Source organism: Alkalimonas mucilaginosa, from assembly GCF_036327005.1.
Lineage (GTDB): Bacteria > Pseudomonadota > Gammaproteobacteria > Enterobacterales > Alteromonadaceae > Alkalimonas > Alkalimonas mucilaginosa.
In genome coordinates, this window is sequence record NZ_JAUGZK010000015.1 from 1 (window position 1) to 85,945 (window position 85,945).

Annotated in this window: 70 protein-coding genes and 1 tRNA gene; 46 read left to right on the forward strand and 25 right to left on the reverse strand. The window is 51.7% G+C overall.

Annotated features, from left to right (window positions below):
* The 9 genes from QWF21_RS15495 to QWF21_RS15535 all read left to right on the forward strand — a co-directional run.
* Positions 1-1,346, forward strand: a 1,346-nt coding sequence (locus QWF21_RS15495) for an MBL fold metallo-hydrolase (RefSeq protein WP_330088954.1), incomplete at its 5' end; no start/stop codon positions are given.
* Positions 1,347-1,372: 26 nt separating this feature from the next.
* The gene (locus QWF21_RS15500; protein ID WP_330088955.1) at positions 1,373-2,548 is read left to right on the forward strand and encodes a nucleotide sugar dehydrogenase; all 1,176 of its coding nucleotides are present in this window, start codon (positions 1,373-1,375) and stop codon (positions 2,546-2,548) included.
* Positions 2,549-2,682: 134 nt separating this feature from the next.
* Positions 2,683-3,684: an NAD-dependent epimerase gene (locus QWF21_RS15505; protein WP_330088956.1), complete on the forward strand. Its 1,002-nt coding sequence runs from the start codon at positions 2,683-2,685 to the stop codon at positions 3,682-3,684.
* Between the two features lie 134 nt (positions 3,685-3,818).
* Entirely contained in the window at positions 3,819-4,730 is a 912-nt protein-coding gene (gene galU, locus QWF21_RS15510) for a UTP--glucose-1-phosphate uridylyltransferase GalU (protein WP_330088957.1), read from the forward strand.
* A gap of 59 nt (positions 4,731-4,789) precedes the next feature.
* The gene (locus QWF21_RS15515) at positions 4,790-6,754 is read left to right on the forward strand and encodes a polysaccharide biosynthesis protein (RefSeq protein WP_330088958.1); all 1,965 of its coding nucleotides are present in this window, start codon (positions 4,790-4,792) and stop codon (positions 6,752-6,754) included.
* Positions 6,755-6,879: 125 nt separating this feature from the next.
* The gene (locus QWF21_RS15520; RefSeq protein WP_330088959.1) at positions 6,880-7,227 is read left to right on the forward strand and encodes a hypothetical protein; all 348 of its coding nucleotides are present in this window, start codon (positions 6,880-6,882) and stop codon (positions 7,225-7,227) included.
* 79 nt (positions 7,228-7,306) lie between these two features.
* On the forward strand, positions 7,307-7,975 hold the full coding sequence (locus QWF21_RS15525) for a YjbF family lipoprotein (protein ID WP_330088960.1): 669 nt from the start codon (positions 7,307-7,309) through the stop codon (positions 7,973-7,975).
* Positions 7,972-8,736: a capsule biosynthesis GfcC family protein gene (locus QWF21_RS15530; protein WP_330088961.1), complete on the forward strand. Its 765-nt coding sequence runs from the start codon at positions 7,972-7,974 to the stop codon at positions 8,734-8,736. Before QWF21_RS15525 ends, QWF21_RS15530 begins: the two co-directional genes overlap by 4 nt.
* The gene (locus QWF21_RS15535) at positions 8,736-10,826 is read left to right on the forward strand and encodes a YjbH domain-containing protein (RefSeq protein WP_330088962.1); all 2,091 of its coding nucleotides are present in this window, start codon (positions 8,736-8,738) and stop codon (positions 10,824-10,826) included. Before QWF21_RS15530 ends, QWF21_RS15535 begins: the two co-directional genes overlap by 1 nt.
* A 27-nt stretch (positions 10,827-10,853) precedes the next feature.
* Here the strand turns inward: QWF21_RS15535 and QWF21_RS15540 are convergent, their stop codons facing one another.
* From QWF21_RS15540 to QWF21_RS15575, 8 genes are all read right to left on the reverse strand, one after another.
* A complete protein-coding gene (locus tag QWF21_RS15540; protein WP_330088963.1) occupies positions 10,854-12,020 on the reverse strand; it encodes a polysaccharide pyruvyl transferase family protein in 1,167 nt (388 codons plus the stop codon).
* Complete coding sequence (locus QWF21_RS15545; RefSeq protein WP_330088964.1) at positions 12,017-13,351, reverse strand: flippase; 1,335 nt, start codon at positions 13,349-13,351, stop codon at positions 12,017-12,019. The genes QWF21_RS15540 and QWF21_RS15545 overlap by 4 nt, the downstream gene beginning before the upstream one ends.
* 23 nt (positions 13,352-13,374) lie before the next feature.
* Entirely contained in the window at positions 13,375-14,310 is a 936-nt protein-coding gene (ylqF, locus tag QWF21_RS15550) for a ribosome biogenesis GTPase YlqF (RefSeq protein WP_330088965.1), read from the reverse strand.
* 103 nt (positions 14,311-14,413) lie between these two features.
* A complete protein-coding gene (locus QWF21_RS15555; RefSeq protein ID WP_330088966.1) occupies positions 14,414-14,713 on the reverse strand; it encodes a hypothetical protein in 300 nt (99 codons plus the stop codon).
* Between the two features lie 148 nt (positions 14,714-14,861).
* Positions 14,862-15,959, reverse strand: coding sequence for a CsiV family protein (locus QWF21_RS15560; RefSeq protein ID WP_330088967.1), 1,098 nt, complete (start codon positions 15,957-15,959; stop codon positions 14,862-14,864).
* Positions 15,956-19,438, reverse strand: coding sequence for a transcription-repair coupling factor (gene mfd / locus QWF21_RS15565; protein ID WP_330088968.1), 3,483 nt, complete (start codon positions 19,436-19,438; stop codon positions 15,956-15,958). The genes QWF21_RS15560 and mfd overlap by 4 nt, the downstream gene beginning before the upstream one ends.
* A 22-nt stretch (positions 19,439-19,460) precedes the next feature.
* Complete coding sequence (locus QWF21_RS15570) at positions 19,461-20,510, reverse strand: agmatine deiminase family protein (protein WP_330088969.1); 1,050 nt, start codon at positions 20,508-20,510, stop codon at positions 19,461-19,463.
* Positions 20,511-20,555: 45 nt separating this feature from the next.
* On the reverse strand, positions 20,556-21,155 hold the full coding sequence (locus QWF21_RS15575; RefSeq protein WP_330088970.1) for a PilZ domain-containing protein: 600 nt from the start codon (positions 21,153-21,155) through the stop codon (positions 20,556-20,558).
* Between QWF21_RS15575 and QWF21_RS15580 the strand changes: the two genes are divergently transcribed.
* From QWF21_RS15580 to QWF21_RS15590, 3 genes are read left to right on the forward strand one after another with little or no spacing between them, the layout of a single operon-like run.
* Positions 21,141-22,475, forward strand: coding sequence for a lipoprotein-releasing ABC transporter permease subunit (locus QWF21_RS15580; RefSeq protein ID WP_330088971.1), 1,335 nt, complete (start codon positions 21,141-21,143; stop codon positions 22,473-22,475). The genes QWF21_RS15575 and QWF21_RS15580 overlap by 15 nt on opposite strands.
* On the forward strand, positions 22,468-23,151 hold the full coding sequence (gene lolD / locus QWF21_RS15585; protein ID WP_330088972.1) for a lipoprotein-releasing ABC transporter ATP-binding protein LolD: 684 nt from the start codon (positions 22,468-22,470) through the stop codon (positions 23,149-23,151). The genes QWF21_RS15580 and lolD overlap by 8 nt, the downstream gene beginning before the upstream one ends.
* Positions 23,144-24,397 (forward strand): lipoprotein-releasing ABC transporter permease subunit, encoded by a 1,254-nt coding sequence (locus QWF21_RS15590; protein ID WP_330088973.1) that lies wholly within the window; start codon positions 23,144-23,146, stop codon positions 24,395-24,397. Before lolD ends, QWF21_RS15590 begins: the two co-directional genes overlap by 8 nt.
* Positions 24,398-24,441: 44 nt before the next feature.
* On the opposite strand, the gene QWF21_RS15595 is transcribed toward QWF21_RS15590, so the two are convergent.
* Positions 24,442-24,969: a DUF2062 domain-containing protein gene (locus QWF21_RS15595; protein ID WP_330088974.1), complete on the reverse strand. Its 528-nt coding sequence runs from the start codon at positions 24,967-24,969 to the stop codon at positions 24,442-24,444.
* Between the two features lie 64 nt (positions 24,970-25,033).
* On the opposite strand from QWF21_RS15595, the gene QWF21_RS15600 reads away from it, so the two are divergent.
* Genes QWF21_RS15600 through tcdA form a run of 7 tightly spaced genes read left to right on the forward strand, consistent with a single transcriptional unit; the run spans position 25,034 to position 32,470 of the window.
* Positions 25,034-27,247 carry a DNA internalization-related competence protein ComEC/Rec2 gene (locus QWF21_RS15600; RefSeq protein WP_330088975.1) on the forward strand — a complete coding sequence of 738 codons (2,214 nt, stop codon included), beginning with the start codon at positions 25,034-25,036 and terminating at the stop codon, positions 27,245-27,247.
* 27 nt (positions 27,248-27,274) lie between these two features.
* The gene (msbA, locus tag QWF21_RS15605; protein ID WP_330088976.1) at positions 27,275-29,035 is read left to right on the forward strand and encodes a lipid A export permease/ATP-binding protein MsbA; all 1,761 of its coding nucleotides are present in this window, start codon (positions 27,275-27,277) and stop codon (positions 29,033-29,035) included.
* Complete coding sequence (lpxK, locus tag QWF21_RS15610) at positions 29,032-29,994, forward strand: tetraacyldisaccharide 4'-kinase (RefSeq protein WP_330088977.1); 963 nt, start codon at positions 29,032-29,034, stop codon at positions 29,992-29,994. The genes msbA and lpxK overlap by 4 nt, the downstream gene beginning before the upstream one ends.
* A 1-nt stretch (position 29,995) precedes the next feature.
* On the forward strand, positions 29,996-30,199 hold the full coding sequence (locus QWF21_RS15615) for a Trm112 family protein (RefSeq protein WP_330088978.1): 204 nt from the start codon (positions 29,996-29,998) through the stop codon (positions 30,197-30,199).
* On the forward strand, positions 30,181-30,948 hold the full coding sequence (kdsB, locus tag QWF21_RS15620; RefSeq protein WP_330088979.1) for a 3-deoxy-manno-octulosonate cytidylyltransferase: 768 nt from the start codon (positions 30,181-30,183) through the stop codon (positions 30,946-30,948). The genes QWF21_RS15615 and kdsB overlap by 19 nt, the downstream gene beginning before the upstream one ends.
* Before the next feature lie 3 nt (positions 30,949-30,951).
* Positions 30,952-31,647 carry a TIGR01621 family pseudouridine synthase gene (locus QWF21_RS15625; RefSeq protein WP_407935307.1) on the forward strand — a complete coding sequence of 232 codons (696 nt, stop codon included), beginning with the start codon at positions 30,952-30,954 and terminating at the stop codon, positions 31,645-31,647.
* Positions 31,637-32,470: a tRNA cyclic N6-threonylcarbamoyladenosine(37) synthase TcdA gene (tcdA, locus tag QWF21_RS15630; RefSeq protein WP_407935306.1), complete on the forward strand. Its 834-nt coding sequence runs from the start codon at positions 31,637-31,639 to the stop codon at positions 32,468-32,470. Before QWF21_RS15625 ends, tcdA begins: the two co-directional genes overlap by 11 nt.
* Here the strand turns inward: tcdA and QWF21_RS15635 are convergent.
* The 3 genes from QWF21_RS15635 to gltA form a co-directional block, all read right to left on the reverse strand.
* Positions 32,467-33,342, reverse strand: a complete 876-nt coding sequence (locus QWF21_RS15635) for a lipopolysaccharide kinase InaA family protein (protein WP_330088981.1) — start codon at positions 33,340-33,342, stop codon at positions 32,467-32,469. The genes tcdA and QWF21_RS15635 overlap by 4 nt on opposite strands.
* Positions 33,343-33,409: 67 nt before the next feature.
* Complete coding sequence (locus QWF21_RS15640) at positions 33,410-33,859, reverse strand: SufE family protein (protein WP_330088982.1); 450 nt, start codon at positions 33,857-33,859, stop codon at positions 33,410-33,412.
* 105 nt (positions 33,860-33,964) lie between these two features.
* Complete coding sequence (gene gltA / locus QWF21_RS15645; protein WP_330088983.1) at positions 33,965-35,248, reverse strand: citrate synthase; 1,284 nt, start codon at positions 35,246-35,248, stop codon at positions 33,965-33,967.
* A gap of 372 nt (positions 35,249-35,620) precedes the next feature.
* Between gltA and sdhC the strand changes: the two genes are divergently transcribed.
* The 8 genes from sdhC to sucD all read left to right on the forward strand — a co-directional run bounded on the left by sdhC (position 35,621) and on the right by sucD (position 45,636).
* Positions 35,621-35,998, forward strand: a complete 378-nt coding sequence (gene sdhC, locus QWF21_RS15650) for a succinate dehydrogenase, cytochrome b556 subunit (protein WP_330088984.1) — start codon at positions 35,621-35,623, stop codon at positions 35,996-35,998.
* A complete protein-coding gene (sdhD, locus tag QWF21_RS15655; RefSeq protein WP_330088985.1) occupies positions 35,989-36,354 on the forward strand; it encodes a succinate dehydrogenase, hydrophobic membrane anchor protein in 366 nt (121 codons plus the stop codon). The genes sdhC and sdhD overlap by 10 nt, the downstream gene beginning before the upstream one ends.
* Positions 36,354-38,126, forward strand: a complete 1,773-nt coding sequence (sdhA, locus tag QWF21_RS15660; protein ID WP_330088986.1) for a succinate dehydrogenase flavoprotein subunit — start codon at positions 36,354-36,356, stop codon at positions 38,124-38,126. Before sdhD ends, sdhA begins: the two co-directional genes overlap by 1 nt.
* Positions 38,127-38,138: 12 nt before the next feature.
* Positions 38,139-38,858 carry a succinate dehydrogenase iron-sulfur subunit gene (locus QWF21_RS15665; protein WP_330088987.1) on the forward strand — a complete coding sequence of 240 codons (720 nt, stop codon included), beginning with the start codon at positions 38,139-38,141 and terminating at the stop codon, positions 38,856-38,858.
* 110 nt (positions 38,859-38,968) lie between these two features.
* A complete protein-coding gene (locus tag QWF21_RS15670) occupies positions 38,969-41,797 on the forward strand; it encodes a 2-oxoglutarate dehydrogenase E1 component (RefSeq protein ID WP_330088988.1) in 2,829 nt (942 codons plus the stop codon).
* Positions 41,794-43,326 (forward strand): 2-oxoglutarate dehydrogenase complex dihydrolipoyllysine-residue succinyltransferase, encoded by a 1,533-nt coding sequence (odhB, locus tag QWF21_RS15675; protein WP_330088989.1) that lies wholly within the window; start codon positions 41,794-41,796, stop codon positions 43,324-43,326. Before QWF21_RS15670 ends, odhB begins: the two co-directional genes overlap by 4 nt.
* 271 nt (positions 43,327-43,597) lie before the next feature.
* Positions 43,598-44,764 (forward strand): ADP-forming succinate--CoA ligase subunit beta, encoded by a 1,167-nt coding sequence (gene sucC, locus QWF21_RS15680; RefSeq protein WP_330088990.1) that lies wholly within the window; start codon positions 43,598-43,600, stop codon positions 44,762-44,764.
* Positions 44,764-45,636 carry a succinate--CoA ligase subunit alpha gene (gene sucD, locus QWF21_RS15685; protein ID WP_330088991.1) on the forward strand — a complete coding sequence of 291 codons (873 nt, stop codon included), beginning with the start codon at positions 44,764-44,766 and terminating at the stop codon, positions 45,634-45,636. Before sucC ends, sucD begins: the two co-directional genes overlap by 1 nt.
* 123 nt (positions 45,637-45,759) lie before the next feature.
* Here sucD and QWF21_RS15690 read toward each other — a convergent pair whose 3' ends face one another.
* Genes QWF21_RS15690 through QWF21_RS15700 form a run of 3 tightly spaced genes read right to left on the reverse strand, consistent with a single transcriptional unit; the run spans position 45,760 to position 48,322 of the window.
* Positions 45,760-46,242, reverse strand: a complete 483-nt coding sequence (locus tag QWF21_RS15690) for an OmpA family protein (protein WP_330088992.1) — start codon at positions 46,240-46,242, stop codon at positions 45,760-45,762.
* 32 nt (positions 46,243-46,274) lie between these two features.
* Positions 46,275-47,516 (reverse strand): diguanylate cyclase domain-containing protein, encoded by a 1,242-nt coding sequence (locus QWF21_RS15695; RefSeq protein WP_330088993.1) that lies wholly within the window; start codon positions 47,514-47,516, stop codon positions 46,275-46,277.
* Positions 47,513-48,322 carry a YfiR family protein gene (locus tag QWF21_RS15700; protein WP_330088994.1) on the reverse strand — a complete coding sequence of 270 codons (810 nt, stop codon included), beginning with the start codon at positions 48,320-48,322 and terminating at the stop codon, positions 47,513-47,515. The genes QWF21_RS15695 and QWF21_RS15700 overlap by 4 nt, the downstream gene beginning before the upstream one ends.
* 68 nt (positions 48,323-48,390) lie before the next feature.
* Here QWF21_RS15700 and glnS point away from each other — a divergent pair, with 68 nt between their 5' ends.
* The gene (gene glnS / locus QWF21_RS15705) at positions 48,391-50,055 is read left to right on the forward strand and encodes a glutamine--tRNA ligase (protein WP_330088995.1); all 1,665 of its coding nucleotides are present in this window, start codon (positions 48,391-48,393) and stop codon (positions 50,053-50,055) included.
* A gap of 58 nt (positions 50,056-50,113) precedes the next feature.
* Here glnS and QWF21_RS15710 read toward each other — a convergent pair whose 3' ends face one another.
* The gene (locus QWF21_RS15710) at positions 50,114-50,314 is read right to left on the reverse strand and encodes a DUF3185 family protein (RefSeq protein WP_330088996.1); all 201 of its coding nucleotides are present in this window, start codon (positions 50,312-50,314) and stop codon (positions 50,114-50,116) included.
* A gap of 143 nt (positions 50,315-50,457) precedes the next feature.
* Here QWF21_RS15710 and QWF21_RS15715 point away from each other — a divergent pair, with 143 nt between their 5' ends.
* The 4 genes from QWF21_RS15715 to efp are packed head-to-tail and all read left to right on the forward strand — an operon-like array spanning position 50,458 to position 53,119.
* Entirely contained in the window at positions 50,458-50,997 is a 540-nt protein-coding gene (locus QWF21_RS15715; RefSeq protein ID WP_330088997.1) for a hypothetical protein, read from the forward strand.
* Between the two features lie 2 nt (positions 50,998-50,999).
* Complete coding sequence (locus QWF21_RS15720; RefSeq protein ID WP_330088998.1) at positions 51,000-51,374, forward strand: hypothetical protein; 375 nt, start codon at positions 51,000-51,002, stop codon at positions 51,372-51,374.
* Positions 51,374-52,537, forward strand: coding sequence for an elongation factor P maturation arginine rhamnosyltransferase EarP (gene earP / locus QWF21_RS15725; protein WP_330088999.1), 1,164 nt, complete (start codon positions 51,374-51,376; stop codon positions 52,535-52,537). The genes QWF21_RS15720 and earP overlap by 1 nt, the downstream gene beginning before the upstream one ends.
* 21 nt (positions 52,538-52,558) lie before the next feature.
* Complete coding sequence (gene efp / locus QWF21_RS15730) at positions 52,559-53,119, forward strand: elongation factor P (protein WP_330089023.1); 561 nt, start codon at positions 52,559-52,561, stop codon at positions 53,117-53,119.
* Positions 53,120-53,176: 57 nt separating this feature from the next.
* Here efp and QWF21_RS15735 read toward each other — a convergent pair whose 3' ends face one another.
* Both QWF21_RS15735 and QWF21_RS15740 read right to left on the reverse strand, forming a co-directional pair.
* Positions 53,177-54,091 carry a GGDEF domain-containing protein gene (locus tag QWF21_RS15735; RefSeq protein WP_330089000.1) on the reverse strand — a complete coding sequence of 305 codons (915 nt, stop codon included), beginning with the start codon at positions 54,089-54,091 and terminating at the stop codon, positions 53,177-53,179.
* Between the two features lie 19 nt (positions 54,092-54,110).
* On the reverse strand, positions 54,111-60,659 hold the full coding sequence (locus QWF21_RS15740; RefSeq protein ID WP_330089001.1) for a response regulator: 6,549 nt from the start codon (positions 60,657-60,659) through the stop codon (positions 54,111-54,113).
* 214 nt (positions 60,660-60,873) lie between these two features.
* Between QWF21_RS15740 and QWF21_RS15745 the strand changes: the two genes are divergently transcribed.
* Positions 60,874-63,111 carry a TonB-dependent receptor gene (locus QWF21_RS15745; RefSeq protein ID WP_330089002.1) on the forward strand — a complete coding sequence of 746 codons (2,238 nt, stop codon included), beginning with the start codon at positions 60,874-60,876 and terminating at the stop codon, positions 63,109-63,111.
* Between the two features lie 14 nt (positions 63,112-63,125).
* Here the strand turns inward: QWF21_RS15745 and QWF21_RS15750 are convergent, their stop codons facing one another.
* The 5 genes from QWF21_RS15750 to QWF21_RS15770 all read right to left on the reverse strand — a co-directional run bounded on the left by QWF21_RS15750 (position 63,126) and on the right by QWF21_RS15770 (position 68,339).
* Positions 63,126-63,788: a 3'-5' exonuclease gene (locus tag QWF21_RS15750; RefSeq protein WP_330089003.1), complete on the reverse strand. Its 663-nt coding sequence runs from the start codon at positions 63,786-63,788 to the stop codon at positions 63,126-63,128.
* A 2-nt stretch (positions 63,789-63,790) separates the two neighbouring features.
* A complete protein-coding gene (locus QWF21_RS15755) occupies positions 63,791-65,614 on the reverse strand; it encodes a putative nucleotidyltransferase substrate binding domain-containing protein (RefSeq protein WP_330089004.1) in 1,824 nt (607 codons plus the stop codon).
* A 92-nt stretch (positions 65,615-65,706) separates the two neighbouring features.
* Positions 65,707-66,219 (reverse strand): hypothetical protein, encoded by a 513-nt coding sequence (locus QWF21_RS15760; protein WP_330089005.1) that lies wholly within the window; start codon positions 66,217-66,219, stop codon positions 65,707-65,709.
* Between the two features lie 86 nt (positions 66,220-66,305).
* Positions 66,306-68,072, reverse strand: a complete 1,767-nt coding sequence (locus QWF21_RS15765; protein WP_330089006.1) for a sodium:solute symporter family protein — start codon at positions 68,070-68,072, stop codon at positions 66,306-66,308.
* Positions 68,073-68,075: 3 nt separating this feature from the next.
* Positions 68,076-68,339, reverse strand: a complete 264-nt coding sequence (locus QWF21_RS15770) for a DUF4212 domain-containing protein (protein ID WP_330089007.1) — start codon at positions 68,337-68,339, stop codon at positions 68,076-68,078.
* A gap of 167 nt (positions 68,340-68,506) precedes the next feature.
* Between QWF21_RS15770 and QWF21_RS15775 the strand changes: the two genes are divergently transcribed.
* The 9 genes from QWF21_RS15775 to QWF21_RS15815 all read left to right on the forward strand — a co-directional run bounded on the left by QWF21_RS15775 (position 68,507) and on the right by QWF21_RS15815 (position 79,589).
* The gene (locus QWF21_RS15775; RefSeq protein ID WP_330089008.1) at positions 68,507-72,055 is read left to right on the forward strand and encodes a PAS domain-containing hybrid sensor histidine kinase/response regulator; all 3,549 of its coding nucleotides are present in this window, start codon (positions 68,507-68,509) and stop codon (positions 72,053-72,055) included.
* Between the two features lie 88 nt (positions 72,056-72,143).
* Positions 72,144-72,923, forward strand: a complete 780-nt coding sequence (gene pabC / locus QWF21_RS15780) for an aminodeoxychorismate lyase (RefSeq protein WP_330089009.1) — start codon at positions 72,144-72,146, stop codon at positions 72,921-72,923.
* A complete protein-coding gene (gene mltG, locus QWF21_RS15785; RefSeq protein WP_330089010.1) occupies positions 72,908-73,921 on the forward strand; it encodes an endolytic transglycosylase MltG in 1,014 nt (337 codons plus the stop codon). The genes pabC and mltG overlap by 16 nt, the downstream gene beginning before the upstream one ends.
* A complete protein-coding gene (gene tmk / locus QWF21_RS15790) occupies positions 73,914-74,558 on the forward strand; it encodes a dTMP kinase (protein ID WP_330089011.1) in 645 nt (214 codons plus the stop codon). Before mltG ends, tmk begins: the two co-directional genes overlap by 8 nt.
* Positions 74,542-75,438 carry a DNA polymerase III subunit delta' gene (holB, locus tag QWF21_RS15795; protein ID WP_330089012.1) on the forward strand — a complete coding sequence of 299 codons (897 nt, stop codon included), beginning with the start codon at positions 74,542-74,544 and terminating at the stop codon, positions 75,436-75,438. Before tmk ends, holB begins: the two co-directional genes overlap by 17 nt.
* A gap of 13 nt (positions 75,439-75,451) precedes the next feature.
* Complete coding sequence (locus QWF21_RS15800) at positions 75,452-75,778, forward strand: PilZ domain-containing protein (protein WP_330089013.1); 327 nt, start codon at positions 75,452-75,454, stop codon at positions 75,776-75,778.
* A 17-nt stretch (positions 75,779-75,795) separates the two neighbouring features.
* The gene (locus QWF21_RS15805) at positions 75,796-76,581 is read left to right on the forward strand and encodes a TatD family hydrolase (RefSeq protein WP_330089014.1); all 786 of its coding nucleotides are present in this window, start codon (positions 75,796-75,798) and stop codon (positions 76,579-76,581) included.
* A gap of 457 nt (positions 76,582-77,038) precedes the next feature.
* Positions 77,039-78,097, forward strand: a complete 1,059-nt coding sequence (locus tag QWF21_RS15810) for an NAD(P)H-quinone oxidoreductase (RefSeq protein ID WP_330089015.1) — start codon at positions 77,039-77,041, stop codon at positions 78,095-78,097.
* A gap of 13 nt (positions 78,098-78,110) precedes the next feature.
* Positions 78,111-79,589 carry a hypothetical protein gene (locus QWF21_RS15815; protein ID WP_330089016.1) on the forward strand — a complete coding sequence of 493 codons (1,479 nt, stop codon included), beginning with the start codon at positions 78,111-78,113 and terminating at the stop codon, positions 79,587-79,589.
* Here QWF21_RS15815 and QWF21_RS15820 read toward each other — a convergent pair.
* Both QWF21_RS15820 and metG read right to left on the reverse strand, forming a co-directional pair.
* Positions 79,586-81,109, reverse strand: coding sequence for an MFS transporter (locus QWF21_RS15820; RefSeq protein ID WP_330089017.1), 1,524 nt, complete (start codon positions 81,107-81,109; stop codon positions 79,586-79,588). The two genes, QWF21_RS15815 and QWF21_RS15820, sit on opposite strands and share 4 nt — an antisense overlap.
* Before the next feature lie 24 nt (positions 81,110-81,133).
* Entirely contained in the window at positions 81,134-83,188 is a 2,055-nt protein-coding gene (gene metG, locus QWF21_RS15825; RefSeq protein WP_330089018.1) for a methionine--tRNA ligase, read from the reverse strand.
* A 161-nt stretch (positions 83,189-83,349) separates the two neighbouring features.
* Between metG and apbC the strand changes: the two genes are divergently transcribed.
* The 4 genes from apbC (at position 83,350) to QWF21_RS15845 (ending at position 85,896) form a co-directional block, all read left to right on the forward strand.
* A complete protein-coding gene (apbC, locus tag QWF21_RS15830) occupies positions 83,350-84,321 on the forward strand; it encodes an iron-sulfur cluster carrier protein ApbC (RefSeq protein ID WP_330089019.1) in 972 nt (323 codons plus the stop codon).
* 62 nt (positions 84,322-84,383) lie between these two features.
* On the forward strand, positions 84,384-84,983 hold the full coding sequence (dcd, locus tag QWF21_RS15835) for a dCTP deaminase (protein ID WP_330089020.1): 600 nt from the start codon (positions 84,384-84,386) through the stop codon (positions 84,981-84,983).
* 182 nt (positions 84,984-85,165) lie between these two features.
* The gene (locus QWF21_RS15840; protein WP_330089021.1) at positions 85,166-85,744 is read left to right on the forward strand and encodes a glutathione S-transferase family protein; all 579 of its coding nucleotides are present in this window, start codon (positions 85,166-85,168) and stop codon (positions 85,742-85,744) included.
* A 75-nt stretch (positions 85,745-85,819) separates the two neighbouring features.
* Positions 85,820-85,896, forward strand: a tRNA-Pro gene (locus QWF21_RS15845).
* Positions 85,897-85,945: the final 49 nt, after the last annotated feature.

Sequence of the window (85,945 nt, forward strand, 5' to 3'; positions counted from 1 at the left end):
CGTATCTGCTGCAGGAAGATTACAGTGTGCTGATTGATTGCGGCTTGTTTCAGGGCGATGAAGCAGGGCCGGGTGGTTCGGCCAGCGAGCCGTCGATTGATTTTCCACTTGCCGGGATCCGAGCTTTAATTGTTACCCATGTGCATATTGATCATGTGGGGCGTATTCCCTATTTGTTGGCGGCAGGTTTTCGTGGCCCTATTTATTGCACCAAAGCATCGGCGCTGTTGCTGCCTTTGGTGCTGGAAGATGCACTGAAAGTGGGCGTAACCCGTGATCCTGCCCTGATAGAAACCTTTTTGTCTTTATTGCAACAGCAAATTGTCGCGGTGGATTACAAACAATGGCTGGATTTGCCGCCAGCAGATGGCGTGCAGGTGCAGTGCCGCTTTCAGGTGGCGGGGCATATACTGGGTTCGGCTTATCTGGAGATCCGCCATCGTACATTGCCTGGCAGGCGCTGGTTTACCACGGTATTTTCCGGTGATCTGGGCGCGCCTTACACCCCCTTGTTGCCAGCACCGAAGCCACCGGCTGGAGCGGATGTGGTGGTGATTGAAAGTACCTATGGTGATAAACAGCATGAAAACCGTAAAGAGCGCACCAAGCGATTAAAACAGGCGTTACTGCACTCGTTGCAGGATAACGGCACGGTGATTTTTCCGGCCTTTAGCATTGGCCGCACCCAGGAGCTGTTGTACGAGTTGGAAAGCCTGATTCACCGGTTAAAAGGCCAGTCCATCCACCGGCACTTGCGCTGGGATGAGCTTAAGGTGATTGTCGACTCACCGCTGGCAGCCCGCTTTACTGCGGCTTATCGCCAGCTGAAAGACTGCTGGGATGACGAAGCCAAAGCCAAAGTGGCGGCAGGGCGGCACCCGCTGAGTTTTGAGCAATTAATTACTGTGGACTCGGTGGCCGAGCATCAGCAGTTGGTGCAGCGGCTTAGCCAAACCCAAATGCCGGCTATTGTGATTGCCGCCAGTGGTATGTGTCAGGGCGGCCGGGTGGTCAATTACTTAAAGCAAATGCTGCCCGATCCGGTGCATCAGGTGATCTTTGTTGGCTATCAGGCCCGCGGTACTCTGGGGGCGCAGTTGCAGCGCTTTGGCAACCGCCCCGGCGCTTTTGTTACCATGGATGGCGAACGTATTGCGCTTAGGGCAGAGATTATATCCTTAGGGGGCTATTCTGCCCACGCCGATCAGCAAGGCTTGCTGAATTTTGTGTGCCGGATGCGCCGAAAGCCAAAACAGGTCCGTATTGTGCACGGTGATATGCCGGCAAAACTGGCATTGCAGCAAGCGTTTTCAGCTTTAGGTGTCCATGCTATTATTGCGCGCTAAATTTTGCTAATGATAGAGTGCTGAATATGCCAGCTTTACGTATTGCTGTAGCAGGTACTGGCTATGTCGGCTTGTCCAATGCCATGTTGTTGGCTCAGTTCCACCAGGTAGTGGCGGTGGATATTGTGCCGGAAAAAGTAGCCTTGCTGAATGCGGGCAAGTCGCCGATTGAAGATAGCGATATTAGTAGCTTTCTAACGCGCGACGATTTGCAATTTAGCGCTACTTTGGATAAACAGTTGGCTTATGCCAATGCAGATTTTGTTATTATTGCTACGCCAACGGACTACGATGCCGAGACCAACTATTTTAATACTCAGAGTGTTGAGGCCGTGATCCAGGATGTGCTGGCAATAAACCCCAATGCCTTGATGGTTATTAAATCTACGGTGCCGGTAGGCTATACCAAAGCCACTGCGGCCCGGTTTCAAACGAACAACCTTATTTTCTCGCCCGAGTTTTTGCGGGAAGGTAAGGCGTTGCACGATAATCTTCACCCATCGCGAATTATTGTGGGCGAACGCTCCGAGCGTGCCCGGCAGTTCGCTGCTTTGCTGCAGCAGGGAGCCGTGAAAAAAGATATTCCGGTGCTTTTTACTGATAGCACTGAAGCCGAAGCTATTAAGCTCTTTTCCAACACCTACCTCGCGATGCGGGTGGCTTACTTCAATGAGCTTGATAGCTATGCCGAGAGCCATGGCCTGGATAGCCGGCAGATCATTGCAGGGGTGGGGCTGGACCCTCGTATCGGTAGCCACTACAACAACCCCAGTTTTGGTTATGGTGGTTACTGTTTGCCGAAAGATACCAAGCAATTGCTGGCCAATTATCGCGATGTTCCAAACAATATGATTCAGGCCATTGTCGATGCTAACCGAACCCGCAAAGACTATATCGCTGATTCCATTATCAAGCGTGCTCCCAAGATCGTTGGAGTGTATCGCTTGGTAATGAAATCGGGCTCTGATAATTTTCGGGCATCTGCGATTCAGGGCATTATGAAGCGCATTAAAGCCAAAGGTATTGAGGTAGTGGTGTACGAGCCGGAGTTAAAGCAAAGCGAGTTCTACCACTCCCGGGTGATTCGGGATTTGGCTGAGTTTAAGCAGATGGCGGATGTCATTGTTGCCAACAGGCGCAGTGAAGCACTGGCCGATGTGGCAGAGAAAGTCTACACTCGCGATTTATTTGGCAGTGATTAGTATGATGTTGAATGTTGAATGTTGAATGTTGAATGTTGAATGTTGGGTGTTGAATGTTGAATGTTGAATGTTGAATGTTGAATGTTGAATGTTGGGTGTTGAATGTTGGGTGTTGAGTCGGCAGGAATTGTGAGATGAAATTTTTAGTGACTGGTGCTGCCGGTTTTATTGGCTTTTATGTGTGCCAGCGTTTGCTGGCTGCTGGCCACCAGGTGGTGGGGCTGGATAATCTGAATGATTATTACGAGGTGCAATTAAAGCTGGACCGTCTGGCTCAGCTTGAAACAGCGGCGAATTTTACTTTTGAAAAGCTGGACCTGGCTGATCGTGTGGGCGTCGCTGATTTGTTTGCCCGGGAAAAGTTTAACCGGGTGATACATTTGGGCGCTCAGGCTGGGGTCCGTTACTCACTGGAAAACCCGCTGGCTTATGCCGACAGCAATCTGATTGGTACGCTCACCATTTTGGAGGGCTGCCGCCACCATCAGGTGGAGCATTTGGTGTATGCCTCGTCCAGTTCGGTTTATGGTATGAACAGCAAAATGCCGTTTAGTACCCAGGATCGGGTGGACCATCCGGTATCCTTGTACGCGGCCACGAAAAAGTCCAACGAGTTGATGGCTCATACCTACAGTCATTTGTATGGCATTCCTACCACAGGGCTGCGTTTTTTTACCGTGTATGGGCCATGGGGCCGGCCGGATATGGCCATGTTCCTGTTTACCAAAGCCATCGTGGAAGGGAAACCGATCAAGGTTTTCAATCATGGCCAGATGCAGCGTGACTTCACTTACATCGATGATATTGTTGAGGGCATTCTGCGTATTCAGGATAAGCCGCCGCAGTCTGATGCCGACTGGAACGGGCAAGATACATCGGCAAGCAGTGCGCCCTATAAGATTTTTAATATTGGTAACAACCAGCCTGTGAAGTTAATGACCTTTATTGAATCGATTGAGCAAGCACTGGGGGTGGCAGCGGTGAAGGAATATCTACCGATGCAGGATGGTGATGTTCCGGCAACTTTTGCCGATATTGATGACTTGCAGCAGGCTGTTGGCTTTAAACCGGCAACGCCGATTGAACTTGGTGTGCAGCGTTTTGTCGATTGGTACAGAATGTATTATGAATGTTGAATGTTGAATGTTGAGTGTTGGATCGTCGGTGAGGCTTTTAGTTTTAGTATAGTTGTGGTTTGCTTCTGATGATTTTGGTGTTTTGAATTCAACATTTAAAACCCAACACTCAACACTATTAAAGAGATGGTGCTATGAAAAACAATATAGTTCGTAAAGCAGTGATCCCTGTTGCAGGCCTGGGCACCCGTATGCTGCCTGCAACCAAAGCTATTCCAAAAGAAATGCTGCCTGTGGTGGATAAGCCCTTGATTCAATATGTGGTGCAGGAATGCATTGCTGCGGGCATTAAAGAAATCGTTTTGGTAACACACTCGTCAAAAAACTCCATTGAGAATCATTTTGATAAAAGCTTTGAACTGGAGTCCATGCTGGAAAAGCGGGTGAAACGTCAGTTGCTGGATGAGGTGCAAAATATTTGTCCCAAGGATGTCACCATTATGCATGTCAGGCAGGGGGAAGCCAAAGGGCTGGGCCACGCGGTACTTTGTGCCCGGCCATTGGTGGGAGATGTGCCTTTTGCGGTTGTACTGCCGGATGTGTTGATTGATGGTTACGACAGCGATTTAAAGCGTGATAACCTGGCACAAATGGGGCAATTATTTACCGATACCGGTATTAGCCAGGTGATGGTCGAGCCGGTACCGATGGAAAGTGTTAGCAGTTATGGTGTTGCCGATGTGGAAGGGCACAACATGCAAGCCGGTGGATCCGTTGCTATGTGTGCTATTGTCGAAAAACCCGACCTAGATGAAGCACCATCGAATTTATCGGTGGTAGGGCGTTATGTGTTTACCCCGGCTATCTGGGAAGCGCTGGCTTATACGCCGCTTGGAGCCGGCGATGAAATTCAGCTAACGGATGCCATCGCTATTTTGATGAAAGAGCAGCCTGTTAATGCTTACCACATCATAGGCCGCAGCCATGATTGCGGTAATAAGCTGGGTTATATGAAAGCTTTTGTTGAGTTTGGCTTGCGTGATCCTGTGCTGGGACAACGCTTTGCCGATGCTATGCAGCAACTGCTTGCTAAGCCGTCATCCTAACCCTGAGCCAGGGCCTTGTTACCAGCGTTCTGGCTTAAATCGTGGTTCACGCATATACTATGCGAGGCAATAACCCCGAGGAACTCACTTTGCTCAGCTGGATTTTAAGTCTTCCGCGTTCTTTTAAGCGTGTTTTTTCTGTTTGTGCGGATACCCTGTTTTTGCTTGGCTCCTTTATTGGTGCTTACTTTCTAACCCAGAATGGCAGCCAGGTTGCAATAGCCGATATTGCGCTGGCTTTTAGTATTTCATTGCCGGTTACCCTGTTTATTTTTACCAAGCTGGGGTTGTACCGGGCGGTGATCCGCTACATCGGTCAGCATGCCCTTGGTGCTGTGCTGGCTGGTATTGTATCCAGCGCTTTTATCCTTACCTTGTTGTTTGCTGTTTTCCGGGTAGAAGACAAGGGCAACCTTATTTTTGTCTATGCGCTGCTGGCGCTGCTTAGCTCTGGTGGCAGCCGCTTGCTGGTCCGAATGTTTTTGGATCAGCGCAACAATGCCCGTAAAGAGCGGGTGCTGATTTATGGTGCCGGCTCTGCCGGGCGGCAGTTGGCGATGTCTTTATTTAATGGCGAGCAGTTTCACCCGGTGCTCTTTGTTGATGACGACTCGACCTTGCAGCGTTCAACCATCATTGGTATTCCGGTGGGCAACCCGGCGCATATTGCCAGTTTGATCAAAGCGTACAGCGTGAATCGTGTTTTACTGGCTATTCCTTCTGTTGGGCGCTCGCGCCGGCGCGAAGTGCTGGACCAGTTGGAGTCTTTGCCCATTCCGGTGCAATCGATACCGGCAGTGAACGAGTTGGTCGATGGCAGCATGCGGATTGATGAGCTGCAGGATGTGCGGGTGGAAGACTTGCTGGGGCGGGATCCGGTCGAGCCCAAGCTAAAGCTGATGCATGCACATATCCGCGGCAAAGTTGTGATGGTGACTGGCGCTGGTGGCTCGATAGGCTCTGAGCTGTGCCGCCAGATTATCCAGTACGAACCGAAGGCGTTGATCCTGTTTGAGCTGTCGGAGTACGGTTTGTACAGCATAGAGCAGGAGCTGGCCACACTAAAGCAGAAAAATGACTACGAGGTCGAGTTAAAAGCCATTCTGGGTTCGGTGCAGCAGCGCGATCGGGTTGCAAGCGTAATGCGCTGCTTTGGGGTCCAAACCGTCTACCATGCTGCTGCTTATAAGCATGTCCCTCTGGTAGAGTTTAATATTGTTGAAGGGGTACGTAACAATGTGTTTGGTACCTGGCATACGGCAGAAGCGGCCATTGCCGCCGGGGTAGAAAATTTTGTACTGATTTCTACCGACAAAGCAGTGCGCCCCACCAATGTGATGGGCGCGTCCAAGCGCCTGGCCGAGCTGGTGTTGCAGGCTTTATCGACCCGGCAACAAAGTACCCGTTTTTGCATGGTGCGCTTTGGCAATGTGCTCGGTTCGTCCGGCTCTGTGGTGCCGCTGTTTCGCGAGCAAATCCGCAAAGGCGGCCCCGTTACCGTGACTCATAAAGATATTATCCGTTATTTTATGACCATTCCCGAGGCCGCCCAACTGGTGATCCAGGCCGGCGCTATGGGCAATGGGGGCGATGTTTTTGTGCTGGATATGGGCGAACCGGTCCGTATTTCCGAGCTGGCCCGGCGTATGATCCATCTGATGGGGCTGGAGGTAAAAGATAGCAACCATCCGCATGGCGATATAGAAATTCGTTACACCGGCTTGCGCCCGGGCGAGAAGCTGTACGAAGAGCTGCTGATAGGCGATAATGTCCGCAATACCGACCACCCGCGCATTATGTCGGCGCTGGAGGTTTGCATGAGTTGGCCAGCGGTAGAAACATTGCTGGCGGAGCTGGAGTATCACTGTGCGAACTTTGCGGTACAGGATATTGTGCAGTTGATGAAAGTGGCACCGACCGGCTTTAATTACAAAGATGCCTGCTGTGACCTGGTATACAGCCAGCCTGCCCAGACCATTGATGACACGGCGGTAGTCGCCAGAATTCACCCGCAGTCGGCATGAATTGTGTGGTACCTGGTGTAAGCAGCGTTTTAATTTTATGCGCTGCTGTTTGCAATTAGCACTTGAGTTTTACGCTGCTTTCAGATAGTCTTTGGCTATGAAATCCAATAATTGAGGGATCTTAAATGAAAAAAGTATTTGTAAGCACGGCAGCTGCTGTTTTGGCTTTAACTATGGGCACAGCTGTTGCTCAGGATCAGGCTGGCGGTTCGTCTTCAGGCGCTTTTGGCGAGATTAGTGCTACTACTATTGCTGCTGGTGCTGTTGGTGTTGCTGTAGCTGCTGCTGTGATTTCAAACAGCCGTGGTACTACTGTTAACCCGGAAGAGCAGGTTGCTACTTGTGACGATGGCAATGTACCAACCCGCCCGGATGGTTTTTGCTTGAAAGAGGAAGTGATTACTGTGACTGGCACTGGTACCACTACCTTCACTCAGTTGGTAACTTCTACTTACGCGCCAACTGTTAAGTAAGCTGTTAACGTTATCCCGATTAAGCCGCTATTCAGCGGCTTTTTGTTATTTTGCAGAAAAGTTTTCAGGGATCATGCCTGTGCGTTTGCTTTGTATGTTTGCGATGGTTGCTGTACTTGCCAGCTGCAGCGGTACCAGCCGGATTTATTACCAGGATTTTAAGGCCGCACTATCCAGGCCAGCGGATGCCAACCTTAGTTTGCAGCAGCTGCAAAGCAGCTCATTTGATTCCTTGTATTTTACTCGTGATGACGGGCCTGTGCTTTCATTGGCATTGGCTTTTATTGAGCATGGCCAGCAAAAGTGGGTATCGGCAGACAATGCTTACCTGATTTTACAGCATGGCCGGGTCGTTCGTACCGTTGGCTTTGCCAGCGATTTACACCACAGTACTCATATCAGCGGCGATCCTTTGCAGTATGGCCCGGATCAGCTTAAGCAGGCTGCCCCCTGGTTGCGTTTAACCGATTGGACCGATGCCAGCGGCCTGCCGCTGCAGTCGGTGTTTACCGAGGCCGAGCCGGAATTTCTGAACTTGCTGGAGCAGCAGATTGCCTGCCGGGTTTTTGTCGAGCGTGTTACCGCCATTGACAGTGCTGAGCAGTTTGAAAACCATTATTGGTTTGATGCTGCCACCGGCACTTTATTGCAAAGCCGGCAGCAGTTACGGCCACAGGGCCCGGTGTATACCATGACCTTTATCAGCCGTTATGCCCGATTAGTTAGCCCTGCCGGAGCTGATTTATGATGCGATTGTTCAGTGTCACAGCAGTGCTGCTGTGCTTGTTGTTAAGGCCCGTGGTGGCAGAAACCGCTGCAGAGGCGGTACCTGTGGTGACTGTGGCTGTGCAGGGGCAGTTGCTGCAATTTGAGCAGCGTCCCCGCTTGTTGGATGTACTGCAGCATGCACAGCTTGATGAGCGTACTTACTGGCCGGCGGCCCGGTTGTACCGTGACAGCCCAGGCTTGATTGAGCAACAGCAGCAATTTATTGCCGAATTGCAGCAGTTGCAGCAGCACTTCCTGGCGCGCAAGCAACGCAAGCAAGCCAATGCGGTGCATGCGCTGTTAGTGCAGGTTCGAAGCTGGCAGTTGGCTGAGCCGGTGATGGTCCCTGTGGATCTGGATCGGGCCCGGGCTGCACTGCAGCACAATCCACGACTGGATGCAGGCCATTATCTGTTGCAATTACCAGTACGGCCACAATGGGTTTACCCGGCCGGGCTTTACCAGGAGACGGCACCCTTAGCTCATAAGCGCCTGTCGATGGTGGGTGCATACTTAACCACAGGGTATCGCCTGCCTTTGGCCGATATTAACCAGGTACTCTTGCTGCAACCCGATGGCAGCCAGCAATGGGTTGGGGTTGCCTACTGGAACCGGCAACGGATTGCAGTGCAGCCTGGAGCACAAATTCTGGTGCCTTTTGGCCCCAGAGCTTTACCGGCTAAGTATCGGCACCTGAACCAGATGTTGATTGATTTGGCCATGCACAGGGTGTTTGAGTGATGAAAAAAGACGTTTTCTCGATGCTACCTGCCTTGTGGTTGTTGCCTGCTGTTGGCTTAGCGGCAGCTCCGGTGCTAGCGTCCGAATTTTATTTATCGGAGGCCGTGCATGGCGGTGTTGGCTTAATTCAAACACCGACTGCCCGTATGCAGACCGATGGCAGTTTTCGCTTTAATTACACCGATAACGAAGAATACCGTTTCTGGAGTGCCAGCCTGCAGCTGTTTCCCTGGATGGAATCGACCATTCGTTATACCGATGTCCGCACTATATTATACAGTCCTGTCCCTGGCTTTAGTGGTAATCAAACATACAAAGATAAAGGTATTGATGCCAAGTTTCGTTTGCTGAAAGAGGATTACTGGTGGCCGGAACTGAGTGTTGGCTTTCGGGATTTCGGCGGTACTGGTTTGTTTGAAAGTGAGTTTGTTGCGGCCAGCAAACGGTTTGGCCCCTTTGATCTGCATCTGGGGATGGGCTGGGGTTACTTAGGTACTGCCGGCAATACCCGCAATCCGTTTTGCGATGTGCGGGAGTCTTTTTGTCAACGCCCCCGCGGATTTTCCGGCCAGGGCGGCAAGATTGATTATCAGCGCTTTTTCAAAGGTCCTGCCTCTTTATATGGGGGTATCGAATACCAGACGCCATGGCAGCCACTGCGTTTAAAACTGGAATACGAAGGCAATGATTACAGCCGGGACAGAGCAGGGGAGATGCGCCAGGACAGCCGTTGGAATATTGGCGCTGTGTACCGCTGGAAAGACTTGGATCTAACCGCCAACTACCAGCGAGGCAATACCTTTGGCTTTGGTTTTAGTTATGGCTTGAATTTTCACAGCATCCGGCAGATGAAAATTGATCCACCCCTACGACAGGTGCCGGAAAGTCAGCACATCACTATGGATACCATAGACCGGATGCAGTTTAGTGCCATGCTGCAACGGGAAGCTGGCTTTGTGGTGACGGAAATTACTTTGGCAGAGGATGTAATCACGGTAGCCGGCTACCAACTTCAATACAACGATCAGCTTGTGGCCACCGAGCGGGTCGCGCGCGTATTGGCAGCAGAGTTGCCACGAAGTATTGCTGAATACCGCATTGTCGAGATTGAGGGGCCGCACCCAATGGTGGAAACCCGGGTTAATGCTGCCGACTTTATTGCCGCAGTTACCCATCAGAGCTTGAGGGTGGATGTCCCTTCCACCTTTACCCGGTTGGATCCTGTGGCCAGCGGCGCTTATACCGATAACCGCAGGGCTTCGTCCATCAACTATGGCCTGGAGACCTTCTGGTTGCAAAGCTTTGGCAGTCCGGAAGTGTTTTTTATGTACCAGGGCGGTGTGATGGCCTCGGCCGGCTATTCGTTTACTCCACGACTGTCGCTGCAATCCACCGCCAAAGTAACCCTGCTGGAGAACTTTGATAAGTTTAATTTCAAAGTAGATGCACAAGAGAGTACCGTGCCGCGGGTACGGACATACGTACGGGAATATGTCACCCGCAGCAAAGTCACCATGGAAAACCTCTACCTTGGCTGGCAGGCTAACCCTGCTTCCAACTGGTATATGCAGGCCTATTCCGGCTATTTGGAGTCCATGTACGGTGGTGTTGGTGGTGAGGTGTTATTCCGCCCTGTCGATAGCAATCTGGCTGTTGGTTTTGATATCAACTGGGTAAAACAACGCTCTTTTGAAAATGACTTTGATTTCAGAGATTACAGTGTGGTGACCGGTCACGCCAATATTTACTGGCAACCTGATTTTTTTGATGATGTGCTGCTGACTTTTAATATCGGTCGTTTTCTGGCTGGTGACGATGGCGTTAAGGTCGACTTTTCCAGACGCTTCCAAAGTGGCATTGTGGTGGGCGCTCATGCCGCTATAACCAATATGTCGTCGGCGGATTATGGAGAAGGCAGTTTTACCAAAGGCTTTTATGTGTCCATTCCGTTTGATTTATTCTCGCTGCGCTCGGCCAGAGGTAAGGGGATGATCCCTTGGGTACCTATTGCGCGGGATGGTGGCCAGCCGTTAAATCGTCCGGTCAATCTAATTGACATAACCGAACGTCGCTCACGCTTCGGAGGTTAACGGCGTCCGTTTTAAGACAGCTACCGGTTAGTCAACCGGTAGCTGTTGATAAAGCTGTTGCCACATCTGTTGGTTTTTCTGCAGTAAGATCTCTTTCCGTACTTTCAGTTCTGCGCAGGCGGTTGCCTGGTCGGCCAAAAGCTGGTTGATGCTTTGCTGTATGCTTGCCGGAGTCAGGGTTTCAATGCAGTACGCTTCCATGCCAAAATCCTGCATCATCTGACGGTACTTGTGGCTCCAACTGGTGGCGATGCAGGGCACGCCCTGGCTCAGTGCATTGATGGCACCGTGAAAGCGTGAGCTGACCACCAGGCTGGCTCCTCCGATGTATGCTTTGACGGCCAGCGGGTTCGTAATCTCGACCACTTCAGCATGTTGGGCTCTGGCCTGAATATGCTGGCACAATTCGGCGTCTTCCTTGCCTTCATGGTTCACCAGTTTCACCGCATAACCGGCTTGATGCAGTTGATCGGCTGCTTGCACAAAAGCGGCCAGGTAATCATCTTTTAACTGGTCGGCATTGGGGTGGTGATAAGGTGAAATCACTTTGTTATTCGGGATCAGCGCTGCATAGGGGCTGGCCGCGGCAGGCAAGGCTTGTGGGCTCAAGCCAACGGTAAAGTCAGGTGATTGGATCACGTGCGCTGGTAAGGGCGACAGGCAGGATTCCAGATGCTGTCGTGACACTGCGTCACGTACAAAGAGCAAACGGGCATGCTGAATAATGGTTCGCATCGCGGCTTTGCTTTCTTTGCTTTCAAAGGGGCCAAAGGCTTGCGGCATAAAGATAAAGGGTTTGCCTGCTTTGGCGAATCGTTCTACTTCCCGGGCGGTGTTTTGTAAAAACTGCAGTGGCCACTGGTCGCCGTAGGCAAAACCACTGGCTTCGAGTACGGCATCTACCTGTTGCTCTGTCACCATACCATAACGGTTAAACAGCCGGATCAGTGGGCTTGGCAAGCGGCTGATCCAGTGCGTGAGATCAATGGACTTACGGCGGAATGCCAGTTTTTGCCAGGCGCCCAGCCTGGCTCGCTCCGGGTAGGGCAGGTTAGGGCCGGGTGACAGCACCAGTTCCATATTTTTCACGTTCTGCAGGCCTTGCAAGCAGGCCAGCAGCATCAGGTAGGCCCCCTTGTTACGAAACTGCACACCTTTAATTTCAATGCGATAAGGGGATTGTTGCTTATTCATTCGAGATCCTTTGCTGTTGCTACGGCGCGCTTGTTAAGCACCTGCCAGAGCTGTTTGCGGGTAGTCGCGGAAAAGAACAAAAAGAAAAAAGAGGCGTAGGCGTAGGCGATCAGAGTTGCCCAGGCGGCGCCCTGGATCCCCATGATGGGGATTAGCCACCAGTTCAGGCCAACATTAAGCAGGGCGGCAATGCCGTGGCTGAGCAAGGATAGCGGCTCCTGCTCGGTGATTACCAGGTGTTGGCTAATCAGGTAGCGCACAAAAATGAAACAACCGGCCCAAATATGGATTTGCAGCACGGCTATGGCGGGGGTAAATTCCGCGCCAAAGAGACCAGGGATCAGCCAGTGGGATGCGGCAGTCATGACCAGAGCAATCACTATGGCCGCCGCCAAAAAGATCCCGGCAAAACGACGTAATCTGGCAAGGTAACCTGGCCAGCTGTGCTGATAGGCTTTGAGCATATCCGGGTAATAGCGGGCAGCGAGCGTGGCCGGGAATACATACCAAAGTTCGGATAAACGACTGGCTGCGGCATACAAACCGGCTTGTTCGGTACCGGCCATGGCTCCCAGCATCACCAAATCAATTTTCAGGTAAATGACAGAAACAATGCCAGACAACCAGAGCCAGCTGGAGCGCTTTAAGAGTGCTTTGGCCTGCGCTAACCGGACGTAGCGAAAAGAAAACCCCGGCCAGGTGGTGCTGCTGTCTTGCCAGGGTTGTTGTCGGCGACGGAACAGCAGGTACTGGCTGAGCCCAACCAGCAGAAATTCAACCGATGTCATCCAGATCAGGCTGGCGATGCCATAGCCATGAATTAATAAGGCCAGTTTGGCAGCAAAGCTGACACAGGTAATGGCAATTTTTACCAGTGCCAGGCTACGAAAGGTACCCTGATAGTTCAGGTAAAACTCGAACAGCAACAAGCCGAAAAAACTTTGCAGCACAAACAGCATGGGGATGGCTATTGCTGTATGCCCTTGCATCAGCTCGGGGTAGAACCAGCAAAATAAGGCAATCGCAACCAAAGCCGCCAATAAGGCGGTTGCCAGTCGCAGCGCAACCGCGGTATACAGCAAGCTCATGGCACTTTCGCTGCTCGGTTGCTGCTGCATACGCCGCACGACGATGTTGTTCAGGCCCATGCTGCCGATAGGGACCAGAAAGGCACTCCAGGCCATTACAATGGCGAAGACACCGAGCTCTGCAGCTCCGAGCATCCGGGCCAGCAGGATGGTGAGTACAGCACCGGCAGCTAATTTTACCAGTTTGTCTCCCAGCATGATCACAGCCCGGGCTTTGAGTATCTTGGTCAGTTTGGATAGCATGATAAGGCAGATTGTCCCAGGTTTTAGCGGTATTTCTTTTTAGCGCGTTGCTGGCGTAGTTTTTCCCGCTCGGCTTTCTCGACCGCTTTGGCGGCAGCTTCCTGCTCTGCATCGGCACATTCCTGTTGCACCATCTGTGGTGTTTCCAGGGTTAAAGGCCCTAGTTGGCCGGTGCGGATATCGCCAATCAGCAAGGTGCCGGTTTTTTGCAAGTCAACCACACCGCCTTTGCGCATACAGCCACGTTTGGCACCTATTTGATCCATAAGTTCCAAACCTTCGTTGGGTAATTCATCCAATTGGTAGCGCGCCTGCAAGGCTTGTGGGTAGTGTTTTAATAAATAATCGGCGGCAAAAAGAGCGATATCGGCATAATCAAAGGCTGTATCTTTGATGGCGCCGGTAATGGCCAGCCGATAGCCGCAACTGGCCGGACTTAACTTGGGCCAGAGAAATCCCGGTGTATCGGTGAGGATCACATTCTGCTCCAATTTGATGCGCTGCTGGCTTTTGGTAACACCGGCTTCATTGCCGGTTTTGGCGATGGTGCGGCCCGCCAGAATATTGATAAAGGTGGACTTGCCGACATTGGGAATACCCATAATCATGGCCCGGGCCCCTTTAAGGGCCAGGTTTCTGTCTGGTAACAGCTGTTCGCACAGATCGAGCAGACGCTTAATGGCATGTGGTTCATGTTGGTTGGTTGGCAAGGCGGCAATGCCACGCTCTTGCTCCAGATGCTGTACCCACAGCCTGGTTAACTCCGGATCCGCCAGATCGGCTTTATTCAGGACCTTGATGCAGGGTGTTTCTTTGCGTAATTGGCTGACCAGTGGATTTTCACTGGAGTAAGGAATACGGGCATCGAGCATTTCAATGATGATATCGACCTGAGGCATAACCTCAGCGATTTCTTTGCGGGCTTTGTGCATATGGCCCGGGAACCAGTTAATCGACATAGTCTGGGTGAACTTGGTTGGATTCAGGATGCTTCAGTATACTGGATTCACCCGACAGGCAAAACCAGACTTGGTGTTTGACAGCTTGTGAACTGAAAATAAATCAGAAATAAGATAATAACGGGTACAGCAGAGCAAAGCTTGCCATTAATGGCAGGGTCAAGCCGGTATTCATTAAGACTGTTTTTAAGCGGATCACGCCCCACTGTTCAAACAACATTACAATCAGTCCAAGGCCACAGAGCGGCATTAAAATCTGTAAACTGGTTGAATGAAAGGCTTGTTCCAGCCCGGGAAATAACCAGGTCGCTATTGGCTGACCTACTGTTGTCAAAAACAGCAGTAGCAGCAGCAGCACGATGTGCCAGGCTGTAAACTGAGGTTGTGACTCTAGTGGCTCCATGCTTCACCTAATCTTGCTTGAATGGTCCTTCAATTCTAAGGGGCCGGTCAACGCTTTGTAAGTCGAAAAATGTTTTGTTTTGTTACGCTCCGTAGGTTAGTTGAAAGTAAACCAGGTGTCAACTTCGGCTTGCGCAACTTTTGAGCGGTTAGTCGGCTGCTTCAGGGGGCTGAAAACGCCGGATTTGCAGGATAATACCCAGTCGCGGGTGGTCAATGTAGTGCATTTCACCACTGATGACACGCCGGCTAAAACGGATGCGGTGCTGGTTGGGGAGCCCTTGCCCGGCTGACGGCTCTCTGAGCAAAAAATCGGTATTTACGAAGAGGTAGTGATCCAGATGCAGCCGGAAAAAGCCATCAAGCTGCCATAGGGGAGCTGTGTCAGACGGCTGTTCTGCGTGGCGATTATCGGCTTGCAACGTGGCGGCAAGGCTGCGGATACCGTCTTGTTGCAGCTGTTGCTGGCGCTGCTCGATGCGCTGCAGCAGATCCGGTTGGCGCAAACTAATCTGGCCTGGTTTAAGAGGGTCTGACATTAACGGGGTTGTGGTGCTCTGCTTGTGATCGGTTTGCAAATTTCGTCCGGCATACCAGCGGCTGGGGATACTACGACGCTCGGTGACCGGTGCCTGGCGAAAACCAGTGTGCAGCAGTAGCTCCAGATCTGGCTGGCGTTGCAACTGATTGGCAATATCAGCCAACTGCAAAGCTTCGCGGGCCAGCAAGTAAGGTGCGGCCTGATGCTGTTGCCGGCCAGAAGGACGCAGTGCCAGGCGTTCAGGCATTGGCAAACTGTCTATCCATTGTGGTGAAGCAAACAACGGCTGTTGCCAAAGTGCTGGTTGCGGCTCAAAAATGCAGACAAAATCGGTTTGGCTATAGTGAAAACGAGGCATAAACTGCAGCAGCTGTTTGGCCGGATCTTCGGCGAATGTATCGGCTGCTATCGGGTTGTTGTGGGCTGGGCAGAGCTCGAGTTGGCGCAACAGTGGCTGAATATCTGCCTGATAGAAAGGCTTCAGGATGTCAAAGAAGCGGTTTGGCAGTTCTGGCTGAGCAGAGGTTTCAAACGACTCCAACAGAGCTGAGTCTGGCTGACGCTGAAAAATAATCATTTCCACTTCAAACCAGCGATTCCCTGAAACAACCCGCTCTGCGGCAATCTCTGTTGCCTGGGCCGGCATCAGCAAGAGGCCAATAAGGCTGATTGGGCTTAACAAGTTGATGAAAGGGTTCCGTTTCATGCATGCTCCGTCTGATGGCTGGCGAAATTGTGCAGCAATTGCTGAATATAGCTGAGTCTGGCCTGACTATCGGTTAAATCTGCAGTAAAGCGCAGCTTTTGTCCACCTTCCAGTTTGAACTCACGACTTTTGGTTTGGATCAATTCAATAATATAGCTGGGCGCGACTCTGGTTTGTTCCATAAACTCTAAAGTACCGCCTTTGGCACTGGCTTCAATCCGTTTTATGCCCAGGGTCTGAGCCTGCAACTTAAAGGTCGAAACAGTGACCAGATTTTTGCTGGCATCGGGTAATAATCCGAAACGGTCGATTAACTCGACCTGAACTTCATCCAGTTCCTGTTCGCTTTTGGCCGAAGCCAGCTTTTTGTAAAACGACAGCCGCATGCTCACATCGGGGATGTAATCATCTGGCAGCAAGGCCGGAATACGCAGCTCAATCTCAGTCTGCTGACTAAGCAGGTGGTCCAGCGACGGCTCTTTGCCGGATTTCAGTGCCTCTACCGCTTGCTCCAGCATATCCATGTACAGATTAAAGCCAACCGACTCTATCTGGCCGCTTTGTTCACTGCCCAGCAGTTCACCAGCGCCACGAATTTCCAGATCGTGGGTAGCCAGGGTAAAGCCGGCGCCTAAGTCTTCCAGGCTGGCAATGGCATCCAGCCGTTTGACCGCATCCGGGGTTAATCGTTTTACCGGTGGTGTTAGCAGATAGGTATAGGCCTGGTGGTGCGAACGGCCAACCCGTCCGCGCAGTTGGTGCAGTTGTGCCAGGCCAAATTTATCGGCTCTGTTGATGATCATGGTGTTGGCGGTAGGTACATCAATGCCGGTTTCTACGATGGTGGAGCAGAGCAGCAGGTTAAAACGCTGGTGGTAAAAATCCGCCATGATGCGCTCCAGCTCACGCTCGCGCATCTGACCATGGGCAATCGCAATACGGGCTTCGGGCAGCAGGCTTGCCAGCTCTTCGGCCATGTTTTCAATGGTGGCCACATCGTTGTGCAGAAAATACACCTGGCCACCGCGCATAATTTCCCGCAGCACGGCTTCGCGGATCAGGGTATCGTCGAATTCACGGACAAAGGTTTTCACCGCCAGCCGTTTGGCTGGTGGTGTGGCGATAATGGATAAATCGCGCATGCCCGACAGTGACATATTCAGTGTACGAGGAATGGGGGTGGCGGTCAGGGTTAAAATATCAATGTTGGCTCTGAGCGCTTTGATTTTGTCTTTTTGCTTGACGCCAAAGCGGTGCTCTTCATCCACGATTAGCAGGCCAAGGTTGGCAAAACGGATGTCGTCTTGCAACAATTTATGGGTGCCAATCAGTATATCTACTTTGCCATTAGCAGCGTCTTCCAGTACTTGCTTTTGCTGCTTGGGGCTGACGAAGCGCGAAATCACTTCTACCCGCACTGGCCAGTTGGCAAAGCGGTCCCGGAAGTTTTCGTAATGTTGTTGCGCCAGCAAGGTAGTAGGTACCAGTATGGCCACCTGGTGGCGGTCGTGCACTGCGACAAAAGCAGCCCGCATCGCCACTTCGGTTTTACCAAAGCCTACATCGCCACAGACCAGTCTATCCATGGCTTTGGCTTGCTGCATGTCGCCAAGTACCGCGGCAATGGCATCGATTTGATCGGCGGTTTCTTCAAATGGAAAGCTGTCGGCGAAGGCAGCGTATTCACCAGCATCCAATTGAAAAGCGTAGCCGGTTTGTGCTGCGCGTTGGGCATAGATATCCAACAGCTCTGCTGCCACATCCCGTACTTTTTCGGCCGCTTTTTTGCGTGCCCGCTCCCAGGCATCGGTACCCAATTTATGCCATGGGGCCAGCTCCGGTTCGGAACCACTGTAGCGGCTAAGTAGATGCAAGGAGGCTACCGGGACATAGAGCTTGCTGCCCCCGGCGTATTCAATGGTGACAAATTCTGCCGTGATGCCGCCGGCATCCAGCACTTGCAAGCCCTGGTAACGACCAATGCCGTGCTGCAAATGCACCACCGGCTGGCCTGGACTAAGCTCTGCCAGATTCCGGATGATGGTATCTGCCGAGACTTGCTGGCTGCGTTTTTGTCGCCGGCGTTGACTGATTTTCTGACCAAACAGCTCATTTTCGCTGATCAGAGCCAGTGGCTTGTCGTCGTTGAGCAGGATGCCTTGTTCCAGTTGACCCACCAGAATGCCAAGATCCTGCTGGCTGGAAATAAAGGCATCCAGACTGTCAAATTGTGGCAGGCTGATCTGAATGGTTTTAAGCAGCTGCAGCAGGCTTTCACGCCGGCCTTCACTTTCAACACAGAACAGCGCCTGGCCCTGCTGCTGTTTTAGCTGCAGTAAAAAGTCTTTCAGTTGTTGCAGCGGCTGTTTGTGTTGATGGGCAATTCCGAGTTCTGGCAACAACTGGCATGGTGCATTACCAGTGCCCATTTTTTGCGGCAGGCTGGCGGCAGACAGCTTGATACGACTAAAGCGTTTCAGTTGACGAAAGAGTTGATCCACCGGCTGGTACAGCTGCTCTGGTGGCAGCAAGGGCCGTAATGGATCCACGCCACGGTCCTGATAGCGTTTGTTCAGTTCCCGCCAGAATTTGTCGGCACTGTGTTCCAGATCACCAAGCAGCAGGCAGGTGCAATCGGTGGGCAAAAAATCAAACAGCGTGGCGGTACTGTCACTGAACAGCGGGAGGTAGTATTCGATCCCTGCCGGGAAGACGCCCTTACTGACTTGCTGATACAGCGACTCTGGCTCGGTGCGGGCAGTAAACTGTTGACGGTACTGGCTGCGAAAGCGTTCTATGGCCGTCTGATCGGTTGGAAACTCATGCGCTGGCAGCAGCTCTATCTGGTTTACTTTTTCCAGCGTGCGCTGGCTGTCCGGATCGAACAGCCGGATCCCATCAATTTCATCGTCAAAAAAGTCGATACGATAAGGCAGGGCGCTGCCCATCGGGTAGAGATCCAGTAGCGAGCCGCGAGCCGAGAACTCACCATGTTCCATCACTTGCTCGACCGCACGGTAACCCACAGCCGTGAGTTGTTGTTTCAGCTGCACCAAGTCCAGTTGCTGGCCGGTCTGGACCAGCAAGCTGTGCTGGTTCAGGTAGGCCGGGCTGCAGACCCGAAGCAACAGGGTGTTGACCGGCACTATCACCATGGCTTGTTGCTGCCTTGGCAGTTGATACAGCGTACGCAGCCGCTGGGAGATGATATCCTGATGCGGTGAAAACACATCGTAGGGCAGTGTTTCCCAGTCCGGGAAGCTGAGCAGGTTGAGCTCTGGCCCGGCAAAAACCCGCAACTCTTGTTCCAGCCGTAAGGCCGTGGGCGTATCCGGTACCACCAGCAAGTAGACTTTGGCGTCTTGTTGGGCTTGCTTGCTCAGCAGCAAGGGCAGGCTGGCACCCAGCAACTGTCCCCACTGGATCAAATCGCCTTGCTGTTTCAGCTGAGGCAGCGTCTTTAAAATGGAAGCTATCATGAATTAGACTAGGATCTCATGGTTAAATGCTGCGGTGCAACACACCTGCAGGCAATTGCATGGTGACACAGTGCAGGCTGCCGTATTGGTGGATCAGTGGCAGGCAGTGTACACCAATCACCTGATGCTGTGGGTAAGCACGCTGAATTTGTGCTAAGGCCACGGTATCCTGACTGTCGTGGTAAGTTGGTACCAATACGGCATCGTTCATAATCAGATAATTGGCATAACTGGCCGGCAGGCGCTCACCATCGGCGTTGAATTTGGCGGCGGGCCAGGGCAATGGGATCAGGTGGTACGGTTTGCCATCGAGCGTTTTGAAATCGGTCAGCTCATGCGCCATGGCTTGCAGCTCCCGAAAGTGTTCGTCTTTCGGATCATCACAGCTTACATAGACCAAGGTATCGTCCGGCGCAAAACGTACCAGGGTATCAATGTGGGCATCGGTATCATCGCCGGCCAGATAGCCATGCTCCAACCACAGCACCCGTTGCATACCCAGCTGCTGACACAGCTGTTGTTCAATCTCGGCCTGGTTGAGTTCTGGATTGCGGTTGGGGTTGAGCAAGCATTTTTTTGTGACCAGCAGGCTGCCTTTGCCATCGGATTCAATGCCGCCACCTTCCAGCACCAGCTCCACTTTGCGCTTGGGGATATCGGCTATGCAGTCAGCCTGAAACAGCTGCTGATTGATGTTGTTATCCAGATTGGCTGCAAATTTATCGCCCCAGGCAGTAAAGGTGAAATCCAGCAGGCATGGCTTGCCGTTTTTATCCAGCACGGTAATAGGGCCGTGATCGCGTGCCCAGGTGTCGTTGCAAGGTGCCTGCACCAGGTGAATGCGACCGGCGGGTACGGCGAGTTCGGCTACTATTGCTTCGACCTGCCGCTGTACCTGCGCATCGTGGCAGATAATGACCAATTGCTGCCGGCTGGCAATTTCTTTGGTCAATTGGCGGTATACTTCTGTTACTTCAGCCAGCATCGGAGCCCAGTCGGTGGCGCTGTGCGGCCAGGTCAGCATAATGGCATCTTGTTTGGCCCATTCAGCCGGTAGTGAATAATCGGACACCTTGATTCTTTCCTTTCTGTTACGAGCGATTTGCTGGTAAGCGAATTATCGGTCGCGCTGTTCTTTTTTCAGTTTCAGTTGCCGGGTTTGCTCATGCAGGCTGGCCCGTACAATGAGTTCCTGATCCAATTCGCGGATATGGCGGTACACCACATCCACTTGCCATTCGTCGCTATTTGCAACAGGCCTGGACTCCAGCACCTGGCCCAGGCAAAACACTGCGCCTTCGCCGTGCGCCAGAAATATTTTCAGCTGCAGCCAGTCACCGGTTGCTAATGCCTGTTTGCTTTGCAAACACAGGCCCGAGCCACCATAACTAAGGGTGTGGTAGCGGTACTCGGCCTGATCCTGCTGTTGCAGAATGTAATGCATCATCATGTCGACTTTTTTTGCCAACTGCTGCAAATAACGGCTGAGCTCATCGGCAGCATCCCCTAAACGGGACAGGTTGCGAATGGATGAGCTGTTTAGTTGTACCATCTCGCTGGCAAGACGAAACGGCTCTGGCATCAGTGCCAGAAAGTCGTCTTCCGTCAAAGTGTCGCCGTCGCCCGGATAGGGTTGGGCGTTGAGGGCAATGCTGTGCTCAATTTGAAAATAGTCTGCAAAGTCTTCTTTGAGCCGGGCTAGTTGTGCTGGATCCATGCGGTTGCCTGTTTTCCGGATGCTGAACAAGAGTTTGTCTGGTACTATGTCGCTCACTTTACCACTTTACGACGACATTGTCCTGAAGATCCGATACCGTCTATGCAGCTACCAGTCAGCTTGTGGATCGGCCTGCGTTACAGCCAGAGCCGCAAAGGAAATGCGATTATTTCCTTTATTACGTTGTTTTCTATTGCCGGGATTTTTCTCGGTGTCATGGCATTGACGATCGTCAGCTCGGTGATGAACGGCTTTGAAGCTGAGCTAAAAAAGCGCATTCTGGGTGTATTGCCCCATCTGATAGTGCAGCCGGATGGTCAGAGTGCCGAAAACTGGCAAGCACAGCTGCAACAGGATTATCCCGGTATTGTCCAGATCAGCCCTTTTATTCAGGCTGAGGCAATGGTGCAGTCACCCAGGCAATTGATGCCGGTGCAGTTGCAAGGCGTGGATGTAGAGCAACTGCCAGACTTTATGGCACAAAGTCTGGTACGGGGACAGTGGCAGCAATTGGCGCAGCAGCGTTTTCCTATCGTGCTTGGCCGTCAGTTGGCCGATGAGCTCGAGGTCGGGCTGGGCGACTCGCTGCGTTTATCGTTAGCACAAGGCGGTAGTTATACACCGCTCGGCTGGATGCCGCGACAACGTCTGTTTCAGGTGGTCGGGTTGCTGGAAACCGGTTCAGAGCTGGATCAGGTGTTAGCGGTGGTTCAGTTGGATGCCTTGCAGCGGTTGGTGCAGCAACCCGGCACTGACAAGCCGGACTCCATTCAATGGCGAATTCAGTTGCAAGACCCTTTTGCTGCACCGGCCTTTGGTGCCCAGCTTATTCGGGATGGTCATTTCCAGGCGGTCCAGGACTGGCGGCAAAGTCATGGCAAATTATTTGCTGCTGTGGCGATGGAAAAGGCCATGATGTGGCTCCTGTTGTTGCTGATAGTCGCGGTAGCTGCTTTTAATATTGTCTCGGCCTTGGTGATGATGGTGACGGAAAAGCAAGCCGAAGTCGCCATTTTAAAAACTCAAGGCATGCAGAATCATCAACTCTTTACCATTTTTGCAGTGCAAGGCATGAGCAATGGGGTGCTGGGTGCTGTGCTGGGTGCCATTGCCGGTGTGTTGCTAAGTGGCTCTATCAATGCTTTGTTGGCGCTGTTTGGTTTGCAAATTGCAGGCGGTATTGAGCTGCCGGTGTTGATGAAAGGGTCGCAAATCCTTGTTATTGTGTGCAGTGCCTTGCTGTTGACCTTTCTGGCCGTGTTGTATCCGGCCTGGCGGGCAGTGCAGATCCAACCTGCGGAAGTATTGCGTGATGAATAAAGTATTAGAAGGGCGCCAACTGGTAAAAGCATTCCGGGACGGATCTTACCGCACACCAGTGCTCAATGGCGTTAGTATCCAGTTGGAAGCCGGCACTATGGTGGCCATTGTGGGTAGCTCAGGTTCGGGCAAAAGCACTTTGTTGCATCTGCTTGGGATGCTGGAGCAGCCCGATAGTGGCAGTCTGTGCTTGATGGGAAAGGATGTGGGCTCATTATCTGAGCGCGAGAAAGCCAGCTTGCGTAATCTGCATCTGGGCTTTATTTACCAGTTCCATCATTTGCTGATGGACTTTACTGCGCTGGAAAATGTCGCCATGCCACTGCGCATTCGCGGTGAGTCTGAAGCGGTGGCCAGGCAGGCAGCAAAAAGTATGTTAGAGCGGGTTGGTTTGGCGCACCGTTTAACGCATCGGCCTGCCGAGCTGAGTGGTGGTGAGCGGCAGCGGGTAGCGATTGCGCGGGCTCTGGTTGCCAAGCCGGCACTGGTGCTGGCGGATGAGCCGACTGGGAACCTGGATCATCAGACGGCTGAATCAATTTATGCATTACTGCGTGAGCTCAATCTGCAGCTTGGCACCAGTTTTGTTATTGTGACCCATGATCAGCAATTGGCGGCTAAATGTGATCGCTATTATTTAATGCAGGATGGCTTGCTGGAGCAGCCTGATGCGTAATGCATGGTTTCAATCCTTGTCCTGGCAACTGGCACGAAGATACCGCCGCACCCGCCACAGCAATGCCTTTATCCGTTTTATTTCGGCCTCTTCTACCCTGGGGATAGGTCTTGGCGTGGCGGTGATGATCCTGGCTTTGTCGGTGATGAATGGCTTTGAGCAGGCCTTGAAAGACCGGCTGTTGGCGGTGATCCCGCATATTGAGCTGCAGTCGGTCGACGGACAAATCCTTGACTGGCCGATGAAGCTGGAGCGCATGGCGGAGCATCCGGCGGTGACTGCTGCTGCACCTTACATTAAAAGTAATGGCATCTTACGGCAGGGACAGCAGGTGAAAGGGGCGGCTGTGCGTGGTGTCTTGCTGGCGGAAGAGCAGGGCATTACCGATTTTTCCCGTTACGTGCACGCAGGAACACTGGATGCATTGCCTGACGATAGCATCATTCTGGGGCGGGGGCTGGCCGAGGCTTTGCAACTGGATGTCGGTGATCAGGTGCAGCTGATGTTACCGCAATTTAATCCGGATGGCCGGCTGGCGCGCAGTCAGACGGTGGTGTTGACCGTATCGGCCATCATTCAGGTTGGCGGGCAGCTGGATTATCAGCAAGCCTGGGTGGCGATGCCTGCTTTGGCTTCCTGGCTGCTGATGCCAGCCGACAGCGTGCATGGCTTTGCCTTTCAATTAAACGACCTGTTCGCTGCCCCCAGGGTAGCCCAGCAACTGGGCAGCTGGTCGCATGATTATGTGTATCTACAGGACTGGATGCGGACCCAGGGCCATTTGTATCAGGATATTCAGATGGTACGCAGTATTGTTTACCTGGTACTGGCGCTGGTGATAGCCGTGGCCTGTTTTAATATTGTCGCTACTTTGGTGATGGCGGTGCGGGAGAAAGAGTCCGATATCGCCATCTTACTGACCATGGGACTGGCACCCGGTGCCGTGATCCGAACCTTTATGTGGTTGGGGTGGCTCAATGGCTTGATTGGTACCAGCGTGGGCGCTCTGACCGGCTGGTTGCTGAGCCGTTACATCGAGCCGTTGTTTTATTTGTTTTCCAGACTAAGCGGTAAAAGCTTTCTGGATCCCAGTATTTATTTTATCGACTTTGTACCGTCGGTATTTTTGTGGCGTGATCTTATCTGGACGGTCAGTATTGCGCTTAGCTTAAGCCTGGTGGCAACTTTGTACCCGGCCTGGCGTGCCAGTCGGGTACAGCCTGCCAGAGTGCTGGGGCAGAAGTAAGCTTGATTTCGTTGCTGCAGCAACGCGCAGTTGTCGCTGCTCAACTACTTGGTGTTATTCCCATTTCCATTACGGCGGTCACGTTGTGCCCGCCGGATCGAGAGTACCCAGAGCCAGTCAATTAAGAAGTAGCCAACAATGCTGGCGGTAGTCCCCATCAGCAAACATCCCAATAGAAATGGTTTTCCGATAGTTGCCATGCTGCTAGCCAGCCATTCGATACTGGCCTCAAAGGCAAAAGGTTCCAGCGGTGCTGCCAGCACGGCACTGCCCACCAGGTAGCAAAGGTAAAACATCACCGGCATGGTCAGCGGATTCGATAACCAGACACAACCCACTGCCAGCGGTAAATTAACCCGCAGCGGTATAGCAACTGCGGCTGAAGCGACCATCTGGAACGGCATAGGCATCCAGGCCCAGAACAGGCCAATAGCAATGGCTCCGCGGGCTGAGCGGCGATTTAAATGCCAAAGATTGGCATCGTGCAACAAGGTGCCGAAAATTTGCAGCGCCTTACTTTGACGAATTACCTCTGGATTTGGCAGGTATTTTCGAATAGTCTTCTTTGGCATTACAACTCATTTACTCAAAGTAAACATGATGGCTCTGGGGTTGGGAATACTGTTTGGTTGCCTATTGTCGCTATTTTTACCGGCAGTGCCACCTTTTTTTGTATTTTTGCTTCTGTTGCTCAGTGTAGCATTTTTCGGCTGGCAGCGCTGTTGGTTTTGCCTTGGTGCGGCTTTGTATCTGCTCAGTTGGCACTGGACGGTCTGGCACCATCAGCAGGCGTCTTTACAGTTATTACAGACCGCTGCCACCCAAGTAGAAGGACGGATTGCAACTATACCACGCTATTTTGATACTTCTGCTCAGTTTGAGCTGGTGTTGCTGCAGGGGCCGGCTGCTGGCTATCGGGTTCAGGTGCGCTGGTACAATGCGCCAGAGCAGCTGGCTGCCGGTCAGGTATGGCAATTACCTGTTCAGCTCAGTGCAATCCGGGATGAGGCCAGCCGGGCAGGCTACTCAGCACAGCGTCAGGCTTTGATCCGCCAGCAGTTAGCCCGGGCCAGTGTCCGCACAGAGCAGCCAGCCATGTTACTTGGGAATCGCATTGCCCTGCGTCAGCGACTGTACGCACAGTTTTGGCAAGCAACCAGGTCACTCGATAGCCAGGCCCTGTTGCTGGCGCTTACCTTTGGTGAGCGTTCTTTTTCACAGAACTTGTGGCAAGGACTGCAGCATGCCTCCCTGGGCCATTTAATGGCAATTTCCGGGCTTCATATTGGCCTGGTGTTTGGCTGGTGCTATTGGCTGTTACTGCCCTTGCGCTGGATTGGGCTGGATCCTATTTGGCAACAACGAGTGCGACTGCTACTCGCTTTGATGGCCGCTTTGGTTTATGCCTGGTTGGCTGGTTTTGCGATCCCAACGGTGCGGGCCTTACTGGCACTGACGTTGTTGGTGTTGTACAACTGGTACTGGCAACGATTGACCTATCATCGCTTTTGGCTGCTATTGGTTGCTCTGTTGCTCTTGTGGCAGCCGATGTGGGCTTTAAGCCAGAGCTTCTGGTTGTCGGTAGTGGCCGTTGGATTCATTTTTATCTATCTATGGTGTTTTGCCCCGGCTGGCTCAGGGAGCTGGGTGCGTCTGAAGCAACTCCTGGGCTTCCATGTATTTATGACCTTTTGCATGATACCCGTCACATTGCTGTTTTTTGGCGGCTTCTCGCTGTTTGCACTGATATCAAATCTGTTGTTTGTGCCCTGGTGTTCTTTGGTGGCCATCCCGGCATTGCTGATGACTGCTTTATTGCAGAGTATGCAGCCGGAATGGGCCGCAGGGCTGTGGCCCTGGATGGATAAGTTGTTTCTGCCTTTGCTCTGGTGGCTGGAGTGGGCCGCTGATCAATCCTGGTTTTGGTGGCAACGGCCTGAGATGCCGTTTTGGTTGTTGCTGGCGGCGGCGATGAGCCTGTTGATGCTGTTACTGGTTCGCCGTGTCGCTATCGCCTTGCTGGTGGTGTTGGCTTTTATTCCGTTCTTTGCTGCCGTACAACAGCCGCAGGGCTGGCGCTTGCATCTGCTGGATGTGGGGGCAGGTCAGGCTATTGTGCTGCAGTATCAGCAGCATGCCTTGCTGTATGATGCCGGACCTGGCTGGGGCGATAGCAGTGCCACCGAACGGTTGATTTTACCTTATTTGCAGAGCATTGGTATCAAGCAGCTGCATTACTTGGTGTTAAGTCAGCAGCAGGCGGGATCGCTTGGGCACTGGCCAGTGCTGCGGGAGCATTATCCCAGGCTGCAAGTCTATACCGATGTGCCTACGGCACATCATTCGAAAGGTTGCGCCCAGTTGCCTATGCAGTTTTATACTGCAGAGCTGGTGGTTCTGCAGGACAGCACTCTGCATGCTGGTGAGCAGGCTCCGTCCTGTGTGATCTTACTTGAGGTGGAAGGATGGCGCATTCTGTTGCCCGGCGCTATGCGGCTAGCGGATGAGCAGCGTTTGTTGCGGCAGTATCCAGAGTTAACGGTAGATATGCTGTTATTGTCCGGGCAGGGGCGGGATACTGCCAGCGGCCTGGACTTTTTGATGCAGCTGCAACCCCGGCTGGCATTGAGCAGCCATGGCCAGCGTGGTCGTGTGCCTGCTCCTGCAGCAGCAGTCCAGTTGCGGCTGGATGCGCTGGAGATCCCACTCCTAAGCACGGCACAGCTTGGCACGATTCAGATAGCCATTGCCCCTGATTCTGTGCAAATATATAGCAAACGAGCCACCCGGCTACCATTTTGGCTGGATTCTATGCAACTAACTGCTGTGCCTCCATCGCAGAGACGTTAGAATGTCAGCAACGATACAATCAGGATTATGAATTTGCATATCAGTGATATTTCGAACAAAACATCCCAACGACTGTTGGGTTATTTAAAGCCGTATCGTATTGGCTTTGTCCTGGCTATGCTCGGGATGGTGGGTTACGCCCTGGTGGATGTTGGCTTTATTTCCATGCTGCAGCCTTTTATTGATGATGGCATTGAAGGGAAAGATGCTGATTTTCTGAAATATGCTCCGCTGTTTATAATCGTGATGTTTTTATTTCGTGGTGCGTCGCATTTTATTGCCACCTACTGCCTGAGCTGGGTTGGAGCCAATATTGTCAAAGATATGCGGCAGCAACTGTTTGAGCATCTGATGCGCTTGCCGGTGTCGTTCCATGATAAACACTCTACCGGCGATATGATTTCCAAAATTACTTACGATACCGAGCAACTGAAACAGGCGACTTCCAAGGCGCTTATTGTGCTGATCCGGGAAGGGGCCTTTGTGTTTGGCTTAATTGGCCTGATGTTTTGGCATAGCTGGCAGTTGTCGCTGATTTTCCTGTTAATAGCGCCTATCATTGCGATTATCGTGGGCTTTGTATCCAAACGATTCCGTAAAATCAGCAATCGTATTCAAACAGCGATGGGCCAGGTGACGACCTGCTCGGAACAGATGTTGAATGGCCATAAAGTTATTTTATCTTTCGGTGGCCAGGCCATTGAGAAAGAACGCTTTTCCAGGGTTAATAATGTAACCCGTCAGCAGGATGTGAAGCTGGAGTCGGCCAAAGCCATGAGCACCGGGGTGGTGCAATTGATTGCCTCTTTTGCACTGGCATTTGTTCTTTTTCTGGCCAGTCAGCCGGCGATGCTGGAAAGCTTGACCGCCGGTAAGTTTACGCTGATTGTATCGGCCATGGTGATGTTACTAAGGCCTTTGAAACAATTGACCACGGTCAATGGTGATTTCCAGCGTGGTCTGGCAGCGGCCAATAGCGTGTTCCGGATCCTGGATCAAATACCCGAGCAGGACACCGGCAGTCGAGAGCTGGGAAGAATATCCGGGCATATCCGCTTTGATCATGTTGATTTCAGTTACCCGGGGCATGAAGAAAAGCAAGTGCTGAAAGATATTACCTTTGAAGTCATGCCAGGCCAGACCGTAGCCCTGGTTGGACGCTCCGGTAGTGGTAAAACCACCATTTCCAGTTTGCTGCCGCGTTTTTATGAAATCGAGAAAGGCCGCATCCTGCTGGATGATATCTCCGTTAAAAGTTGCACTTTAAGTTCGCTGCGTGAACAAATGGCCATTGTTTCTCAGCACGTGACTTTGTTTAACGACAGCATTGCCAACAACATTATGTATGGTCTGGAGCAGCCGGTCAGTGAAGAGCGGCTATTGGATGTGGCAGAAAAAGCGCATGTGCTGGAGTTTTCCAGCCAGATGAAAGATGGGCTTAATACCATCATTGGGGAAAATGGTGTTTCACTCAGTGGTGGCCAACGTCAGCGAATAGCGATTGCCCGTGCTTTGCTGCGTCAGGCGCCCATCTTAATCCTGGATGAGGCTACCTCGGCGCTCGATACTGAGTCGGAACGAAAAATTCAGGCGGCACTGGATGAGCTGCTCAAAGGGCGTACCAACATTGTGATTGCGCACCGCTTATCCACCATTGAAAATGCCGATCAAATTCTGGTGATGGATCAAGGCCAAATTATTGAGCGGGGCAATCACGCCAGTCTGCTGGCCAAGGATGGAGCCTATGCCCAGCTGTACAAGATGCAATTTGGTTCCAAACCGGCATGAGCTGGCTGGAGCGCGGCTGGTATCGGTCTGCCTGGTGGTGTTGGCTGCTGTGGCCGCTAAGCTGGCTCTTTGCTGGTGTGACGGCGTTAAGGCGCTTTGCTTACCGACAAGGCTGGCTTGCCAGTGAGGCCTTGCCTGTTCCTGTGATTGTGGTGGGCAACATCAGTGTCGGGGGGACTGGTAAAACCCCTTTTACCCTGTGGCTGTGCCACTGGTTGCAGCAACAAGGGTATAAACCAGGCATTATCAGCCGCGGCTATGGCGCAAAGATCCGATACCCAACACAAGTGACACCAGATGCGAATGCCAACGAGGTGGGTGACGAACCGCTGCTGTTGGCGCAACGCTCAGGTTGCCCGGTGGTGGTTTGTCCGGATCGTGTCGCTGCCGGTCACTTTCTGCTGGAGCAGCAGGACTGCGATATTATTATCAGTGATGATGGCTTGCAGCATTACCGCATGCAGCGCGCTGTTGAAATCGTTTTGATCGACGGCCAGCGAGGGCTTGGTAACCAGTTGCTGTTACCAGCCGGTCCATTGCGTGAGCCGGTTAGCAGGTTGCAGGGGGTCGATTTGGTGATTGCCAATAGCGGATCGCATGCCCTGGCAACGGGCCAGATGCAGTTGCAGGTGACTGCTGCTACAGCGTTATTGGATCAACAACCACTGACCGCCGATGCGGTGCATTTATTGGCTGCGATTGGCAACCCGCGCCGTTTTGAGCGGACGGCCAGGGACGCAGGTTATCAGGTGTTGCAGTGCTTTTTTTTCCCGGACCATCATGCATACAGTGCGGCGGAATTGGCATCCCTGCCGGTTCCGCTTCTCATGACAGAAAAAGATGCGGTAAAATGCCGCCCATTTGCCCGGGCTGGCTGGTATCAGTTGCAGGTTGCAGCGGTACCTGAGCCTGAGGTTGTACAGAAACTGTCCGCCCTGTTGGCGGCATTACGGAGCTGATATGAGCTTACCCGTTGCTTTAACAGAAATTCTGGCTTGCCCGCTGTGTAAAGGAAAGTTGAAATACAGTGCGAAGCAAGCGGAATTAATTTGTACCTTTGATAAGCTGGCATTTCCTGTACACGACCAGGTGCCGGTGATGCTGGAGACAGAAGCCCGTCAGTTGACCGCAGAGGAACTGGAAGCATGGACTTCATCGTCGTAATACCTGCCCGCTATGCCAGTAGCCGTTTGCCAGGGAAGCCTTTGGCAGACATCGCTGGCATGAGCATGATTGAGCGTGTCTATCGGCAGGCACTGGCCAGTGGGGCCAGCCGGGTGGTCGTTGCTACCGATGATCAGCGGGTCTTTGCAGCGGTGCAGTCTTTTGGTGGCGATGTCTGCATGACGCAAGCTGACCATAGCTCTGGCACTGAGCGGCTGGCCGAAGTCGTTCAACAACTTGCGTTAGCTGACGATGCTGTGGTGGTCAATGTGCAAGGGGATGAACCTTTTATTCCTGCCCGGATCATTCATCAGGTGGCGACTAACCTGGTAAACCAACAACTGGCTGAAATGGCAACTTTGGCGGTTGCTATTGAAGATCAGGCTGAGCTGGCAAACCCGAATACTGTAAAAGTGGTCTGTGATCAGCAAGGCTATGCGTTGTATTTTAGCCGGGCTTGTATCCCTTTTGACCGGGACGCCCAGTTTAGCAGTCAACTGGCATTGCATTATCGCCGGCATATTGGCATTTATGCATACCGTGCAGGCTTTATCCGCCGCTATATCAATTGGCCGGCTTCGGTATTGGAGCAGCTTGAGTCACTGGAGCAGTTACGGGTGCTTTGGTATGGTGAAAAAATCCATGTGGCACTGGCGCTGGAGTATCCACCCCATGGTGTGGATACTCCCGATGATCTGGCGGCCGCACGGGCTTTTTGCCAGTCGTTGGCTCAGCAGCAGAGAGATTGAATTATTCTAACCTTGTTAAAAGACCACCCGGACTGGCTGGCGCTGCATAAGCCGGCCGGGATCAGTTTTCATTCTGAGTCGGGAGCGGGCCTGGTGGTGCAGGCTGAGCAGCAGCTTGGTCTGAAACTGTACCCGGTGCATCGATTGGATAAAATGACATCCGGTATCTTGTTGCTGGCTAAATCATCTTCGGCGGCTGCTGAGCTTGCCGCTAAATTCCGGCTACAGCAGATGGAAAAGTACTATCTGGCACTGAGCGATCGTAAGCCAAAGCGCAAGCAAGGCTGGGTGAAAGGCGATATGGTGAAAGCCCGGCGAGGTGCCTGGAAGCTACTGGCCAGCCAGCAGCAGCCAGCTGTGACCTATTTTATCAGTCAGGGAGCAGCCGCGACTGGTAGCCGGCTCTTTCTGCTGAAACCCTGGACTGGCAAGACGCACCAGATACGGGTGGCCCTGAAGAGCCTGGGCAGTCCTATTCTTGGTGATGAGCTCTATGGCGGCAGCCCGGCTGATCGGGGCTATCTGCATGCTTATGCGCTCTGTTTCGACTGGCAAGGTCAACGCATCGAGTTACTCTGTACACCGCAACAGGGAGATGCTTTTGCCCGGCAGACGTTACCCTGGCTAACTCCCTGGCAATTGAGTTGGCCATCTTTCCAACAACCAACAACAAGAGTGAGTGATTCAGGTGGCAAATAAGCTTCCGGCTGAAACGACAGCTAGACAGATCCGGGATGAGCAGCGTTTTGCAGGCATAGCGCGCCTGTACGGCGTGAAGGCCCTGGCGCATTTTCAACAGGCGCATGTTTGTGTGATTGGTATTGGTGGTGTTGGGAGTTGGGCCGCAGAAGCTCTGGTACGCTCTGGCGTGGGTCGTATTACTCTGATTGACCTGGATGACATTTGCGTAAGCAATACCAACCGGCAATTGCATACGACCTGTGACACCATAGGGCGTGATAAAGTTGCAGTGATGGCGGAACGTCTGCGGGCTATCTGGCCTGGTTGTCTGGTCAATGAGGTCTCAGATTTTATCAGTAAAGACAATCTGTTCGAGCTTATCACTCCGGATATGGATTATGTGGTAGATGCCATCGACTCGGTGGCAGCTAAAGTGGCGTTGCTGGCGCATTGTAAGCGGCAGAAAATCCCAGTGATTTGTACCGGTGGAGCTGGCGGCCAGCTTGATCCAACGCAAATTCAGGTGGCTGATTTGACGCAAACGACCAACGATCCCTTGTTGGCCAAAGTGCGCAATACCTTGCGCCGGGATTACCAATACAGCCGTAACCCCAAGCGCCGCTATGGCATTGATTGCGTGTATTCGACCGAGCAGCTGAAATACCCACAGCCTGATGGCACCGTCTGTCAGCAAAAACAAACAACGGCTGGCCCTATGCGGTTGGATTGCAGCGGTGGCTTTGGAGCTGCTACTGTGGTAACTGCCAGCTTTGGTATGGCCGCGGTGGCACGACTGCTGCAAAAGCTGGCGAAAAAGGCACAGAACGAATCACAAAACTAATCAATGTGATTGGCCAGAGTAAAGCATAGCCCTAAGGTTGTAAGCAGCAACCAGCGAAGCCGGCTGCGTCGACGCGCCTCAGGGCTGCGCAGATAACGAAGCATGAAATAAGCCTGGCGCACATCTTTCCCTGCTATTGGCGATAGCAGATGCACCAATCGATACAGGACCCACATCCGATCAACCAGCTGCACGCTCTGCTGCCAGATATGCTGTGGTGCATGGGTTTTGTAGCACAGAATGGCCTGAGTAATTAAGCCGCTATCTGCTGGCAGATAACGGTACAAACCATGAATAAAAACCAGCACATCGCGAATTTGGCATTGCTCATTGGTTAGTACTTTAGCCGGATCTTCTTCAAAATCTAAAAAGCAAATACGCTCACCATCCCAGGCCATATCGCGCAGTGCAGGGCGGCCATGCCAACGGCCTGCCTGATGCAAATCCGCCAGAGCTTTCGCTGCAGCCAGTAAAATCGTGGATTTTTCCTGCTCGCTGCAATCAGGGCTTAATAACCACTGTTTTAACGAGGGCCCGGCATCTGCCAGTGCAATCCAATCTGCTTCGGCGGCGATTAATTTCGGCACAGGGACACCTAAATCACTGAGATGTTGCAGCCGTTTGGCTTCCTCTTGAATAGCGACAACTCCGGCCGGAGCCTGGGTAGGAATGTAGAGTGGGTTATTGCTGATTCGGGCGATGCAAGACGCTAGCCAGCGCCAACGTGGGGATGCATGGTATTCCGCTCGTTTCACCCAGACGGTCTGGCCTTCGAACTGGCAGCTAAAGGTGCGGGCGGATTGTTCTGCAATCTGCTGGCGCAGTGGTTGCAGCAGAGGTTGCTGAGAGTGTGAGGGGGGTTGAGAGGACATGCAGCATGCTCCGAATGGAATCTATCATCGGCAGATTATAGCAAAAAAGCTGAATGCAAGCTGAACTTTAACTTGACTGTATTTTTTTTAACCTTTGAATAACAGCTGTCAGACCCTTGGCTCTGGACTGACTAAGATGTTGTGTCAGGTGCAGGCGTTGCAGGCAGTGCTCCAACTTGGTTTCTTTGAGCTCAGCTGTAGACATGCCATTGATTTGGCACAATAAAACAGCAAGCAAAGCTTTAACAATACGTGCATCCGACTCAAAAATAAAGAAGTGTTTGTCGCTGGCACCATCGTGATAGTGCAGCAGCCAGGCCCGGCTTTCGCAGCCAGAAATTATCGCACTGGCAGGGCGATGCTCTTCAGGGATGGATGGGAGTTGTTTTGCCAGTTGCATCAGTTGCCGGTAGCGCTCCTGCCAATGTCCTTGCTGCGCCAGCTCCGGCAGTTGCTGCTGGACATGCTGCAAGGCTGTGGTGGTAGTTTCAAGGGTGCTGGCAAGATGAAAGGACATAGCTACTCCGGTGTGCTGTCTTAACAGGGCAACAGTCTATGATAATGCGTGTGGAAAGTAAAAAGCGACCCGAAGGTCGCTTTGCAACTAGTGTAAGCGAAGCGCTTAACGCTGATTGATGCTTTTTAAATCACGGCTGGTGTAGCCGGTATACAGCTGGCGAGGACGGCCGATTTTATGGCCTTTCTCGCTTAGCATCTCATCCCAGTGTGAGATCCAGCCTACAGTGCGCGACATAGCGAAGATGACAGTGAACATGCTGGTTGGAATGCCGATGGCTTTTAAGATAATACCGCTGTAGAAATCGACGTTCGGGTACAGCTTTTTCTCGATGAAGTACGGATCTTCCAGCGCGATGCGTTCCAGCTCCATTGCCACATCCAGCAGCGGATCCTTGATGTTCAGTTCTTTCAATACTTCATGACAGGTTTCCCGCATCACTTTGGCGCGTGGGTCAAAGTTTTTGTACACACGGTGACCAAAGCCCATCAGACGGAAGGCGTCGTTTTTGTCTTTGGCGCGCGCGACGAATTCAGGAATGCGCTCAACCGAGCCGATCTCCTGCAGCATCTTCAGACAGGCTTCGTTGGCACCACCATGGGCCGGGCCCCACAACGAGGCAACACCCGCGGCGATACAGGCGTATGGGTTGGCACCTGAGGAACCAGCCAGACGTACTGTGGAAGTGGATGCATTTTGTTCATGGTCGGCGTGCAACATAAAGATGCGGTCCATGGCTTTAGCCAGTACCGGGCTCACTTTATAGTCTTCTGCTGGCACTGAGAACATCATATGCAGGAAGTTTTCGGCGTAGCTCAGTTCGTTGCGTGGATATACAAAAGGTTGACCGACGGTGTATTTGTAGGCCATGGCCGAGATGGTCGGTAACTTGGCAATCAAGCGGTGAGCGCTGCGTTTACGCTGCTCTGGGTCATTGATATCAAGGTCTGAGTGGTAAAAAGACGACAAAGCACCAACCACACCACAGAGCATAGCCATGGGGTGGGCATCTACCCGAAAGCCCTGGAAGAACGAGGCGATTTTTTCGTGCACCATGGTATGGCGTGTAATGGTGTTTTCGAACTGGTCGTACTGCGCTTGATTCGGTAATTCACCTTCCAGCAGCAGATAACACAATTCCAGATAATTGGATTGTTCCGCCAATTGTTCAATAGGGTAACCCCGATGCAGCAGCACGCCTTTGTCACCGTCAATATAGGTAATTTTTGATTCACAGGATCCGGTCGACATAAAACCAGGATCAAAGGTGAAGTACCCATGCTGACCCAAGGCGCGAACGTCAATTACGTCGGTGCCAGCCGTACCTGAATAGATAGGCAACTCGAACGATGTCTCATCGATCTGCACGACGGCTTTCTTATCTGCCATTGGATTTCTCCTATTAATTGATTAAGTATCAGAAGAGGGATGCTGCAGCTATTCTAACTGCAAATCCACCCCAAAAGTCAATTTTAATGCGTTTTTGTGCAATAAGTATACGACTCTGGTCGTATTGCAGTGCCAAGCGGTTTATGGCACCGTGCCGGCACAGGATTTTTTCCTGTTAAACCAAACAAAAATTGTAATAACCAGGCATGAAATATATACTATTGCCGGTGCTGAAACAGTTCACCATCCTCAGTAATTTCAGCTGAACCAGCTTGGGTTTCCTGCAGTATATGCTGAGGGTGATGACTGATTATTCAGTTCTTCAATAATCACAACTAAAGCTCGTGTACGGGCGTCGATGGACAAGAAACTGTGAAAAAGCAAAGACCTGTAAACCTCGACCTGACCACAATTTCACTTCCTGCCTCTGGCAAAGCCTCTATCCTGCATCGTATCACCGGCGTGGCAATGTTTATTGCCCTGATTCTGGTTGTATGGGCCTGGGCCGTCTCGTTGTCTTCTGCGGAAGGCTTTGAGCTGGTGAAATCTGTGTTGACCTCTCACTTCGCTAAATTCCTGGCCTGGGGCACCATCACGGTGCTGCTGTATCACCTGATTGGTGGTATTCGTCATATGGTAATGGATTTAGGCTACTGGGAAGAGTTGTCTTCTGGCAACACCAGTGCGCGTGTGGCCATTGGCCTGTGGATTGTATTAGCTGTTCTGGCCGGAGGTTGGTTATGGTTCTGAATCAAGCATCCCTGAAACGTGATGGCGTGCAGGATTATGTGTCTATTCGTGCGACCGCGACTGTGCTCGGTTTGTACGTCCTTTTTATTCTGGGTTTCTTTTTGGTCACGCCAGAAGTTACCTACGAAGTGTGGAACAACCTGTTTGCTCAGCTTTGGATGAAAGTCTTTACGCTTCTTGCGCTGATCTCAGTTGCCATTCATGCCCGCATCGGCTTGTGGCAGGTGGTCACTGACTACATCAAAAATGCTCAGTTGCGTGCTCTGGTGCAGTTTATCGTGAGTGTAATGGCATTTAGCTATGTTGCTGTCGGTCTCTTTGTGTTGTGGGGCCTTAAAGTTGTGGGAGCAGAGTAATGAGTATTCCAGTTCGTGAGTTTGATGCCATTGTCATTGGCGCTGGTGGTGCTGGTATGCGTGCCGCCTTACAGATTACCCAGTCCGGTTTAACCTGTGCCTTGCTATCGAAAGTTTTTCCAACCCGCTCGCACACAGTATCTGCCCAGGGTGGTATTACCGTTGCGTTAGGCAACTCCCACCCGGATAACTGGGAATGGCACATGTTCGATACCGTCAAAGGCTCCGATTACATCGGTGATCAGGACGCGATCGAGTATATGTGTAAAACTGGCCCTGAGGCCATTACCGAATTAGAGAACATGGGCCTGCCATTCTCCCGTTTTGAAAACGGCCGGGTCTATCAGCGTCCTTTTGGCGGCCAGTCGAAGAACTTCGGTGGCGAGCAGGCCGCTCGTACTGCTGCAGCAGCTGACCGCACCGGCCATGCCTTGTTGCATTTGCTGTACCAGCAAAACGTCAAAAACCGCACTCAGGTGTTCAGTGAGTGGTATGCGCTGGACCTGGTGAAAAATCAGGATGGTGCTGTGGTGGGTTGTACCGCCATTGATATCGAAACCGGCGAAATCGTTTACTTTAAAGCCCGTGCTACTGTGCTGGCGACCGGTGGTGCCGGCCGTATTTATGCATCGACCACCAATGCGCACATCAATACTGGTGATGGCGTAGGGATGGCACTGCGTGCTGGTGTGCCACTGCAGGATATGGAAATGTGGCAGTTCCACCCAACCGGTATTGCCGGTGCTGGTACGCTAGTCACTGAAGGGTGTCGTGGTGAAGGTGGTTACCTGCTGAATAAAGATGGTGAGCGCTTTATGGAGCGTTACGCGCCGAATGCTAAAGATCTGGCAGGCCGTGATGTGGTTGCCCGCTCGATGATGACTGAAATTCGTGAAGGTCGCGGTTGCGATGGCCCTTGGGGCGTGCACATTAAACTGAAGCTGGATCACTTAGGCGAAGAGGTGCTGGAAAGCCGCCTGCCTGGTATTTGTGAGCTGTCGCGGACTTTTGCCCACGTTGATCCGGTGAAAGAACCGATCCCGGTGATCCCAACCTGCCACTACATGATGGGTGGTATTCCAACCAACGTGAATGGCCAGGTTATTAAGCCAACGGCTGATGGTCATGACGCCATTGTGCCGGGCTTGTTTGCCTGTGGTGAAATTGCTTGTGTCTCGGTACATGGCGCCAACCGTCTCGGCGGCAACTCGCTGCTGGATCTGGTGGTGTTTGGCCGTGCGACTGGTCTGCACCTGGGTGAAGCACTGGCTGCTACCTCTGAAGGTCGTGCCGCTTCCGAGTCGGATTTGGATGCTGCCCTGGCACGGACCCGTCGCTGGGAAGACAGCAAGCCAGGCCAGGGTGAAGACCCGGTGCAAATTAAGAAAGACCTGCAGAACTGCATGCAGCTGAACTTCTCGGTATTCCGTGAAGGCGAAGCTATGGCAGAAGGTTTGCAAGAGCTGAAAACCATCCGTGAGCGCTTAAAGTTCGCCCGTTTGGATGATAAGAGCTCGGACTTCAATACTCAGCGTATTGAATGTCTGGAGCTGGATAACCTGATGGAAACGGCATACTCTACCGCTGTTGCAGCAAACTTCCGTACCGAGAGCCGTGGTGCTCATGCGCGCTTTGACTTCCCGGATCGCGACGATGAAAACTGGTTGTGTCACAGTGTGTACAGCCCGGAGACTGAGTCGATGTTTAAGCGGCAAGTCAATCTGGAGCCGAAGTTCCGTGAAGCTTTCCCACCCAAAGCGCGTACTTACTAAGAGGGCAATGCGATGAAGAAGTTAGTATTCTCCGTCTATCGTTACAACCCTGATGTCGACAATGCGCCGCGCATGCAGGATTACACGCTGGACAACCCGGAAGGCCGGGACATGATGGTGCTGGATGCGCTGTTAAAGCTAAAAGAGCAGGACCCAACTTTGTCGTTCCGTCGCTCGTGCCGTGAAGGGGTTTGTGGCTCCGACGGTTTGAACATGAATGGTAAAAATGGTCTGGCTTGTATTACGCCTTTGTCTGCGGTTGGTTTAAAAGGCGGCAAGATAGTCATCCGTCCTTTACCCGGCTTGCCGGTGGTGCGCGATCTGGTGGTGGATATGAGCCAGTTCTATACCCAGTACGAGAAAGTGAAGCCTTATCTGATTAACGACAGCAAGCTGCCACCTGCCGGTGAATTTTTGCAGTCGCCGGAAGAGCGCGCTAAGCTGGATGGTTTGTACGAGTGTATCTTGTGTGCGTGTTGTTCGACCTCGTGCCCATCATTTTGGTGGAACCCGGATAAGTTCATTGGCCCGGCGGGCTTGTTGCATGCCTACCGCTTCCTGGCGGACAGCCGTGATACCGCGACCGAACAGCGTTTGAACGACCTGGATGATGCTTTCAGCGTATTCCGTTGCCATGGTATTATGAATTGTGTCAATGTTTGTCCTAAGGGGCTGAATCCGACCAAGGCTATTGGTCAGATTAAATCCATGTTGTTGAGCCGGGCGCTGTAAAGCGCCCCTTTTGAGCAAGTAACTGATGCAAGCATAAAAATAACAGTAACTTAGACTATACTGTTATTTTTTTGCGGTTTTTCCAGGTGCGCAGAAATAAGGGAAACTAAATGCACGAAGGTGTGATGAAGGCGTGGTTAGAGTCGTCTCATCTGGGCGGTGGCAACATGGCCTATGTGGATGAGCTCTATGAATCCTACTTGGCGGAACCTACCAGTGTAGGGGACGAGTGGCGTGAGTTTTTCGCTCAGTTGCCAAAGCTTGATGGTGTTGATCTGGAAGTGCGGCACTCGGATATCCGACAGCAGTTTGCTGAGCTTGCACGCAATAAACATCGTGAAGTGGTCACGGTGCCGGGCAGTCAATCGGCCGATTTGCGTCAGGTTAAAGTATTGCAATTGATCAATTCCTATCGTTTCCGTGGGCATCAGCATGCCCGGTTGGATCCTTTGGATCTATGGAAGCAGCCACGGGTTCGCGATCTCGAGTTGTCGCATCACGAACTGTCTGAAGCTGATTACGATACTGAGTTCCATGTTGGATCATTCGCCGGCGGCCCGGAAACGATGAAATTGGGCGATTTGCACAAGGCCCTGGAGAAAACCTACTGCGGCTCCATTGGTGCCGAGTACATGCACATCGTGTCTACTGATGAAAAACGCTGGATCCAACAGCGCCTGGAAAGTATTCATTCCACCCCTGATTTCGATAAAGACAGCAAAAGCCGGATTTTAAAAGATCTGATTGCTGCCGATGGCCTGGAAAAATACCTGGGTTCTAAGTTCCCGGGAGCCAAGCGGTTTGGTCTGGAGGGTGGCGATGCCATGATCCCGATGCTGAAAACCATGATCCATCGTGCTGGTGAGCAGGGCGCGAAAGATTGTGTGATTGGTATGGCGCACCGTGGCCGTCTGAATACTCTGATCAATGTCTTGGGCAAAAACCCGTCGGATTTGTTCGATGAGTTTGCCGGCAAGTACACCGTAGTGGGTGCCGGCGATGTGAAGTACCATATGGGCTTCTCATCCGATTTTGCCACCAAAGGTGGTAATGTGCATTTGGCATTGGCCTTTAACCCGTCGCATCTGGAGATTGTGAACCCTGTGGTGATGGGCTCCGTTCGTGCCCGCTTGGACCGTCGTGGTTGCAGCGACGGCTCTTTGGCCTTGCCAATTACCATCCATGGTGACTCAGCCTTTGCCGGTCAGGGTGTGGTGGCAGAAACCTTCAATATTTCACAAACCCGTGCCTTTAAAGTGGGCGGTACCGTTCGCATTGTGATTAATAACCAGGTTGGTTTTACTACCTCAAAGCGCGAAGATACCCGCTCTACCGAATACTGTACCGATATTGCCAAGATGGTACAGGCACCGATTTTCCACGTGAACGGCGATGATCCGGAAGCCGTGGTGCTGGTGGCACAATTGGCGGTGGATTACCGCAATACCTTTAAGCGTGACGTGGTGATTGACCTGGTCTGTTACCGCCGTAATGGTCACAACGAAGCGGATGAGCCGAACGCAACCCAGCCGCTGATGTACCAAAAGATTAAGAAGCACCCAACGCCGCGTGAGCTTTATGCTGAAAAACTAACCAAGCAAGGCTTGCTCAGCGACGATGATGTCAAAGCCATGATGGCCAATTACCGTGATGCGCTGGATAAAGGCGACTGCGTGGTGGATGAGTGGCGTCAGATGGATCACACCAGCTCGGTGGATTGGACTCCTTTCCTGAATCATGATTGGGATTCTGATTACGATGCCAGTATGAGCGTCGAAGCTCTGGTTGCTTTAGGCGAGAAAGCCATTGATGTACCTGCCAGCCATGCGCTGCAGCGTCAGGTGGGCCGGGTCTATGAAGATCGTGCTAAGATGCTGCAGGGCGAGAAGAAGATCGACTGGGGCTTTGCTGAAATTCTGGCCTATGCCTCTGTGGTGAATGAAGGCAGCCGCATTCGTATTGTAGGCCAGGACTCTGGCCGTGGCACCTTCTTCCATCGCCATGCGGTATTGCACAATCAGACCGATGGCAGCACCTATGTGCCGCTGGAGCATATTTCTGACGAGCAAGGCCCGTTCCAGGTGTACGATTCTGCCTTATCGGAAGAGGCCGTCTTGGCGTTTGAGTATGGCTACGCCACCGCTGAGCCGCGGGCTTTGGTGATCTGGGAAGGTCAGTTTGGTGACTTTGCCAACGGTGCCCAGGTGGTGATTGATCAGTTCCTCAGTTCTGGTGAGCAAAAATGGGGCCGGCTTTGTGGCTTAACCCTGTTGTTGCCACATGGTTATGAAGGGCAGGGCCCGGAACACTCTTCAGCGCGTCTGGAGCGTTTCCTGCAGTTGTGTGCTGATCACAACATGCAAATTTGTATCCCGACTACACCGGCGCAGGTCTTTAATATGTTGCGCCGCCAGCAGGTTCGGCCTATGCGTCGTCCACTGATTGTGATGTCACCTAAATCCTTACTGCGGCATCCGCTAGCTACTTCTACACTTGAAGAGCTGGCATCTGGCCGCTACCTGAATGTGATTGGTGAGATTGATGACATCAAACCAGCCGATGTGAAGCGGGTGGTATTCTGCAGTGGTAAGGTGTATTTCGAGCTGCTGGAAGAACGTCGTAAGCGCGAAATTACCGATATTGCCATTGTCCGGGTGGAACAGTTGTATCCATTCCCACATGAAGAAATGGAACAAATCCTGTCGCAGTACAGCCATGTCACCGATTATGTCTGGTGTCAGGAAGAGCCGCAAAACCAGGGCGCCTGGTACTGCAGCCAGCATCATTTCCGTGCAGCCATTGGCAAAGCTGGCTATCTGACTTATGCCGGCCGTGAAGCTTCTTCGTCGCCAGCTGTTGGCTATTTGTCGGTGCATAACAAGCAGCAGCAGGCGCTGATTAACGACGCATTGACACTGAATCACGAGGAAAAACAATGACAGATATTAAAGTACCTGTATTGCCGGAGTCTGTTGCTGATGCCACTGTTGCCAAGTGGCATGTGGCAGAGGGCGATTCCGTGAGCCGTGATCAAATCGTGGTGGATATCGAAACCGATAAAGTGGTGCTGGAAGTGGCTGCGCCGGATGATGGCGTGATCGATTCCATTAAGCATCAGGAAGGCGACACGGTAACCGCCGAGCAAGTGCTTGCAACCCTGAGTGCTGGTAGCAAAGCTGCTGGCAATACCAAATCCTCTGCTGCATCCAGCCCAAATGACGATGCTGCAGAACCCTCTCAATCTGAACAATCCGCAAAAGGTGAACAAGTGGACATTCAAGTACCTGTACTTCCTGAATCCGTTGCTGATGCAACCATCGCAACCTGGCATGTTAAGCCAGGTGAAGCTGTGACCCGCGACCAGGTGCTGGTCGATATTGAAACCGACAAAGTGGTACTGGAAGTGGTGGCTCAGGCCGATGGCGTGATGGGCGACATTCTGGAAGATACCGGTGCGACCGTACAGGCCGAACAAGTGATTGGTAAGCTGGAAGCCGGTGCTGCACCTGCCAAGAGCGACAGCAAAGCGGAAGCAAAAGCGGACGACAAAGCCGACAGCAAAGCAGATGCCGATGACAGCAGTGATGATGCGCTGAGCCCGTCTGTGCGTCGTCTGATTGCGGAAAAAGGCCTGGATGCCAGCAAAATCAAAGGCAGTGGCAAAAATGGCCGCATTACCAAAGAAGATGTAGAGAAGCACCTGGCCTCTGCCGGCAGCAAAGAAGCAGCAAAACCTGCAGCAGCAGCGCCAACTGCTGTAACAGGCGATCGTACGCAAAAACGGGTACCGATGACGCGGCTGCGTAAAACCATTGCCAACCGTTTGCTGGAAGCGAAAAACTCGACTGCCATGTTGACTACTTTCAACGAAGTGAACATGAAGCCGATTATGGATCTGCGTAAGCAGTACCAGGATGTGTTTGAAAAGCGTCACGGCATTCGTTTAGGCTTTATGTCCTTCTATGTTAAAGCAGTGACTGAAGCTCTGAAGCGCTTCCCTGAAGTCAATGCCTGCATTGATGGTGACGATATTGTCTATCACAACTACTTTGACATCAGCATTGCGGTCTCCACACCGCGTGGTTTGGTGACGCCGGTACTGCGTGACTGCGACAAGATGAATCTGGCGGAAATTGAAAAAGCCATTAAAGATCTGGCCATCAAAGGCCGCGATGGCAAATTGTCGATGGACGATTTGCAAGGTGGTAATTTCACCATCACCAACGGTGGTGTTTTTGGCTCCCTGATGTCGACGCCAATCATCAACCCACCACAGTCTGCTATCCTTGGAATGCATAAGATCCAGGATCGCGCCATGGTGGTAGACGGCAAGATTGAAATCCTGCCAATGATGTATCTGGCATTGTCGTACGATCACCGTATTATTGATGGCAAAGAGTCGGTCGGTTTCCTGGTAACCATCAAAGAGTTGCTGGAAGATCCAACCCGCATTCTGCTGGATATCTAATCGCAGAGTGGTTGGTCCCGGCAAGGTTGCTGACCTTGCCGTGTTACGAGCAGTCCATGGTGACTGCTCGTTTTGTCTTGCTAAAAGCCATTTCTGTTTGGTTGTCGCTGTTTCAGATCTGGCTGATTATGCCAAAAAGTTGCGAAATAATGCCGCAGTTAGACGTCTGTAGCATTTCGAATCAGGCAGTGAAGCGCTATACTATGCGCCGATCTGTAGGTCAGGCTGTGCCAGTAGGCCAGCTTTCATTTTTAAATAACGGAAAATAGCCATGAATTTGCACGAGTATCAGGCAAAACAGCTGTTCCGCGAGTACGGATTACCAGTCTCTGAAGGCTTTGCGGAGGAAACTCCTCAAGCCGCTGCTGAAGCTGCAGACCGTATTGGTGGCAATCGCTGGGTCGTTAAAGCACAGGTTCACGCTGGTGGCCGCGGTAAAGCGGGTGGTGTGAAACTGGTTTCTTCCAAAGAAGAAATTCGTAATTTTGCGCAGCATTGGCTGGGCAAGAACCTGGTGACCTACCAAACTGATGAGAAAGGCCAGCCGGTCAGCAAAATCCTGGTTGAGTCCTGCACCGATATCGAAAAAGAGCTGTATCTGGGTGCCGTGGTTGACCGTGCCAGCCGTCGTATTGTCTTTATGGCATCGACTGAAGGTGGTGTGGATATCGAGAAAGTGGCGGAAGAAACGCCAGAGAAAATCATCAAAGTAGCGGTTGATCCTTTGGTAGGCGCTCAGCCGTTCCAGGCGCGTGAAATTGGCTTTAAGCTGGGCCTGACACCTGAGCAAATCAAGCAGTTCACCAAAATCTACCTGGGCCTGGCGCAGATGTTTGTCGATCTGGACATCGCCCTGATCGAAGTCAACCCATTGGTGATTACCTCCAACGGCAACCTGCACTGTCTGGATGCGAAGCTGGTGGTAGACAGCAATGCACTGTACCGTCAGCCTAAACTGCGTGATTTCCACGATCCATCACAAGAAGATGAGCGTGAAGCCCGTGCCGCCCAGTGGGAACTGAACTACGTAGCGCTGGAAGGTAACATTGGCTGTATGGTGAATGGTGCAGGTCTTGCGATGGGTACCATGGACATCGTCAAGCTAAGCGGTGGTAAGCCAGCCAACTTCCTGGACGTTGGTGGTGGTGCGACCAAAGAGCGTGTTTCCGAAGCCTTTAAAATCATTTTGTCTGACTCTGCAGTGAAAGCTGTTTTCGTCAATATCTTTGGTGGCATTGTACGCTGTGACATGATCGCTGAAGGCATCATTGGTGCTGTGGAAGAAGTGGGTGTGAATGTCCCTGTAGTGGTGCGTTTAGAAGGCAACAATGCTGAACTGGGCGCGAAAAAACTGCAAGAGAGCGGACTGAACATCATTGCAGCCAACTCGCTGAGCGAAGCCGCTCTGGCGGTGGTTAAAGCTGCTGGAGGCAACTAATGAGCATTCTGATTAATAAAGACACCAAGGTGATCTGTCAGGGTTTTACTGGCAGCCAGGGGACTTTCCACTCCACACAAGCTATCGAGTACGGTACTCAGATGGTTGGTGGTGTAAGTCCTGGTAAAGGTGGTTCTACTCACCTGGGCCTGCCGGTATTTAACACAGTGCGCGATGCGGTGGAAGCTACCGGCGCAACTGCGACTGTGATCTACGTACCTGCACCATTTTGTAAAGATGCCATCATTGAAGCGGCCGATGCCGGTATTGAGCTGATCGTTTGTATCACTGAAGGGATCCCAACCATCGACATGCTGTTTGCCAAAGAGTACATCGACCGTAAAGGCGTGCGGATGATTGGTCCAAACTGCCCAGGCGTGATCACGCCGGACGAGTGCAAAATCGGCATCATGCCTGGCCATATCCACAAAGCTGGTAAAGTGGGCATTGTATCCCGCTCTGGTACTCTGACCTATGAAGCGGTTAAGCAAACCACTGACGAAGGTTTTGGCCAGTCTACCTGTGTGGGTATTGGTGGCGACCCAATCCCAGGCTCTAACTTCATTGATATTCTGAAGTTGTTTCAGGATGATCCGAAAACCGAAGCCATCGTGATGATCGGTGAAATCGGCGGTACGGCTGAAGAAGAAGCCGCTGCTTACATCAAAGAGCATGTAACTAAGCCTGTGGTATCTTACATTGCTGGTGTAACGGCTCCTCCGGGTAAGCGTATGGGCCATGCTGGCGCCATCATTTCTGGTGGTAAAGGTACTGCGGATGACAAGTTCCGTGCGCTGGAAGACGCTGGTGTGAAAACCGTCCGTTCTTTGGCCGATATCGGTAAAGCACTGCGCGAGCTGACTGGCTGGTAAGCTTATTTCTGCTTCGCATCAAAACCCGCTGACTTCAGCGGGTTTTTTATTTGTCATGAACAGAGAAAAAGATAAGCAAAGTGCTCTGCCAACTTGCAGGTTCTGCCAGGCTAGTATGTTTTTCTAAAAAGCGGGCCCGACAATAATTGAAACACGCCGGTTTTGTTCGCGCCCCTCCGCCGTCTGGTTGGATGCAACAGGGAAAGCGGTTCCCATCCCCTTGGTACTGAGCAACTGCTCAGGGGTACCCGCTCGCACAAAGACTTCGGCGACCCGGTCAGCCCGACGTTGCGACAGCTGCAGATTGTATTCTTCGTCACCCATTGCATCGGCATGCCCTTCAATTCGCAGGTTTTTAATACCTATCTGTTGCAAGGTTTTACTTAAACGATGGATCTCCGTTGTGCTCTCTGCTGAGAGTTGGTCTTGATCAAAGCCGAACAGCAAGAGTACCGATAGGTTCAGGACCCACTCATCACCAAAGGGTTCGAACCCTTCCTGCACTAAAACCCGCACTTGCTGACTGCTCAACCCTTTGGAAGTCTGACAGCCAGCCAGCAGCAGAATCACCATTGCAAGCAGATAAAAAGAATGTAGTTTTTTCATGAACATACTCCTGTAAAGTTCGTGTGGGCAGGTTATGGCTGCGGTAAGTTGTAGCCATTTCGGCCATTGCGTTTGACCTGGTACATGGCAGTGTCGGCTGTATGCATAAGCGTTTCTGCATCCTGACCATGCATGGGAAAACGAGCGACCCCTATGCTGATAGAAACCTGAACGGTGCCGTGTTCTGGCAACTGGATAGGTTGACTGACTTGCGCAATAATTTTTTCACAAAGAAGCTCAATATGCTCTGGCGATTCCGCGGCATCAATCAAAACACAAAACTCATCACCGCCCAGCCGCGCTATTAAATCGGTGTTCCGTAAGTGCTGTTGAATACGGTTTGCCAGGGTTTTCAACACTTCATCGCCGGCAGCATGACCATAAGTATCATTTACTGCTTTAAAACCATCGCCATCAATATACAAAATAGAGAGCTCGCCAGATTGGCGACTTGCCCGTTCTATGGCGCGCTGAAGAGCACTTTCAAAGAAGCTGCGATTACGGATCCCGGTCAGCGGGTCCTGGTACGCATGCTGTTGCAGTTCGCTGTGTGCTGCTTCTACAGTCATTTGCCATTGATTAAGTTCGTCCAGTAAAGCGTTAAAGTCAATCCGAAGCTGATCAATTTCCGCAATTTCACTGCGCGAAACCCGTTGGCTGAAGTCGCGTTTTGTTCTTACTTTGGAGGTTACTTTTGCCAGCTCTAACAGCGGTCTGCTCATCAAAGTGTGCAAATGTTGGGTACTCCATAACAGTAAGACTAAGGTGAAGCCAAGGCTTATCAGTAAGCTGATAAAGCCTTGTGATAAAAACAGCCTGATCCGTTCGCCCTCGGGCCACAGGGTAATGAACGCAATTGGCTCCTGCTGCATCATGATTGCTGTACTTTCAGGCTGCAGCAGCCAGTTAACGAGCTTTGCAAACAGGCTGTCAGGCGCTGCAGAAGGCTGCAGCTGCCAACTGATGTAGTCGCTACCGTCAGGTAAGGTTATTTGCGCTTTGGCAACATCTGCATCGCTTAGTAAGTGAGCCAGTTGCTCGGCAACGACTTCCTGGTCATCAAAGAAAACGGCGGCTTCTATGGTGACAGCCGTTGAACGCGCTACCAGCTGTAAATTCATTTGCGCGAAAGCAGTAAGTTTCTTAATGCCGATGCTACTAAATATGATCGCCAGCGACAGAATGCTGATCAGCATGACCAGCAGGGTATTCTTAATGTAAATGCGCTGTAGCGATGGCAATGGCGCTGTTTTATTTCGACGCACAATCTTCATAAGCCACTCCTGTGCTGTCCTAAACGCAGCACACTCGGGTGGATCCTGACGGTACTGCGGGATACGGCATCAAGGTTGATTTTAAAGGTGGCTTTGTCATCGCTGATCGTAAAGCAAAACATCCCGCCAATGCTGCACTGCTCGTTTTCTTCCTCGATGGTGATTACTGCTGAATCGCCTACCGCAGCATACAAGTCACTGTAAAACCCGCTTGCCAAAGCACCTAAATAATACAGGTGGCATCTTGTGGTTTGTGCCAGTACTTGCTCCATCGAGACGGTTTTACTGACTACAGGGACATCGCCAATATAATGCGTAGCATGCAGTAAGATATCAGCGTGTTTTACATCCCCAACCACACAAATATCCACTTGCTGCGGAGATTCTGGCCAGCGACTGTAACGAATAATGCCAAGCACCAAAGCAGCGACTTGCTCAGAGATGGGCATCAGGTTGGGAGCTTGCTCAACAGACGGTGATGCGGCGAATACCTTAGTTCCTGTTGTAATTAATAAAAACAGGCCAAGTGATGATAAGACAACTTTAAAACGCGGGCTTACATAGTGGAATATCACTGCATCATCCATTATTTGAGTGAAAATACTGTCCTTACACTCCTGCCTATACCATAGTGTATCGGTTGGCTGCTCGCAAGCTTTAGCTTCTGTAGCCGGGTTTTTTGAGCCTGTCTTCGTCAAGCATCCAATGCGGTTATGAGCTGCGCATTCTTTAGGGCAGCTTTGTCCTTGTTGTAACCACTGTTCTTTAATATCGGTTATTTTATTCTGGAGAATAGCCAGCCGCAAAGCTGGTGTTATAATGCCTGCAATCAGTGGCTGCCGATGCAGTATATTTTCAGAGGAAGTGTAAAACTATGGCGGACGTAGATCATCGCCCCAGCAATTTTATTCGTCAAATTATTGATAAAGACTTAGCCAGTGGCAAGCACAGCTCGGTGCATACCCGTTTTCCGCCTGAGCCAAACGGCTTTTTACACATAGGCCATGCCAAATCCATTTGCCTGAACTTTGGCATTGCTGAGGATTATCAGGGCAGTTGCAATCTGCGATTTGATGATACCAACCCGGAAAAAGAAAACATCGATTTTGTTCACTCCATTCAGCAGGATGTGCGGTGGTTGGGATTTGAGTGGCAATCACCTGTCCATTATTCATCGGATTACTTTGAACAGTTGTATGGTTATGCAGTCGAGCTGATTCAAAAAGGCCTGGCGTATGTCTGCTTTCTCAATGCAGAGGATATGCGTGAATACCGCGGTAGCCTGACCAGGCCCGGCAAGCACAGTCCAACCCGCGATACCTCGCCGGAAGAAAACCTGGCCTTGTTTGAGAAAATGCGGGCTGGTGGCTTCAAAGAGGGCGAGTGCTCACTGCGGGCTAAGATTGATATGAGCTCGCCTTTTATCTGCATGCGTGATCCGGTGATTTACCGGGTGAAGTTTGCCCATCACCACCAGACCGGGGATAAATGGTGCATCTATCCGATGTACGACTTCACCCATTGTATTTCCGACGCACTGGAAGGCATTACTCACTCGCTGTGTACCCTGGAGTTTCAGGACAACCGCCGTTTGTACGACTGGATCCTGGACAACATCAGTATTGACTGTCACCCACAGCAGATTGAGTTTTCCCGTTTAAATCTGGAATACACCGTGATGAGCAAGCGCAAGCTGCAAACACTGGTAGAAAAACAGGTGGTGCAGGGCTGGGATGATCCACGGATGCCAACTATTGCTGGTTTGCGCCGTCGTGGTTACACACCAGAGTCGATTCGGGAATTTGCCAAGCGCATTGGTGTGACCAAACAAGACAACATTATAGAGATCAGCGCACTTGAGTCCTGCATCCGCGATGATTTAAATGCGCGGGCACCGCGCGCCATGGCGGTGTTGGAGCCACTGAAAGTGACCATCACCAATTACCCGGATAACGAGCTGCAGTGGCTGGATGTGCCCAATCATCCAAATGATGATAGTTTGGGACAGCGTCAGTTGCCCTTTGGCAAAGTGGTGTATATTGATCAGGCTGATTTCCGCGAAGAAGCCAACAAAAAATACAAGCGATTGGTCACTGGTGGTTGTGTGCGGCTTCGCAATGCCTATGTGATTCAGGCTGATGAGGTGGTGAAAGATGCTGATGGCAAGGTAATCGAACTGCTGTGTAGTTATTTGCCGGAAACTTTGGGAGAGAATCCTGCCGATGGCCGTAAGGTACGGGGAGTGATTCACTGGGTCGAAGCCAGCCAGGCCAAACCTGCTGAGTTTCGGGTGTACGATCGCCTTTTTAGCGTGCCAAACCCGGCGGCCGAAGATGATTTCCTTCTGTCCGTAAATCCAGAGTCTTTGTTAATCAAGCAAGGGCTGGTGGAGCCGTCTTTGCAGCAAGCTGTTGCCGGGCAAGCGTATCAGTTTGAGCGGGAAGGTTATTACTGCGCAGATAGTCAAGATTCAACCCCCCAGCAGTTGGTGTTTAACCGTACTGTCGGCTTACGCGATAGCTGGAGCGATGCGTCTTAACGCCGGGCTTTGATAGACAGGGCCATCCGGGTGATGGCCCTGTTCATAATGGAGGCCGTTAACGGCCTTTTCTAAGTAACAACCCAAGGCCAATAACGGCGGCTACAGTACCTGCAACTAAATACAATACTGTGTTATCGGTTGGGTTGCCGGTAATGACTTCGGTGATTTGTGAGGCGGTGGAGTTGTACTCGGTATAGGCAAAGTACAGTAAAATGGCTCCGGCTATCAGTGCAGCTACTCCAATAATACGTTGCATCCTGTTCTCCTTGATTAAAGTTAAAGCCTGGTCGAGCGTAGTAAAATTGCGTACTATTTTGAAAAGCTTAGCATGATATCCACTTTAGTGCTTGCTTGGGGAGATAACCCGCGCAATTGATTATCAGAATGGAGGCAACAGCCATGGGGTCCGGTCGGGACGAAAAAATAGAGCTGGAGCATGAGGCAGCCCGAATTTTTATGCGTTTGTATGAACGGCGCTTTGGCATCAAAATGCGTCATATCTGGCACAACGAGCCGCGCCGTCCCGATGTTTCCTGTTACTACGACGACCAAAAGCTGGATTTGGAGATTGCCCATTTGTATGGCAGTGAAGCTGAAGCCATGCATATTCTTGGGCGTGAGTTATCGCCACACACTCACCGGGAGTTGTTAACGCTGATGCGTATGCCGGCCGAAGCCCGCTTGGTGGCTGCGCTCAATAGCTTGCTGGCCAGTAAGGCGGAAAAACGTTACGACTCCGAGCGGGTCTGGCTGGTGATCCGGAATGCCAATCCACTTTGGACCAAAGATGAGATGTTGGCTCATTTCCCCAAATTACATCTGCCGAAACAGCACCCCTTTGAGCAGGTGTGGGTTATTGGAGACATGGCTGGAGAGTCCGGTTTGTTGGCGCTCTTTCCACCACAGCATCAGCCAGCCCCCCCTAAAAAAAGAGACTAATTATGCTGAGGATCTATCATCGTATTGCCACTATGATGCAGCCGGCTTTCTGGTTGATTTTAGTGTTGGCTGTGCTCAGTGGCGCTGCTTTTATCTGGCAGGTGCTGAGTGCGGAACAGCCGCATCAGAGCAGCGTATTGCTTTGGCTACTTGCGATGTTGGCGTCGCTTGGCTGCTTACTGGTGATCAAACTTTTTGTGCAACCAGCCCCAGAGCTGAATGCAAAAGCCGGCTTTTTCCAGCGGCTGAAAATACGCCTGATCCGTCTGGGTTACTACCTGTTAGCGCTGATGACTACTCTGATACTGCTGGCCATTGTATTGCTTGGTCTGCGGGTTGGCACAGGTGCTCTGCTTCGTTTGCTCTTGGGGCATTGATGATGCGCTGGGATATTTTTTGCCGGGTTATTGATAACTTTGGTGACATTGGCGTCTGTTGGCGCCTGGCGCGACAGTTGAGTTCTGAGCATGGCTGCAAAGTGCGACTTTGGGTGGATGATTTGCTTAGCTTTCAGCGTATCTGTGCCGAAGTGCAGCCCGGGCTAAGCCGGCAAGTGCTGACAGAAGGTGTCGAAGTGTGGCATTGGCAGCCTGAACCTGATGCCTTAATACAGCAAGCAGGTTGTGCCGAAGTGGTGATCGAAGCTTTTGCCTGTGAGTTGCCTGAAGGTTATCTGCACGCCATGGCGGCGGCACCGGTTAAGCCGGTTTGGTTAAATCTGGAATACTTGTCGGCAGAAAGCTGGGTGCTTGATTGTCATGCGCTGCCATCGCCACATCCAAGCTTGCCATTGCAGAAGCACTTTTTCTTTCCGGGCTTTTTGCCTGGTACGGGCGGCTTGCTGCGCGAAGGGCGTTTGATTGACGACATGACGGCCTGGCTGCAGCAAGGTGGCAAAAAGCGGTTGCTTGGCAAGCTTGGCATCGCCGAGCCAGAGCGCTATCAGCAGTTGATTTGCTTATTTGCCTATCGTCATTCAGAACTCTTGTCTTTGCTTTCCACTTGGGCGGAGCAGGAGGCGAGGCAGCTTTGTCTGGTGCCTGAGGGAGCTTTGGCAGATGAGTTACGAGCTTTGCTGCCTGAGCTAACCGCTCGTTCTTGGGTACAGCTGGGTAATACAACGCTGCAGGTGTTGCCTTTTATCAATCAGCAGCAGTTTGATCAGCTGCTATGGTGTGCTGATATCAATTTTGTGCGGGGTGAAGACTCATTAGTGCGCGCTATCTGGGCAGGTAAGCCTTTTGTCTGGCAGTTGTATCCTCAGGATGAGGATGCGCACCTGGACAAGTTGCAGGCATTTTGGCACTGTTTTGCAGCGGGGATGGAGGATGCGTTGCAGCAAGCCTTATGGCAATTCTGGTTGAACTGGAACCAGCAAGCGGCGCTGGTTGCTCCCTGGCAGCAATTGACCGGGCTACGACCCGAATGGCAATGGCATTGTCTGAAGTGGCGGGGTCAACTGTGCCAACAGGGGGATCTGGCAAAGAATCTGGTGCGTTTTGTTGAAAATAAATTTATACTAACGGCAAATTTTTCCTAGAAAGAAGAAGCTACTGTTATGATGAAAACTGCTCAAGAGCTGCGCGCTGGCCAGGTGATTATGGTTGGAAGCGAGCCAATGGTGATTTTGAAAGCGGAATACAACAAATCTGGCCGCAACTCAGCTGTGGTTAAAATGAAGCTAAAGAACCTGCTGAACAGCCAGGGGACTGAGACCGTTTACCGGGCCGATGATAAGTTTGAGCAAGTGATTTTGGAAAACAAAGAAGTCACTTATTCCTACTACGCTGATCCTATGTATGTCTTTATGGATGAAGAGTACAACCAGTTCGAAGTGGAAGCCGAGAACATGGAAAGTGCATTAAAATACCTGGGTGATGGCATGCAGTGTACCTTGGTGTTCTATGGCGAGCGGCCAATTTCGGTAGATTTGCCTACCATAGTGGTGCGTGAAGTGGTGTATACCGAGCCAGCGGCTAAAGGGGATACCACCGGCAAAGTAATGAAACCAGCCAAACTGGATACTGGTTTTGAGCTGATGGTTCCAGCATTCGTTGAAACCGGTGATCGTATTGAAATTGATACCCGCACCGATGAATACCGCAGTCGGGCGAAAAGTTAAACACCGACATTGGCAACAACAAAGGAGCTTCGGCTCCTTTTTTGTTGCCGGACCTTGCTAGCCCAACCAACGCACACGATTTTTTCCGCATTGTTTGGCTTGATACAACATAGCATCTGCTTGCTTGATTGCATCGAGAGGTTCCTGATACAGACTGGGCTGGCAACTGATCCCACCAGCACTTAAAGTGACTATGTTGCTCACCGGGGAGTAATCATGGGGTAATTGCAAGTCTTCGACAGCTTGCAAACATTGCTCAATCAGTTGGCGACTGCCCTGGTCGTCACTTTCTGGCAGTAAGAGTACAAACTCTTCACCGCCATACCTGGCAATAAAGTCGTTTGGCCGCTTCAGGCTGTCTTTGAGCCGGTGTGCAATCTGGTGCAATACCTTATCGCCCGCGGCATGGCCGTAATGATCGTTGTATTCTTTAAAGTGATCAATATCCAGCATCACGATGCTGAGCGTGCTGTGCTGACGCAGTGCTGAACGCCAATACTGGTCAAGCACCTGATCGTATTTACGGCGGTTGGCAATTCCTGTCAGAGGGTCGATGTGGGCCAGTTGTTCCAGCATTTTCCGTTGCCTGGCCAATTGCAAGTGCAGCCGGACCCGAGCATGCACAATAGCGGCATGAAAGGGTTTGTAAATGTAATCGCAGGCTCCAAGCCGCAAGCCTTGCTCTTCGTGACTGCTATCATTTAAAGCGGTAATAAAGATGACCGGAATACTGCTGGTCTGGCTGTTGTGTTTGAGCTTTTTAATCAGCTCAAAACCACTGATGTCAGGCATCAGGACATCCAGCAGAATTAAATCTGGCTGATAGGCTTCTGCTTTACGAAAACCTTGTTCGGCTGATTGTGCCAGCATGATATCTGTATCCTGGCGCAGGATATCACCCAGAATTTTCAGATTGGTTTTTTGGTCATCGATAATCAAGACCAGTTGCTTGCGATGCGGTTGTTGATCCATGGCTCAGGCGACTTCCTTGCTACGCTGGTGGTAGTTGTTGCAACAGAGCTTGCAACAGGCGGTGCGCTTGCTCAAACTCCACATCAGCTACAGTATGGTTTAGTTGCTCAATCTTTGCTGCAAATTCAGAGTCTTTTGTTTGTGCGCAGAGTTGTGCCAGCAACTGCTCTGCAGCAAAGTCAGATTGTAGCAGTAAGGGTTCCAGTCGCTGCAGCTCTGCTCTGAGCTGGGATCTATCCAGCGATTTTTCTGCAGGTAAGTTCGTCTGGCTGACTTGCTGCTGCAAGGAGTCGAGCAGCGGTTGCAACAACGCCAGTACTTCTTCGATGCTGCTGGTATCTACTTCGTCCGACTGCAGCTTTGCTTCAAGTTGATTGCAGGCATCGGCCAGGCTAAAAGCGCCAATATAAGCGGCGGCAGCTTTAAGGGAGTGCATAGACCGCCGGAGTGCTTCAGTGTCGTGGGACTGCAACTGATGCCGGAGTTTGTCGGGCAGGGTTTTGTGTTCGTGGTAAAAAATATGCAGTAAGCTTGGGTAAATAGCCGCCTGTGATCCCAGGTTGACTCTGGCTCTGGTTTCATCCAGTAAGGCCGATGGCTTTTGGTACAGCATTGCACTGTCAGTTGATGTGTGGGAGGCAGGCTTGAGTGTAGCTTGTAGCAACTGCTGCAGCTTTTGGTACAGCAGCTCTGGCGCAATGGGTTTGGTCAGGTGGGCATTCATGCCAGCTGCCTGGCTACGCTCAATATCTTCTGGCAACGCATGTGCGGTCATGGCAAGAATTGGCAGCTCGGTAAGCCCCAGCTTCGTACGAATATGCCGACTAGCGGTCAGTCCATCCATTTCTGGCATCTGGATATCCATCAGGACCAAATCATAGCTATTTCTTTGCAGCAGTTGCAGTGCTACCAAGCCGTTTTCGGCACAGTCAATCTGAGCTGATGTTTCCTGGATAAACCCCAGAGCGACCTGTTGGTTGATGGGATGATCTTCTACCAGCAACAGCCGTTTGCCAGTTAGGTCAGGCACTGGTGTTGGCTCTGGTGGGATGCGACTGACGTTATCAATCTGGTTGGTAAACAGCAGTGGGCTCAGGGCATCCAGCAGCATGGAGTAATTGACAGGCTTCTCCAGGAACAGGTCAATACGAACATCCTGCAAACAGGCTTTGGCAGCAGCTTTGTCGTAGGCTGACACCATCAGGATGCGGGGGCTGCGAGCACCAAGCTTATGCTGGATAGAGCGACTGGTTTCAATACCATCCATACCAGGCATGCGCCAGTCCATCAGAATAAAATCATAATCCTCTCCACGACTGGCGGCTTTATCAACCCGTTCAATGGCATCCAGGCCATTGCTGCATTGCTCTGCCTGGACACCAAGCTCATCCAGTTGTTTTAATAAAACCATGCGGGTAAGCGCCATGTCGTCTACCACCAGGGCTTTGAGCTGCCGGGTTGCCAACCGTTTGCGCTGATGCTCGTACCCTTGTGCCGGAAGGTTTAGCTCAATGGTAAAGTAGAAGGTGGTGCCATAACCCGCTTCACTTTCCAGCCAGATCTCACCGGCCATCAGCTCACACAGCTGTTTGCAGATGCTAAGCCCAAGACCAGAGCCCCCGTATTTGCGTGTAATGGATTCATCAGCCTGATTAAAGGATTGAAACAGCTTACTTTGTTGCTGCTCTGTCATACCAATACCGGTGTCGGTGACCGAGCCATGCAGCTTGAAACGTTGCTGAGACAGAGGGGTGCCGTGCAGCATCAGGCAGACAGAGCCACTTTCGGTAAACTTAATGGCATTATTGAGCAGATTGACCAGCAATTGCTGGAGGCGAAGCGGGTCACCATTGAACTCATGTGGCAAATCCGATGAGAGATCGGATACCAGCTCCAGGCCCTTACTGTGCGCTTTTAACGCCGTCATATTGATGGCTTGCTGTACCACCGGGCTAAGCGCAAAGCGGGTATTTTCCAGCCGTAGTTTACCGGCTTCAATTTTGGAAAAGTCCAGAATATCATTGACCAGACTTAGCAACATTTCGCCAGAGCTGCGAATCTTACCCAGGGTATCCAATAATTCTGGCTCCGGACCGTGTTTTGTGGCCAGTCGGCTTAAACCGATCACTGCATTGATAGGGGTCCGTATTTCGTGACTCATCCTGGCCAGAAAAGCAGACTTTGCCTCGGTAGCTGCTTCGGCTTTAATCTTGGCATCTGCCAGCTCACGTGTTCTGTTGACCACTTTTTGTTCCAGGTTTTTATTCGCCTCCAGTAGTTGCTGCGATAACCGGGTATTTTCAAACAGGATGGCCGTTTGGTTAGCCAGCAATTGCAACACCTGAACACGCTCTTGCTGAAAAGCACCGACCAAATGTTGATGTTGCAGGTAGACCAGGCCCCGAAAGGTGGCATTGACAACAATAGGCAAACACAATACGGCACAGGGCGGCTGTTTCACATCATGAAAGAAAGTGGTTTGACTGGTGTCATTCAGCAAGCGACTTTTCATACTGCGCTGTACCAAGTTTAATAACTTTTGTGGCAGCGCCGGCGGCCCGTCCATCGTGGTTGCCTGCATCTCCAGTTGTTGTTCCGATAGCAGCAGCAGACAGCCATGATCAGCACCGGCATTCTCTACCATCAACAGCAGCATCCGTTGCAGATAGGCATGCAGATCAACCCGGCCAGTCAAAGCTTCTGCCGCTTTTAATACCGAGGCCAGATCAAGCTGCTGGTCGATGGCCGCAGCCTGACTGGCTTGCAACAGCGGATGTTGGCGTAGCTCTGGAAACTTAAGCAGCAGGTGCTCTGTTTTGGCAAAGGCCTGCCACTGTTGGTAAGCCCGCCAGGCTCTTGCTCTGTGTTCAAGCGCAAATGAATGCTGTTGCATGCTTTGCCAATAATCGGCAGCCAGCTCATGGGCCAGACCTGCATGCTGGGTAAAACCATGTTGCTCTGCCAGTTCAATGGCTTGCTGGTAGCTTTGCCAGGCCGAGGCCTGCTGGGCCAGGGCGGCTTCTTCTGCCTGCAGCAGCCGTACTTTGTGCAAATGGTTTTCCGGATTTTGTCTGGCCCAGTTCTCCAGCTTTTCTATACTGTGCTGCAGCTGTGTCTGCCACAGTGTTGCAGTTTCGCGGTCTGTTTGCTTGAGCAGACGAGCAGCAGTCAGGCCGCGAAAAAAATAAAACTCTGTCTGGTGATACAAAGCCAGGGCTACATCGACCAAGGGCTCGGCTTGCTGCAGGTGAGTCTGTTCATCACCGGTTGCAAACCACCAGGCTTGCATCAGTTTGATACAGTGATAGCAAAACAACAAAGTGCTATTTTGTGGCTGCTGCAGCTCCTCCAGTTGCGTGGACTCGGCAAAGGCTTCCCCTTCCAGCAAATGACCACTGCTGGCAGGGCCCTGCAAGGCCAGGGTGAGCTGATGCCAAAGTCTGGTAAAAGCCAGGTTGTATGGAAACTGCTTTTCTGTCAAAAACTGTATGCTTTGTTCACTTAGTTGCTGCACCTGTGTCAGAGGTTGACCGCTCATCACCCGGTAGAAGCTGGAGAACAGGGCAGAGTGGGCAGCGTACTCCAGTTGACCATCTTGCAAGCCAAGATGCTGGCTTGCTTCCAGCGCTTGCAATGACTCAGTCAAAGGGGCATTCCATGGCAATACAGCAGAGGCGCGCTGAAAGTTGAGCTGGGCACGGTATGTACCACCAAAGTCTGCATCGACTTGCAGTGCCAGATCAGCAAACTCGAGCGCTTTGCTGTATTGACCGAACAAAGCAATCAGGTTCATCGCATGGCCAAGGTAGCCAAGCGGAGAGGCGTTGCTGTGGCCCTGCGTTAAACTAAGTTTCATCAGGTGGTAGCTTACCGTCATGAAATGCAACGGACTGACGATGTATGCGACGGTAAAGAGGATCCCGAGGATTTGCATGCTCTGTAGCTGCACAGGATCCTGTACTTTGGCTTGTATGCGCAGGCGCTGAATAGCCGACGCATCGTACAATGAAAGCAGGGTTTCGTACTCCTGCACAATGTTCTGATGAATGTGGATCTCCAGACCCACTTCTTGCAGCTGCTGGCAGGCCAGCTCAAAGGCTTCTGACAATTGGTTTTGCGCAAACAGGATCAAAATCTGTTGCTGACAGTTCTGCATCCGAAGTACAGGGTCTTCACACAGTTCAACCAGTTGCTGACACCAAACCCAGGCTGCATCATACTGCTGAGTCAGATAGGCACTTTGCGACAGTCCGCGAAGCACCGCTGGTAGCAGTGGGTGTTGGGGGTGATGATCCTGCAGCAATTGCCAGCTCTGATTGCAGCATTGCAACGCACTGTGGTAGGCATTGCTGCTGAGCGCTTTTTGGCCTGCCAGTAAGTTTAACTGCGCCAAACGCTCGAAGCTCAGGTGCTCCAGGCTCAGCGGCAGGGCGGCATTGAAGTGTGGCAAATACTGCAACACTTCGGCATCTTGCTGCTGTGGAGGAAGCTGGTGGTAGTATTGCAAGGCAATTTGCAGATGCAGCTGTTTGAGAGTTTGTTCATCACTTAGCTGAAAAGCAGCTTGCTGCAAGCGATCGTGCGCGAAGCGAATACTTTCTATCTGTTGTCCATTGCTGCTGGTAAAAGCAATTAAAATGCCGGTGTTAATGGCAGCTGCGAGCTGATTTTCTAACTCAGAGACGGAGGTTTGAGCCAGTTGTGCTAACTGACTGAAATGCGCAGTCTCCCCCAGTAAGGCAATCCATTGAAATAAGCTCTGGGTCTCGGCAGGGAAGCGATGTAAGCGCTCTGCTGTGATTGCTGCATGGTTGTCGGTGATGTCCAACTGAGCAATGGCTTTGCTATCCCAGTGCCAGTGTCCGTTCAGATCGCATTGCAGCAAGTCCGTTTGATACAGTTTTTGCATCAGTTGCTTGAGATAAAATGGGTTGCCACTGGTTTTTTGCAGTAACAGCTCCGCCAAAATGTTTACTTCGGCCGGGGGTAATTGCAGGGTGTCAGCAACCAATTGCAAGGTAGCCTGGCTGGATAAAGGTTTTAGCGTTAAAGAGTGCTGTTGCATAGCTCCATGCTGCAATGACTGCAGGGTAAAGTGCAGTGGGTGCTTGTCGGTCACCTCATGATCGCGGTAGCTCAGCAGGAGCAGCAATCGCAAAGGTCCGGCTGCGCTGGCCAGTTGCTCCAACCAGCGAAGTGTGGCGCGATCAGCCCATTGCATATCATCCAGAAACAGGATCAGGTTATAACCGCGCTCTGTGACAAGCTGCAACAGCCTTAATGTAAGCCGATCAAAGCGTGCCAGCTGCGTCAGGCTGGTTGCTGAAGTGTCAGCTGTTGCAACAGGTTGCAACAATGGTTGCCACTCGGGTACCAGTTCACACAGGAGCTGACCATCTTCTGCTGCCGCTTGTTGCAACTGCTGCCGCCAGTGTTGTAATTCGCTATCAGGCTCTTGCAATATCACTTCGGCCAGTTGTGCAAAGACGGTCCTTAGAGCAGAAAAAAATCGCTCTTGCAGGTATTGATCGTGCTTGCCCTGCAGGAAAAAGGTTTGATGCCCTAATGTTTTAGGGTGCAACTGCTCAATCAAACTGGTTTTGCCAGCGCCGGAGTATCCGCGAACAGTAACCAACTGGCCCTGGGCTGTATCTTTTACCGCATGAAAGGCTTGAAACAAACTCGCTAAATCTTGTTCCCGTTCGTACAGTTGCTCTGGGAAGGGCAGTGCTTGCAGGCCGGAAAATACTGCTGGAGTGAAGCGCTGGTCATGGTCGGTTGGTTGCTGACAGCGATACAGATCCTCCAGCACTGCATCAATATTTTGATAGCGGCGATTCGGATCTTTTTGCAGCAGCGCTTGCACGATCAGGCTTAGCCGTACATCGCAATCTGCTTTCAGTTGATGCAAGGGCTGTGGCTCCTTGGCAATATGAGCATGGATAAGCGCCAAAGGTTCTTGCTGCTGAAATGGAAACTCATTCGCAATTAAGGCATAAGCCAATACACCAAAAGCGTAGAGATCGGCCCGCTGATCCAACGGGCAATGTACTCGCCCAGATGCTTCTGGTGCCAGGGTGCGGAGCTTTTGCAGCTCCAGAGCACTAAGGTTTTGAATGGGGTGGACTGCATGCAGGATCGAGGCTTGTGGACAACTGAGCAGGCAGGCCTGGTCGAGTGTATCGGACCAGAACAGAGCTTCTGCTTTGAGCTCTGTCAGTATATAGCCAGCCTTGTGGGCCTGTTGCAGTATAATAGCCAGGCTTTGTATGGCTATCAGCACCGGTTGCTGGCCTAGCTGGATCTGCTGTTGCACCTGATTAAAGCTGAGTGGGTATGGCGTGGCGGCGATCACCTGGTAGTGGTGCATGGCATCGGAAAAGGCAGCGAGGGTTTTGGCATTACTCCAATCTGGGCAAGGCAGTAATGTGTTTAGTTTTTGACCTTCAACTGGTGTTTGCAGCAGATAAACCTGGCCGAAAGTGGTGTGATTGGCCTGAAAAATGCGATGCGCCAAGCCCAGTGGGGTTAGCTCAATGATAGCACTGAATTCAGTAAGTTGGTGCATTGCAGCTTTACCTCAGACTTCAACAAATTCAAGCTTAGACGCATTGCACGCAACAATAAAGCTTCGACAGCCAGCTGCAATTGATCCAGCAGATTCCAATTGAGTTGTTAACAATACTCCGATAGTATTTCATGCAATCATCAAGTACCAGTTGTCTGGTACGAAAAATTTTGCGTGTAGGGTGTGCAAGGATGCTCTGGCACAGGATAAGTATATGGCCCGTGGTGTTTCTGGCATTTCCATCAGCGTTGCTCTGGTTCTTGCTGTCCCTTCTTGCAGTGCATTTGCCTCCATAGAGAAGCAAGGGGGGGATGTCGATGCGCTTGAGCGCATTGAAGTGTTTGCTCAGCGTCGCTTGCAGGATCTGCATGATGTTTCGGTAGCGGTGACTGTGCTTGATGGCGAGTATTTGCAGCAACGCCAGATCAAAGATGCGGTTGAGCTTGCAGCATTGGTACCGAACTTTATGGCCAGCCAGGCCGCCGCAGAGGGCACCACGCCTGCATTTACTTTGCGGGGGGTGGGCATGTTTGATTACAACACCTCCACTGTGTCACCTATTGCTATCTACAGCGATGAGGTGGTCAGTGGCGGTGCTAATTTCATGACCGGTCAGCTGTTTGATCTGGAGCGGGTGGAGGTGTTGCGTGGCCCTCAAGGTACCCTGTTTGGCCGTAATACTACCGGAGGTGCTGTGCTGTTGCGATCACGCCTGCCAGAGCATGAGTTCTCCGGTTATATTCGTGCCAGTGCGGCCGAGCAGCAAAGTTACCGTGTGCAGGGGGCGGTCAATGCCCCTGTAAGTGAGAAGACAGCAGCCCGTTTTGCTTTTAATTGGCAGGATTACCAATACAGCATGACCAATCTGTTTCCCGGCGCCGATGGCGGTGGGATGGAGCAGGCTAGCTTCCGTTTACTGCTAAGCAGTGAGTGGCAAGGCTGGTCGTTGCTGTGGCGCTTGCATTCCGAGCATTGGTCCGGTCAGCCCAAGCCGGTCTACAGTGCCGGCATTTTCCGTGATCTGGCCAGCGGGGAGCGCTGCAGTCCGGCCGAAGTGGGCAGCCGCGACTGTGTGGATAATTTTGGCTTTTCGGTGCCCAGTGATGATTATTGGACTACTAGTGCCAATACTGGGTACAAGCGCAATCGCACTGACAGCTGGGGCAGCAGTTTGCAGTTGGAGCGGGCTGTATCGGATAGCGTCAGTATGAAGTCGATCACGGCTTACAAAAGCTTTAACCGTTTTCACTCCTGGGATGCTGATGGGCCGGGTCAGTTTATTGAAGGGGTACTGGCTTCGGATAATGAATTTTTCAGTCAGGAAGTTACCTGGTACTGGCAGCAAGCAGAGCGTTTCTGGACTGTGGGTTTGTTTTACCTGAATGAGCGGCTGGTGCAAAACAATGAGCTGGATTTATTCCGTGATTTCAGGGCAGTACCAGAGCTTTCAGCGGTACCTGCCACTTTCATTTATCGTAACCGTTTGCGCAATGAAGCCATGGCCGCTTATGCCCAGGTAGAGCAGCAACTTTCCAGCACCTGGCAGCTCACTGCTGGGGTGCGTTTGACCGATGAGCAAACCCGCTATCATGCCAATGCCGATTTGGATACTGTGGCGTTCTACCTGGATGATTTTTGGGATCTGTCCGGTAAAGTCTCGGATACCGAGTGGACCGCAAAGTTTGCTTTGATCCAGCGGTTAAACCCTCGGCATAGTCTGTATTACAGTTATTCGCGTGGCTACAAAAGCGGGGGATACAATGCTGGCTTTTCGTCCAGCCAGCAAGAGGCTGCCGACTCAGCCTACGATCCAGAGTACCTGCACGCCTGGGAGCTTGGCAGTCGCTGGCGCTCAGCGGATGCTAACTTTTTCTGGGACTTTGCACTGTTTTACTACGATTATCGTGATCAGCAAAGCTTCGTTAATATCAGCAGTGGGGCTGCTCCTTATCATGTGTTGAAAAATGCCGGTGATGGTCGTATTGCCGGCCTTGAGTCCGATTGGCGGTACCGGCCAGCTGCCGGTACCGAGCTACAGCTTAGTGTCGGCTACATTCCTCTGGCAAAACTTGGTGAGTACCGACAGGGTGCTATTTTTGTGGCTGATACCCGCTTGCCCTTTACCCCGAAATGGACCATTGGAGCCAGTATCGAACAGCATCAGGTGGTGGCGCAGCAAGCGCTGAGCTGGCAGTTGGGGGTTCGTTATCAGTCGGCTATTTATTTTGATCAATACCAAGATCCCTATGCCCGTCAGGATGGTTATGCCCTTTGGCACGGCCGACTGGGCTGGCAGATCAACGCAGATTTGGAGCTGGCATTGTGGGGGAAAAACCTGTTTAATCAAAAATATGCAGAGCTGAAGTTTGACTCTGTGGCAGCGTTGGGGGCCTACACGCAGCTGCGTGGTGAAGCAAGGCAGCTTGGCCTTGAGCTAAGTTACCAGTTCTAAGAGCACTGCAACAATCAACGCGATAGTGACTGCAATTCGCCCAGCGTCATGCTGCTACTATGCTGACGGATTTGGCTTAGCAGCAGCTGGGCACAGGCAAAAGCATCGGCCAGCGCATGATGCTGAGGCGCCTTGGGTAACTTGTGGCGTTCGAGGCAACTGCTAAGGCGCAGCATATCACGGGTTAATACCTTGCCTTTGTTGTGCAGCCGCTGCCATTCAATCTTTAGCGTATCAATGGCTTTAAATTTAGGACTGCGGCCAAAGCAGCGCTCACAGGCCATGGTTAAGAAGGCCAGATCCATTTGGGCATGGTGCGCTACCAGCACATAGCCCGGGTAAGTTTGCAGCAGCAACGCCATGAGCTCACACAGTTCTATACCTGTTGTTAACTGATGGTCGTGCACACCGTGGATCACGGCGCTTTGGCCAACGCCTACCGGTGACTTCACCAGATAATGGGCGCTGTCGCCCAGCATGATTTCCTGACGGCGGATCGGTACCCAGCCGGCACTAATGATGTGATCTTTTTTTGCATCCAGTCCGGTTAATTCCAAATCCAGTACCAGAAAATTGACGTCAGACAGAGCCGTTTTCGGCGAGGGCTGGGCGGCATGCTCATAGCTGCGGACAATTTCATTGATGGGTAACGGAGGATTTTTAAACCAGCCAAACATAATCAAAGCTCCCGGCAAAAACGATATTTCATCTGACTTTGTGTTTGATTGATTACCTCAAACACATCTTTAAGCTGATGACGTTGCAGGCCCGATAACACCGCAGGATCCAGTAAGTTAGATGCTTCATGGCCCTGAGCCACATCGTGCTGATGTTTGTCCCAGCGCAGTTGGGCCAGCACATCAAAAGCATCCAGTAGATTCTGGCTGTCTTTGGCATCCATCACTTTTTGCTGTGCTAATTGGATCAAGCGTTGACGGGTATTGATGGCGCTAATACCCTTACTTAAACTATAAATACGTGCCATATCGGTGATAAGAATTAAACCGCGCTTTTTTAAATCCAGGCCTTTTTTCTGCTTGCCATCCCGCTCCAGCGTAAAGGTTTTGAAAAAGCCGAGCGGTGGTTTGCCTTTCAGGGCGTTGTGGCTTAAATGGTACAGAAATACAGCTTTGTCGGTGGTGCGTGCCAGTATGTCCTGCTGCAGAGCATTAAACAGGCTTTTGCTGCCATAAATAGGCCGCAAGTCGAAGAAAATGCTCGATTTAAGCAAGGCTTCCTGGGTCGGTGTCTGGATCCAGCGGGCGAATTGATTTGACCAGCCTTTTAAACTAAGACGCAGCTCAGGATTACTGGCCATAATATTGCCCGGACAATAGACGATACCGCATTCGTTCAGACCATCACAGACGATTTTTGCCAGTTGCTCAAAATACATCGCGATCTCGCCTTCCGGTTCTTTTTCCAGCAAGAGGGCATTGTCCTGATCGGCGTTTAAGCCTTGCTCCATCCGGGCCTGGGAACCAAAACCAAGCCAGGTAAAGACGCAAGGCGGAGCACCAAGCTGCTTGATTGCCAGTTTAATCCAGCTTTGGGTAAGAGCATCCGTGACTGTCGTCAGCACATGGCTGGCCTCGTGCGCTGGAACTTGCTGGGCACTAAGGCTTTGGCTGAGATGCAAAATCTGGCTGGCACACTGCAAAATACCTTCTTCAGTGTGTTGGCGATGGATCTCACCTATCAGATACACCGGGTGATCCTGCTGCGCCCGAATAACATCGGTGGCAGTAATCATGCCAAAAAGCTGCTCATCTTTTAGTACGGGTAAATGGTGAATATTGTGCTGGCTCATCAACTGCACCGCTTCAAACAAATAGGCGTGCAAATCGATGGTGTGGGGTTGGCTGGTCATCACGTCGCTGACCGGGCTATCGGCCGGCAATGCTTCAGCCACCACCCGGCTGCGTAAGTCCCGATCGGTAATAATGCCAACCAGTTTGTTGTTTCGCTCCACCAGTAAGGATGAGACCCGTTGTTCGGTCATTTGTGCTGCAGCCTGCTGCACGGTTGCATCCGGAGGAATACTGACTTTGCGGGCTTTGGCAACATCGCTGATTTTTAAGGTAAAGCGATTGGTTGATTGGGATTTGTATTGATGCAAGCGTCGACCAAACAGCCGCTGAAAAAATAACTCAATGTTTTTGAACTGATAGCGGATATGCTGAAAGCCTTCGGCGGTCAGCCAATACACCAGCCCGTCTTCATCGCATAGCAGGGTATCCTGATCATGCAAATCAGTCAGCAATTGCTGATAGCCATAGAAGTCACCGCTTTGCAGCTTGGTCAACAGTTGTTGCTGATCACTGTACAATGAAAACACACCGGTGCGGACTATCATCAAGCGGTTGCTGTCGGTATTGACCTCTTCACCCGCCCGGAAGTAATACACCGACATTTGCCGTGCCAGCGCCTGCAATTGCTCAGCATCCAACTGATCAAAAGGAGTGGTTTCCGCCAGGAACTTGGTGACCTCTGTGACTTCCATCGTGTGCCTGCAATGACTTCTATCCGTTTACTAATCTAGCAACAGTAAGGCCAGGATACCAGACGACTTTAGTCGAACCATGCTCGAAAAAATCAATGGCAGGCTTGAAGTAGCGGGCTCTCAGGCTCCAATTGCTGCCACTCGCCGGACAGCGCCTCACCAGGCATTGGTAACTGCAACTGCGCCCGTTCGGTTAATTGAGCTTGTTGACCACAATGAATAATCAGGGTGAGCCCTATGGCGGACATCCGACGCTCAAACAGATAAATCGGCAGGCGGACCAGCTCGGGGTTCATTTGATTCACTTCTGCACTGTTAAAATCTGCGGCGATAAAACGCAGTGTTTGCGGGAACAGGTAACTCCATGGCCGAAAGAAAGCGGTTTGCTCGCTACTACGAACGACTTCAACTCCAGCGGGGAGTAGGCTTTGTTGATGATCAAACCAGCTGTATTCCGAATAAATTTGAAAGGCTATCATGCCGATACCGGCCGAGACCGGGATCCACCAGCGTGCTAATCTTCCCCGACTTATCCAGCGGGCGGATAAAGCCAAACCGGCTGCGCCCAAACCGGCAAAAACTGTAGCAACTAATTCCCAAAACATGCATACCTCGCGGATAAAAAAGGGCTTTCCTGTTGGAAAGCCCGTTTAGTTTACACTACTTTTCCAGCATTACAGAGTTGCTGCATTTAGTGGCCCGTGGCGGTACCAGCACCGCGTGGGAAGCGCACGCTTTCAACCAGATCCTGAATTTCCTGTGGTGGTTCTTCAGTCAGCGAGGAAACTGTGAAGGCAACCGCAAAGTTGATCATGGCACCAACTGCACCGAAGGACAGTGGCGATATGCCGAACAACCAGTTGGCTTCCACGTTGGTAAAGGTCGCCGTGCCAGGAATAAAGAACCAGCCCAGGTACAGGAAGATGTAGACCACGGTACTGATTAAGCCCGCCAGCATACCGGCAATAGCACCTTTGCTGTTCACCCGTTTAGAGAAGATACCCATCATCAGTGCCGGGAAGATAGACGCCGCCGCTATACCAAAGGCCAGTGCGACCACCTGCGCAGCAAAGCCAGGCGGATTCATACCGAGCCAGGTAGCAATCACAATGGCGACCCCCATCGAGATCCGTGCTGCTAACAGCTCACCTTTATCGCTGATGTTTGGATTGATGGATCCCTTGATTAAATCATGACTTATTGCCGAGGAGATGGCCAGTAATAAGCCTGCGGCTGTTGATAACGCAGCTGCCAGACCACCAGCGGCAATCAAACCAATCACCCAGCCAGGCAGGTTGGCAATTTCCGGATTGGCCAGTACCAGGATGTCGTTGTTCACGGTTAGCTCGTTTCCTGCCCAGCCACGTGCTTCAGCCGTTTCCTGGAATGCTGGTACGTCATTGTACATCTGGATGCGTCCATCACCATTTTTATCATCAAAGCGGATCAGGCCAGTAGTTTCCCAGGTGCGGATCCAGTCAGGACGTTCGTCGTAGTGAATGGACTCTGCGGTTGGACCTGCCGGGTAAATGGTGGTTAACAGGTTTAACCGGGCCATAGATGCCACAGCAGGCGCAGTCAGATACAACAGGGCAATGAATACCAGCGCCCAGCCAGCAGACCAGCGGGCATCGGCTACTTTAGGTACCGTGAAAAAGCGAATAATAACGTGTGGCAGACCCGCGGTACCAATCATCAGGGACAGGGTAAAGAGCACCATGTTCAGTTTATTGCTAACATCGGCGGTGTAATCCTGGAAACCAAGCTCACGCACTACTTCATCAAGTTTCTGCAACAATGGCATACCCGATTCGGTGTGAGTAGAGAACAGACCCAGAGGTGGAATTGGGTTGCCGGTCAGTTGCAGTGAAATAAACACCGCCGGAATGGTGTAAGCGATGATCAATACCACGTACTGCGCTACCTGGGTATAGGTGATGCCTTTCATACCACCCATGACAGCGTACATAAAGACCACTACGGCAGCAATTAACAGACCGGTGTCATTTTCTACTTCCAGGAAGCGGGAAAACGCTACACCGGCACCCGTCATCTGGCCGATAACGTAGGTGACTGAAGCAATAATCAAACAGGCTACTGCTACTAAGCGGGCACCTGTGCTGTAGAATCGATCGCCGATAAAATCCGGCACGGTAAATTTACCGAACTTGCGTAAGTACGGTGCCAGCAGCATGGCTAGCAGCACATAGCCACCGGTCCAGCCCATCAGGAAGCTGGAGTTGGCATAACCCCCGGCCGCAATCAGGCCGGCCATGGAAATAAAAGACGCCGCAGACATCCAGTCGGCGGCGGTTGCCATACCATTGGTTACGGGGTTCACACCACCGCCTGCTACGTAGAACTCTTTGGTAGAGCCGGCACGTGCCCAGATGGCGATACCAATATAGAGCGCAAAGGATGCGCCGACGAAAATTAAGTTAATGGCAAATTGGCTCATGGCTTACTCCTCGTCCAGGCCGAATTCTTTATCCAGCTTATTCATTCTCCAGGCATAGAAGAAGATCAGGCCGATAAAGGTAAGAATGGAGCCTTGCTGGGCAAACCAAAAACCCAGATCAGTACCACCTATGACAATTCCGCTCAGTAACGGGCGGAGTAAGATACCAAAGCCGTAAGATACCAGCGCCCAAATCACCAGACTGATGATGATCAGTCGGAGATTGGCCTGCCAGTATGCAGCGGCATTTTTTTTATGCTCTACCATGGTTGTGCTCCCCTTGTTGTCTTTTTGGTCACCTTGGTCGGTTTTAATCTAGCAGCGACCAGAAATTGCGAAAGCCCGACTTTAGTCGAAGCAAAGCTGAGCAATGGTTGACTTTGGCCGGTGTTCGGCCAAAAGTATCAGCAGAGTGAATAAAAGGAGAGTGCCGCGTGGCAGCCTGGACCGTAGCAATACTGGCATTGTTGTATGTTGGCGGCTTATTTTGGATCGCCAACTGGGGGGAGCGACATGCCGACGATCGTCTGATACGAAAGTATGGGGGCTTCATTTATAGCCTGGCATTGGCGGTGTATTGCACCTCCTGGACTTATTATGGTGCCGTTGGCACAGCTGTTACTCAGGGCTGGGACTATATCCCGATTTACCTGGGACCCATTTTGTTGTTCGTATTTGCTCAGCCATTTTTATTCAAGCTTTTGTATGTGGCAAAAAAGCACAATGTGACTTCCATCGCCGATTTTATCTCTTCCCGTTATGGCAAGCGCCGCAATATAGCCCTGGTGGTAGCACTGATCTGTCTGGTCGTGGTGGTGCCTTATATTTCCTTGCAACTAAAAGCGGTGGCAAGCTCGTATCAGGTGCTGCTGGGGCAGGACTTTAGTGTTGGCACCGTCGCCTGGTATCAGGACAGCGCCTTGCTCAGTGCCGTGGCCATGGCTTTCTTTGCGATTTTATTTGGTACCCGCAAGGTGCATCTGACCGAACAAAATCGAGGGGTGATGGTAGCCATTGCTTTTGAGTCTGTGGTCAAGCTCTTTGCTTTGTTGCTACTGGCAGGGGTGGTCTATGTATTTTTCCTGGATACCGATCGTTCAGCGTTGCAGCACTTTGTCAGCCATGCCAATGCACAACAGCAGCAAAATGCAGGTACCGGCTGGGTTGGTTTTCTAACCAAAACTCTGTTGGCAACAGCGGCGGTATTTTTGCTGCCGCGCCAGTTTCATGTCGCCTTTGTCGAGAATGTGTCCAATCAGCATTTACGCCATGCCAGACGTTGGTTTTCGGGGTATCTGCTGATGGTCACCCTGGTGGTGATCCCTATTGCGGTCGCTGGGATGTTGATGTTCCCGGATAGCTGGCAGCAAGCCGATAGTTTTGTGCTGCTTATCCCGGCGTCCAATGGCTGGGACACTTTAAGTGCTCTGGTGTTTATTGGTGGTTTTTCTGCTGCGACCTCTATGATCATCATTGCTACGTTGGCGTTAAGTACCATGATCAGCAATGATGTGGTGTTGCCGGGGCTGTTACGGCGAGCTAAGCGTCAGGGCATGCAGCACGATTACAGCCTGCTGCTGCTGTTGGTACGGCGCAGCATGATTGTACTGGTGATGGGGCTATCCTGGCTTTATTACGTCTTTTTTGCCCGCAACTACGATCTGGCAGAAACCGGTTTACTGGCTTTTGCGCTGACCATTCAGTTGGCCCCTGCAGTGGTTGGTGGGTTGTACTGGCGTCATGGCAATGCCCGTGGTGTTTATGCTGGCCTGGCGGTTGGCTTTGGTTTGTGGTTTTTTACGCTGATGCTGCCGCAACTGGTTGGCGCCGGTGTGATCCGCACCGACATTATGCAAAGTGGTTTATTTGGTCTGTCCTGGTTGCACCCCGAGGCCATGTTTGGCATTCGGACCGATAGCCTGACGCACGGTGTTATTTTATCGCTGGGGCTGAATATAGTGGCCTTTGTGCTGGTGTCACTGCTTACCCGGGTACCGCTTAAAGACCGTTTGCAGGCGGTTGCCTTTGTGAAGCCCAACCTGCCGATCGATCATCAGGACACGCCGGCGCGGCGAATTAAAATTCGTAACTCGGATTTACGTACCTTGCTGGAGCGCTTTGTTGGTCAGCAGCGAGCGCTGGAATGTTTGCAGGAGTTTGGTCGCAGGCAACAACAAGAACTGGACCCGGATGATCAGCCCAGCGTGCGTCTGGTCGAGCATGTGGAGCGTGAGCTCTCTGGCGTGATCGGTGCTTCTTCGGCTTCTACTATGGTCAATGCTGTGCTGGAGGGCAAGCAACTGGGCTTTGAGGATGTGGTTACGCTCTTTGATGACACCACTCAGGCCATTCAATTTTCACGCAAAATTCTGTTTTCCACCCTGGAGCACTTGAGTCAGGGCGTCAGTGTAGTTGACCGGGATCTGAATCTGGTGGCCTGGAACAAAGCGTATCTGGAAATGTTTGAGTATCCGGAAGGGATGGTTCGGGTTGGGCGACCGATTGCGGATATTGTGCGTTTGAATGCAGAGCGCGGTTTGTGCGGTAAAGGAGAAATCGAAGATCACGTCAACAAACGTATTCAGCATATGCAAAACGGTACTCAGCATGTATTTCAGCGGGTGCGGCCAGATGGTAAAGTGATCGAAATGCGTGGTAACCCAATCCCCGGTGGAGGTTTTGTTACCAGCTTTACCGATATTACCGATCATGTGCAAGCGGTACAGGCCCTGGCGGAGGCCAAGCAACATTTAGAGCAGCGGGTGCAGGAGCGTACCCAGACCATCAGCGAAATGAACCATGAGTTGCTGGCAGAAGTGGAGCGGCGCAAGCTCACCGAGCAACAATTATTGCATGCTAAAGCCGAGGCTGAAGCGGCCAATGCATCGAAAACCCGTTTTCTGGCACTGGCCAGCCACGATATTTTACAGCCACTGAACGCAGCGCGGTTATTTACTGCTGCCTTATCGGGACGGCATCATGACAAACAGCACCAGCACATTGTGCAGCAGTTGGATAATTCTTTAAAAGCGACTGAGGAGTTGATTTCTACGTTACTGGAAATCGCCAAACTGGATGATGGCAAGCTGCAGCCTTCGGTACAGCCAGTCGCTCTTGGTGAGCTGCTGTCGAATCTGGCCGATGAATACAATCTGTTGGCCAGGCAAAAAGGCTTGCAACTAAAGGTTCGTAGTCAGGATGTGCAGGTATTGACCGATGCTACTTACTTGCGGCGTATTGTGCAAAATATGCTGTCCAACGCCATTAAATACACCCCAAAAGGTAAGGTACTGCTGAGCTGCCGGCGACGGGGTGAGCATCTGTTGCTGCAGGTGTGGGATACCGGCCCAGGCATTGCAGAGCCGGACCTGGTGCGGATTTTTGATGATTTCTACCGCATTGATGCCACTGCAAAAGGGCAACAAGGCGTCGGTCTGGGTTTGGCGGTGGTTCACCGTATGGCGCGTGTGCTGGGGCATAGCGTCGCTGTTCACTCACGGCCGGGACATGGTACGGTATTTAGCCTGACTCTGCCGCTGGTCTTTGCTGCAGCGGCAAGGCCGGTTGAAGAGTACAGCCGGCCTCGTAGCGCTTTAGCTGGCCTGAAGGTGATCTGTGTTGATGACGATGCCACCAACCTGGAGGCGCTGAAGGTGCTGTTGCAGCAATGGCAGATAGACCAGGTGCAGGGATTTTATGATGAGCAAAGTCTGCTGACTTTTGCCGCTCAGCACCCGGCACCCGATGTGCTGCTGATTGACTATCAATTGGGTCAAAATAGCAATGGGCTGGATTTGTATCAGCAACTTCAAGTGTACTGGCAGCATGTGCCTGGTATTCTGGTGTCGGCTTCGCCTCAGGCTGATTTAGCCCGGCAGGCTCAGCGGCTGGGGTTGTTGTTTCTGGCCAAGCCGATTAAGCCGGCGGCACTTCGTGCCAGCTTGAATCAAATCAACTTGCTGAAACGACAGGTTGCCGAATGATTCGGCAGCTGATCCTGGCTTTGCCTGTTCCGGTTGGTATTCAGCTCGCGGATCAGGCATACTTCAGCCGATAGCCGCATGTTTTTTGATGGATTTTCTAGTGCAAGCAGGTATTACCACAGGCGATCGCAGCTTTCAGTTCGGCGATGGCATATTTACCACCATCCGGGTGCGGGCTGGTGTTGCTGAGTATTGGCCATTGCATCTGACGCGCTTGCAACAAGGCGTCACCCGGCTGGGCTTTCGCGAGCCAGACTGGCAGCAATTAAGCAACCAGGTACAGCAGGCGATTTCGGCCCGAGAGCAAGTAATTAAAGTGGTGATTTCACGCGGTCATGCTGGTCGTGGTTACAGCCCTGCGGCCGTCTCTGGACCAGATATTTACATCAGTACCGCTGGCTTGCCAGATTATCAGCGTCAGCAGCAGTTGGGGATTGGTCTTGGCCTGGCCAGACTACAGTTGGGCTGCCAGCCTTTGCTGGCGGGCATCAAACACAACAACCGGCTGGAGCAAGTGTTGCTAAAGCAAGAGCTGGCAGGCACGTGTTTTGATGACTTGCTGGTACTGGATCAACGCGGCTTTGTTACCGAGGCCATTGCCGCCAATGTGTTTTTTTACCGGGATGGACGCTGGTTCACACCATTACTCGACCAGGCAGGCGTTGCAGGGGTTATGCGGCAGGTCTTGCAGCAACAGCTGCAGGCTGAGCTGGTGCAGTGGCCACTGGACAAGTTGCAGGGGATCGAAGCTTTATTCTGCTGCAATGCGCTTTGTGGGGTACTGCCAGTGCATACTTTTGCAGAGAAGCCGTTGCAACTGGCCCCGGTTCGGCAGGTACAACAGGAGCTCGCATGCTACGTCGTTTAGTGATACTGGCTTTATCCTTGCTGTTTCTCGCTTCCGTGCTTGTTTACAATAAAATGCAGCAACTGGCAGTGCAGCCACTGCAATTAACCGGTGATTTATTCACGGTGCCTGCAGGGGCGTCCGCGCTGGGTTTATGCCGACAATGGCAACGCCAGCAACTGCTGGATGAACAAGATTGCCACCTGCTGCGGCTTACCATCTGGTTGCGACCTGAGTTGTCTGCTGTGCGGGCCGGCACCTATCGGGTAACCGACGATTTATCACTGGTGCAACTGCTTGAGCGTTTTGTGCGGGGAGAGGTGGCTCAGTTTGCCTTTACCTGGCGCGAAGGAGAAACGCTGCAACAAACCCTGGAGCGGCTGCAACAAGCGGATTATTTGCAGTACGATCTCACTGAGCAGCAGTTGCTGCAGTTGTTGCGTTGGCCAGAGGATTGGGGCCAGCCGCCGCAGGTAGCTGAAGGCTTGTTCTTCCCTGAAACTTATTATTACACAGCCCACAGTCGGGCCAGTCAGTTACTGAGCCGGGCACATCACAGTCTGCTGCAGCAGTTGGAAGCCAACTGGCAGTTGCGCAGCTTGGATCATCCGCTTGAAACGCCCTATGAGCTGCTGATTCTGGCTTCTATTATTGAAAAAGAAGCCGGTCATGAGCCGGAGAAACCTCTGGTTAGTTCGGTGTTTGTGAACCGGTTGCGCAGCAATATGCGGCTGCAAACCGATCCTACAGTGATTTATGGGTTGGAAAACTTCAGTGGTCGTATCACCCGGGCAGATTTGAACAACCCGCACCCATACAATACGTATCGTCATCATGGCTTACCGCCAGGGCCTATTTCATCGGTCAGTGCCAGCTCGATGCGAGCTGCTGCGCAACCCGAAGAAACGACGCTGTATTATTTTGTCAGCCGTGGTGATGGCACCCATGTGTTTTCTGAAACATTGCAAGAACACAATGCGGCAGTTCGGCGCTATATTTTAAGGAACCGCAATGACTAAGCAGGGCCGTTTTTTAGTAGTGGAAGGCCTGGAAGGGGCAGGAAAAAGCACCGCTATCGCCACTATCCGGCAATGGCTGGAAGGCAAGCAGCAACCGGTAGTATGTACCCGGGAACCGGGGGGGACACCGCTGGCTGAACAAATCCGTACTTTGGTTAAGCAGGTGCATACCGAGCCACTAACTGCCGAAGCCGAGCTGTTGCTGATGTATGCCGCCCGGGTGCAGTTGCTGCGCAATGTGATTGAGCCGGCCTTGGCAGCCGGTAACTGGGTATTGGCCGACCGCCATGATTTGTCATCCCGGGCCTATCAGGGAGGAGGCCGGCAATTGGATACCGGGCTGATCAATGGCATCCGACAGACTGTTTTGGGCGATTGTCATCCTGATCTGACGCTTTACCTGGATATTGATCCGGCTATTGGTTTAGCCCGGGCTCAAGCCCGTGGCGAGCTGGATCGGATTGAACAGGAACAACTGGCTTTTTTTCAGCGCACCCGCCAGGTGTATTTGCACATTGCGGCCACGGAACCCGGTATTGTGGTGATTGACGCATCCCGGCCACTACCAGAGGTGCAACAAAGTATTCTGGCAGCTCTGGATGCATTCTGGGAGCAAGGTTATGCTGCCCTGGCTTGAGGATAGCTACCAGCAATTGGCAGCATTGCATCAGCAACACAGCCTGTCGCATGCCTTGTTGCTAAGCGGCAACCAGGGGCTTGGTAAACACCTGCTGGCTGCAGAGTTGGTACAGTTGTTGTTATGTCAGTCTGAAACGTTACAAAAACCATGCGGTCAATGCAAAGCCTGTCAGTTGTACCAGGCTGGTCATCACCCCGATTTTTGGCAGGAAACTGACAGCGAGGGCCGAATTGGGGTGGATGCCGTGCGTCAATTGAGCCGGTTTTTTCATGAACATGCTCAGCAAGGAGGGGCCAGGGTAGCTGTATTACCCAAGGCTGAGCGCATGACAGAGGCTGCAGCCAATGCTTTGCTAAAAACGCTGGAAGAGCCTCCGCAACATGCTTATCTGATATTAACCAGTCATCAGCCGGCTCTGTTATTACCAACCATCCTGAGCCGTTGCCAGCAGTGGCCCTTAGCTGTGCGTCAGCCCGAACAGGCTATCGGCTGGTTGCAGCAGCACAGCAAACAGCCGATACCAGCTTTGCTGAAATCGATGTCGGTTACGGCACCTTTGCAAGCGCTGGACTGGTTGCAGCATGGGCAGGCAGAGCAAGCAGCAGAAACCCTGCTACAGTTGGAAAGCTATGTTCAGGATGAAGCCGATATGATAGCTACGGTTCAACTGCTGCTGAAAAACCAGCATCTGCCGTTGTTACTTAGCTGGTTTATTGCTGAACGCGTACCTGAGCTGATGGACTATTTGCCACAGCGTTATTGGCAACTATTGCAGTCCTTTCAGCGCTGGTGCCGTGACGAACAGCAGCTTTTAGGGCAAAATAAGAGCCTGTCGCTAACGGCTTTACTGATAGAGCTAAAGCGTATTAAGGCTTGATACGAGGTGGACGATGGAAGAAATCCCACTGGATTTTATGGATATCAAAGAGTTGTATCGCTGCTACATGCCGTTTTTAAAGCAGGGCGGACTCTTTGTCCGTACTGCTAAGGCCTACAAGATGGGGCAGTCGCTTGCCTTGAATGTCACCTTACCGGATGCATTAGAGCCAATACTGGTGACGGGTAAAGTTGCCTGGGTTACCCCCCATGGCGCACAAAATGCCAGCCCGGCCGGAGTTGGTGTGGCTTTTATTGACGATAAGCACCATTTGAATGATCAAATTGTGAAGCTGGTAGCAGGTATGCAAGCCAGCCATGAGATCACCTATACCCTTTAGTTGTTACAGGACTTGCTGTGTTTGTAGATTCACATTGTCATCTTGACCGCCTTGAGTGGGACAAGCTAAAACTTGAGTTGCCTGAAGTACTGGAAAATGCGCGCCGCGCTGGTGTACAGCATATGCTTTGTGTCTCAGTCAGTTTGCAGGAATTTGCCGCCATGGCTGAACTGGTAGCACCTTACCCTATGGTTTCGGTTTCCTGTGGCGAGCACCCGCTGCATCAAACGGACGCACTTGATCCTGAGTTGTTACTGTCGCTGTGCCAACAACAAAAAGTGGTGGCAGTGGGCGAGACTGGCCTTGACTACTTCTATGCCCCTGACAGCAAAGCCACACAGCAGGAAGCTTTTGTTCAGCACTTGCAAGTTGGCTGTCAGCTACGTAAACCAGTGATTATTCATACCCGTGATGCCAGCACCGATACGCTGGCTTTGATGCGATCCGAGCAGGCCTACCAGGCAGGCGGTGTGCTGCACTGCTTTACAGAAAGTTGGGGTATGGCTAAGGCGGCTATGGATATGGGGTTTTATATTTCTATCTCTGGCATCATGACCTTTAAAAATGCGGTGGAACTGCGTGAGGTGGTCAAAAAGTTGCCGCTGGATGCACTGCTGATTGAAACAGACTCGCCTTATCTTGCTCCGGTACCGCACCGGGGGAAAACCAATCAGCCCGCCTATGTGGCCGATGTTGCTGCAGCCATTGCAGAACTAAAAGGAATCTCTATCGAGCAACTGGCTCAACAAACCACGGCTAATTTTTACCGCTTATTTGGTGGTATTCAACCCCAAAATTCATAAAAAAAGGCCCAGAACTAATCCTGTTCTGGGCTCAGGGGAATGGCTCATCGGGAATGAGCCGTGCGCTATCGAAAACAATTACCAAGGAGAAACTGTAATCAAGTGTAGTAACTTTGATGCAGTTTTTCCTGCGGAGTTCCCGATATGTTTTGTGTGGTTTTTAGGGACTTGCCCCCAGCTTGCTAAGAGCTTATCCCCAGTTTATCCTCTGAATAAGCGGCCATTCCTCACTTGTTGCTAATTTTGTGACAGCTGAAAACTTGGTTTTTAATAGCTTAACTTTGTGAGTTAATGTTTTTTTATAGAAATAAAGTCTAAAAAAACCGCCGGAAAGTCACTTGCTTTCAGTTTCATATCATGTTTATTTAAGTTCAGGCTTAGCTTAAGTTATTGATTTTATCAAATAAAGGAACAACAATACTTGCTATTGCAATAAAATATGGTTCCAGGAGCTGTTATGGCCGAAGCCGCTTTGATACGAACCGGATTACCAGCACAGATGCGATGCATCGAAGTGCTGGAGCCGGGCAAGCACAGCCGCTTGCAATTTTCCCGACAGCCGTTGCCAGAGTTGGCTTGCGGGCAAGTGCTGATACAAGTAGCAGCCGCAGGGGTAAACCGGGCCGATTTAATGCAGCGTCGAGGCCTGTATCCAGCTATGCCGGATGAAAGTCCAACCCTGGGTTTGGAAGTGAGTGGGGTGGTGGTGGCTGCCGCCGAACCGGAGTTAGCTGGTTGGTTGGGCAAAGAAGTAATGGCTTTGGTGCCCGGAGGCGGCTATGCTGAGTATGTACGGGTGCCTGCAGCTCATGTCATGCCAGTACCGCAAGGCTGGGACCTGATTCAGGCTGCAGCAACCCCGGAGGTGTTTTTAACGGCCTATCAGCTCTTGTTTAGTATTGGGCAATTGCAACCTGGGCAACGGGTATTACTGCATGCTGGTGCCAGTGGTGTTGGTACTGCTGCTATTCAGCTGGCCAAGGCGCGTGGTGCAGAAGTGGCAGTGACAGTTGGCTCGGATGAAAAAGCGCAGTGTTGTCTTGCATTGGGAGCGGAGCTAGCGATCAACTATCGGCAGCAGGATTTTGTCGAAGTGCTCAGACAGCAATGGCCAGCCGGGGTGGATCTGATTTTGGATCCTGTCGCCGGTGATTACATCGCAAAGAATGCCGCTTTATTGGCTATGGATGCCAAAGTGGTTATTTACGCGATGATGGCAGGGCGACAGGCTGAGCTTGATTTTGCACCCTGGTTTCGTAAAAGAGCACAGCTGATTTGGTCGACGCTGCGAAATCGCAGCCATGATTACAAAGCGGGTTTGGTGCAAGCTTTGCTGGCTGATTTTGCGGCGAGCTTTGCTGCTGGCAACATCCGACCGAAACTGGATCGGGTGCTGTGCTGGACTCAGGCAGAGCCGGCGCATCAGCTGTTAGCAACCAATCAGACCATAGGAAAAGTAGTGTTACAGATCGCGGGAGCCGATCCGGCTGCTACACTTGATTCTGGCATAAGCTAAGGAACTAACGGCTATGAACTTGGGAAAGATTGCCAAGTCCAGTTACAGCAAAGCTGTACAATCCATCATTCGTAAGATTTGTGATCAGACCGATGTACAGGACTCTCTGTATGAGCAGGCCTTACGGTATTTTATTGATGCAGATAAACAACAAGAGCAGCAGATGGCTGCTGAACAAGAGGCATTTTTATTTCGTCAGCGTCTGCAACAGGTTTCTGGCGCTGATCAGGCCAAAATCGAGCAGCGCTTGCAGCAGGCGGAGAAAAGCCTTACCAGTCTGAGTCAGGGGATGGAAGAGGTGCGCTTGGCCAGGCTGTCACAGTTAAAAGAGCTGTGCTATGGCATCTTGGAGATGGTGCAGGGTGCCGACTTTGATGAGACCAACTTACTGACAGCGAAAATGCTGGGGACTATTCAACTGCTGTCACCCACTGAGGGTAAGCAGATAGCTCGCAGTAATCAGCAAAGCAAGCACTTGTACAAGGCTGTGCTGGCGTTACGTTTACTCGACCGCCTGTTGTTGGATGCGCAAATCACCAACAGCTATGTATTAAAACGTTACCAAAACAACCAGGCTCGTGAGATTGAAGTGACCGGCGGCCGTACCTATCAGCCATTCCGTGATGATGTTCAGATCCCTTTGCTGCTGGCGGCATTGGTACAGGATATTGGCCAGCAGCACCCGGAAGCGCAACTGATTTTGCGGGGTGCTGATCAGACGCTGGATGAGTTTCGTGTGTTGGACAATGCAGAGCGCGTTGCCATGCTGCAGACTAATTATAAAGAAAGTCTGAAGTTTTTAACTCAGGCGCTAGGCAAAGACAAATACATAGGTAACAGCAAAGAGGAGCGTAGCTGGTTTGAACGCAATGAGCAGGAAAAACTGGGGTTTATGGTCACTTTGTTGAAAAACTCCATTAAACCCGAACAAGGTATTGGTAATTTACTGAAAATACCGCAAATCTATACCTCGGTGGTTTTATCCACCAAGCAAAACTACAGTTACGAAAGCCTGCCTAAAGTTGGCCTGGTGATTGATAAAGCGGTTGAAAAAGGCATGTGCAGCAAAGCCGCCGCCGACGCGTTAATGCAAATCACCGGAGTTTTTCCACAAGGTTACGGTATTACCTATATTCCAAAAGATTCAGATCGGCAGGACTTGGATCGTTACGAGTATGCCATAGTTACCTCTTTGTACCCGCCTCATCCCAATGTACCTATCTGCCGGATAGTGACCCGTAATTTGTCGTATCAAATTTCGGTTATGGGCTGCACTGTGCGGGTAGAGAATAACTTGTTCTTTCCGCCGGCCAGGAAAAAACTGGAGAAAATCAAGCCTGAGCGACTTAAAGAGATCCTGATGAAGCTGGTATCAAACTTTGAAGAACGAAAAGACATGGATCTGATCCCAAAGTGCTGGCATCCAGGGGAGTATTTTTCTTATGCCCGCAACCAGAACTTATGGAACAAGGCGATTAACCAAAACTTTTAATCGCCTTTATCCTGCTGCTGCCGTTTAGCCAGCCTGCTGACAATGGTATCTTCTGCATCTTCAGCATCCGTTGCCGCCTGGTGTTGCTCCGGGGGAGCTGCGGTCGTGTTAGCAGCGACAGTTGTTTCTGACTGAGCTGGTTCGGCCTGCTCTGGTACTACCGCGCTATCCTCAGCACTCGCCGCCTCAGTACTTGCCGCCTCGGTACTAACCGTTGTATCGCCTTGCGCTGGCTCTGTTTTCGGCTCCAGCATCTGCTCCTGCACCATTTGCTCATCAACCCGGGGATCCAGTGCTGCCGCTAAAGGTGATGAGAACACATCACTGGACGCCATCACATAATCGTCGGATTGTTGCGCCGCGACAATGCGTGCGGCTTGTTTCTGGCTGTAATTCACCCGCTGCAGCCTTAAAAATAAGGTAAAACTGCACAAGGCCATAAAGCCATACAGCATGAAATTGCCTAGCAGTTGCATTAAAGCCGAGGCCAGCAAAGGACCAAAACAGGCACCAAGACCAAAGGTGAGCAAGAGAACAGCCGATAAGGCGACCCGCTCACTTTGCTCTGCATGTTGGTTGGCCAGGGCAGTAGCCACCGGATACAGCGAGAAAGCCAAAAAGCCAAAACAAAACGTAGCCAGCAACAGCAAGGTCCCGCTGAGTGGCAACAATGCCAATATCAGTACAACGATGGTTAGCAGAGCGCTGTTGGTTCGAAGTAAGCGACTGCGTGGAATGCGATCGGATAGCTTACCCATTGGCCACTGTGCCAGTAAGCCGGCGATGATGGTGACTGACATAAACAAGGCCACCTTTTCATTCGGTAAGCCGGTATTGCTGATGTAAGCCGGTGCCAGGCCATAAAAGGCGCCAACAATGATGCCGGCTACGGTGATGGTGGTCAGTGATTGTGGCATGCGCCGCCAGAAGGTAGTAATTTGCAGCGGTGCTGAATGCAGCGGAGCCGGGTGGATGCGCCGGGTAATGCCAATAGGCACAATAGACAGAGCAAAACCAATGGCTACCAGCAGTAAGGGCTCCAGGCCGAGCTCAGGGAAAGAGCCAATCACCAGCTGGCCAGCGACCATGCCAAAATACGACACGATCATGTAACTGGCAAACACCGTACCGCGCTGGTGGTTGTCGGCCTGCTCATTCAGCCAGCTTTCCAGCACCATGTATTGGCACATCATGCCCATGCCGACCAGAAAACGCAGCAGCAGCCAGAAAGTCAGATCGGGGATCAGGCCATGGCCCAATGCCGAAGCGGTAACCACGCCAGCACTGGCAACAAAAGCCCGGATATGACCAACCCGGGCAATCAGCTTATGGCCAACTTTAGAGCCCAGCACCAGGCCCAGGTAATAAAAAGACATCAGAGCACCAATCCACAGCGGATCGACCTGCTCTTTGGCCAGGAACAGACCCAGGTAGGTGGTGAGCAAACCGGCTCCGAGCACCATTAAAAAGGTGGAGAAGTACAGGGAAGAAAAAGCCCTGATGGTTCCGGTTTGCTGCATAACGGCTCCCTGTTCTGGTTGGGTTTATTTAACGCGCATGCCGGCGGTGGCACCACTGTCCGGGGATAAAATAAACAGCTCGCTGCCGCCAGGGCCTGCCGCCAGTACCATGCCTTCGGACAGGCCAAAGCGCATCTTACGTGGTGCCAGGTTGGCCACCATCACGGTATAGCGGCCGATTAAATCCGCCGGCTCGTACGCTGACTTTATACCAGCAAAGACCTGACGTGTTTCGCTGCCAATATCCAGCTCCAATCGGATCAGCTTATCAGCGCCTTCAACCGGCTCGGCGTGTGCAATGCGTGCTACCCGCAAGTCAATCTTAGCAAAATCATCAATGCTGATGGTGTCGGCTATCGGTTCAATCGCTTGCACTGGCTTTGCTGCATCTGTTTTAGTGGCAGTTTTTGCCGGCGCTGTTTGGTCCGCTTGCGGTTGCAGGTTTTCTTTCGAGGCTTCCAGCATGGCAGCTACTTTTGCGGGTTCTACCCGTTGCATCAGTGCTTTGAATGGCTCAATCCTGTGGTTAAGCAAGGCTTGCTGGTAATTGTGCCAGCCGAAATTATCCTGCAAAAATGCCTGAGATTGCGCGGTCATCTGTGGTAATACCGGGCTTAAATAGTGCATCAGCACCCGGAACAGGTTCAGTCCCATCGAGCAAACGTCGTGGGCTTCCTGCTGCTTGCTGTCATCTTTGACCAGCACCCAGGGTGCTTTGGCATCGATGTACTGATTGGCTTTATCAGCCAGTGCCATAATATCGCGGATAGCGCGGGCGTAGTCGCGCTTTTCGTAATGGCTGGCAATACGCTCACCGGCGGCGGTGAACTCGCTGAACAGCTCAGGCTCAGCCAGGCTGCCGGCCAGGGTGCTGTCAAAACGCTTGGTGATAAAGCCGGCGCAGCGGCTGGCGATGTTCACCACTTTACCCACCAGATCGGCATTCACTTTTTGGGCAAAATCATCCAGGTTTAAATCCAGATCGGTAATAGCAGCGGTTAGTTTGGACGCAAAATAATAGCGCAGGTACTCCGGGTTTAAGTGATCCAGGTAAGTGCGGGCTTTGATAAAGGTACCCTTGGACTTGGACATCTTGGCACCATTGACGGTGACAAAACCATGGGCATAAACCGCATTTGGTTTACGAAAACCAGCGCCTTCCAGCATGGCGGGCCAAAACAGGCTGTGGAAATAGATAATGTCTTTGCCAATAAAGTGGTAGACCTCAGCCGTTGAGTCTTTGGACCAGAACGCATCAAAATCAAGACCTTGTTGTTGGCACAAGGCTTTAAAACTGGCCAGGTAGCCGATAGGGGCATCCAGCCAGACATAGAAAAACTTGTTAGGAGCGCCCGGAATTTCAAAGCCAAAGTAGGGGGCATCCCGGCTGATATCCCACATCTGCAAGCCATCGGTAAACCATTCCTGCAGTTTATTGGCCATTTCCTCCTGCAAGGAGCCGCTGCGGGTCCAGTCTTTCAGCATCTGCTCAAAAGCAGGCAAATCAAAAAAGAAATGCTCGCTGTCTTTTAATACCGGCGTAGCACCGGAAATCACCGAGCGTGGATTTTTCACATCGGTCGGGCTGTAAGTGGCGCCGCAGACATCACAGCTGTCGCCATTTTGATCCAGCGCACCGCACTTCGGGCAATCGCCTTTGATAAAGCGGTCCGGCAAGAACATTTGTTTTTCCGGGTCAAACAACTGGCTGATGGTTTTGCGCTTGATATGACCTGCTGCATCCAGTCGCTGATAAATCAGATTGGCCAGTTCCTGGTTTTCCGGGCTGTGGGTGGAGTGGTATTGATCAAAGGCAACGCCAAACTCCTGAAAATCTGCCTGATGTTCAATGCTGGTCTGGGCAATCATCTGTTCCGGGCTGATGCCTTGCTGCTGGGCTTTCAGCATGATGGGAGTGCCATGGGCATCGTCGGCACACACGTAGTAGCACTCATGGCCGCGACCTTTTTGAAAGCGCGACCAGATATCGGTCTGAATGTATTCCAGCAGGTGGCCAAGGTGGATTGGACCATTGGCATAAGGCAAAGCACTGGTGATCAGGATCTGGCGTTTCGACATCGATGATAACTCTTGGCAAAATACAGGAAAATTAATGGATGGATGATACAATACCTGCGGCATAATCGCATCCCATTGGGAGCCGATACCGCCTAAAAAGTGCTTTGTTTTACAAAGTAACCCAAAGCAAGGCACAAAAAAGTAGAAAAGGAACAAGCTGCATGTTCAACTGGTTTTCTTCAAAGCGTCCAGGGCCCACGAATACAACCAAGCAAGCCAACAATGAGGCAACGCCACCACCAGCCAGTGCTGAGCAGGCGTCAGCTGCAAGGGATACGGCCACGGCTTCTGCACCCCAAAACAGTGCGCCAGACTATGCTTTTCAACAGGTGCGTCAACTGATTTTGGTGGCGTCCGGTAAAGGCGGGGTGGGCAAATCGACCACAGCAGTCAACTTAGCGATGGCGCTGCAAGCCGAAGGGCTGCGTACCGGTATTCTGGATGCAGATATTTATGGACCATCCATTCCAATCATGTTGGGGCTGGAGCAGGCCAAAGCCGATAGCCCGGATGGCAAAACCATGCTGCCGCAGCAGGTTGGTGGCCTGGCGGTGCAATCAATCGGCTTTTTGATTGCGCCGGAAAAAGCCACCGTCTGGCGAGGCCCTATGGCCAGCCAGGCTTTGTTGCAGCTGATCCATGAAACCCAATGGCCAGAGCTGGATATCCTGATTGTTGATATGCCGCCAGGCACTGGGGATATTCAGCTGACTTTATCGCAAAAACTGGCAGTCACTGGCGCGGTGATTGTAACCACACCGCAGGATGTGGCGCTGAGTGATGCGCAAAAAGCCATTACCATGTTTGAGCAGGTGTCGATTCCGGTACTCGGTTTGGTAGAAAATATGAGTTACTATCAATGCAGCGCCTGCGGCCACCAGGAAGCTATTTTTGGCACCGATGGTGGCAAGCACTTGGCACAGCGTTACCAGCTACCGGTATTGGCGCAATTGCCGCTGCACAGTCGGGTACGGCAGCATGCCGATCAGGGGGTACCGTTGCTGCTAAGTGAGGACCCGGCTGATGATGCCTTGTGCCTACCTTACCTGCAGATGGCACAACAACTAATAGAGCAACTGGCAGCACTGCCGGGCAAGCAGCATCGCCCTGAAATTGTGTTTACCGACGACTAGCTGATAAGACGAATACTAGCAATAATGACTGGCTGCAAAGGCCAAAACCATGGAAACCAAGCATGAGATTATGTGATCGTGATATAGAGCGTTATCTGGACGAAGGACGAATTTGCATTGAACCAAGGCCAGATAAGGACATGATCAGTGGGGTCAGCGTAGATATTCGCCTGGGCAATAAGTTTCGGGTGTTTCAGGCCCATGCCGCCCCGTACATTGATTTAAGCGGCCCACGTGCGGCTGTGGATAAAGCGCTGAACTCCGTAATGAGTGATGAAATAGAAATTGCTGACGACGGTGTTTTTATTTTGCACCCGGCCGAGCTTGCTTTGGCAGTAACATTGGAGTCAGTGACTTTACCGGCAGATATTGTTGGTTGGCTGGATGGTCGCTCTTCCCTGGCGCGACTTGGCCTGATGGTGCATGTCACCGCGCACCGGATTGACCCGGGTTGGTCTGGCAATATCGTGCTGGAGTTTTACAACAGTGGCAAACTGCCTTTGGCGCTGCGGCCCAATATGAAGATTGGCGCCTTGAATTTTGAGTTAATGACCGGCGAAGCCGAGCGGCCCTACAACAAGCGGGATGATGCCAAATACAAACAGCAAACCGGCGCCGTAGCCAGTCGGATTGGTGAAGATGATAAAGGGCCTGCGTTATAACAGGCTGAGAAGCGTGGTTGCTCAGAAAGTAAAAAGCCCATGCAGAGCATGGGCCAAAGATAAGCAATAAAGCAAAAATGAAGCGTGATGATTATGCAATAAAATTGCATAGTCTGGCAAGAGTGAGCGCATAAATACTTAACGTTTTTTATTTTGTAACCTGTTGCATGAAAGGAGCCGCTATGAAACTTTTTGGGTCTGTTCCATCACCTTATGTGCGTCGTATCCGGATGTTGCTGGCGGATACCTCCTATGAGTTTGTCAACCTGAATATTTTTGCTGAACAAGACAGAGCCACCCTGATCCGGCTCAATCCTACCCGCAAAATACCGATGCTGGTCGATGGCGACCAGGTTATTTTCGATTCTGGTTTGATTTACCGTTATCTCTGTCAGAAACTGCAATTACCTGCCTTAAGCTGGCCGCAGGAAAACCAGATCATACTGATTAATGCTGCCAATGACTCCCTGGTAGAACTGTTGATCTGCCAGCGCTCAGGCTTTGATACCAATGACGATAAGTTGTTTTTCAATCTGCAGCGTGAGCGGGTTGCTGAAGTGTTGGCAGTATTGGAGCAGCAAGTGCGAGACCAGGCATTCAATGACTGGAATTACGCTGCTATCTGTCTTTACTGCCTGTTGGATTGGATCGCATTTCGTAATCTATGGCCACTGGGATCCTTTCCGGCACTGCAGCAATTTTTAAGTCAGAATCAGCAGCAGCCTGGTGTTGCCAGCAGTGATCCACGCCAAGCCGGCTGACACTGCCTAAAATTGCTGCAGTCAGCCGCTGCAGCATTGATTTTCCCCCGATAATCCGTATGATAGGCGCTAAGTCGGTACGTGGCGCAGCTTGGTAGCGCACTGTCATGGGGTGTCAGGGGTCGGAGGTTCAAATCCTCTCGTACCGACCAACAAAACAACCTGTTTTTTAACAGGTTTCAGATTACTGACAAACCCTGG

Bases quoted from the DNA above. Each gene is read 5' to 3' on its own strand.
- QWF21_RS15500 (WP_330088955.1), top strand. From the start codon at position 1,373: ATGCCAGCTTTACGTATTGCTGTAGCAGGTACTGGCTATGTCGGCTTG.
- QWF21_RS15505 (WP_330088956.1), top strand. From the start codon at position 2,683: ATGAAATTTTTAGTGACTGGTGCTGCCGGTTTTATTGGCTTTTATGTG.
- galU (WP_330088957.1), top strand. From the start codon at position 3,819: ATGAAAAACAATATAGTTCGTAAAGCAGTGATCCCTGTTGCAGGCCTG.
- QWF21_RS15515 (WP_330088958.1), top strand. From the start codon at position 4,790: ATGCGAGGCAATAACCCCGAGGAACTCACTTTGCTCAGCTGGATTTTA.
- QWF21_RS15520 (WP_330088959.1), top strand. From the start codon at position 6,880: ATGAAAAAAGTATTTGTAAGCACGGCAGCTGCTGTTTTGGCTTTAACT.
- QWF21_RS15530 (WP_330088961.1), top strand. From the start codon at position 7,972: ATGATGCGATTGTTCAGTGTCACAGCAGTGCTGCTGTGCTTGTTGTTA.
- QWF21_RS15535 (WP_330088962.1), top strand. From the start codon at position 8,736: ATGAAAAAAGACGTTTTCTCGATGCTACCTGCCTTGTGGTTGTTGCCT.
- QWF21_RS15540 (WP_330088963.1), bottom strand. From the start codon at position 12,020: ATGAATAAGCAACAATCCCCTTATCGCATTGAAATTAAAGGTGTGCAG.
- QWF21_RS15545 (WP_330088964.1), bottom strand. From the start codon at position 13,351: ATGCTATCCAAACTGACCAAGATACTCAAAGCCCGGGCTGTGATCATG.
- ylqF (WP_330088965.1), bottom strand. From the start codon at position 14,310: ATGTCGATTAACTGGTTCCCGGGCCATATGCACAAAGCCCGCAAAGAA.
- QWF21_RS15555 (WP_330088966.1), bottom strand. From the start codon at position 14,713: ATGGAGCCACTAGAGTCACAACCTCAGTTTACAGCCTGGCACATCGTG.
- QWF21_RS15560 (WP_330088967.1), bottom strand. From the start codon at position 15,959: ATGAAACGGAACCCTTTCATCAACTTGTTAAGCCCAATCAGCCTTATT.
- mfd (WP_330088968.1), bottom strand. From the start codon at position 19,438: ATGATAGCTTCCATTTTAAAGACGCTGCCTCAGCTGAAACAGCAAGGC.
- QWF21_RS15575 (WP_330088970.1), bottom strand. From the start codon at position 21,155: ATGGATCCAGCACAACTAGCCCGGCTCAAAGAAGACTTTGCAGACTAT.
- lolD (WP_330088972.1), top strand. From the start codon at position 22,468: ATGAATAAAGTATTAGAAGGGCGCCAACTGGTAAAAGCATTCCGGGAC.
- QWF21_RS15590 (WP_330088973.1), top strand. From the start codon at position 23,144: ATGCGTAATGCATGGTTTCAATCCTTGTCCTGGCAACTGGCACGAAGA.
- QWF21_RS15595 (WP_330088974.1), bottom strand. From the start codon at position 24,969: ATGCCAAAGAAGACTATTCGAAAATACCTGCCAAATCCAGAGGTAATT.
- msbA (WP_330088976.1), top strand. From the start codon at position 27,275: ATGAATTTGCATATCAGTGATATTTCGAACAAAACATCCCAACGACTG.
- lpxK (WP_330088977.1), top strand. From the start codon at position 29,032: ATGAGCTGGCTGGAGCGCGGCTGGTATCGGTCTGCCTGGTGGTGTTGG.
- QWF21_RS15615 (WP_330088978.1), top strand. From the start codon at position 29,996: ATGAGCTTACCCGTTGCTTTAACAGAAATTCTGGCTTGCCCGCTGTGT.
- kdsB (WP_330088979.1), top strand. From the start codon at position 30,181: ATGGACTTCATCGTCGTAATACCTGCCCGCTATGCCAGTAGCCGTTTG.
- QWF21_RS15635 (WP_330088981.1), bottom strand. From the start codon at position 33,342: ATGTCCTCTCAACCCCCCTCACACTCTCAGCAACCTCTGCTGCAACCA.
- QWF21_RS15640 (WP_330088982.1), bottom strand. From the start codon at position 33,859: ATGTCCTTTCATCTTGCCAGCACCCTTGAAACTACCACCACAGCCTTG.
- gltA (WP_330088983.1), bottom strand. From the start codon at position 35,248: ATGGCAGATAAGAAAGCCGTCGTGCAGATCGATGAGACATCGTTCGAG.
- sdhD (WP_330088985.1), top strand. From the start codon at position 35,989: ATGGTTCTGAATCAAGCATCCCTGAAACGTGATGGCGTGCAGGATTAT.
- sdhA (WP_330088986.1), top strand. From the start codon at position 36,354: ATGAGTATTCCAGTTCGTGAGTTTGATGCCATTGTCATTGGCGCTGGT.
- QWF21_RS15665 (WP_330088987.1), top strand. From the start codon at position 38,139: ATGAAGAAGTTAGTATTCTCCGTCTATCGTTACAACCCTGATGTCGAC.
- QWF21_RS15670 (WP_330088988.1), top strand. From the start codon at position 38,969: ATGCACGAAGGTGTGATGAAGGCGTGGTTAGAGTCGTCTCATCTGGGC.
- odhB (WP_330088989.1), top strand. From the start codon at position 41,794: ATGACAGATATTAAAGTACCTGTATTGCCGGAGTCTGTTGCTGATGCC.
- sucC (WP_330088990.1), top strand. From the start codon at position 43,598: ATGAATTTGCACGAGTATCAGGCAAAACAGCTGTTCCGCGAGTACGGA.
- sucD (WP_330088991.1), top strand. From the start codon at position 44,764: ATGAGCATTCTGATTAATAAAGACACCAAGGTGATCTGTCAGGGTTTT.
- QWF21_RS15690 (WP_330088992.1), bottom strand. From the start codon at position 46,242: ATGAAAAAACTACATTCTTTTTATCTGCTTGCAATGGTGATTCTGCTG.
- QWF21_RS15695 (WP_330088993.1), bottom strand. From the start codon at position 47,516: ATGAAGATTGTGCGTCGAAATAAAACAGCGCCATTGCCATCGCTACAG.
- glnS (WP_330088995.1), top strand. From the start codon at position 48,391: ATGGCGGACGTAGATCATCGCCCCAGCAATTTTATTCGTCAAATTATT.
- QWF21_RS15710 (WP_330088996.1), bottom strand. From the start codon at position 50,314: ATGCAACGTATTATTGGAGTAGCTGCACTGATAGCCGGAGCCATTTTA.
- QWF21_RS15715 (WP_330088997.1), top strand. From the start codon at position 50,458: ATGGGGTCCGGTCGGGACGAAAAAATAGAGCTGGAGCATGAGGCAGCC.
- QWF21_RS15720 (WP_330088998.1), top strand. From the start codon at position 51,000: ATGCTGAGGATCTATCATCGTATTGCCACTATGATGCAGCCGGCTTTC.
- earP (WP_330088999.1), top strand. From the start codon at position 51,374: ATGATGCGCTGGGATATTTTTTGCCGGGTTATTGATAACTTTGGTGAC.
- efp (WP_330089023.1), top strand. From the start codon at position 52,559: ATGAAAACTGCTCAAGAGCTGCGCGCTGGCCAGGTGATTATGGTTGGA.
- QWF21_RS15735 (WP_330089000.1), bottom strand. From the start codon at position 54,091: ATGGATCAACAACCGCATCGCAAGCAACTGGTCTTGATTATCGATGAC.
- QWF21_RS15740 (WP_330089001.1), bottom strand. From the start codon at position 60,659: ATGCACCAACTTACTGAATTCAGTGCTATCATTGAGCTAACCCCACTG.
- QWF21_RS15745 (WP_330089002.1), top strand. From the start codon at position 60,874: ATGGCCCGTGGTGTTTCTGGCATTTCCATCAGCGTTGCTCTGGTTCTT.
- QWF21_RS15750 (WP_330089003.1), bottom strand. From the start codon at position 63,788: ATGTTTGGCTGGTTTAAAAATCCTCCGTTACCCATCAATGAAATTGTC.
- QWF21_RS15755 (WP_330089004.1), bottom strand. From the start codon at position 65,614: ATGGAAGTCACAGAGGTCACCAAGTTCCTGGCGGAAACCACTCCTTTT.
- QWF21_RS15760 (WP_330089005.1), bottom strand. From the start codon at position 66,219: ATGTTTTGGGAATTAGTTGCTACAGTTTTTGCCGGTTTGGGCGCAGCC.
- QWF21_RS15765 (WP_330089006.1), bottom strand. From the start codon at position 68,072: ATGAGCCAATTTGCCATTAACTTAATTTTCGTCGGCGCATCCTTTGCG.
- QWF21_RS15770 (WP_330089007.1), bottom strand. From the start codon at position 68,339: ATGGTAGAGCATAAAAAAAATGCCGCTGCATACTGGCAGGCCAATCTC.
- pabC (WP_330089009.1), top strand. From the start codon at position 72,144: ATGGATTTTCTAGTGCAAGCAGGTATTACCACAGGCGATCGCAGCTTT.
- mltG (WP_330089010.1), top strand. From the start codon at position 72,908: ATGCTACGTCGTTTAGTGATACTGGCTTTATCCTTGCTGTTTCTCGCT.
- tmk (WP_330089011.1), top strand. From the start codon at position 73,914: ATGACTAAGCAGGGCCGTTTTTTAGTAGTGGAAGGCCTGGAAGGGGCA.
- holB (WP_330089012.1), top strand. From the start codon at position 74,542: ATGCTGCCCTGGCTTGAGGATAGCTACCAGCAATTGGCAGCATTGCAT.
- QWF21_RS15800 (WP_330089013.1), top strand. From the start codon at position 75,452: ATGGAAGAAATCCCACTGGATTTTATGGATATCAAAGAGTTGTATCGC.
- QWF21_RS15810 (WP_330089015.1), top strand. From the start codon at position 77,039: ATGGCCGAAGCCGCTTTGATACGAACCGGATTACCAGCACAGATGCGA.
- QWF21_RS15815 (WP_330089016.1), top strand. From the start codon at position 78,111: ATGAACTTGGGAAAGATTGCCAAGTCCAGTTACAGCAAAGCTGTACAA.
- QWF21_RS15820 (WP_330089017.1), bottom strand. From the start codon at position 81,109: ATGCAGCAAACCGGAACCATCAGGGCTTTTTCTTCCCTGTACTTCTCC.
- metG (WP_330089018.1), bottom strand. From the start codon at position 83,188: ATGTCGAAACGCCAGATCCTGATCACCAGTGCTTTGCCTTATGCCAAT.
- apbC (WP_330089019.1), top strand. From the start codon at position 83,350: ATGTTCAACTGGTTTTCTTCAAAGCGTCCAGGGCCCACGAATACAACC.
- dcd (WP_330089020.1), top strand. From the start codon at position 84,384: ATGAGATTATGTGATCGTGATATAGAGCGTTATCTGGACGAAGGACGA.
- QWF21_RS15840 (WP_330089021.1), top strand. From the start codon at position 85,166: ATGAAACTTTTTGGGTCTGTTCCATCACCTTATGTGCGTCGTATCCGG.